Origin of the sequence: Paenibacillus sp. FSL W8-0426, from assembly GCF_037969725.1 — a bacterium.
Classification (GTDB): domain Bacteria; phylum Bacillota; class Bacilli; order Paenibacillales; family Paenibacillaceae; genus Paenibacillus; species Paenibacillus hubeiensis.
On sequence record NZ_CP150203.1, the window covers coordinates 1,524,118 to 1,639,460 of the forward strand.

The following is a 115,343-nucleotide window of genomic DNA, read 5'->3' on the forward strand; positions in this document are numbered from 1 at the left end:
TCTGGGCGTCCTGATCTGGATGCAAAAGAAACATATTTCCTTCACCAAGCGGGTCTTTGCGGGACTCGGGCTCGGGGTCGTATTCGGCGTAGCGCTGCAGTTGATCTACCCTTCCGGTTCTGACGTCATCGCCAAATCGGTCGATTGGTTCAATCTGGTCGGCTCGGGTTATGTTCGATTGCTGCAAATGGTCGTTATCCCGCTGATCATGGTGTCGATCATCTCGGCCATCATGAATTTGAAGGGCAAGCAGAATCTGGGCAAAATGAGCTTTTCCATCATCGCGATTCTATTGATCACGACGGCGATCGCGGCCAGCGTCAGCATCGTGACCAGCCTCAGCTTTGATCTGAAGGCGATCGACATTCAGGGCGGCGAGAAAGAGATTGCTCAAGGCCAGAAGATGGAAGAACGACTGGTGGATGTGCAGGACCAGACGATTCCGCAGCAAGTGCTGGAGTTCATTCCGTCCAATCCGTTCGCGGATATGACGGGAGCCCGCCGTTCATCGACGCTGGCTGTCGTCATCTTCTCCGCGTTTATCGGGGTGGCGGTGCTTGGGCTGGATCGCAAAAAACCGGAGCAGGCGGAAACGTTCCGCAGCATGGTCAACGCGGTGTATGCCGTGGTCATGCGGATCGTTACGCTGGTACTCCGATTGACGCCGTACGGCATTTTGGCGTTGATCACAAAGGTGACGGCGACGACGAACCCGGATGAAATTTTGAAGCTGCTCAAGTTCGTCATCGCATCTTACGTGGCGTTGATCGTGATGTTTATCATTCATCTCATCATTATTTCGCTCTTCGGTTTCAACCCTGTCACGTATGTGAAAAAAGTGCTGCCAACGCTTGTATTTGCGTTTACGTCCCGTTCCAGCGCGGCAACGATTCCGCTGAACGTGGAAACTCAAACGAAGAAACTTGGCGTATCGGACGGCATCGCCAACCTGTCGGCGACCTTCGGAGCAACGATCGGACAGAACGGTTGCGCCGGGATCTATCCGGCGATGCTTGCCGTCATGATCGCACCTACGATGAACATTAACCCGATGAGCTGGGATTTCATCCTTACATTGATTCTCGTCGTTGTCATCAGCTCCTTCGGGGTAGCCGGCGTAGGCGGCGGAGCCACCTTCGCTTCCCTGATCGTGCTGTCCACGATGAATCTGCCGGTTGCTCTGGCAGGCCTGCTCATCTCCGTGGAGCCGCTGATCGATATGGGCCGTACGGCGCTGAACGTGAACGATTCGATGACCGCCGGTCTCGTATCCAGCAAAATTCTGAAAGAGAACGATCAGAACACGTACAACGATCGCGGTCAAGATCTGGACACGGCCGTTCAGGCCTAATCCGAATCAACCCGTAAAAAAGGCCTGCATTATCGGCCGTCCATTTTTCAGGTTAAACCGCTTCGCTGCTGTATGAGTGCAAGGTTAACAAGCCGTCTTTCGGGTTCGTCCCGAAGGGCGGCTTTTTTTCGCGAAGGATATTCGGCAGGGAAGGGCTGGATGAATTTAAGCCTGTTCAAAAGCGGGGAAATGTGTTAGAGTAATTCATGTTTTGGCCAAAGGGGCCAGGGCCGCGGTTCGTAACCATCCCGCGTAATCAAAACTAGGAAGGCAGTGTAAATAGTATGTTTAATTTAGGGTGGGGAGCGCTGTTCGTTCTCGTAACTTATGGATTTTTCCTGTTATGTTATCGTTTGTTCGGCAAAAAAGGACTGTATGCCTGGATCGGCGTAGCGACGGTCATTGCCAACATTCAGGTGACGAAGACGATCGATATTATGGGGATTGTGCTGACCCTTGGCAATACGATGTATGTCAGCATGTACCTGACCAGCGACCTGTTGAATGAGAGATATGGTCCGGGCGAGGCGCGTAAAGCGGTGTGGTTCGGATTTTTTACGCTGATCATGACCACGGTGTTGATGCAAATGGTATTGTTCTTTGATCCGGCATCGACGGATTTTGCCCAGCAGCCGATGGAAATCCTGTTCGGATTGCTGCCGCGATTGGCGCTCGGAAGCCTGACGGCCTACTTTATCAGCCAATTTCTGGACGTGCGGCTTTATACCTGGCTGCGCAAGCTGTTTCCCGGACGGAATCAGCTGTGGATTCGCAACAACGGAAGTTCGATCATCAGCTCTTTCGTGGATACGCTGGTGTTCTGCACCATCGCGTTTGCGTTTATCTATACATGGGACGTTTGGATCGAGATTTTCCTGACGACGTATGTCATCAAATTCGTGCTGACTGCCGTGGGGACGCCGTTCCTGTACGCCGCGAGAAATTTCGTGTTCAAGGACGAGCCTGCTGCACCGGTTCAAACACAGGACCTGAACGACACGCGCATGTTCTAAAACATAAAAAGTGCCGCAAGACGAAGAATGCCACGCATTCGTTCGTTTGCGGCACTTTTTCAATTTGGCGCGAAATGCATGCAGATTGCGCCGGTGAGTCAAAGTGCAGTTCAGGTTTAGTCCGTGAGCACTTGCAGCTCTTTCGGGTAGCTGGTCAGCACCTCAATCCCAGTGTCGGTCACGAGCACGTCATCTTCGATGCGCACGCCGCCAGCGCTGACATAAATGCCAGGCTCGATCGTAAACACCGTGCCTTCCTGCAGAATGTCCTGGTTCTGTCCATGCAGGGATGGATATTCGTGTACGTCGATGCCGAGACCGTGTCCTACGCGGTGCATAAACCGTTCCCCGTATCCTGCTTCTTCGATGACTTGGCGGGCGGCACGATCCACTTCCGCGCAGGAAATGCCAGGTTTCACGGCACGAATGGCCGCTTCATTGGCTGCAAGCACCGTATTATAGATGGTTTTCAGTTCCGGCGAAATGTCGCCAAAGGCAAACGTGCGGGTAATATCGGATGCATAACCTCCGGCATATACGCCCATATCGAACATAAGCAGGTCTCCGTGCTGCAGTTTGCGGTCACCCGGCGTGCCGTGCGGCAGTCCCGTTTTGGGTCCGGTCAATACCATCGTGTCGAAGGATGGACCGTCGGCGCCCAGTTTCTTCATTTGATATTCCATCTCGGCGACCAGCTCGATTTCGGTAACGCCTGCACGCACGTGGGAGAGACCTTGGCGCAGCACCTCTTCGATCAGATGAATGGCATGGCGCATGCGGGCCACTTCATCCGGCGATTTCTTCACGCGCAGCGCGCGCAGCAGCGAACCGACGTCTTCGAAGCGGGCAGAGCCGAGAGCGGCGGTCAACTGCTCATAACGGGATACCGTCACGTATTCTTTTTCGAGACCGATCCGTTCCAGCTTCCCTTGATAACGTTGCAGCAGGTTATATGGATTGTCCGTGTCCGAGTGCGTTACAATGTTTTTAACGATAGAAGCGGCTGATGCGGCATCCGCATCAAGGGCAGGCACGATCAACAGCGGCTCCTCGCCGCGGGCGAGCACCAGGCCGAGAAAGCGTTCATGCGGATTGCTTGCAAAGCCCGTCAAATAATAAATATGCTTCGGATCAGTGATCAGGACAGCATCAAGGCCGTTCGCCGACAGATCGGCTTCCAGGCGGGATAATGGGGTTGATGTCATGATTAGAACGTCCACCTTTCATATGTACATCGTTTTATTATAAGAGATGTTCGCAAAATTCCCAAATAGTTGCTTTCAATGGGAGGCGACACTATGCAAAGGAGCCAAGCCCTACATAGAGGACTCGGCTTCTTCGGCAGATGCGCGGATCGATTCGTATAAAATCGTCTGGCCGAAGCGATGATTACCGCGCTTCCTCGGCCAGAGCTTTGATGCGCCCGCTTGGGTCTTGGGTATATTCCCCGCCGTGATAACACAGTACCTTGTCCAGCTTGAGGCCAGTCAGGCGGTTCAAGCTGCGCAGCGCTTCAGGCATGTCCGGGGTAACCGTCGGCGCAGGGCCGACCAGTTCGTCGTCCACCACCCGGAGTTCGTCGGCCGCCAGAAGGAGATGTTGATCGCGAACATACAGGCAGATGTGCCCTGGCGTATGTCCTGGCGTATGGATGACCTGAATCCCGTCCTCGCCCTGAAGCGGCAGTATGTCCCCGTCCTGCAGGACGCGGGAGATTTGAATTTCGGGCAGCTGCGCAAGCAGCTGATCAGCGAGTTCGGCTATCGGTGCAGGTAGCAGTGCTATGCGTTCCGGCGTGAATTTGATCAACGGCAATTCGCCGTTCAGGTAAGGGACTTCTTCCGCATGTGCCAACACTTCCAAGCCGGGAACGGCGTCCAGCAGAGCGCCAAGGTTGCCGATGTGATCGATGTCCTGATGGGTAATGATAACGCGTTTGATATCCGACAGCTGCACGCCTTCCAGTTCCAGCGCAGCTTGCAGCTCCGCGAATTGTCCGATCATGCCCGTATCGATGAGCGTAATTCCGTCATTGTCGCGCAGCAGGACAGGATGGATCGGATTGAGGCCTGCCGGAGTAGGAATATGAAGTTGAAGCACGGTCAGGGATGGAATGGGTTTGTTCATTGATTCTCCGGAGCGGGGTCCGGCACACCTCCTTGGTTAGGTTTATAGTCTGCCGTCGGTTATGCCGGCCGGTATTTCAATTGTTTCCTGTATGCCTTCATCGTATCGAGAATCCACTCCAGGGTTCGGGAGGCATCGTGGTGATCTTTCATGACCGCAGCGAATTCAAAATGTTCAAGCATCAGCTTGTTTCTCAACTGAAACACCTGGACGATGGCTTCATCCGGCCGTTCCGACTCCTGCTTCGGTACCGGGGAGATATGCTGCTTTTTCAATTCGGCCTGAAGGATCTCGATGTTGGATCGGGAACGGTAGGCAGGAGTTTTCATCAATTGGACCGAATTGAAAGGCTGCTGGTACGATTGCTGGTACAACTCATGCAGCATGTGTTCGACAATGGTACAGCACTCGATGGTGATGGAAGCATATCTGCGATGCAAACGTCTTCGGGCCATTTCTCGGAGCTCTTCGTTCGTCCAATCGTCTTGTCGTGCAGACAAGGGGGATTCGGCCGTATGCCGCAGGTTGGCGTATTCCTTTTCCAGTCGTTTCAACTCAAGCTTGGCTTCTTTTTTGATTTTTTTGAATTGTTCTTTGCTCAGCATGTCATGTCCTCCCATATGAACCGGATGCGATGCTTCCATTATCTCATATTGTTCTTACGAATGCCTATCCCGCATAAAGCTATGCCAAATCGATAAGACCTTCGGGGTCAGGAGGTAAACGAATCATGTCCATAAAAACGGCGATCGTCACCGGTGCCAATTCCGGCATGGGACTCGCGACCACGATTGAACTGGCCAAACAAAACTACCGCGTTGTCATGGCTTGCCACAGCGAAGAGCGGGGCCGACAGGCGCTTCAGGAAGCATTGCGCGAATCCGGCTCCACCCACATTGAGCTGATGCTGTGCGATCTGGGATCGCTGGATAGCATTCGCCGGTTTGCCCGAGGCTTCCGCGAACGCTACGACACCCTTGACGTGCTGGTGAACAACGCGGGCGTAGTCATGACGAAGCGCGAAGAAACGAAGGATGGCTTCGAACGATGCATCGGCATCAACCATTTAGGGCATTTTCTGCTGACCTTGCTGCTCATCGAACCGCTTAAGGCCGCGGAACAGGGAAGGATCGTCAATGTTTCCTCCGGTGCCTATAAGGCGGGCAAAATGCATTGGGACGATCCCCATCTGCGCCAAGGGTTTAATCCAATCAAGAGTTACGCCCAGTCCAAACTGGCGAACATTCTGTTCACGCGCATCCTGGCCAGGAAGCTGTCGCATACCCGGATTACGGCGAACAGCCTGCATCCCGGCGCGGTAGGCACAAGCATCGGCGTGAATCGGAACACCGGATTCGGCACACGCATCATGGCTTTTATGGGCAAACTGCCTTTTTTCCTTACGCCAGCAGAGGGGGCCAGAACGGCGATCTATCTGGCAACAAGCCCGGATGTCCAGGGCATTTCTGGCGCTTATTTCTACCGCGAAAAGGAACAGGAGCTGAAGCCCCACGTCCTAAATGATGCGGAAGCCGAACGCTTCTGGACATGGAGCGAGCAGCAAGTTGGCCTTGGGCCGGAAGAACGGCTGTAACCGTGCGGCGGCGTATCAGGCTTTGGCGCGAACGGCTGCCTGAATCTGCTGAATGACGGCTTCGATGTCTTGCATGCCTTGATCGCCTTGCCCGTGAATGCGGACGGAGGCCGCCGATGCCAGCTTCTCTTGCTCACCTACGATAAGCGAATAAGGCACTTTTTGCAGCTGCGCTTCGCGCAGTTTGTAACCCAGCTTCTCGCTGCGCAAATCCGCATCGGCCCGAATGCCGGCTCCCCGCAGCCGCTGCAGCACTTCCATGGCATAGCCTGCATAATGGTCGGACACCGGGAGCAGCTTTACCTGAACGGGAGCCAGCCACAGCGGGAACGCGCCGGCATAATGTTCTGTCAGTATGCCGATGAAGCGGTCGATGGAGCCGTAGATCGCACGGTGGATGACCACTGGACGATGCTTCTGGCCGTCTTCGCCGACATAGCTCAGGTCGAATTTTTCGGGCATCTGGAAATCCAGTTGGATCGTCCCGCATTGCCAGCTGCGCTTCAGCGCATCGAGGATGTGGAAATCGATTTTGGGGCCGTAGAAGGCGCCGTCTCCTTCGTTCAGGCGGTACTTCACGCCGCGGCGTTCCAATACGTTTCGCAGTGCTTGTTCGGCTTGATCCCACAGCTCGGGCGATCCCATGAAATCTTCGGGCCTTGTGGACAGCTCGATCGCGTAATCGAAGCCGAAAATGTCGTACATCCGCCCGATCAGCGAAATCGCCTGGTTGATCTCGTCTTCAATCTGCTCCGGCAGGACGTAGAGGTGGGCGTCATCCTGACAGAATGTGCGCACCCTCATCATGCCGTTCAGCGCTCCCGAGAATTCGTGGCGATGCACCTGGCCGAATTCCATCAGGCGAATGGGCAATTCGCGGTACGAGTGCAGTTGATTTTTGAAAATGAGCATATGACCCGGACAGTTCATCGGTTTCAGGGCAAATGTGTCATCGTCCACGTCCGCGAAATACATGTTGTCTTTATAATGATCCCAGTGGCCGGATTGTTCCCAAAGCCTGTTGTTCATCATCAATGGCGTGCGAACTTCCTGATATCCGGCCTGCAGCTGCAGTTCGCGCGAGAATTGCTCTAATTCAGTACGGATCGTCATGCCTTTGGGCAGGTAGAAGGGCATCCCCGGCGCTTCCTCGGAGAACATGAACAACTCCAGCTCTTTGCCGAGCTTGCGGTGATCCCGCTTCTTGGCTTCCTCCAGCATTTCCAAATGGGCCTCCAGCGCGGCCTTGCTCGGAAAAGCAGTGCCGTAAATGCGCTGCAGCATTTTGTTGTCCGAGCTGCCCCGCCAGTATGCCCCCGCCACGCTCAGCAATTTGAAGGCTTTGATCCGGCCAGTCGAAGGCAGATGCGGTCCCCGGCACAGATCCGAAAATTCTCCCTGTTCGTAAATCGACAGCTCTATATCTGCGGGCAAGTCACGAATCAGCTCCAGTTTATAAGGCTCATCTTGTTCCTCGAACAAGCGGAGGGCCTGTTCCTGATCCAGCACGCGGCGCTTGATGTCCAGGTTTTCCCGGACAATGGCGTGCATTTCCTTTTCGATATCGGCCAGATCCTTTACGGACAACGTTTGATCCAGATCAATGTCATAATAAAATCCGTCTTCAATTACCGGACCGATACCCAATTTAACTTGGCTTGCGCCATAAAGGCGTTTCAACGCCTGAGCGAGAACGTGGGCTGTAGTGTGGCGATACCGGCGAAGTCCTTCTTCGCTGTCCAAGGTTACGATTTCAAGTCGATCCTGGTGCGCCAAGACATAGTCCAGGTCGACATGTTGACCATTGACGATCCCGCCGATGGCTTGTTTGCCCAGGCTTGTGCTGATGGAAGCGGCCACGCCCCCGACGGAAACGCCTGCTTCAAAGACGCGACTCTCGGCCTGATTGAGGTAAATTTCGATGCGGCCCTCTGATGGGCTGGAAGAAAGCGAAGACGGTGAATGGCTGGCGGAATTGCCTTGTTTTTGTGAATGACTCATGTGGAAACACACTCCATTTTTTAGAATTGGAAGCGCAAAAAACACCCGTCCCGGAAAAAGGGACGAGTGCGCTCGGCTCGTGGTTCCACCCTGATTCGGCGATGAACTCCCGCCGCGGCCAGCCGCCGCAAGCAAGGTCTATTCATCACCCTCATTGGATCCGTTATCGGGGATCAGACGGCGAACTCTACTGGCGGCCGGCTGGATCTTGCGGAAGGCTCCGGAAGAAAGGCCGGGGTTCAAGCTCGCGGCTGCGGAGGGGTAACTTCGATCCGTTCGCTGAAGAAGGTTTCACCAATCCCTTCTCTCTCTGGGCAGCACGCAATCGAAATCATGTCTCCGGTCATTGCCATATATTCAGGTCATGACGAAGTCGGTCATGGGATGAATGTGGTTCAATTTTTTGGAACAGGTGTTATTGAGTGTCGATTATATAGACTGAAAAAGGAAAGGTCAAGGGGCAAGGTTCGATTTGTTTTTTGATTTTTCGTCCCATATTAACCAAATGATCGTTCCCTCATCAGGAGCGGACTGTACCTCGATCCGGCCTTTCATTGCTTCGATCAACCCTTTGGTTACCGCCATGCCAAGACCTGATCCGACATCCGATGTACCTGTGTCCGTACCGCGATAATAACGTTCAAACAGCTTCCATACCGTCTCCGGTTCCATGCCTCGTCCATCATCGGCAAACTGGATGCTGAATGCACCTGTTTGTTCCCCGGGATGCACAGTAACGACGAGCTTGGTCTCGGGCGGATTATGGAGAAGGGCGTTGGCAGTCAGATTATCCACGATTCGTTCGAACGAAGGGATATGCACAAGGCCATGCACAGGCACTTCGGAAGGTTGGAATGTGATACGATCCTCCCCGTATGCCGGGTTTTGTTCAGCGCGCTGGATGAGATCATGAAGCAACGTATTTACGTCAGTATTCTCCACGTCAGGTTGGTACCCCCCACTGCGCAATCGATAGGTCATTGCAAGGTCATTCACAAGCCTGTCCATATACATGGATTTATCCAGCATGATCCCCGCAAATTCCTTGACTTCCTCCTCGGTCCAGTTATACTTTTCTGCCTCAAGCATATGGGCATACCCCTGAATGGAGGAGAGGGGGGTCTTGAGATCGTGCGTGATGCCGGCAATCCATTCCTCCCGCAGCGACTCGGTTTGTTTGCGAAGCTCTTCATCTTGCTTCAACGTATGGGACAAAGCCTGCATGGAGCGAAGCACTTCAGCATACACGCGGTATTTTCGTTTCCACTTTCCGTTGCGACGCTGGCTGCGAGGCACGCCCGAGGCCCCTGTAGGTTCTTCATAATGCCCCCGCTCCAGGCGCTGCAACCATTGGAGCATATGCAGCATGGGGGAACCGAAACGATTTGCATACCAAAAGGCAAGCAACATGAGTAAAACGATGACGGACAGGATCAAGACGATCAAAGTGGGCTCCAATATGAAATTGTAGGGGTTCTGGTCGCCCGGCAATGATGGGTCGCCGGGTACGCCGATCAGCCAGGTGGTTTCATTCTGTTCATCGTACCAGGTTGCCATGGATATGCCTGATCGACTGGGATAACGGACAAGCAGAATCAATTGCTGAAGGCTGTATTGGCTGGGCACGCCCATGGCCGGTTTGTTATAGGAGACGAGCTCGCGTCCGCTCGCGTCCAATACTTGAAGGTAAGCGTTGGCGGAATAAATGAGTTCCTGCGCATCGGGTTTGAGAACCAGCTTCCCGCTAGTGTAGGAATGATCTGGCCGTATTTGATCCAGTAAGGCTCTGGCCGAATTCCGTTCGCCGTATAACAGGGTGAAGTTCTTTCCGTTTTTCTCACGGATCAGGATGGTGAGCTGATAAGGAAACGGTTTTTCGGCTTCCCAATATGCAATCAATTCTCCCGGTTTATAGTGAGCAGGCACGTCGGACGGGGTGTGGTAATCGTCAATGGCGTAGCCCTGTTCGTCCAGGACTTGCAGCCATCCTTGATTTTTGTCGACCTGCTCCAGCAGCTTGGGATCATACTTTATCGTACCATCCGGCATAAACTCTGCGGTGTCGATCAACTGGTCAAGACCACTGTAGGCAAAATCATCGACCAGATTCACTTCATTTACCTTCTGCACGACCCAGTACGTGGCCAGTGAACCAAGCAGGATAATAAGAATGACCGTCCCGGCAAGCATCCCGATAAATCGGGTCATTAACCTGCGGCGAATGCTCATGGACGAGATCCATTGTCCGGCTGAATCAGTTTGTAACCCAGGCCGCGGACATTGACGAGAAACACAGGATTGGAAGGGTCGGCTTCGATCCGCTCCCGAATGCGGTGGATATGAACCATAACGGTGTTATCATCGCTTATGGCTTCCGAGCCCCATACCCGTTCATATAGTTCCGATTTGGTGAAGATGCGGTTGGGATGTTTGCAAAAAAAGAGCAGCAGTTGAAAAACAAGTGCCGGACAGGATACCGCTTGTCCTTCAACCTGAAGCTCGCCAGCCAGTTCGAGCACCTGAAATCGTCCAAAGTCATATACCCCCTCTGGAATATCGGGAGACGACGCAATTACGTCAGAATCGCCTTGTTCCGGAATTGCTGCTGTTTTTGAAGGCAAGTATCGTTTTAATAATGATTTGATTCGGGCCACCACTTCGAGAGGGTTAAACGGTTTGATGACGTAATCATCGCCCCCGACGGCGAACCCGGTTAATTTGTCATAATCGGTGGTTTTGGCTGTTAGAAACAGGATGGGAGCATCGGTGACCTGCCGCAGAAAAGGACAGATTTCCAGCCCGCTTTTGCCGGGGAGCATGATGTCCAGCACGATGCAATGATAGGTCTTGCTGCTGCATGCTTCCAATGCGGCTTCGCCTGTCGTTACGGTATCGATATCCAGAAACTGCTCTTTAAGCAGAACGGTTTTGAGCATATGCAGAATAGCTTGTTCGTCATCCACAAGCAGTAATGAGACATGATTCATCATGGAATGAATGACCTCCTCGTACTTTCAAGACGTTTACTGCTAATCATACCATTCGGAAGACCTCTTGGGCTGCCTCCTGTCTTAACGGAACCTTAATTATGAAACGTCGGAAGCATGACGAGTTTAGCTGGATGTAAGGAAGAGTTAGACGAAGGATAAGATTCATTTTGTACACTTAACGTAAACGTAGATTGATTAGCGGAAAGGAAGGTTGCAAGCTCAATGAACATGTTGTGCAAAGGGTACCCGAAGAACGGCAAGAGCCGGGGTTTGGCTGTCATAGCGCTTGGAGGTTGTTTGATTTTGTCTGCCTGCGGTCATTCGATAACGTCCGAACAGGGCGAACAGGCGGAGCAGCCACCCGTTGAACAGACAGCCAGGCCGAATGAATCAAGTGAAAAAATCAATCAGGAACAGACTGAAACTCCGGGAGGGGACGCCATGGTAACGCCAGACAATTTCATAGATATACTGATGAACGGTTCGAAGGACGCAATCTATAGCCAGTTTACCCCTGAAATGAAGGAAGTCGTAACCTTGGAGCAGTTCAAGGCGTCTGCCGAAAGCTTTCTGGAGGGGGTGACATCTTGGGATCAGGTAGTCGATGCAAAAATAGACCATTTAACGGAGTGTGCCTGGATGGACAAGGCAGGGGTCAAAGGTGTACAGGTGAGTTTTACAGCGGACAACCAGATTGCTGGCTTGGTCATTCTGCCGCTGGAAACCCATGAGGATACCGACGTTAAATTTACCAAAACTGAGTTTCACTTCCCGTTAAAGGGGGAGTGGTTTGTTTTCTGGGGAGGCAGCAACGTTTTGTCCAACTACCACTATGAGCATGAAACACAGCGCTACGCGCTGGACGTTGTGCGCACGAAAGATCAATTAAGTTATCAAGGTGATGCAGCGGTAAACGAGAACTACTATGCTTTTGGTGAGCCGCTGTACGCGGCTGCAGACGGTACTGTCGTTGAAGTCAAGAACGATATTCCCGATAACTCGCCGGGCGTGATGAATGCTGAGGAGCCTGCGGGCAATTATGTGGTCATCGACCATGGACATGGAGAATACAGCATCACCGCACACATCAAGGAAGGCAGCATATCGGTCAAAAAAGGAGATAAGCTCAAGCAGGGAGACCAGATTGGCGAGCTTGGCAACTCGGGCAACTCCAGTGAAGCTCATCTGCATTTTCAGGTATCGGACGGTCCGGATCTGTTTACCTCTCGTTCAATCAACATTCGTTGGGCAGACCAGAGTCAGCAGATGACCCGGGGAAACACAGTGCAGGGGCTGCCCGAGTAAATTCGATAAATTCGTTTGTTCACTGTCCCGATGTTTAAGGGTGACGTCGGCTTCTTTTCTCCGTTATAATATCCTCTATAATCAGAGGTTTGATTTGGAACGATGGAGGAGTAGAGATGAAGCTGGAACATGCGCAGATTGAATATGCGCGCCTTGAGGACTTGCCGAGGATCGTGGAGATTTATAATTCGACCATTGAGAGTCGTATGGTCACGGCCGATTTGGAGCCTGTGACGGTAGAACAGCGCATTCCTTGGTTCGAGGAGCATACCCCTGATCGTCGCCCCCTATGGGTAATGAAGCACAATGGTGAAGTCGTCGCATGGGCAAGTCTGAGTTCGTTTTACGGACGCCCGGCGTATGATGGTACGGTTGAGGTTAGCATATATGTGGACGAGAAAAGCCGTGGTCTGGGTGCTGGCGGCAGGTTGTTGAATACGGTTTTTGATGCATGCCCTGGATTGTGCATTACAACGATTCTCGGTTTTGTTTTTGGCCATAATGAGCCAAGCCTGGGACTGCTTCGCAAGTATGGTTTTGAACAGTGGGGTTATTATCCCGAGGTTGCCGTGCTGGACGGCGTGAAGCGGGATCTGGCGATTCTGGGCAAAAAGATTTAAGCAGGACACCCTCGCTGAGGAGTGTTGATAAATAAACATGGAAGAAGGGTCGCCGAGATCGGTGGCCTTTTTTGCGTGTGCTGAATTTGCTTTGTTAAACAGGTTAGATGTGTCCGTTCCTAACGAATCACAGGCAAGTTATGTTGGAGTTTTTCAGGCCTTTAAACAGAGTACAGGGGAGAAGGTATGTCAGCTTTTATGCGGTCGGTCTGAAGTGGAAGATTTTGAGCAGTTATGGGCAATCTCAAAACGCAAAGCAATATAGCATCGATTTCGCCTTGTTACCTGTAGTGAGTGCTGCTTGATATATAAAAATCCAAGAAAATCATGGAACGACAAAAAACCATCTCCAAAAAAAGATTGACGGTAAGGTCTATGCATTTTATAATCGGTAGCAAGTGACTTGATATGTGAGGAGTTCTGACATGACATGTTAGTAATTGATGAGGTATACCACCATACAGCATTGCAAATATCATCGTCCGATTTATTGTACCTTATCGAAAGGCTTAAGGTCAAAAAGGAAAATGAGATTGACTCACTCAAGCTTAAAATCGAGCAATTCGAACAGAAACGGCGGGCCGAGGAAATAGCTTACCAATCCCTCTCTCCTGTGCGCAAGTGGTTTACGGGCAGGCCGGCCTCCCATCACCAGGCTGTCGAATATATGGTACAGGTGAAGGAACGGTTCCGCAAGATGGAACAAATCAAACGGCGCATCCGCGAACTGGATCGAATTGCCGGGCAAATCGCGCATCCGGACATCATCGAGCGGGACGAAATCGAGCTTGCTCCCGACTTGATCCGAGAAATTCTGCAGCTTAGGGAAACGGAGGATGCACAGGCATGACGATAGAGATATTGGGCTCGGGCCTTAATACGATTTGGGTCGTGCTCAGCGCGGCCATGATACTGCTTATGGAGGGCGGGTTCGCCCTGCTTGAGGCAGGTTTTGTCCGATATAAAAACAGCGTGAACATTATTATGAAGGTGTTTGCTGACATTACGATCGGCACGCTGCTGTTCTATGCGATCGGGTTCGGGTTGATGTACGGCTCGGATGCCGGAGGCATTGTGGGTATCACCGGTTTTTTCCTGAACGGGGATCTTTCTCACCTGGAAGTTCCTGTATCGCTGGAGACATTTTGGCTGTTTCAGGCAGCATTCACGATTGCAGTCATTTCCATCGTGTCCGGTGCGGTGGCTGAACGGATCCATTTCAGGGCATATCTGCTGTACATCATTCTGATGACCGCAGTGATCTATCCGATCGGCGGCCATTGGGCCTGGGGCGGAGGCTGGCTGAGCAGCCTCGGCATGCAGGATTTTGCGGGTTCGGCGGTCATCCATGCCTTGGGCGGGTTCTCGGCACTGGCGGCAGCAATGATCATCGGCCCGCGCAAAGGCAAATATACGGCACAGGGCGTAAGTGCCATCGCGCTGCCGAGCAATTTGCCGCTGGCTTCCGTCGGCGCGTTTCTGCTGTGGTTCGGCTGGTTCGGCTTCAATGCCGGCAGCACGCTGAGCGCCACGGACGTGCGCATCGGCCATATTGCCATCGTGACGATGCTGTCCGCAGCGGCAGGCGGGGCGTCAACGCTGCTCTACACGCTGTTCCGCTATAACCGTTCGGATGCCCCCTCGGTCATCAACGGCTCCCTTGCCGGGCTGGTCGGGATAACCGCAGGGTGCGCTTTCGTTGGCGATCTGGCCGCCATTCTGATCGGCGCGGTCTCCGGCCTGCTTATGATGGCGGCCACGAATTGGCTGGATCGGCGAAAGATCGACGATCCGGTGGGCGCTTTTCCGGTCCATGCCGTTTCAGGCATGTGGGGCACGATTGCCGTCGGATTGTTTGCCACGGAAGGCGGCCTTTTTACAGGCGGAGGCTGGAAGCTTCTTGGCGTACAGGCATTGGGTCTAGTCGCCTTGGTGTTATGGGGATTCATCATGACCTGGCTTGGACTGAAGCTGATCGGTAAACTTGTTCCCGTTCGCTCGACTGAGGAGGAGGAGGAGCTTGGACTGGACATTAGCTACCATGGCGTCATGGCTGCTCACCAGTCGCATGAATTCCTGGACGGAGAGGAACATATTATCGGTTATCGGAACGGGCGGACCGATTGAAGACGAGACATAGCGCCCGAACATACATGAAATGAAACCAAGACCAATGTCCGAATGAGCTCTCTGACAGAAGACCAATCTTGTGGCACATCTGCGTATATAGAGAAGTTCATAGATGTTGGTCTTTTTTTTGCTCCAGGCAGGGAAAAAAACGCAATCTCCAGAATATACATGTAGGAATCCGAATACGTCTCACCAGGGATGTCTTTGTCTGAGTCTGAGGAGGAGGAGCATAATGATTAAACCTGAACAATGTGAGCGTCTGAACCGCAAAGCACGTCAAGTGCTGGGGGACTACGGTCTTGATGCCGCTGCTGATCTTTTGTTGTCCGCTGGACGTTGGGGAATTCGCCTCGATGCAAACGCGCCGGACGAGTACCGGAGAACCGGGAACTCGCGTGCCGGAGGTGACCCTGATTTGCCGGACGATATGGAGTGGCCGGTGACCAAGGATGGAATTCCGATGACTTTTTTAGCCCAGTTGAATCTGGTGGATCTTACTCCCTATACGCCGAATAACGGGCGGGGGAGCTTGCCGGAGCGCGGGATGTTATACTTTTTTATCGGCGTGGATGAGCCGGCGTACAATATCGAGCATCGTGTCATTTACGAGCCGAATACTCAAGATTTGAATCGGCGCACACCGGAAGGGAAAACCGCGCTGGACACTGAATTCGAGCCCCACTGCGTCACCGTGCTGCCTAATCTTGAACTACCTACATATGCCTATGTGGATACGAAAGCGCTGAACGCGCTTGCGGTTCCGTCATCCGGTCAGGATGATGCGGGCGAGGAGCTGTTTAACAGGTACATTGAATTCGAATCCGACTGGAACCACCCGAGCGACCAGACTTGGGGAGGCATGTTCGGGTATCCTGACGGACAGCATCCGGATGCGGAGCATCAGGCGCTGCTGCAAATTTTGTTGGGAGAAGAGTACGATTATAACGAACAGGAATGCATGCGCAAGCTGAAGGCGCATTTTGATGGAGACGAACAGCGCGTAGCACGCGAGTTGGACGATACGCTGCTGCTGCTGAAGATGGATACCCATGACGGCATCGGCTTTCAGTGGTGGGACTGCGGCGAGCTTCAATTCTATATTCGCAAGGAAGATTTGCTGGCAGGCCGTTTTGAACGTACGTACTGTTCGATTTATTCCAGCTGATGTGCAGCGGCGTAGCGGAAATGAGAAACAAAAGCGCCCCTAATCCCGTCTAACGGGAGAGGGGTGCTTTTTTTGCCGGCTTTGTGTTTAACGAAGCGATTTTGTTTATATAAAAAGGAGGGATATTTTTGATTGTTATGCGATCGTATGTTCTGTATAATGTAATAAAAGGAAGTGTTTGCGTTGATAGAATCCGTGTTCAAACATATTGATGCTGCAATAGACTCGCTGCTTGACATCTGCGATCAACTGTCAGAGGAAGAGCTGGCCATGACTCCGATCGAAGGAAAGCGGTCTTTGGGAGAGCTGTTGTCGCATATGTCCTTGATCTGCCGAGCAGACTTATACATATCCGAAGGGGCCTCCCTTGCGCAGATGCAATCGTTTTATGAAACGAATTCCCCGCGTACAATCGACGAGATCAAGAAGGCGTTTTTGCATAACAGGACATATTTGCACTTGAGATACTGCCGATTTACGACCGAAGATCTGTTAAAGGTCACGGAATCGTATTGGGGAGCCTCGTATAGCCGTCTGGAGTGGCTGCTTGAAATCATGGGCCACCTTTATCATCATAGGGGGCAGCTGTACACCATGCTTGCTTTGACCGGCAAGGAACAGAAAGTGGCGGTTCTTCAATGAATAACTTGGTCTTTTGAGGAATGGAGTTCCCGGTCTTCCGGAAAAGGGGAATTCGTTCATTATGAAAAGGTAAATACATAACGTTGGTACATCATTTGGTACATATATAAACCGCAAAAAACATACACACGTTAACGGAGAGGCAGAACCAATCTGAAGAAGCGGAGCGGTCTAAAAGCTTTCTGAAAGAAAGCTGCTTCGGAAGCATAGGCTTTTCACCGGATTTTCCCTTAGAAAAAGGGGATTGGAGAAATCCGGGGATAACAACGATCGGAAATGGTACTGCACTCGCAGTGCCTTGATGTGATTCATTATTGTGGTTTATATAGGCAAGGATGCAGGTATATTGGATTTGAATGAACCATAACGGAGTTGGGAGGAAATCGAATTGGAACTGGGCAATTCACATGACCGATTGCTGGATGCGCTAAGGGTTGTGCCGGAATTACGGCAGGCCACGGCGATTGAGCCGATTTTGAAAGGGTACTCGCCGGACCGGAAGTTCAAAGTGACTGTTCCCTCGCAGGGCCAGTATCTTGTACGTACCTATGATTCGAGCCAAGAGTCGAAGAAACAGGCCGAGTTTCAATGGATGCACGGTGCCAGGCAGATAGGTGTGATGAGTCAGTTACCCGTAGCGATGGGGAGGCTGGATGAGGGACAAGGGTATATGGTACTGAGCTATATTGAAGGCGAGGATGCTTCTGACGTACTCCCCCGGTTATCGGAGAAAGTACAACGGGATATCGGAATGCAGGCCGGCGCGCAGTTGAGAATGCTCCATCGCCTTCAGGTTCGGGATCAGCCCGAATCATGGTTTGTCCGCAAAAGCAAAAAGCATCGACGCTATATGGAGAAGTATGTTCAATGCCCCATCGTGATGAAACGGGATGAATCCATCCTGGCCTTTATTGACAGCCGCTTGCATTTGATGAAACATCGTCCGGATCGGTTTCAGCACGATGATTTTCATCCTGGAAACCTGATCGTAAAGGATGGCAGATTAGCCGGGATCATCGACTTTAGCCGTTTTGATCAAGGCGACCCGATACACGAGTTTTTGAAACTGGGATTGTTCGGGGTAGAAGCCAGCATTCCCTATGCCATTGGACAAGTGGAAGGTTATTGTGGGGGGAACCGGCCTGATGAGACGTTCTGGGCGTTGTATTCGTTGTACTTGGCGATGGCGCTTGTCTCCTCGGTGGTCTGGATTCAACAAGTGAAGCCGGAGGAAACAGATGACATGATGGCCAAGATCGAGCGGGTTCGCGAGGAACATGACGATTTTCGCAGAATCGTTCCCCGGTGGTATAATGAATCATCATGAATCGTGGAACGAAAGGAATAGTGACGTGGCAGAGCCAGCAACCATTTTGCTCGTGGATGACGAGCATGAAATCATCAAATTGATGGAAATTTATTTCGGTAACGAAGGGTACCGCATTCTTACGGCCCATGACGGGGTCGAAGCCCTTGAACAATTGAGAAAAGAGCGGGTGGATCTCATCGTCCTCGACGTGATGATGCCCAACATGGACGGCATTGAAGCATGCATGAAAATTCGCGAGGAACAAAAAATGCCGATCATCATGCTTTCCGCCAAAAGCATGGATATGGATAAAATCATGGGGCTGAGCATCGGAGCTGACGACTATGTCACGAAGCCATTTAATCCTTTGGAACTCGTGGCTCGGGCAAAATCGCAGCTGCGCAGATACTACCAATTTAATGAAGGCCGGGAAAAAAGGAAACATGAGCTCACCATCGACGAATTGGTCATCAATACCGATACGCATGAAGTGTGGGTCGATGAACAGCCGGTTCATCTTACGCCGCGCGAGTTTGCGGTACTCGAATTGTTGGCCCGCCACCAAGGCTCTGTGCTCAGCATGGAGCAAATATACCAACAGGTCTGGAAAGAAGAATACATGGAATCAAGCAACACGGTGATGGTACATATCCGCAAAATTCGCGAAAAGATTGAACCGGACAAAAAAAATCCGAAATTCATCCAGACGGTGTGGGGCGTCGGCTATAAAATGATCAAACCACAATAAAACAATGGCACGTCCGTCGTTTGTATAATGTTGCGTGAATGGTACGCGCAGGGAGTTGCATCATGAATTCAAAGTTGATAAATACGGTACGCTGGAAGTTCATCTATGCCTTTTTGCTGAGCGGCATTCTAACAGCAGCCATTTTGTACGGGGGCAACCTGATTGTGCAATCCATACTTGCAGCGCAAACATATCCGAACTATTCTGCCCCCGCACGGGGAATTCGGTGGTTGATCAACTACATCGGGTCCGTCCCGCTCATGATTGTGGTTGGCGTTCTCGGCTTTGTGTTGTTTTTCTTTCTGTTGACGCGCAGAATTATGCTTGTGCTGGACGAGATTACGGAAGGCATTCAGGAAGTCGCCAAGGGAGAATTGGCCCACCGGATTGAGGTGAAGACGTCGGATGAGTTCGGCGTGGTTGCTGCAAGTATCAATCAGATGGCTGAGCGGCTGGAAAAGTCGCTGCAGGAGGAACGCAGCGCCGTTGCTGCCAAAAATGAGCTGATTACAGGCATTTCCCATGACCTGCGGACACCGCTGACGTCCATTCTCGGATTTTTGGAGTATATTGAGAAGGATCGTTATCGGGACGAAATTGAGCTTCGTCACTACGTCAGCATTGCCTACGACAAATCGTTGACGCTGCGCAAGTTGATTGACGATTTGTTCGAGTATACCCGCGTAAGCGGGGGAGGATTGCCGTTATCCTTTGTTCCGCTTAACCTTTGGCCTTTTTTGATGCAGCTTGCGGAAGAATTCGCGCCAATGCTGGAAGAGGCGGGCATGACCTATAGCTTTGTTGGCGACCAGCAAGAGGTATGGATTGAGGCTGCCCCGGGAGAGTTGGTGCGCGCATATGAGAATTTGCTCAGCAATGCGATACGCTACGGGGCGAGAGGGAAACTTGTGGAGATCGCGATTGCTGCCGAAGAGAACGAAGCCGTGGTGCGAATCAGCAATTATGGCGATCCGATTCCTGCCCAGGACTTGCCTCATCTGTTTGAACGGTTCTATCGGGTGGACAAATCCCGGTCGCGTGAAACGGGTGGGACAGGACTTGGGCTCGCGATTGCCAAATCGATGGTCGAGCTGCATCATGGCACGATTATGGCGACAAGCGAGAACGGTCGAACGGATTTTGTTACCCGTTTTCCGCTCGTTTTAAGAAAATGATAAGAAGTTCCCCGCTTCTTCGTTAAGAAACATTCGGTATCTTTATATCCATGAGTTCTAAATGACTACGCTATGGAGGAGGATACCTGAATGAACAGACGGATGGACAGCGTAAGGAGCAGGTATGCATACATTTGCGGAGCGAGTGCACTTCTCAGTGCGGCGCTCCTGTTTGTCATGGCTCAAACGTTTGAATTCATTTATCGTCATGTACTTGTCGGGGACGGATCGTTGTCCCGCATCGTTCACTGGGTGATCAATCACATCGGGAGAACTCCGTTTCTTTTTGTAGGCGGGGCAGTTCTGTTTATGCTGTTTTTTTGGATTCGTTCCCAGAAGGTTAGCGCCGATCTGGAGCAAATTGCCCGGGGCACGCACGATATGGCGCACGGCAGGATGCCCAAGACGATCGAAGTGATGAGCGGAGGAGAGCTTCGGCAAATCGCCGCCGATCTGAATGAAGTGGCTTATCGGTTGCAAGAGGAGCAAGGAGCTTTTCATGCAGAGGATACATCTCCAATTGAACATGTTGACGCGGTAGCGGAAGCAGGCCCTACGACAAATGTCCCTGTGCAGCTTACGTTGTACGGAATTCGATCCTCTCTCACCGAAGTGTTGGAAGGACGTTGTCGTGATGAGGCGGAGATCCAGCATTGGGTCCGGCTGGCCTATGAGCAGACCGTGCTGCTTCAACATGCGCTGGAAGACGCGGAGCGGCAGGGGGCAGACGATATGGCTCGCGAACGATCGCTACAACGGGACACGGGATGTTGAAACGAATGCACAAGCGTTGGTTGTACCGGATTTATGATGTATCCGTTCTAATCGTGTTTTTGATGGCGATGGCTTGCGCCTATATGTTGATTTACGGTGAGGTGGTGGTGCGCGGCAATCCGCCCGCATTATCCAAGGTTTCTTCAACGACGATCCTTAACGCGGAGGATGAAGAAGTAGCGAAGCTGCGTACCGACTATAAGGGATATGCGGAGTATGCCCGTTTGGAGGAAATGCCGAAACTGCTCATCGATGCGTTCCTTGCCACGGAGGATCGGCGCTTCTATAGTCATCATGGAATGGACGTCATCGGAATTGGCAGGGCGCTGCTGCAAAATACGCTGCATATGGATATTAGTCAGGGCGGGAGTTCCATTACCCAACAACTGGCCAGGAACCTGTATTTGAATGGCAACAAAACGCTCATTCGCAAAGTGAATGAAGCGTCCATTGCCTTTGCGCTCGAAAAGAGGTATGCCAAGGATGACATTCTGGAAATGTACCTGAACCGCATTTATATGGGTCGCCAGCAGTACGGCGTGAAGGCTGCTGCCTGGAGATATTTCGGGGTAAGGGATCTGAACGAGCTCAGCATCGGACAGATTGCCTCGTTGGTTGGAATGCCCAAAGGTCCTTCGATTTACAATCCTGTCGATGACCCTCGGCGATCGGAGCAAAGAAGGGACGTCGTTTTGACCATTATGCACGAGCAAGGCCTGATTACAAGGAGAGAGATGGAAGAAGCAAAGCGTGCCGAATACGAAACGTCGTCATCGAAGGCGGCAATGGACGAGGATGGGGAACCGGCCTACATATCTGCTCTGGATGCGGTATTGGAGGAAGCATCGCAGTTGACGGGCAGAAGCAAGGAACAGATTCAGAATGCCGGATGGACGATTCGCACAGGCCTGGACGATACGGCCCAACTTGCGATGGAAAGCGTGTTTCAGGACTCGTCCCGTTTTCGGGACGACCGGGCGGATGAACAGGTGCAAGCGGGTATGGTTATCGTGGATCAACATAATGGGGAAGTAAAAGCCATGATGGGGGGCCGCGATCCGGTCGCAGGGGGCATCAACCGTGCCACGGCGGATGTCAGGCAACCAGGCTCTGTTTTCAAACCCGTGATTGCGTACGGTCCAGCGCTCGAATCCGGGAGGTATTCGCCGAACAGCATGCTGCCCGATAAACCTCTTCGTTACGGCGGCTACCAGCCCCGCAACCCGGGAGGGCATTATCGCGGGAGCGTGACCATGATGCAAGCGGTGGAGAAGTCGATCAACAGTACGGCAGTATGGCTGGTCAACGAAAACGGGCTGGATGAATCGCGACAGTTCGCTGAACGGCTAGGCATCGCACTGGGGGATGAGGACCGGAACCTGTCCATTGCACTCGGTGGACTCCATAAGGGGGTATCACCGTTGAAGATGGCCCAAGCTTATGCCGTATTTGCCAATGGAGGCAAATTCAATACGGCGCATCTGATTCGCGATATTACGGATGCTCAGGGAAAGAAAGTGGTTGAGTACCGGCCTGAAAACAAATCGGTGATCTCTTCCCGAACTGCTGCGGAAATGACGAAGATGCTGCAACGCGTAGTCAGCCAGGGCACAGGGAAACGGGCCCGGCTAATCGGTCATCCGGTTGCAGGCAAAACGGGAACGACTCAGGCGGGGGTTTCCGGAGCCGGGCAGGGAGCGAACCGGGACTTGTGGTTTGCGGGTTATACGGATCGTTGGACAGCCGCTGTATGGATGGGGTTTGATCATACGGATCGCGACCATTACATGACGGCCGGCAGCGGCGATGCGGCAGAGCTCTTCGCGGCAGTCATGAAGCGTGCGCTGCCGTAAAACGCGTTTTTTCTTCATCTCAGAAATGCTCGTGCCGTGTTGAACCTGTTGTACAGATTCCGCTGCAACAACAGCCCATACGAACAGAAAGGCAATCTGTTCGTATGGGCTGTTCGACATGCGTGAAGCTTCGAAAAAAACATTATCGTTTGGCGTGCGCAGACCTGGAGGACAACCGCCGGATGGTTTGATTCAGCACCTCGGATAATACGAGTCCTACCGCAATCGCTCCTGACAACATCAACGCTTTGGCGGCCATCTCCATGGCCGTGTTGTAGTCGTTTTGCACGAAATTGCGCATGGCGTTGTAGGCAAGCCCCCCTGGGACGAGCGGGATGATGCCTGCGACGCTGAAAATAATGACGGGAGACCGGAACATGCGGGCAAACCATTGGCTGATGACGCCGACCGCGATGGTGGCCGCAAGCGTTGCGGGTACGGCATCTGCGGCATATTCCAGCGCAACATAGATTAGCCAGCCGATCATGCCGACGAAGCCGCCGTGGAGAAGCATGCGCCGTGGCGCATTGAAAATGATGCCGAACGCAGCGGACGCGATAAAACTGGTCAGCGCTTGTTCCAAAACATGAAGCATACGTGCATTCCTCCGTGTTACGCCCAAAATGAAAATACGACTGCGATGCCCGTGCCGATGGCAAAGGCGGTCAGGAACGCCTCGGCCCCTTTGGACAATCCTGATACGAGATGTCCGGCCATCAGATCGCGCACGGCATTTGTGATGAGCAGACCCGGTACCAGCGGCATGACCGAACCGATAATGATTTTGTCCCGCTCATGTCCGGCGCCGATGTACACCAGCAGAAAGGCGAGCAGGCCAACGACAAACGAGGCGCTAAGCTCGGCGAAAAATTTGACCAATACGAGCCGATGAAAGGCGATGACTGCGGCATAACCGACGCCGCCGCACAAGAGGGCAGGCAGGAAATCGCCCCATGTGCCGCCGAACATAATCGTAAAACAACCGCTGGAAAACGCTGCAGCAGCTAACTGTACGGCCGTGGAATAGGAAGAAGGTTGTCCTTCGATCCGCTGCAGCAGCTCATAGGCTTCCTCCACGGTCAATTCCCCTTGGCCGATGCGGCGGGAGACGGCATTCACTTCAGACACTTTGTACAGGTTGGTCGTCCGTTCCGAAATGCGAATCAGCTTGGCCGGTTCGGTGGCGTCCGCCGAGAAAAAAATGCCTGTCGGCACGACATAACTATGGGAATGGGGCAGTCCCAGTGCCGCCGCCATACGTTTCATCGTATCTTCCACCCGGTAGGTTTCGCCTCCGCTTTGCAGCATGATTTTGCCCGCAAGCAGGCATATGGCGATAACGCGCGACTGCTCTGCAGCATGATTAGCAGGGGGAGTAGATTCCCTTGGATTTGAAAGAGACGTTTCAGTGTCTGATTGCATATATTTCAACGGGATCAAGCTCCGTTTCTGGATAGGATAAGGAGGCTGTTGCCGACCTTATTGTACCATATTTCAAGCGTGAACCAAGAATGCGTTGCGCCTGTGGTGCATCCCCCTGTTTGATCCTTGGGGATTGTCCGAAGGATTGAGCAGCTGTTACATCCCCAAAAGCCCCGTCTCCGAAATGCTGCATTTCGGAGACGGGGCGATCGGACTGGCGTGTCGGGGAGAAACGGCGTCACATCAATTACATCAGCAACGTAATGACCAGCAGCTCATACAGCACCAGAGGCAGGATGGTTGGACCGAACAACGCGCGCGGCTCCGGATATCCATGCATGGGCGTAACCTGAAGGTAAAGGATGCCGCGGTCGGCGCTGACAATGACGCCTTCCCAGACTTGCCCGTCAATGTTCTGGACTTGAACCTTCCGACCGGTATACTGGCGAACGGTCTGATGAAGCGCATTTCGCGTCTGTTGAACCGATTGAAGCAATGGCGTATGGGCCTGATACACAATGACTGCTGTCGGCGTGGATGGCGTTTCGGACATAATGCACACCTCTTCCTCGTAATGGGTTCCTGCTTCAGCATATGCATTCGCCTATATAAAGGTGATTGGGCGTACATTGTGTAAGTTTTGTTATTCCAGTGGAATATCCAGCGAAAACGGGGAACTGCTTTCCATCGGATATGATCCGATGCGCAGGGTTAGCTTGCCCTTGATGGAAGCACCGTTTTCAATGGTATACCATGCCGCGGCTTCCCCTTGATCGGGGGCTTCCCAGCTCGTGTTGGGTATGACGTAGTGTTTCCCTTGTTCGTCGGCAGCTGTGCTAAACGTCAGGGGAGAGACGCCGTTCTGGAAATGGGAAAGATGGAATTCAAGAACGCGATCTCTGCCTTTGACTTCGCTATCCGCAAACGTCAAACCTTTCGGCCCGCCTTCGAGGCGTCCTGTTTTCAGATCAATCGTGACATCCAAATCCGTTTTGTCCAGCGCGGATAACCCCGAACCCTGAAGCGTCAATTTCTTCGGAATCGCAAAGTACATGCTTTCAAAAAAGATGGAGCGCTCGTCACCACTGGATGTGGCCAGGTTGGTTCGCCATGCGCGCCCTTGCTCATCAACCAGCTGTAGATTGCGAAGACCGAAAATCTCCTTTGAATTGTCCGGGTCGAATTTGACGTCGAGCTTAAGTCGGGTGGGATAGAGTACAGCTTCGCCAAACTCGATTCGCTGGCCGTCGATCGTTGCGGTTTGGTGAATCGGAATCGTCTTTTTCATGCCCTTGGTAAGGCTGTAATCAACGGGGAACGTAACGCTCCAGGTTCCGGGTTGAGCTGTGTCTCTCGATTGGAATTGTATCGTGATTTTATCAGGCTTCACGGCTTCTTCCGACATGAATGCATCAATATATCCTTCATACGTATCCGTACTGCCGGTTTGTCTCGGGGATTCGTAACTCATCCCGACCGAAAGCCCTTCGCCATGTTCATCCTGCAATTGGATGTCGTACAAGCCGCCCTCGCGATTGCTTACCCCTTTCATCGTGTAAAAAATAACCATGCGTGCGTCATCGGTGATCACGCCGTTTACGGTCACAGAGATCCCGTCATGCTCGTCGGTGATATTCACCGTCTGTAACAATGACTGATCTACGGCCAACTGCAAGCCTTTGTCTTGGCGAATCAGGTTCACGATCCCTTCCATGCCCGGCAGCTGCTCCACAAACGAGGCGAATGCGGGCGACACGCGAATACAGCCCGTAAACAGCAGTATAATACATGCCGCCGAAAGCCCGCTCAGGCCCCAGCGAAGCCTGGACTTGCGATTCCGTGTAGCTTTGCGAATGCCCGATTGTACAGCAAGGTGAGCGATTTCATCGGGCACAGGGATCGCGTCATACTCCGCTTTGCGAGCATGCAGCCGCCGTTCCAACGCTTCGAACGTTTTATTTTCATCGGTCATAACGAGGTATCTCCTTTCGTATCCAAATGATTGCGCAGTTGGCCCAGTGCCCGATGCAGGCGCGATTTCACCGTACCGACCGGAATGTCCAGAATATCTGCAACCTCCGTCAGGGGAAAACCCTCAAAATAACTTAAAATAATGATATCCTTACAGCCCGGTTCCAGCGCTTCGATGGCTGCGGCGAGGTCGGGGTCCTGCGGCGTATCCCAGCTGCTTGGTTCAGCCGCGAGTGCGGCAAACGGGCTGAACCGATGCTTGCGTTTACGCTCGTCCGCGCAGTAGTTCAGCAGAATACGGACCAGCCATGTGCTGAAGAAGGCAGGTTCCTTTAATTTTTTCAGCTTGCGAAAGGCTCTGTAGGTGCATTCCTGGATCGCTTCGAGCGCGTCCCCTTCATTATGGAGATAAGCATAAGCGATCCGGTACAGCCGGTTCCGATGCAAGTCCATTAAGGCCGAAAAAGCCTCGGCATCCCCTCTCTGTGCGGCGACGGTCAATTCGGAAGGGGTCACAGGCTCTCCTCCTTTCGTGGATGTGTTGCGTATTAGACGGCGAGAGAGGGCAAACGGTTCTCGATTATGTAAAAAATCTTGCTCTTGCCTGCGGCCATGAAAGCTAAAGATGTGAGCTCATGCCAAAAACCGCCAGTCTCTCGCTAAAGAGGCGGGCGGTTTGTCGTCGCAGGGCTGCCGGTCGGCGGGTTTCGGGATGGATCGTCAGCTTTTCATTTTCACGATCAAGGGAAGCAGTCGCGCAAGGAGCATGGTCCCCGCTGCAAACTATCGTGCTCCGAGCGCTTCTCTCAAACAGGCGGCGGCAGTTTCATGGCCGCGCTCCAGCGCGATATCCAGTGCATTCCGGCCGTCCGCATTCATGGCTGACGGGTCGGCGCCATGCTGGAGCAGCAGCGCAATGATCTCGGCCTGATCCGTATGGTAGGCAGCCGAATGCAGGGCGAATTGTCCGTCGCTGTCAGCGATGTTCGTCGCCGCACCGCGCCCCAGCAGCAGCCGGATTACGGCGGTGGAGCGTTCGCCGGCAAGCGCCGCGTGCAGCGCCGTGTTGGAAGGGATATACGAAACCTTGGAATGGGAGACGGCGTTGACATCGGCTCCGTGGTCCAACAAGAGTTCGGCCGCTTCGCTTTGGCCAAAATGGGCGGCGTACCCGAGCAGCGTCAACCCATCCCCGTTTTCGGCATTGGCCAGCTCCGGATGTGCGGTTAACAGGGCTGCTAACGTGGCTGTATCGCCATACTGGGCAGCTGTGAACCATTTTTCCAAGGATTGTGCGTCTTGAGTCATAAGCAAAGGCCTCCATTCGCAAAAAAGATAACGTGTAACGAAGCACGGCGTTTGATGCTGCTCCAAGCTTTTGAAGCAGCATACAATCCATCGTGCATCGTCCGTCCTTCCCTGATTATAACGATGCGGGTGAACGTCTGCTTCTTCATTCTCACCTGTTTAATCGCGCTTGCGAGGGCGGCTCGCCGAATCGTCTGGCAAACAACGAGCTGAACGTGCCCAGACTTTCGAATCCGACGGCGAAGCAGATGTCTGTGACCGAACGGTCCGTCGTTTGCAATAACCGCATGGCGGCCTGAAGCCTGCATTCTGTCAAGTAACGGTGGGGCGAGATGCCGAAGACGGCTTTGTAACTGCGCAAAAAATGGTTGACCGACAATTGGGCGACGGCTGCCGTGTCGGCGAGTGACGGGGACTGGTCGTAATAGGCGGTCAAGTATTCGTGTCCCAGATAAGCCCTGCGATACAGCTCTTCCCTGGTAGAGAGCTTGGCGGCCGAGAGATTGTCCATTTCCTTGCGTACATCCTGGTGCAAGCGGAGTAAGCGCACGGCCAGGTCATGCATCCGTTCTTCCCATTCCCAGGCATCCAGCGTTTTAAGGCGATGAAGATGCCGCAGTTGGCGCAGGGTTTCTCCAAGACTGCTTTGCATGGAGTGCGTGCGTTCGACCCATTCGAAGCTTTTCGTGGACCGTGAACCGAACGGGTCGTCCAGCCGTTGTCCCTCGCTCTGCACGAGGTCTTGGCCGATCCTCTCAACGAATCCGTCGGGGAAAAAGACGCAGAAAGACTCCACTTCCGTGGGGGAATCGATATGTAACGCATACTCTTGTCCGGCGTTCAGCACGAGGAAACGATGATCGTCGACGGAAAAGTATCCTCGCCCGGCCTCATATAGGGTGGTTCCTCCACGGAACGTTTTGAGCGAAAGGGCACCGCTGCCCTTCCATGCAAAGCTTGCTCTTGATTCATGCAGGATGAAGGGGAGCAGCCTTGCAGGTTCCGAGTTCCCGCTGTTCATGCCCGCCCATCCTTAGTTCGCTTAACGGCCTCGAGTGCGGGAATGGCGAAGCAGGCCAGAGGGGAAGGCAGGTCGTTCAGCGGAAACCACGCGACCTCCCCGATCGCGCCGCCTTCCTCCATGTTGCGGGCAGAGCCGCCGACAATCCGGGTCGAGTAGAGGAGGGAGATCCAATGCTCCTGCTTCTCCGGCCGAATCGTCTCGGCAGTGCAGAGCAGTTGCTCCACCTCAATATCCAGGCCGACCTCTTCCTTGATTTCGCGGATGACCGAGTCTACGGCGGATTCGTAAGGATCGATTTTGCCGCCGGGAATGCTCCAGGTGTGCTGCTCGGGCTGTCGGTTGCGCCAAACGAGCAGTACTTCATCGCGTTCGTTGACAATGACGGCACCTACGCCGATGCGGGGCTGCACAGGTTCCGGCTCAGAAGGTCCGCAGGTCACATCTGCGTTGCCAAGGTCGCTTTCATGTGGCAAAGCCGGGCGCATGGAAAGCGGAAGTCCTGTCCGTTCAGCCCATTCCTCGGCCAGCAGAGCCATGGAAATCAGGTCGTAATGTGCTCCGCCGCGCAATACGGCGGAACGTTGACGGCCCTCCACGCGGAATCCTGCCTTTCGGTATGCATGCATGGCTGCATCATTGTAGGAAATGACTTCAAGTGCGACCCGGTTCAGGTTCAGCTCGTGAAAGGCATAGCGGAGAATAAGGGCGAGGGCGTCGCTGCCGAAGCCTTTGCCGCGATCTTGCGGATCGCCAATGCCGACCGCCAGACGAGCGGAGCGGTTGTTCCATTCGATCCGGTACAAGGCCGTGAAGCCGACGAATCGGTTGTCCTGCAGCGTGCGCAGCGCAAATTCGAAACCGCCGTCCCGGCGCACGGACGACGTTCCCGCTTCGTCCGGTGTCAGGGGGACGGCAGCATCGGTATCCACGTTGCGAAGGTAGTCGTAATTATCGGTAAATCGGGCGATTCGCAGGCAGTCCTCGGGGCACGGGGCCGTTAGCCTGACTTTGGTGCCCTGAAACAAATCCATGTCGTTATAACTCATAAGGCACCTCTTTTGTCCAGAAAATGTATTGCTGAGTGCCTTCATTATACTATGAAATGCCGTATAAGAAGAAAGAGGCTGTGCCGCAATACATGCGACAGCAGCCGTTCCTGGTGCTGCGATGGTCCGCTTTAGCGAAGAGCGTCAACCAAGCAAATACCCGCTCAAACGAAAAAAAGAAGAACAAGCTAATGCCGGATCATCCTTTGTTCAGGACCGAACCTTCATCAATGCTCATTCTTCCCTTTGGATTCAAGGGCGCTGTATGTTTTTTCCATAATAGATTTCGTCCATCTCCAGCTTCAGCCACTCCGTGATGGTCTGCTGCTCGGACTCGCTCAGCTTATTTTTCGTATACCCGAACAGGTAGTTGTCCAGGTCGAATGCCTTCAGCTTGCACTTGGTATGGAAAATGTTTTCCTGATACACGTTGACGTCGATCATGTCGAAGTTCCGTTTGATCTCGTCCGGAATGTAATTCTGGATGGACCCGATGTCGTGGTCGATGAACAGCTTGCGTCCGCTCGTATCGCGCGTGAATCCGCGCACCCGGTAGTCCATGATCATAATGTCCGTATCGAACGAGTGAATCAGGTAGTTGAGCGCTTTGAGCGGCGAAATTTCGCCGCAGGTGGAGACGTCGATATCCGCGCGGAACGTGCTGATGCCCTCGCCCGGATGAAATTCCGGATACGTGTGCACGGTAATATGACTTTTGTCGAGCTGCATGACGACATTGTCCGGCAAGGGGCCCGGCGATTCTTCGAACGATTCCTCCGGTACCTCAACGATCGGGCCTTCGGAGACCAGCATCGTGACGCTGGCGCCTTGCGGCACATAATCCTGTTTGGCGACGTTGAGCACATGCGCTCCGATGATGTCGGCAACGTGGTGCAGAATGCTGCTTAGCCGCTCCGCATTGTACTGCTCGTCAATATATTCAATGTAAGCCTCACGCTCTTTTCGCGTTTGGGTGTAACAGATATCGTACATATTGAAGCTCAGCGACTTGGTCAGGTTGTTGAATCCATGCAGCTGAATGCGCTGCTCTGGCGTTAAGCTCATGGCGGCCAATCCCCTTTATGCATACGACGCAATGATCGCAGTATTATTACTACGTATACCCTATTCCATGCCAAATAAACATGGGGTCCCTGCGAATAATCGGTTGAAAGGCGGGGATCCACGACGGCATTGCGCGATAAAAAAGAGCAGAACCACGGATTGAAAAGCCTGATCCAGATGTTATAATGGGGGAAGAAAGAGCTTATACTGCAAAAAGAGCCGTGCTGGACACACGACTCTCTGCGCAATAGCCGCTATTAAGGGCGGTGGGCTTTACAGGCGAGATGCAGACTTATAGACCGCAACCTTCGACCGGGGCGGTCTATTTGTGTTTGTCGGACAGCAGCGCTGCGATTAGCAAACCGAAGGTAAGCATCAGCATAAGTGCTTCAAATACTGTCACCAGGCATCACCTCCCTTCCGGGAGATTAGCCGACCGCCCATATCAGCCTTTCCATTGCGTCTAAATTATACCATGTTTGCGTCTAAAAAGCGTAGTCTTCGTACGTATTTGCGTCATTCATGCGCTCATCGTCGGCGATCGACTGAATGTCCTCAGACGTAATCGTGATGAGACGGTATTCCCCGTTTTGCTGCCTCTTCAGCGCCTTTTCCTTAATGAAGCGCGGGCTTCCTTCTCCGGCATCCTCATCATATACAAGCAGCAGCCCGTCGCTCTTGCGCAGCAGCAGGTCATCGCGCGCCGTGAACTGCCACGGTCCGACATACGGCTGGCGGCTGACCGCTCCGTAATAATCCACGCCCGTCAGAATGGAGCGGTAATACTCCTGCTTGTCTTCCTTCCATTGTTCCTCCGGGTTCAGAAAAGCGGTAATGATCGACAGCTTCAAATGAGGATATTCTTTTTTGAGCTCCATAACGACTTCGCATGCCCACAGGTCGACGCCATACTGGCCGGGCGTTAATACCCATTCCAATCCATCCTCGACCAACGGGACTAGGCGGGAGGCAATGGCTTTTTTGATAAACGGAATGCCTTCGTGCTTCTGTCCGAAAATTTGCAGCTCATGCGCCCGGTATCCGGTAATCAACAAGTTCTTCAGCATCGGTTCCTCCTATCAGACAGCTCGGTTTCCGAATGGTCCAGTTACTTCGCCGGCGGGGCGTCTTTGCGGAACGGGTACAAAAATGGTTTGGGTATGTCTGTCTCAAATTTCATGAGCTCACCCGTGGTCGGATGGATGAACGAAAGCACCCGTGCATGAAGGCCGAGACGCCCCAGCGTTCTCGTTCGCGCACCGTATTTTTTGTCGCCTGCAACGGGATGGCCAAGCTCTTCCATATGCACGCGAATCTGGTTTTTGCGTCCCGTTTCCAGACGAACTTCAAGCAGGGAGAACTCGCGGTTTGACTGCAGCCGTTTGTAGTGTGTGATGGCATGCTGTCCATCACCCGGACGCGGACTGGAATACATCTTCAGCGTTTTGCTTTCCTTCAGCCAGGACGAGATCGTGCCGGCTTCTTTGGCTACCTTGCCTTCAACCAGAGCCACGTAGATCCGTTCCTGCACCTGGTCTTTCCAGTTGTTTTGCAGCTTCTGCTGCACTTCTTCGCTTTTGGCAAACATCATGACACCCGATGTATCGCGGTCCAGACGATGTACAACAAAGATCCGGTTGCGCGAATCGGTACGGCGGACATGCTCGGTCAGCTGGCGATAGGCGGTAGTTTCATCGCTTCGGTCTGCGGCAATGGACAACAGTCCGGATTCTTTGGAGATGACGATGATGTCGTCATCCTCATGCAAGATCGTCAGCCCTGCCATGGGCTCAGCTTCGGTCACGCCTTCTTTGCTTACCGACACGACTTGTCCAGGAACGAGGGCGTGGTTATATTGGGTCACGATCTCATTCCCGACCGAAATTTGGCCGCGGCTCAGCATGGATTTGACGGCGTTCCGTCCGGAATTGACATGCTGGAGCAAAAACGAAAGCAGCTCGTCCGCTTCATTCACCTGATACTGGCGGGGAGGCTCCGGTTTGCGAGCGGGGATATGCGCCGGCCGTTGGCGAGGTTTGTGCTTATTCGGTTTCTTGGCATCATTTCCGCGCTTTGCCGCGGGAGTGGACTTGGTGCCGTTGCGTTTGTTATTCATTATTATTCATTCTCCTTTAGGACAGCTGTATCGGGTGTGCGATACGGATCCGTTCGTTTCTTCCATGCTGTCCAATATACCATTAAAGGGCATGAATGAAAAATGGGAGGTTGCCTTCCGTAATTCATCCAAGCGGGGTCAGAGGAAGCTTCATAGTATAACCTATCAAACAGGATTGGAGGTGTGACTTTTTGGGAACCTTTCTTGATATGAAGAGTTCGATGAACTCGTCAGGCACAGGTGCGCCTAACGTAGCTTTGAGTCCAACTCCAACATTGTTCGGCATCATTGGATTGGATACGATGCAAACAGTCGGTACGGTCATTACGCTGAACGGCACGGTCGGGGTGACAGGCGAAGTAGGGGACACATTTGAGGTCGTGATTGTCCGGGGAAGTGTATACAATCCGGCGAATGTCTTTTACCGGGCGGTAGGAACCGTATCGCAAAGTGAAGGGCCAGAGTTCCATTCCTTTACAGCACAGGATCTGTTGGCACCGCCGGCCTTGCTAACCGTATATTCTTCCTATATTTCGGGAGTGTCTACGTCTATTCGTACCGGACCGGAAGTATTTTATGGTATTGCATCGACGGTGTAGAACAAGTTGCCTTGCGAAGATGAACTTTCGCATGACGGTTCTTTGTTTTGCTCTAGTAACGACTTTCTCCAAAATACATGCTGCAGATGGAGAATGATATGATCGACAGGCCATTCCATGTATGTCAAAAAACCATTGGTGACCTCATCGTCATCAATGGTTTTTTGGCGTTTAATGAAAAAAGCAGATTCAGTTGGGTGAACCTTTCAAAATGATATTGTTCGCCTTGCCGAAATCGATGGCGACCTTCCCGGAAAGGGCTGCGGCTTGCTCGGCAAGGACAACAGCATTGACGCCGCAGGAGAAGAGCGCCACATCGAATTCATCCGGATGCGCCGCGATCCATTGCAGCGTCTCCGGCAAATCATCCCAACCGTCAAAAGGCAACGCTGCCGCAATGTTCAGGTTATAAGGATCTTGGACAAGGGCGTTCTGAAGCTCCTGGATCTCCCGCGTGACGAGCAGCACGCGTTTGCCTGCAAGCAATTGCCAGAAGCGCGGCGTTCGGGCCAAGTCCCGATTGACGCAGGCATGGCAGGTCAATGCCGGCTCGATGCCGTAATAAGCGAACAACTTGTCGGTCAAAGCCCTTTTTAGATAATCCGGCGCTTTGATCGTTTGATCGTCCGGCGGGAGAATGCCGACGATCGTGGCGCGCTGCAGGGAAGCGGCAACCAAATCCCGCAATACTAGATTGGGCAGAGTAAGCCCTTTTTGTCCCTTATTGGCTTTGATTGACCAACGCTCCTGCAGCACCTCTTCCATGGTCCAGACCGTTTCCTGGGCCATGACGATATTTTCCCCATCGCCAACCCTCACAAGGGAGAAGGGGGACCGTTGCCGCAGCGCCGTTTCCAGCTCAAGGAGCACGGCGTCCAATTCAAGATAGCGTGACTTCATGCGAACCCGTCCCTTCTTTTAAATTTAACTGCTCTATTCTATGTCGTTGTTGTGGTAAGGTTGTTGCGCGTTTGTCGGATACGGCGAATGAACAGGGTACATATCAGTCTATTTCTATGAAAATCGGTACGAGTGTCCGTTCCGGTTTGGACTGCTTCTCATACGTTATAGAGATTAATTTCATGAAATAGTATTTTTGATCCACGCAAGGGTGAGCAGCAGTGACATGGGAGTACGAATTCAAAGACCGCCTGAGCTGGGGGGAAATGGCAAGCGTACTTCGGAAATTCATGATCTGATTGGAGGATGCAGCATGATTAAGGGAAAAAAGATTCTGATAACGGGCGGCACGGGGTCCTGGGGACAGAAGCTGACTGAGGTGCTGCTGGAGCAGGACCCGGCCGAGATTCGCATCCTGTCCCGCAACGAATACGCGCAGATCGCGATGCAGCGGGAGTTTGGCCATGATCCGCGCCTGCGCTTCGTCATCGGGGATATCCGGGATTACACCGCCGTGGAAGAAGCCAGCCAGGGGATACAGGTGCTCTTCCATCTGGCCGCGCTCAAGCATGTACCTGTCTGCGAAGACCAGCCGGATGAAGCATTCAAAACGAATGTGATCGGAACGCAAAACATCATCCGGGCAGCTATCTATCACCGGATTCCGAAGGTGATCGACGTATCGACGGACAAGGCGGTTGACCCGATCAACGTGTATGGCATGACCAAAGCGCTTGGCGAAAAAATGATGATTCGTGCGAACGGTTTGAGCGAGCATACGCGTTTCGTTTGCATTCGCGGGGGGAACGTGCTTGGCACGAGCGGCAGCGTTGTGCCGTTGTTTCGTCGCCAGCTCGATGATGGCCAAATGCTCACGATCACGGACGAAGGCATGACCCGGTTCTTCCTGACCCGTACGGAAGCCATTCGTTTGCTGCTCAAAGCGGCCGAAGCGGCAGTCGGCGGAGAGACGTTCGTGATGAAAATGAAGGCGTGCAAAATGACCGATCTGGCCATCGTCATGCTGGAACAGGCGGGGCGCCCGGCCAGCGATTACAAGGTGACCGGCATCCGGCCCGGAGAGAAGCTGCATGAGGTGCTGGTCTCGCCGTTCGAAGCGCCGCGCACGTACAAATATGACGAGCAGTACTACGTTATTTTGCCGCAGGATCCGGATAAACGGCTGAGGGACCAATACGCCGGACTCGCCCCGGTCGCTTTTGCCGAATATCGTTCAGACAGCGAAATGATGGAACGCAAAGGGATTTTACGGTTTTTGCGCGACGGCGGCTTCATCGACTAACGGAAGGGAGGAGGACCCATGGAAACGGATGGGATGGAAGAAACGCAGAAACAAAAGGAAACGGCAGCAGGTCATGTTTCCCGTGCCGGTGGTCGACCTTGGGTCGGGGAGACTCATCAACGCTTCATGATCCCGAAGGCGAGCGAGATCGATGGGGGAAATCCGGTCGGATCGAAGATCTCGGCAACGTCTGATACAGGGAGCGGACAGAGTGTTGCCACCGGCACGATTGCCTCGATCGATGCGGACCGGATCATGCGCGGCATTAGGGAGCGGTCGCTTCAAGCGGCGGTGATCGGCCTCGGCTACGTGGGCTTGCCGATGGCGATGGAGATGGCTCAGGCGGGCTATCGCGTGCATGGCATCGACATCGATGCCCGCAAGGTATCCCGGCTGCGCGCCGGCGATTCGTACGTCATCGGCATCGACGCCGCGTTGGTGGAGGCGATGAACGAATCGGGGCGCTTCGAGGCGGGAACCGATTACCGGGCAGTGTCGCAGGCGGACGTCATCGTCATTTGCGTGCCGACGCCGCTCACGACGGAGCATGAGCCGGATATTTCGTTCATTACGGCAGCCGTGGACGGCATGCTGCCTTACCTGCAGGAAGGCAGTCTCGTTATTTTGGAGAGCACGACGTATCCGGGCACGACGGAGGAATGCGTCAAGCTGCCGATCGAAGCGGCCAAGGGGTGGAAAGCAGGCCTTCAGTTCCATGTCTGCTATTCCCCCGAGCGGGTGGACCCGGGCAGTGTGCATTACGGGGTGAAAAACACGCCCAAAATCATCGGCGGTTCGACGCCCGCCTGCCTGTCGTATGGAGAGCGGTTCTACGGTTCGTTCCTGAACGAAATCGTGCCGGTCAGCTCGACGACCGTGGCCGAGACGGCGAAACTGTTCGAAAATACGTTTCGCAGCGTCAACATCGCGCTGGTGAACGAGCTGACGCCTGCATGTGAGCAGATGGGCGTGGATATATGGGAGGTGCTGGATGCGGCGGCGACAAAGCCGTTTGGGTACATGCCCTTCTATCCGGGTCCAGGCATCGGCGGCCACTGCATCCCGATTGATCCGATTTATTTATCCTGGGCGGCGGAGCGGAAAGGGGCAGCCTTGCGTTTCATTACGCTCGCAGACGAGACCCATCGGCACGTGCCGAAGCGCATTGCCGAACGCGCGGCGGAGCTGCTGGCCAAGGACGGCGTGCCCATCGCTGGCGCACGGATCGTGCTGGCGGGCATAGCTTACAAAAAGGACATCGATGACCTGCGCGAATCGCCGGCCCTGGACGTATTCCGGCTGCTGGAGGAGGCCGGGGCGGAGGTGGCGTTCGCCGATCCGCTTGTGTCCACGTTCCGCAAGCATGACGGCACGATGGCCCAAGCTCGCACAGCCTCGCCGCAAACGTGGGCATGGGCCGACCTGGTGATCGTTACGACCGATCACAGCGGCTTCGACTACGAAGAACTGGCGGCGCATGCCCGGCTGGTCTACGACACGCGCAATGCCACTGCAGGCGTCGCAGGCGGGCGAATCGTCGTGCTTGGGCAGCCAGGGATGTCCGCGGGTGGGCGCGATGGCGAATCATGATCGGGTGAGCGAGCGCTACTACGGGACCGTCAATGCGGAGGCTTCGCATGAAGCGACGCGTGCCCGTATCCACTGGATGTGCCGCCAAGCGACGGGACAGCGCATTTTGGACGTGGGCTGCAGCCAAGGCATTGCCTCCATCCTGCTCGGGCGGGAGGGATTTCGGGTGACCGGCGTGGATCTGGAGGACGAGAGCATCCGGTATGCGCGCGAGGAACTCGCCAAGGAATCCCGGCCCGTGCGGAGCAAGGTCGATTTCCTGCTGGCGGACATTACGCAGTGGCGGGTCAGGACGGTGTTCGATACCGTGCTGCTCGGGGAGGTGCTGGAGCACTTCTCCCATCCCGAGGTGCTGCTTCTGCAATTGCACCGGCTGCTTCGCATCGACGGGACATTGGTGGTAACCGTCCCGTACGGATACCATCCCTTCCACGACCACAAGCAAACGTTCTATGCGGGCAATCTGGCGACTTGTTTAATGCCGTATTTCGATGTATACAAGATCGAGATCCATCATAAATATCTATGTTGCGCGGCGCGCAGACGTCGGGAAACCGAAATGCACGTCCAGCCGACCGCCAGCCAACTGGCGGCATGGATGAGCATGGATCATGCCGAATTCGCCGCGATCGAGCAGAGGCACCAGCAGCAGATGAATCAACGCAAAAAGGCGCTGGACAGCGCGGTGGAGCAGCTCAGGAAGCTGAAGCAGGGGCAGGACGGAACGTGACCGGCACGGATGAAATGTCGGATGGGCAGGAAGTTTCAAAGCGGTGAGAGAGTACAAAGACCGTGAGCGTCAACCGGAAGCAAAAAGGTGGAGCCATGCAGTCTGAACGAAGCAGGATGGATTTCGGGGAATAGATTTAGAAAAAAAGTACAGAAGACACCCTCACGGCAATACGCGTAAGGATAAGGAAGGAGCTAGAAACGTGATCACCATCAGCCTGTGCATGATTGTGAAGAACGAGGAACGAACGCTGGCGCGTTGTCTCGACTCGGTGAATGGCATCGCCGACGAGATCGTCATCGTGGATACCGGATCATCCGATCGCACGACGGAAGTGGCCGCGCGGTATACCGACCGGATCTATGCGTTTGCCTGGGAGGACGATTTTGCCGCGGCACGCAATGCTTCGTTCGCCCGAGCCACGCAGGAGTATATCCTGTGGCTGGATGCGGACGATGTGCTGCTGCCCGCGGAACGGGCAAAGCTGCTCGCTTTGAAGGAACGCCTGCCGTCAGGGGGGGAGACGGCAGGCGTGATCTTGAACTACACGCTGGCCGAGGGCCCGGATGGCGGTCCGCTCGTGTCGGACCGCCGGCTGCGCCTGGTCAGGCGCGACGCAGGCTGCCGCTGGCATGGGCGGCTGCACGAGCAGTTGACTTTCCCGCCGCGAGGCACGGTGACGGCAGACATTGCCGTCACGCATCGCCGCGAAGCGGACCATCATTCGGCGCGAAACGTGCGCATTCTGCGCAAATGGGTCGCCGAAAAAGGGATAGGGCATGGACGCCTGCTGTATTATTATGCGGGCGAATGTTATGACCGCCGGCGTTACGCGGCTGCGGCGCGGGCGTACGCCGAGCTGCTAAGGCGGCCGGAAGGGCATGCCGAAGACCGGCTCATCGCCTGCGCCCGGCTGGCGGATTGCTACGGGCGGCTGGGCGATCCCGGCATGAAGCTGGGTAGTCTGCTGCAGTCGTTTCAGTACGACCTGCCGCATCCCGATTTCTGCTGCGCCATCGCCGCTTGTTTCCAAGACAGGCAGGAGTGGATAGCCGCCATCTATTGGTATATGCAGGCGCTGGACGTCGGCAGTCGCGATCCGGGGCTGCGCCCGGTGCCCGTTGCTTGCCGGACCTGGCTGCCTCATGCGGGCTTATCGTTTTGTTACGCCCATACGGGACACATCGGGCAGGCTTTGCTGCATAACGGCAAGGCGTTGGAGTATGTACCCGATGACCCCGGTTTGCTGAGCAACAGAGCCAAACTGGAAGCCATACTGAGCCAAAGCCAGAACGGAAAGCCTTGATATTACGGCGGCTGGAGCAGTGCCCTAGTGTGATTGACTAGTGTGGTTTATACAGTACAACCAAGTGTCGGATCAACCTGTACCATCTCCTAAAAAATGGATCAAGAATGGAAAAGGGACGGCAAGCATGTGCGCCGTCCCTTTGGTTTATGGTTTATTCGTCCGGTCCGTAGCAGCGGACGTATTCATCCTTCATGCGCAGGCTTTTGCAGGCAAAGCCCCAGCCGTCGTAAATGTCCTCCTCGATGTTCAGCGTCACGCTGTCATCGCGGAACTCGCTCCAATTTTCGATCCGGAGCGTATGTTCGTTTTCCCATTGCAAATGGTTGTTTCCTTGATATTCCGCACGGTAGATCGTCTTGGTGGTCCAAAGGTCATCAGAGCCCCGTTTTTTTACATCGACCCACTGGGTTACGCCGCCCGGGGCGCCGCCGTATGGCACGCCGTACATTTCGGCGATAAGTTCACCGCTTGGCGAAGGCATGGAGTAGACGAGGTCTCCCTGGCGGGAGCGGTCAAAGGTGGAAAAGTAGGGACGCAGGTTAATGTACAGCATCGTTGCGACAACGAGTCCGATCAACAAAAAAGTGAACGCGGAAAAAAGCGGATGACGGTGGATCCAGGGCTGACGCGAAGTTTTGCCGGTCTGGTCGTTAACGTTATGATCCATGCAGCAGAGGCCTCCGTAAAAAGAAATATATTACATATAATACCATATTTAGCGAAGGGAACCATAGGTACTTGCTTCGACTTTGTGACAGAACGAAGAGGATAGAATAGAGTGAATGGTAATCTGGCGGATGTCCTGCGCCGGATTTGTCTCACTTGCCCGGAACTGCAAAACACGGTTGCTCATTCGGGCGTGGAACGTTAAACTAGAAGAAGCGGCGTTTGCTTGACGGACAAGTCATGAGAACGCCATTTTGTTGTCAAGGATACGGCATTTATGCCGTGATCGGATGTCAGAATCGGATGAACGAAGCCGGCAATGAACGCCGGTGACACAGTTAGGAGTCTTTAGATGAGCGTGCACATGGCGACCTTGGAAGAAGCGCAGGGTCTTCTGCAAAAATATTATGGATACCCCGATTTCCGCGAGGGTCAAAAAAAGATTGTGGCGAGCCTGCTTGAACAGGCGGACACGCTGGGCATCATGCCGACCGGGGGCGGAAAGTCGATCTGTTATCAGATCCCTGCCCTCTTGTACCCGGGACTGACCCTGGTGGTCTCCCCGCTGATCTCGTTGATGAAGGACCAGGTCGATGCGCTGACGACGGCGGGCATTGCCGCGGCATACATCAACAGCACGCTGAGCGGTCGCGAGGTGAACGACCGCATCCGCGCGGCGCAGCGCGGGGAGCTTAAGCTGCTCTACGTCGCGCCGGAGCGATTGGAGCTGGATTGGTTCCGCGACGAGATGGCGCAGCTGCCCATCTCCTGCGTGGCCGTGGATGAGGCGCACTGCGTATCGCAGTGGGGCCATGATTTCCGGACGAGCTACCTGGCGGTAGCGCCGTTCGTGGATAGTTTGCCGGAGCGGCCGGTGGTGGCCGCGTTTACCGCAACGGCGACGCCCGAGGTCATGCAGGACATTCTGCGGCTGCTGCAATTGCATGAGCCGCAGACGTTCGTGACCGGACTCGGGCGCGACAATCTGGCGTTCAGCGTGCTGCGCGGCGAGAACAAAAAGGACTTCGTCCTGAACTATGCCCTCGAGCATGCGAACGAGCCGGGCATCGTGTATGCCGCGACCCGCAAGGACGTCGACGATCTGCATCAACGCCTGCTGCATGCGGGACTTGCTGCAGGGCGTTACCATGCAGGCATGACGGACGAGGAACGGGCCGAGAGTCAGGAGCAGTTTTTGTACGACGACATCCGGGTGATGGTCGCGACAAATGCCTTCGGCATGGGGATCGACAAGTCCAACGTGCGTTACGTGCTGCATTACAATATGCCGAAAAACATGGAAGCATACGTGCAGGAAGCGGGACGCGCAGGCCGGGACGGCGAGCCGAGCCAGTGCATTTTGCTGTTCGGGGCGCAGGACATCATTACGCAGAAATTCCTGATCGAGCAGAACCCGATGGAGGGCGACCGCAAGGCGAACGATTACCGCAAGCTGCAGCAGATGGTCGATTATTGTTATACGACGCGATGCCTGCGCAGCGCGCAGCTCGATTATTTCGGCGAAGTGCATGAGGACAAGCCGTGCGGCATGTGCAGCTCCTGCACGGATGACCGCGAACTGGTGGACATGACGATCGACGCGCAAAAAATCTTCAGCTGCATTCACCGCATGCGCGAGCGGTACGGTGTATCGCTGGTGGCGTCCGTGCTTAAGGGATCGCGAGCGAAAAAAGTGCTGGATTACGGCTTCGACTCCCTGCCGACTTATGGCGTGATGGGCAACCGTACGGAACGGGAGATTGCCGAGATCATCAACGTTATGGTATCGGAAGGTTATCTGATGCTGTCCGAGGGACAGTATCCGGTCGTGCGGCTGCAGCCCTTGGCGGTAGAGGTGCTGAAAGGCCAGCGCGAAGTGATGCAGCGGGTCGTGCGCAAAACGGCGGCCACCGCCTCGGGCACGAACTACGGCGGCCGTCGCGGCCGCGATGCGATGCCTTCGGCGGTCAACGAAACGATCTTTGAGCAGCTGCGCCTGATCCGGCGCGATCTGGCGGCGAAGGAGCATGTACCTTCGTACATTATTTTCAACGATGCCACGCTGCGCGAGATGAGCGTGGTCTGCCCTGCGACGGAACGCGACATGCTGACCGTCAAAGGGGTCGGCGAGGTGAAGTACCGCAAGTACGGACAGCCGTTTCTTGAATTTTTCCAAAAGCAGAAGGGCGAAGATGCGGGATTGGATGACGATCTCTTTTACGAATATGAATGAGAGGTTGCATCGACGGATGGACTAGGGGAAATCAGTTGGGACATTTGGATATAAATGAGGGTACGGTCGAACATGACGATTTGATTTATCGGTTGCTGTGGTTAGAGTTGCAACGGATAAGATTACCTGTATATAAACCGCAAAAAACATACACACGTTAACGGAGAGGCAGAACCAATCCTGAGAAGCGAAGCGTTCGCTTAAAAGCTTTCTGAAAGAAAGCTGCATCGGAAACATAGGCTTATCACCGGATTGTCCCCTTAGAAAAGGGGATTGGAAAAATATGGGATAACAGCGATCGGAAGATGGTACTGCACTCGCAGTGGCCTTGTGTGATTGATTAATGCGGTTTCTATAGTTATAAGTTTAGATCGGATCGGATGAGTTCGGGTGTTTTCGGATTAGGTTTGATTAGCTCGAATTAGTTCGGAGTTGGATCAGTATGATTTCGATGGGAAAAGGACGTCGGAACGTGGAGCAAACCTGAGTACGGGGTGCCTAGCCGCCGGGTGCTTGGGATGTCTTTTGGGAGTGGACAAAGTGAGTTGGATTGTCTTTTCAAAGGGTGGACATTTACGGTGGAACGGGTTGTTCCCGAGGTGCACAACATGTAGATGGGTAAAGTGGTTGTTTGTCGAGATATAGCGGTTCGAAGGGCCGGGCGAGTGGATGTCTTTTTGAAAATAGTGTCCACTGTTTGGTGGACGAAATGGCGAAATGTCCGTGATATGTGGAATGAATGATGATTGATGAATGATTTGAAAAATGATGATTGAAGAATGGTAAAGCAAGGCTTGGAAATGAGCGAATCTGAGGCAAAATGGCGGATAATCTTTTCCTTTTGGCAATGAAAAATAGGGTCTGGTGATCCAGGCAAAGGTTGTGAAGCATGAAGGTTATTCTTTCGACGTTAAATGCAAAGTATATCCATACCTCGCTGGCGATTCGCTGTCTGAAGGCGTATAGCGAGAAGGATTTTGATATCGAACTGGCCGAGTATACGATCAAGGACCCGGTCATGAACATCGTGTCCGATCTGTACCAGCGCGGTGCGGATGTGATCGGGTTTTCGTGTTACATCTGGAATATCGAGGAGACGATCAAGGTTATCGATATTTTGAAAAAGGTTATGCCTGAAGTGAAAATCGTGCTCGGCGGTCCTGAGGTATCGTATGACACGGAATATTGGATGAACCGCATCCAGAACGTCGATTTCATCGTCATGGGCGAAGGCGAAGAGACGTTCCATCAGCTGCTGACCGAAATTTCGACGACGCAGAAGTATCATTTCGTTTATGGCGTGGCGTATCGCAAAGGAGAAGAAGTCATCGTGATGCCGGGTCGCCCGAAGGCAGACCTGAACGATCTGCCGTCGCCGCACCGGTTTGACGAGGATATTCCGCATTTGGGGAAACGGGTGGTTTATTTTGAGACGAGCCGGGGCTGTCCGTTCAGCTGCCAGTTCTGTTTGTCGAGCATCGAGGTCGGCGTGCGGTATTACGATATCGAGCGGACGAAGGCGGATATTCTGTATTTGATCGAAAAGGGCGCGAAGCTGATCAAGTTCGTGGACCGCACGTTCAACATCAAGCGCGATTATGCGATGGAGATGTTCAAATTCCTGATCGAGAACCATCAGGGCACGGTGTTCCAGTTCGAAATCACGGCGGACATTATGCGTCCCGAGGTGCTGGATTATTTGGCAGAGCATGCGCCGCCGGGCATTTTCCGGTTCGAAATCGGCGTACAGTCGACGAATGACCCGACGAACGAACTGGTGAAACGCCGCCAGAACTTTGCGAAGCTGAGCCGCACGGTCAACAAGGTGAAAGCCAGCGGCAAGATCGACCAGCATTTGGATCTCATCGCAGGACTGCCGGAAGAGGATTACAATACGTTCCGCAAAACGTTTAACGACGTGTTTGCGCTGGGACCGGAGGAGCTTCAGCTCGGCTTTCTGAAAATGCTGCGCGGTACCGGACTGCGTCTCGATGCGGAAAAGTACAACTACACGTATATGGATCACGCGCCGTACGAAATTCTGGGCAGCCATGTGCTGCCGTTCAGCGACATCGTACGTTTGAAGCGTCTGGAGGACGTGCTGGAGAAATACTGGAACGCACACCGGATGGACCATACGTTGAAGTATTTGATGGAGCAGGAATTCGATTCGCCGTTCGATTTCTTCCAGGCGTTCGGGGACTACTGGGAAGGTCAGGGCTGGCAGAAGATCGGGCATCAGTTGGAGGATTTGTTCACCCGATTGTACAGCTTCCTGGAGTCGCGGAACACGCCCCATATGGATGTCGTGCTTGGCCTAATGAAGCTGGACTATTTCCTTGGCCACAAATACAAACCGCGCAAAATCTGGTGGGACGATGCGCTGGAGAAGGATCAGTGGGCGGGTTATATGAAAATGCTGGCTGAACGTCCGGAAGACGTTCGTTTGCCGCGCATTGCCGGCGCCGCAGGCACGGCATGGCTGGAAAGCAGCGGCACGAGTGCGCCTGCCGCTGCGGCCAGTCCGGCTGCTGCCGGGGAAGACACTGCCGCGGATGCGGCGGGTGTGAACGGCAGCGAGCTTGTGTCCGCCGGGGATGGAGCGGCGGACGGAGGGGACGGCAGCGCTTCGCGTGCGCTGCCGATGACCTCGGCCATGACCGCACAGACGGTCATGGGCGCACGCTCTTTCGCCGATCTGGGACTCGGCGAAAAAGAGCTGCAGAAGCACGCCGTACTGGACGTGCTTCCGTTCCGGCTTGAGCGGGTGCTTGCTGGCGCCAGCCCGCTTGCCGCGAAAGGCCGGACGCTGCTGGTCGTGGTGTACCAGCAGCATGAAGGGCAGCAGGCGCAGTATTACATGCTGCCGCTGGGAGAAGAAGCCGCTGCCATGTAGGGCGCAGCGGCCTGAGGAGGGCACCGCGAGATCATTGACGCGGTGCATCCCTCGTGAGGTGCTGCCCGAATCGGGCGCAGCGCCTCACCCCGACGCGGCTTGCATTGCACAAGCCGCGTTCCGTGCTGTCTTTTACAACATCAAAAATGTTTCATTCAACATCGGAAGGTCATTGGATTCCCTATTGGGGATGAAGAAGGGCCTTCTTTTTTTGTTGTTGAGAAGAACATAACCAATCCAAACAAACACGGAGCATCGTACAGAGATATATCGCTGAATATAGACCAAATCGTTGGCTGTTTCACGGGACGGACCTGCGCCACATTCAGGAGCTGCTTGGTCATACGAGTTTGCCAACAATCCTGCAATATACATATGTTAGTACGATAAATATTCAGCGTATTCAAAGCCGTTGGATCGTTTGGACACAGAGATTGATCGCTAAACTAAATTTCCCCTTTTCGCCAAATTATTCTCCGAAAATGTAACAATATGGGTTATCATATACGTAATTCAGATATATAGAAGGAATGTAGGGCATTTACGAAGTACATAAATTAGATGTTATACGACATACCGAAACCATTTTATTTAAAGGCGGATGATCAAATGGAACTTGAATTAAGAAGAGCCAGTTTATCAGATATAGATTTATTAGCCGAAATGAATAAACAGTTAATTGAAGATGAAGGCAGTATGAATTCAATGAGTATAGACGAATTAAAAAATAGGATGAGTACTTGGATTGGAACAAGTTACTTAGCCGATCTGATAATCGCCAGACAGGAAACCGTCGGTTATGCCTTGTATTCTTTTAAACAAAATCAATACGACACAAATATAAAGGAGGTATATTTAAGACAGTATTTTATTGTGAGAAAATTCAGGAAGCTTGGATTTGGGTTACAGGGCATTAATCTACTTAAAGAACAGCGATTTAATGATGTAGATTCAATTGAAATTGATGTATTGGAATCAAACACAATTGGGAAGCAATTTTGGATTAAAGCAGGATTTAAACCCAGTTATACAAGCATGAAAATGAAAGTTTAAGAACAAGTGGACATTTCAATAGGTCCATTGTATAACAACGTATTTACGCATAAGGACATTCGGCCCTCTGTTTCACGGAATGTTATTGGCAGAGGAGCGAGTTCAGGACACACCTGCACGGACTAACCGCATCGCAGAGAAACTCAATGGATCCAATTAGATATCCCATTGGACATTTTCAGCCCCAAAAGAATCTATCAGGTGAACAATTATGTAATCTCATTCATCAAATTCCAGAACTAATAATAAAACTAAAAGCATTGCTAAATGGACGTAAAGATTACACACTAAATACTCCATATCGAATGAATGGCTGGACCATAAAACAAATCATTCATCATATAGCTGATAATGATATGAACGAATATCTATGATTCAAAAGAGGACTAACGGAAGAAAACCCATTAGCAAATACCTAACGAGAAGATCTATGGGCAGAATTAAATGACTATAAGGGATTACCAATAGAAAATTCACTAGCACTTATTGAATTACTACACCATCGATTTTTCTATCTACTAATTGGATTAGATCAAAACGATTTTAAACGAACGATACAAACCGAAGTATTAGGGACAATTACATTAGAGATTGCAGTTCAAAGATTTATATGGCACAACAAACGCCGGAACAGCCGGACATACCCGACTCCGTCGGACGTCGTAGATACGGGAATGTTATCGGAAATTCATACGGTATGATCAATGAATCTTTAGGGGGGACTCCATGAAGTCAGTATATAATAATCTTGTTATAAATACCTTGTCGGGAAATCTCAAGGATGATATATATAACTTTTTAGTGGATAATGGCTGCCCCAAAACTGCGGAACATTGTGTCAGGGTAGGCAAAGAAGCGAGAAAGATAGCTGATCGATATCATGCTGATAAGGATTCAGCCGAAATCGCTGGATATTTACATGATATAAGTGCGGTATATTCTAATGATGTAAGGATTCAAGTTTCTTATGATCTGGGTATTGAGGTACTGCCTGAAGAAGAGACTTTTCCAATGATAATCCATCAGAAGATATCGAAAGAAATGGCTAGAGATATTTTTAACATTAAGGATCAGGAAGTTCTTGATGCAGTTGGATGTCACACGACACTCAAGAAAAATTCAACTATTTTAGACAAGGTTTTGTTTGTTGCAGATAAGATAGAGTGGGATCAAGCTGGTGAACCTCCATATTTACATCAGATTACGCAGAAGCTAGATGATTCGTTGAACCATGCAGCATTCGAATATATTCATTTTTTATGGAAACAGCGAGAAAACCTAAGAGTTATTCATCCATGGCTTAGAGACGCTTATAATGAATTGAAGGACTTGGTTTAGTCGTTCGAAGAAGGTAAGAACATCCGATAACATAGTATCTACGTTCTGTACCTTAAAATAGGAGCATGTACTATGGTTATAGACTCAACGTATGAAAAAAAGTTAATTGAAATCATCCATTCTTCTCCAATGTTAGTTGAGGTTTTTGAACTGTCTCGAAAAACGGAGTTAACAGAATATTATATTGGTGCTGGCTGTATTGCACAGACCGTTTGGAACTACTCGTTAGGGAATCCTTTAGGATACGGCATTGATGACATTGATATTATTTATTTTGATACTGACCTTTCCTATGAAAAAGAAGATCGAATAATAAATAAATGTAAAGAGGTATATTGTAAGCTGCCCATTAAAGTTGATGAAAAAAATCAAGCAAGGGTTCATTTATGGTACAAAGATAAATTCGGAATTGATCTTAAGCCATATTTATCATTAGAGGAAGCAATTAACTCGTGGCCTACAACAGCCACTTTATATAACAAAACACAAGAAGTGGAAAAGAATATGGCCGGAATTGAATGTTATACCGTGGTAGGCGCAGCGGCTTTAGTTTAGCTGCATGGAACAGTCATAGGAATAGGGAACGATGAATACTGAGAGAGCACGAAGAGGGGGATTCGTACATGATTATATTCAAAGCAACCCAATTAACATTAAAAGATCTAAATGTCAAACCAGAAACCATCGAAGATACGGATTCTTTCTTTAGTTGGCATGTGAACTTTTTTACGTTATATGGCAGAAAACATTATGTGTTTATGAATGATTGTTCCAGATTAAGCTTAACGGTTACTGGGATTAGAACGAATCAGGCCAGTAAACTGGCAGGAGTCTTTAAAGAGAATTTGGAGGCTTATTTGGCTGTTGAGGAAGTTCCCGATCACCTCGCGAAATATTATTTAGAACAATGTAACGAGAAGACGATCACCAAAACGGATAGCCGAAGTGTTATAAGTACGATGAATGAAATTATGCTTGTGATGAAGTCGGTTGAAACTGAAGATAATGATTATAGAGATCAAGACATACGGCACAAGTGGAATAATAGAATAATTTACAAACCCATCGACTATAACAGACCCATCGAAGTATTTGTTAAAGAGCTTCAAACCAGGTTTGAAATGGAGAATTAGAGAAGTGGGAGTATCATGTCGCATTAGTCCGGCTGAAATGTCGCAAAAGTACATGGCAACGCGATGTGGAGATCGTTTATACTCGCCTTATAATTCGATAATGAAAATCATTATCATATATAAGGGGGAGTCATCATGAATAAAGGGACAAAGGGGCGAGCAACCGGAAGCAAGGTATTTGCCGCTCAAAAATCACGATTTTTAATGGGCTTGCTGCTGGCACTTGTACTTGTGCTGACGGCTTGTGGTGCCGGAGCAGGTACGAATGGGGGCAATGAGTCTGCTGCAAAGCCAACGGAGACGCCTTCGGACTCAGAGTCTCAGACGAATGCAGCCTACCCGGTTACGATCTCGCACATGAAAGGTGAATATACGCTAACCGAGAAGCCGAAGACCATTGCTGTGCTTGACGTGAAATTTGTGGATCAATTGTTGGCCGTTGGCGAGCAGCCCGCAGGTAGCGTTATCGCTGGAGGGAATACCACATTTCCGGAATATTTGAGTGATCAGCTAGGGAATGTAGAGGTTCTGGGTACACGGGACGAGCCCAACCTGGAGGCAATTGTAGCATTGAATCCGGATCTTATTTTAATGACCGACTTTCAGGAGAAAGAGTATGAGAATGTCAGCAAAATTGCGCCGACGATCGTACTCGACTTCTACGAGGATTGGCGGGATACGTTAGCCACGATCGGTACGATCACAGGCAAGCAGGCAGAGGCTGAGGCTGTGCGTCAGGCTTATGAGGACAAAATCGTCGGCCTGCGGGCGAAGCTGTCGGAGAAGCTGGGAGATGAAACGGTAGCGCTGATTCGCCCGAGAAAGGAAGGAATTCGTGTACATGGTCTTGAGCATCGGACAGGCGGCATTCTGTATGAGGACTTGGGCTTAAAGGCCCCTGCGCTCGTCCAGGAGATCAAAGACGACACCTCCGTTGAAATTTCGATGGAGAAGGTCCCTGATATTGGGGCAGATCATTATTTCCTGCTATCCGATGAGTTGTTTGCTGCAGAGGCTGAGGTTTTGGAGAACAGTTCGGTATGGAAATCCCTGGATGCCGTCAAAAATAACCGCGCATATAACGTGAATGCAACGCTCTGGATCGCTTACTATGGTCCAATTGCCATTAATATTATTGCAGATCAGGCATCGGAAGCGCTGTTGGGATCGAATTAAAATGGACCATTATCTGTCGACGGACGTATGGCAGCAAACGGTGAAAGACTACTCACTCAGGATTGGCGATCCACCTGAAGATAGTCTCCGTACCATTGCTCTAAGCCAGTTGCATGAAGAAGCTGCATGCCGCGAGTATATAAGCTGGCTTACGGAGTATATCGGTGCACCTGACATGAGGGTTGCCGCTTCTATGCTGGCTAAACGAATCGGCTATCTGTGGATTGCCCCGTTGCTGACCGCGATGACCTTTCATCATCAGAAAATGTCCTTCTCGCTGGACAACAGCTACCTCTACCATTCGACTCTTACAGCTACTGAAGGCGGAACACGTTTTCCTTTTCTCGCCGTGAACGGGCTTCGGGCAGAAACGCTAACGGAAGACAGGGAAGTTTGGCGGAAAGAGATGATCGAGGAGTTGTTTGCGGTACGGCTTTCGCCGCTGTTACAGACGCTTGCTACCGTTGGCCCTCTTTCGATGAGTGTCCTCTGGGAAAATATGATGGTGCGTATTGCTCCGCTGTATACTCCTGATGTAGACGATGTTGGGCCAGAAAGCCAGCATATTCAAGCTGATTTTTCATATCTGACTCAAATAGCGTCTGGACAAACCTTTGGCCTAAGAAAGAATCCGTTTACTCGATTCACCGAAAAGAAGGACAACGTTCCGGTTGCGAAGAACAAGCGCATCACCTGTTGTTTTTACTACCAGATGTCCGGGGAATATTGCAGAAAATGTCCGAAAATTGACAATGAGAATGAATCTCAATTAAAATGACAGCAGCAACAACTTTACCTTTGCTAACGGGCTCGCTTTAATTTTACAGGATGTATGCTGAGTCAGGTGGGTTCACGTTAGCGAAGGATGCTATTGTCAGGAGATGAGAGAAGTATGCCGCTGCAAGAACAGACAAGTCTATGGAGTGATACGACGATCAAGGTGCTTGACGTGTATAGCGGTATTTTACAGACAGGCAGTGTGCTTAGCGAAACCGAATTGACATCGAATCTGTTGCTGCTGGCAGGAGGCGGAGAAGGGGAGCTCTCAATGAATGGTGAAGTTTGCCGCATTGGGGCTTCTTTTGCTGCTCATGTGGTTAAAGGATCATCCTTTACGCTGACTGCCAGCTCAGACAACATGGATTATATCGTGATCATGTACAAGGCATCCTCCATGGAGGGAGCCTCCCTTGTTTTGCCCTCGCATCGCAAACACCCGCTGCGCACTTCGTTTGTTCAGCACCCTGGAACCCAGGCGGAATGGGTTCAGATGGCGGAGAAAATCGCGGCCAAATGGAGCCGGGGCGAAGGGCTGGAACGTTTTCACGCCAATGCGCTGATGCAGGGGATGCTCTACGAACTCATTATGGAGTATGAACGTGGTCAGGGCGGAGCGGAATCAGACATGGTGGATGTTGTCGCTGCGTATATAGCAGGGCATTATCGTCAGAATCTGGAGCTTAAAGAGCTGGCGGCACTTGCCGGATGCAGCGTAAGACAGCTGCAGCGACGGTTCAAACAAGAGAAGCAGCTCGGACCGATGGAATACGTCATCCAGCTGCGGATGGAGAGTGCATCGCGGATGCTGCGTCATACGGATGCTCCCATCGGCGAAATCGCTGAGAGAATGGGGTATCGCGACACGTATTATTTCAGTAGGGCGTTTAAGAAATATTATGGTGTCCCTCCGCAGATCTATCGGCGTAATGCCTCTTCCAGAACAGGTGCGCTCTCTGCGTATTCCTTACTGCAAACCCGCATGGCTTCTTGGTATGAGTCGTCCCAAGGCCCGGTGATTTGCCATATGCGAGGTGAATATGAGGTTACCGCATCTCCACGGCGTATCGCCGTGCTCGATGTTCAATATGCAGATCATTTGCTTGCGCTTGGGTTGTCCCCGGCAGGAAGCGTAGGATCGGGGAGTGCGGCGTTCCATTTCCCTCAATATATTCGGGCAAAACTTCAGGGAACCGAATTACTCGGAACCTATGAGTACCCCGATCTGCCCGCAGTGGAACGACTGGCTCCGGATCTCATTATCTGCACCGAAGTGCATGATCCGCATTATGAACGGTTAAGTCGAATCGCTCCAGTCCTCATGTTTAAGCGCAATGAGAGCTGGCAGACGATTCTGAGCCTGTTCGGTGAACTGACAGGCAAGCGAGCAGAGGCACAGCAAATACTTGCGGACTATCATCGACGAACCGCATTGCTGTCAGAAGAACTTGCCCCAGTGCTGGCAGGCAAGAGCGTGGCACTGATTCGTCCGTTTGAGTCTATGGTTCGCGTACATACAGCCTCACATCGTACAGGCGCTGTGCTCTATCGAGACCTGGGTCTGCCTGCCCCGTTATTTGTAGCCGATCCCTCCGACACGGCTTATCATATTTCAGTCGACAGACTGCCGGCTGTACATGCCAGCCACTACTTTTTGCTTAGCAGCGAAATCATGCAGGAGGGGATGTCTGCAACAGAGCAAAGTGTCTGGGGGATGCTGGATACGGATGACCGACAGCGAATATACTCGGTAGATGCCGCGACATGGATCGGCTGTTATGGACCGACGGGCATCAATGGTATTATCGATCAGATTGCTCAGGCACTGTTGGCTTGAAAGCCATTCTGAACATTATAAAACGAAAAGAAACCGTTCCTTGGAAAATGGAAGTGGGCGCAACCATATACCTAAGGGGCGGTTTCTATCTATATCACCTTACAAGGTGAATCGTCCCAGTGATATATCGCTGAGCATGGAATGCCACGAACACCGGAATATGGAGGTTGGGTCAACCTTTTTTCGAATCGAATCATCAGACCCTAGGAATTAAATTTCATGAGATCACAGGATATGTTGAAATTAGGGAAAGTATCTACGCGGCAGGCTGTTCGGCTCTTGGTTCGCGAATGGACCGAATTAGGAGGTTTTGGGACCCTTTCCCTGCGTTAATCGTTGATCTGCCGCTTGTTGGTGCCGAAATTGACCCGGGGTAAGTCCCGTTCTGGCTTTGAAGATTTTATTGAAATAGCTGACGTTCGCGTATCCAATCTCCCGGCAGACCTCCTCAACGGAGGCATCTGTCTGCTTCAACAGCTCCATGGCACGTTTGATGCGCAGCTGGATGAGATAGTCATTAACCGTCATGCCCGTTGACTCCTTGAAGATGCGACCCAAGTAGGACGAGCTGCGTTTTACGTGTTCTGCCACGTTATCCACAGATATATTCTTATTATAATGGTTATCCATGAATTCCGTTGCCAGCTGAAGGGTCACATCCGTCATTTTGGAGCGCTTCTCCCGGTGGTAGTCGATAATCTTGCTGCATATCGTTAAGACACATTCTTCCATATCCTGAACGGTTTCGGCCCGCGCCAGTGCATCGGTATAAGACGATCCTTCACCGATAACAGCGGTCACCTCGCCGCCAGTCTGAACGAGTGTTTTGACCAACTCCCCGCTCAATTGGACATACAGCTGATGAATATTGGCTTTACCCAGCCTTTGCTTCAGCACCTCCCGGGTGATGGCCCGGATCACGGCAGTACATTCCTCTTTATCCGTCTTCAGCAGGGATTGCTGCAGCTTCGTTTCGAGTTCGTACGGATAATAGTAGGTACCTTCTTCCGATTTCCACTCATCAAGGATCGAATAGGGCAGAATTTCGCCCTTCCCAATATAGATTTTCATATTTAGTGCCTCCTGTGTCTCGTTGTAAGCTGTACGCACGGCTTGTTCTCCGGAGTGAATACGGCTGACAGCGATGGTCACAGAGATCCCATAACGACTGAGAAAATATGATTTGAGACTTCTGGCTTGTTCTACAGGAAAGGTATCATCGGCATCCGAATGCAAGGAGAGAAGGATGACCGTGTGCCTGCTGTCTTTGACAAAAATTTCTCCGTCGATATCTTTTCCCAGTTCTTCCATCAGACCGTACTGGAGCAGATGGGAATGGAATAGATCCTCCGATCCCCTCATTGGCTGATGCTTCTCGAGTTCAAGGGTCAGGACGGCAAAACGATTGAAATCAAGCTGTAATCCAAGCAGCTCTGCCGCATGGTCCGGTCTGTTTGGTGCTTCTTCTGGAACGTTGCCCTGGATTAAATCGTTCAGATACTTTTCCTTAATGGCCGTGCGATTTCCGGTGAGGAGTTCATCCACTTTCAGCTTTTCTTTGATTAAAATATCGCGGTTACGTGTCATCTGCTCAAATGAATGACGGATAAAGCCGGCTTCATCCGTGCTGCTTGGGCCGCCCGATTTGTCGCGTCGTTCGGACTCTTCAGAGCTCACAATATAGGAAATCACACTTTGCAGCGGGCGATATAATCTTCTCGATAAAACATAGGAAATAGCAACAGCAGCCGTTATATATAGGATGGCGACTGTCCAAATGAGGACTTTAATTCGGTTCATGCCTTGCAGAAGGACGGATCGTTCGGTGATATCGACGAATCGCCAGCCTGTCATATCCGATGCAGTGTAGGATACGATCTGATCAGAATCGCCAATATAATAGCCGCTGTCCGATGTTACCTGTTCAGCATCCCACTGCTGAAGAAGGGCTTCTCTGTCATGAGCATCGGAATAGAGGAGTTCACCCTGTGGACCAATGACCATGATGGTGCCTTTCTTGCTATTGTAATGACTTAAGTAGTCGGCGAAGAGTCGATCCAGATTCAGATTAATGACGATCGCGCCCTCCACTTGGCCAATCAGCGGCATCTTCTGAATCAGGGAGGTCGCAGGATGTTCCGGAGAAAACCCGTTCGATCTTCCGGTTAACCAGACAGTACGAGATGCTGAGTCTTGATTTAAGGTATCCAGCCAGGACTGGTCAGCAAAGTCGGATATAGGAGATGTCTTTACCTCCGGACGTGATGTCAGGACAAGTTCAAGCGGGGCGTAGTATAGATAGATGGAATCGATGTAGGGACTGAGCTTTTTTTGCTCTTCTACGAGAGTGGACAGATCAATTAATGAACTTACAGAGAGCTTGCCTCCGATGGTATGGTACACATAGGATTGAGCCATCAGCAGACTATTGGCCGCATTTCCGATGGTGGTCAGCTCCTTATGAATCAGCTCCTTCTGCTGAGTCAAGACAGATTCATTATAACTGATGGCATTACGGACACTGTTATCAGCCGAAATCATGTAAGTGACCGAAGAAATGAGAACAACAGTGATCAAAGCTATGGCAGTCATCGATAGGAGCAGTTTAACGAACATGGAGTTATTTTTCATGGCTAAAAGTCCCCTCATGGCAATCCCCTCCTTACCTCAGCAGTGGTAGCGCTTACAATAAAATTTGATGATCTCAACAGTTGTGTGCAGTCCATTATATATCACACCAACGGAATTAGAACAGATCGAAATTGAAAAACATACAAAAAACGGAATAACGTCAGTGGCTCTACGCGGCTTCTGAAGCCAAAAACATAAAAAAAATGGAATGAGAGGATTGTGCGCCGGAAGGGTTAAAGCTTAAATTTTAAGTATGTAAAAACCGTTTCCAATACCCGGCCGGGTCGTTATGCAGGATGCGGGATTCTCGAATCCAAAACCAATCCAACAACAGGGGGTAGGTTCTTTTGCGTAAAAGAATCAAAATTGTAAGCGTTATCTTGTTGGCTGTAAGTTTGGCGACAAGCTTGCTTAGCGGATGCACTTCCGAGACGAACACCTCAAGCCCGAGTCCAAATGCAGGAGAAACGCCGGGAGCAAACTCCAATCCGATTGAAATCTCCTGGGGCATTCATTTTGCCGCAGATGGAGTTGTCAATGACTCGGAGGTCCAGAAGTGGCTGGAGCAGAAGTTTAATGTAAAGATCAAACCCGTGAAGGTAACGGACGCCAGTATCGCTTCCGGGGAAATACCGGACATATTCATGCTTGGTGATCCTTCTAATGTAATCGCTTACCAAAATCAGGGCGTGTTAATGAGCATTGATCAGAACATGTTGATGGAGAAAATGCCTGAATATTACGCGGATATTGAGAAAAAGAAAGAGCTTTTTCAGACCGTTACCGTCAATAACGAGCTGTGGGCTATCCCGATGTTTATCGATTTGAAGCCTTACGATCTGGGGATGTTGTGGCGTAAGGACTGGCTGGATCAGGTCGGCATTCAGAAAGTCCCGGAGACGTTGGATGAATTCGAGGAAGCCGTTTATGCCTTTGCACAAAAGGATCCGGACGGTAACGGTGTGAAGGATACGTACGGGTTGACAGGAACGGCTACGTCCACGTGGTCATCCGGATTCTATTCCATCTTCGGGGCATTCGGTGTGGAGCCGACCATGTGGATGGAGAGGGATGGTCAGATTGTAAACGGATCGATCATGCCTGAGACCAAGGAAGCCTTGGCGAAGCTGCGCAAATGGTATGCGGATGGTGTCATCGATCCGGAATTTATTACAGATACACAGGATTCATATCGTAAGAAACTGTATAACAACCGGATCGGCGTCATTGAAGAGCAGATCAGCAAAGGCGCTCTGCCGGAATCGGTAACAGTCAAGGAAATGCTGGCACTAAATCCGGATGCCAAGATGGCATTTTCCAAAAATCCGAAGGGACCTGGCGGTGACGGCTCATGGGATTGGGGAATCAAGAGCAACTTCCTGGTTATCGGCAGCAAAGTAAAGGATCAGCCTGAGAAGCTCGAGAAGCTGTTCGAAATTCTACGGGCACAGAGCAGTGATGAAGAGACCATCAATATGACCAGCCTTGGGGTAAAGGGGGAGCAATGGGATTTTGCTGAGAACGGTGCTACCTCGGGGGCGACTACATTCCTGCCTGGATTCGATAAGCAGGAGCAGCGGGATCAACTGGGAATCCGTCTGTTCTCTTTTGGTAACATTACCACCCAGGCTTATCGGGACAAATATTCCGATCCGAAGCTGAATGAGGCGGTCAAAACGTATTCATCTGCTCCAAGATGGACCGATGCGCTGTTATTCTCTGTGCTGCCTTCGGACGGAAAATACAAACAGGAATTGACGTCACTCATGCAAAAATATTTTGCACAAATCATCAGCGGCGAAATTCCTCTGACTGATTTTGATACATTCGTAACGGAATGGAAGGCAAAAGGCGGCGATGAATTAACGAAGGAAGCCAATGAAATGTACCAAGCACAATTCAAAAAATAACCCTGACTTGGCCCAGCCACCCGTGAGGGCTTAATCATCCCTTGCGGGAGGGCTGGCGGTTCGGTTTACAAGGAAGTGCGCCATGAAAACGATAAAAAAACACGGAGAGCTGCTTTTATTATTTCTGTTCGCCTTCGCATTCTTCGTCGTATTTAAATACGGCCCTTTATATGGAGTGGTCATTGCCTTCAAGGATTTCCGGGTCGTCGACGGGATATGGGGAAGTCCGTGGGTCGGATTCCGCCATTTTCAGGAATTATTTCAGAATGGGGATTTTTATCGATTACTTAAAAATACCCTGCTCCTGAATTTATATCAGATGATCTTTGCTTTTCCCGCACCAATCATACTGGCGATTTTGCTTAACGAGGTGAGGTCAAGGTATTTCCAGCGGTTTATCCAGACGACCATGTACTTGCCTCATTTTGTATCGTGGGTCGTCATGTCCGGGCTGATTATTTATTTTCTCTCTCCAACGTCCGGCGTTGTAGGGGAAATTGTGAAGTGGTTTGGAGGGGAGCCTGTCTTTTATATGGGAAAGAAGGAATATTTCCGTCCGATTGTAGTCATCTCTTCGATTCTTAAGGATATCGGGTGGGGCTCGATTATCTACTTTGCAGCTTTGGCGGCGATCAACCCGGAGCTGCATGAATCGGCCGTCATTGACGGAGCCAATCGGTGGCAGAGAATCATTCGAATTAATATCCCCTCCATTATGCCCACGGTCGCTATTATGTTCATTCTGAGTCTTGGTGGTTTCCTAAGCGCAAACTTCGAACAAATCATCAATCTGTTAAACCCGGTCAATTACGAAACGGGTGACGTCATCGATACTTATGTCTACAGGGTAGGTCTGCAGCAGTTTCAGTACAGCTACACGGCGGCCATTGGCTTGTTTAAATCGCTGGTAGGGCTCCTGCTGATTCTGGGGGCTAATCTGACCGTGCGAAAATTGAGCCGCGGCGAGAGCGGTCTATGGTAAAGGCAGGAGGAAGACAGTCATGAAAATAAAAAGATGGCAAGAGCTCATTGCACCTGCCATGATCTACCTTATTTTGTCCATCCTGGCACTCATCGTTGTGTACCCGTTCATTCATGTCCTGTCCGTCTCTTTCAGCGGTAGGGGAGAAGCTCTTCGAAGCGGATTTCATTTTTATCCTCGGGATTTCGAGTGGGAAGCATACCGCGGGCTGCTGGACTATCCATTAATCTGGTCAGGATATGCGAATACGCTGTTTCGGATGGTCGTAGGCACGACCTTAACACTTCTCGTTACCGTCTGCGCCGCTTATCCGCTCTCCCGTCCCGATCTGCCCATGAAGCGGCTGCTGATCATGCTGCTGTTGTTCACGATGATCTTCGATGGCGGGATTGTCCCGCAATATCTATTAATCAAAGAACTGCATCTGCTTAACACGCACTGGGTCTATGTGCTGCCATCCGCTGCCAATGCTTTTCATGTGCTTGTAATGATCTCGTTTTTTCGCTCCGTTCCGGATGCGCTGATCGAAGCAGCTCGTATCGACGGGGCAAGGGACTTGCGAATTCTGTTCCGGATCCTGCTCCCGCTGTCCATTCCGTCTCTAGTGACGATCGGGCTCTGGAATCTGGTTTACCACATTAATGCGTTTATGGATAACCTGCTTTACGTCACCGATTCATCCAAATTCGTGCTGCAGCAGGTTGTCCGCCAGATCCTTATCGAGAGCAAGCTCGACCCGTTTACTACGGCGACGCTTGCAACACCACCTGCGCCGGAGAGCTTGAAAATGGCGGCTGTCATTGTCAGCTCTTTGCCGGTGATCGTCATGTATCCTTTCCTGCTTCGATATTTCGAAAAAGGAACCATGATTGGGTCTGTAAAAGGCTAGTGATCATGTGCGTTTTATCTGATTGATCTTAAAAGGGAGGTATTTCCAAAGATGATGAGGAGACGGATTATTATTGCATTAATCCTGGTGTTGTTGGTGGGCTGTCTGCCGGTTACGGGAGCGAATGCGGAAGATATGGTGAACCCTGGTGCTGTCTTTTATATTTCCAATAATGGTGATGATTCGAATCCGGGAACGGAAGCCGAGCCATTCCGCACACTTGAAAAGGCCAGGGACGCAATCCGGCAATTGAAGACGGGTTCCGGGCTGCCTGAAGGCGGTGTGACGGTCTATTTAAGGGGCGGCACCTACAATAGAAGCGAAAGCTTTCTGCTGGAGGAGCAGGACTCCGGTACGGAGAATAAGCGGATAACCTACAAGGCTTACCCAGGAGAAAGCGTGCGGTTAAACGGCGGTCTGGAACTTCAGAAAAGCTGGTTTTCTCCGGTAACGGACACGAATGTCCTGGACCGAATCATCAGTGCGGATGCCAGAACGAAGGTTCTTCAGGCAGATCTGAAAGCTCAAGGCATCACCGATTACGGTGTAATGAGCCGGCATGGTTATTACAAAGCCAATGACGTCAGTCAGGTTCCGCCGATGGAGCTGTATGTTGAAGGTCAAGGCATGACCCTTGCCCGCTGGCCGAACAATGGAACGGTCCAGATGGGCACCATTACCGATCCCGGACCTACCCGCAGTGACCCGGATTTGCAGACACGCGGCGGGACCTTTACCTACAATTACGAAAGACCGGATCTCTGGGAAGAAGCGGATGACATCTGGTTGGATGGCATATTCGGTTACAGCTGGGAATGGTCGTACAATAAAGTGGCATCCATCGATACAAGCAACAAGACAATTACCTTGGCATACGGAGAGATGAGCGGTCTGTTTACCAACTGGTACCCGGACTTCCATTTTGCCCAGAACCTGCTTGAGGAGATCGATATGCCAGGTGAATATTACATCGACCGGAAGCAGGGCGTGCTCTACTTCATGCCTACGGCTGCCTTTGAAAGTGATCATCCTGAGATCATGGTTACAATGCTTAAAACACCGATGATCAATGCGAACAATCTTTCGCATGTGACCTTTGAGGACCTGATCCTGGAGAATGGCCGGGACTCCGCAGCAGTTATTATGGGCGGTGACAGCGTCCGATTGGAGCACTGCGAAATACGTAATTTCTCCAATGGGGGCGTACTGATTAATACGCAGAGCCGCTGGTTGTATAACGACTTTGCCAAAGTGGACGGAGTGAATCATGCGGTGATCAGCTCCCATATTCATCACATCGGCGGGACCGGGGTGATTCTGAATGGGGGAGATAAGAAGACGCTTGAGCCAGGAAACAATGTCGTGGAGAACAGCCATATCCATGATTTTGCTTACTACCATAAAGCCTATAATCCCAGTATCTTCCTGACCGGTGCGGGGAACAAGGTTTCCCACAACGAAATTCATGACGCTCCCCATCCGGGAATGCTGATCTTTGGCAATGACCATCTCGTGGAATACAACAACATTTATGACGTCTGCAAAACCTTCTCGGATCTCGGTGCCATCTATATGAATCTGGGCGAGTCGCCTCAGGAAAGGGGATCGGTAATCCGCAGGAATTATTTCCACAATATCGGGGAAGGCAAAGCAGGGGTTCAAGGGGTATATCCGGATAACTTTACGATGGGCATTACCATTGAAGAGAACATATTTAACGGCATGGGTAACGATGCCATTCTCAATAACGGCGGTGCCCATATCAAAACCCGGAACAATCTTTTTATTGATGCAAAGGTACCGTATGAATATTCGGACATGTATCTTGGCGATCAACCGGACCAGCAAATATCCAAAAACTATATGCCCAAATGGAAGGCGTTGTTTGAAAAGAACAACCATTTCGAAGGCACGCCGCATATGGAGAAATATCCGGAACTGGCGGATTTCTTCACGGAGAACCGGTATTATCCGGATACGAACACGTTTCAGAACAATGTGATCTATAACCCGACGAGGAAATTAAGCGGCACGAATAATCAGGGAGCAAGTGACAAGCGCAATCTGCTCCAGTATGCAAACAACTGGATTACGGATCATGATCCCGGCTTCGTTAATCTGGCGAACGGGGATTTGAATTTGAAGGCGGATGCGGAAGTGTTCCAAAAGATCCCTGGCTTCCCGGCCATCCCTTTCAGTGAGATGGGAATCCAGGGGAAAGCCGGTCCATACCTGGCTCCGGATCACATTGCTGTGGATCGAATCCAGTTGTATAACGAAAGCGTTACCATCGGGATTGGGAAGTCATTCGCTCTGTATTCCGCAGTCATTCCCTGGAACGCAACGAACCCCGCTATTCAGTACACGTCGAGCGACCCTTCGATTGTTAAGGTGGATCAAGGCGGCAAGCTGAAGGGTGTTAGCATAGGGAATGCCACGATTACAGCCGTTTCTGCTGACAACCCGACCTTAAAGGATGAGGTTCAGGTTACTGTTGAAGTTGGGGATGGCATTATCGATTATACCGATTTCGAAAACGGCAGGAACAGCTGGCCGACAGATCCGAATCGAAGCATTGTCGAGGTGGAAGGCGGCAACCATATGTATAAGCTTGTTAAAGGAGCAACGACGCTAAACGAGAATGAATTCAACCATTACGAGCTGACATTTAAGATGAAGACGCCGAAAGTTATTGCAGATGATGCCACATTCTATGTGTTTGACCGGCTGAACTCTGGCGGAAGCGGCGGTAGGATTGGTTACCGGAAGTATGCAAACGGAACATCTGCCTGGCTTTTGTACAATGCGGCCTGGGTTGCAGTGAAGCAGAATACGCTGGCTGCACCTGATCTGCAGCCGGATACGGTCTATAACATGAAAGTTATCGTTAAGGGTCAGGAGATTAGTGTTTACGTGGATAACAAATTGAAGCTAAAGGCAAGTGATTCGACATTCAATGCGTCCGGCCAGGTTGGCTTTTATTCCGGCGGCTTCAGTGAGCTCCTGTTTGATGACATCAAATTCACGGTTCCAAGCAGGGAAGTATCCGGTTTGCTGCTGGGTGAGAGCCATGTCAACATGGTCAAGGGGGAACAAAAGCAGCTGCAAGTTCAATTTGATCCGCTTGATGCCGAGAATAAGGAGGTTATCTTTCATACCTCTCAACCGGGAATTGCCGCTGTGGATGAACATGGATTGGTAACCGCCTTGGCGGAAGGCGAGGCTGAAATCACCGTAACATCAGCTGCCAACCCGGAAGCATCAGCATCCGTGCGCATTCAGGTATCGAATGTGATGCACTTTACGGATTTTGATTCGGGAGCGAACGGATGGCCGGTAGACCCGAACCGCAGTATCGTAACTGTGGATGGCAATAAAAAGTATAAAATTCTCAAAGGCGCCTCGGCCCTTCATCCGAAGACATTTACCGACTATGACCTTACCTTCACGCTGAAGACGCCGGCTGTCATGCCGGATACGGGAACTCTATATGTGTATGATCGTTCCGTCTCCAGCACATCCGGGAAAATTGCATACAAGAGGCTGGCGGACGGCACTTCGCAATGGATTCTTTATAATGGAGCATGGACAGCTCTGAAAACGACGAATCTGCCTGAAGAGGACCTGCAGCCTAATACCGAGTACACCATCCGCATCTGGGTCGAAGGTGCCGACATCCGCGTGTACGTAAACGGGGAACTTAGACTTGAAGGGTCGGATACCAAGCACAATCCATCTGGAACGGTAGGTTTCTATGTAGGCGGGTTCAGCGAAATGTGGTTCGATGACATCCAGTTTTCCCTGATCGATACCGATCGGACTGCTCCAGAGACCACGGCCGTCATGAGTCCGGCAGAACCGGACGGCATGAGTGGATGGTATACACAGCCTGTAACCCTTGCCTTGCACTCTTCTGAAGGCTCTTCTGAATCCGCATCGACAGAATATAGTCTGGATGGAGGGGATACCTGGCTGGACTATCAGGACTCCCTGACCTTCAGTCAGGATGGTCGTTATTCCATTCTATACCGTTCACTGGATTCATCCGGAAACGCGGAGGAAGCGAAATCGCTGGAGTTTAATCTGGATGCCTCGGCACCCATGATTTCGGTGGCAGAGCCGCTAGCTAGAGATTATACAAGCGCAGAGTCCCTGAATTTGTCATGGACAGCTGTCGATGAGGTGTCCGGGGTTAATGAATTGAAGAGTACAGCAAGGCTCGATGATCATCAGATCGAGCAGGGAGCGGCGGTGCTTCTCTATATGCTACCCCTGGGAGCTCACACCTTCAAAGTAATCGCCACAGACGAAGCGGGGAATGAACAGGAAGCGGTTGTGACGTTCTCCACTTATGCAGACATCAGCTCACTGAAAGCGCTGGTAACCCTCTTTCGGGAGAAGTCCTGGATTGATAATGGCGGGATCGCTAACAGCCTGCTCAAGAAGCTGGATAATGGGAATACGGAAGCGTTCCTCCATGAGGTTCAAGCCCAGAGCGGCAAACATATTACGGAGGAAGCAGCAGCCTACCTGCTTCGGGACGGGCAGGCTGTAACAACAGAATAGACCACAGAAAAAAAGCCTTTCCGATCATATTCGGAAAGGCTTCTTTCTTAGAGCTAACGTTGAAATTGCAGCTCGGGATAGATCCAGGCATAAGCATGATAAAGGCCGCTGTTGATATTAATATTGCCTGTGATCGGACGGTAAGGAGCGACAAAACGTTCAAAGTCCGGATTCTTGTAGATGTTCGCCATCGCCTCAACCAGATCAAGGGGCCATGTGCTGCCAGATAGCTGTGCCGGGAAGATCGGATTATCGTCATATGGCCATTCCTTCAGATGCCCGTTGACATAATGGAAGAATTGTTTGACGGCATACTGGAGGCTTTTGCCGCCCGGTGAGACCCAGCGGAACAAATCCTCTCCCGTTGTGTCCAGGACGAGCTTGGCGGCAGCCGTTACCGGAGCGAGAGCGAAATAATGATACCACAGGGAATGCTTGCCTCTGGACGCTTCTTCTGGAATGAATCCTTCGATGGAGAGGGAGTGGTCGAGATGTTCTTTGAGCGCGGTCACCTCTTCTGCCAAATGAAGCTTATCCTCCATAAAACGATACATGGCTAGTTGGGCATACAGACTCCAGCTCCACCAGTTGTTGCGGAGAGGGATTCGATCCCACTCCGGCAGACATACCTGGGTCATCCATTGTGTGAAAATACTCTGCTCTTCTTTGCTCCAGTCCACGTATTCTTTGATTTCATTCGCCGCAAGTATGAGTCCAACCCCCAGATAAGCAGATACCAATGGTCCGTCCGCACCTGTAATCTCCCGATTAACTACTGCCCACCCCATGATGATTTCCTTCGCTTTGCTTGCATAAGCAGCTGTTCCTGACAGCCGGTAGGCCATTGCAGTTGTATAGGCCGCTTGGGCATCCTTCTCCATCCGCCGCTTCGCGAGCGTGTGTCCCTCAGTGTCCTGGTAAAAGCCGGGAATCTCCCAAGTGGCAATCGCATGGCTGTTCGCAGATAGACTCTCGTTTGCTTGATCAAGAAGAACTTCAAGTGCAGTCGGATGTTTCATATGCATGCAGCCCACCTCTTCTGAAATGGAATGATTCATTAATTAATATCCTTGTCGCAGTAACAGATACGGAAAAGTAAACTTACTTGGGCTCCACATCATCCAAGGTCAGACGATATTGAAGGTGCCTCATATATGAACCGCCCGCGTTCCTAAATACCATACCGAACCGGATGTCCTCCCCGGATCCTTGCACGATGGCGATCAGACGATTAATACCGGCACGCAGCTCGATATGTCTCTCTGGATCGGGAACATGACTCCCGTTTAGATAAATCTCATATTCGGAGTTCGTGTTGACTTGAAGCTTACCTCGAAGGATACCATCGACTGGATTACATGAAGGGTCCAAACCATGAACGAAACAGCTCAGGAACCAGCGCTCATCCCCAGGATCCTGGATAAGAAAGGCACCGTCTGAAGAGCTTCGCTCTTTCTTGAGCATCCAGCCGTAGAGCCCCTCACCCAGATTGTTCAGCGAGAATTCCGGATCCGTATAATAGGCCTTCATTTCCTCGTAATTGACCCACGGCTTGCAAGGCAGCGCCATGACCTTTTCAACGGACCAGTGCGCGTCTGTTTTGGAGCTGTGAAGAAGACCGTCGTCTATGGCGGCCCCCAGATTGGCCAAAAGTCGGCTATATAAGCGTATGGATTTGGCGGAATCCGGTTCAAGGAGCAGTTGAGATAAAATGATACATCCTTGTTCCTGTTCCACTTGCAGTACAAAACTCCCGGCAGGATGCTGTTGATCCCGGTTCAGCTCCACCAATGCCAGCCTGCTGTATTCCGACGTATGCCCATGCACAAAATAATCCTTCCATGCTGTCCCTTCTACGCTTGCGCATAGTACCGCTGCATCGGTCGTATCCAGACTGTAAGAGGCCAAGGGACGATTAACAACTTCTCTGGGCGAGAGAAAAACCTTGTCGAAACCGAACAGGTCAACCGGACTTAATCCTTGGACCACAGGCCTATCGTAATTCGCCTCCAAGTGGTACGTTTCATGCTTCAGGATCGAGACAGGGCGCTTCAACAGAGCAGACAGGGCGGCTTCATGACCTGGAGAAGCGGGAAGGATGACGAGTTGACCGCCATGCCGAACATATTCATTCAAAACGGCTATGGAATTCGAATCTAACAGGAGGTTTGGCTCCACGACAACAAGTTGATATGTTGCAAGAAGGCTGCTCGTGATTTTCTCGAGCACGTCGAAGGAAAGGCCAAGGGACCGCAGGAAATGCTCTGCTGCTCCTCCCCGTTCAACCCATGCACCTGTTCGGATCGATATCGCTTCGACGTTTCCTGCATAAGCGAGCATGTTGCGCAGCAAGCAGCAGGCCGCAGGGACGCTGTCGAAATGCTCCATGAGCTGCAGCTGATTAGCGATGAAGAGGCCGCTGCCGTTCCGGTATTCCAGTAGAGGGGACCACAGATCCCCGCCATCTCCAAAGTCCCCTGCGCTGCACTCCAAGATCATATTGAAATTGCCCTTGATCGGTTTCTCGAAAGCGGCGTGGATGATAGGAGGTGGGCCATCCTCACGGATCTTTTCGTCCCAAAACATCAAATCATCATTGTCCAAGCCTTGAAGGATGGGATGGGTATAGCTGCCCGCGTGGGCGCGGATGAAATCCTGCCGCGAAATTGTCAAATGACCCAGAGACAGATGGAGCTGCTCCAACAGCAGAAGACGCCCGCCCCTTCGTACATAATTTTGGAGCGCCATCTCCAGTTGACCGTCCTCATCCTCCAGCCCGCTGCCTGCAACGACGAGGTGGTTGGGTGAAAGCTCGCCAAGCTGTTCAAGCCGGATTCGTCTGCATTCCGGGACAAGGACGTTTATCCGATCGAAGTCTTCGTCCCGACCTATGAAGGCCACAGGTCGATCTATAGAGACAGGGGTTGTTTTATAATGTGAGGGATACAGTTTGTACTGCAAATCCAGCTCATGAACGAGCTTGTCATCGTGAAACATTACGGCATGAACGTGTATAGCAGTTACATCCTTAACAGGCTCAGGTTTCCAGGTTACGGTCACGATCTCATGATCCGCCGGTTCTTGGTTGAACAGGAAGAGCTCCTGGTGAAGGAGTCTGTCCTCCTGGCGTACTTCGAATTCAATCCGAGTCTTACTTGAATGGAACGTATCGTTATAGACATCGAAGCTTCTGGAAATCGGCTCATCATCGAAAAAGGAACGATTGTATTCTGCCGGTATCATGGTAGCGGGCTTGAAAGAGGCTTCCATGATCGGGAAGGACGGGTTCTTCATATAAAGCGGATATTCCTTCGGAAGAAGACCGTTATTCAGCGTTAGCGCGTATTTCGGAATGACTTTTGGTTTCGGCCCCGGCGTATCTGGAGCGGATGGAGGAAGCACAATATCGTGTTCCGGCATGGCCCGCATGAAATAATGGGCGAAGTTGAAAGTGGAGATTCCCGAAACGCCTTGCCGCCTCGCATACTCCACGAACAGCCGCTCCTTCTCGGCCAGACCTTGGATACATTCATCCGTGTTTCGATACGCAGCCAAGCCTACGTACATGCTGCTGTTCTGGGGGCAGACATACCACCAGCCGCCATGCTCGCCGAACACGAGAGGCTTCTTCCGATCCCACGCGTCGATGGTGCCGTCTATGTTATAGTGCCTGCTCTCCACCTCCGTGAGTTCTTTGGGGAGGAGACGGTTATCGCCTTCTGCGATGATCGGGCGGGTAGGATCTAACTCGCGAATGAGGTCCATCATGGAAGGCATATGCTGCTTGAATATATCGCGGCCGTCCACCCAGCGCATCTCGTTCTGCAAGCTCCACAGGATAATGGATGGATGATTGCGGTCCCGCTCTACCAGTCTGCGGACATGGGCTGTGCAGTTCGCGATATAAGCGGGATGATCCGCAGGCATGGATTTGCTCGAACCGTAGATGGCCGTTTCATCCACAATCAGCATGCCCATCTCATCGGCGATATCCAGATAATAGGTCGGATGAGGCGCGGCATGCAGACGAACACAGTTCACTCCGGCCTCCTTGCACATGCCATACCAGGTGCGTACGTACTCCTGTGTTTGTTGAATGGCACCCTGGAAATGCCAGGAGTCACCGCGCAAGTTCATGGGCGTACCGTTAAGGATAAACTGCGAACCCTCGGTCCAGATCTCACGGAAGCCGAATGGCTGTTCCACCCGGTCGATAGCCCGGTCACCGTCCAGAAGTACAAGCTCCAAGCTGTACAAGAAAGGCTGCTCCGGATTCCAGTACTTGGCGTCCTCCCAATCCAGGCGGAACGTGAGCCGGCTTGAATCCCCTTGGCCGTTCACGGCTAACATATCAGCTTCAGCCTGAAGAATGGGGGAGGACGCCGAATCACCGTTTTCGCGCACATGAAGAATAGCCTTGTGGGATGTCTTCAAGGAGGAAGCCAAGGGATGGATTACCGCAGCATCTACGTCCAGCCGATTCTCCCGTACCGACGTTCGGATTGTTACATCCGCAAGCGAAATCTCGGGCCGACTTTCCAGATATACGTCCTGCCATATCCCTCTGGCAATCGAACCGAACCACGAGCCTGCAAGGCCCGTGATTTTTTGTTGACCTGAAGGAATCTCGACCTTGTCAAAGCTGCCGCAGACTACATGAAGTTTGTGCTCCGTATCCTTTCTGACCAGTTCGGTAATTTCCACAAGAAGAGGCAGGTAACCATCCTCCCACATGGCTACGAGATGATGGTCAAGATACACGGCAGCCTTTTGCATGATCCCGTCCATACGGAGGAAGATCCGTGTCCCTGGTTCATACATGGCCGAAGGCACCCGGAATGACCGGTGAAGAACTCCCGCTTCGGCGTGCGCCCACTCCTTCGGATATCGAAATACATCATAAGGCGCATATTCGTATTCAGGAATGATCCCGAAGTTCTTTCCCGGAGGCCTTTCGTAGGAGCTTCTCCAGCTGGAGGGAACTTGAACCTTCTGCTCTTCGTAAACCAGCTCTCCAGGAAGGCCGAAGCCAGTACCCTGCTCATACAAAGGCATAAAATTCCATTCACCGTTTAAGCAGTATTCAGTTCGCATGATAAGAATGCTCCTTTCGTTTGACATTCGTTATGCCCGGATAACGAGCGGAATTTCCAGCCAGATCCGGGAGCTCCCATCGGACGAATCCCAGGGTATAAAGTGGGGCTCCATCGTTCCCGCCCAGTCGGATGGCGTATGGGATGTGGAGAGCTTGCCTGAATAGGACGGCTTCTCGATGGTTGCCGGATCTTCCGAGTAGAAGAACATCAGATTTTCATGCAGGGCAATCATCCCGTACTTATCGCCATCCCCCGGCTTCTCCTCCTGGTATTGGTAATGGTAAAAGACATAACTGGCGACTTGATCCGGCTTGAGATGGGCGATTCTGGCATAAGGCCGGGCTGGAGCGTTTTGTCTTAACCACTGCTTCTCGCTGACCGGCTTGTGATAGTGGAAAATATCGATCATCGGTACCCACCTTCTAGCACTGCTCGTTCCGGGCCAGGTTTCCAAAGCGTCTTCGCAGTGAGCGAAGAGTTCGTGAGGATCAACCGACTGAGCCGGGCTTTCATAATAAAGAAACAGCTGTGTTCCGAAATGGAACAGACTAAGTTGACGGGCGCCGAGTTCCTGCGTCTGGGTTTGAAGTACGGGTAAAGCTTCGCGAAACAATTGCATCAGGTCCATATTCTCGCGGCACTGCGCACGGAAATGATAGCGGTACATGAGCCACCTCAGTTTCATGTCGTTTATCCCCATGTTACTGTAAATGGCTTCATAATTCCTTGACGATAATGACCTTCTTTAGCATAATAGCGACATGAATAGAAAAAGCCATTATCTGGACCTGGGGCTTGAACCGGATTTTATTTTTCGCATCGAGAAATGCCCTCTAACTCATGATTTTGATGTCCACCAGCATGACTATTCCGAGCTCGTTGTCATTCTTGGAGGTACCGCAACTCACATTATCGAAGGAAGGGAGTATCCGATCTCTGCCGGGCAGGTGTTCTTCATCCATGGCAATGTGTCCCACGGCTATAAAGACGTGGATCATATCGAGTACGTCAACGTCATGTTTCATCCTGACCAGATGACTCAGCTGCAGGAGCTGAAGCTGATGGCTGGCTTCCAGGCATTATTTTATTTCGAGCCGTTCTACCGGAAGGAAATGAACTTCAAAGGAATGCTTACCCTGAATGATGAACAGCTGCGGCAGGTCACCGGTCTGCTTGATGTCATTCTGAGTGAGCATGATCAGCGGCCAGAAGGTTACCGAATGCTGATCCGCTCCTATTTTACGGCACTCATGGGTGTGCTCTCCCGTTATTATGTGGCGAACAACGGGTGGCCTCAGAACAAAGCGCTGCGAATCGCCGAGTCCATTACGTACTTGGAGGAACACTTTCAGGAGCCTCTCAATCTGGATATGCTCGCGGAAAAGGCTTATTTGTCTAAAAGGCAGTTTCTTCGCGAATTCGCAAGGAACTTCCAAACGACGCCCATGGACTATGTGATCCGGCGGAGGCTGGACTATTCCTGTACGCTGCTGCGTAATCCTAACCTGTCTATTTTGCAAGTGGCTCAGGAGAGCGGCTTCCGGGATCAGAATTATTACGCCCGCCAGTTCAAGAAGATTTACCTGTGTACGCCTACGGAATATCGGGAGAAATACGTCTAAACGTTTTGATAAGAAGACAACATGGACTCATAGGAAAACAATAGGAACGGAACTCATAACAAAACAAAACAAAACAAAACAAAACAAAACAATATGAACTCATAAGAAAACAGCAGGAACCATTCACGTTCCTGCTGTTTTTGTCATGTGCGGCCCAAGCGGGTGCTTCGATATTGACCGGGTGTCATTCCCAGCTTTTTTCGGAATAAGCGAATAAAATAATTGGCATTCTCGATCCCGATCAGCACACCGATCTCGGATACGGGAAGGCTCGTATTTTCCAAGAGAGATTTAGCTTTATTCATCTGCAGCTCGTGCAGGTATTGAAGCGGACTCAGTCCTGTGTATTTCTTCAGGCAGCGGGAGAGATAGTCCACATGGAAATGGAGCGTTTCTTCCATATGCTTCGCATCAAAGGGACGGGTAATATGCTCTTCGAGATAGTTTATCGTTTGATCGCACAGTATTCTCGAACGTGGAGCATACTGCAGGCGCATAGCTGACTGCAGTTCGGTCAACAAGCCAGCGAGCTGACCCTGCAGCGGCAAGGACGTTGCGGGCGACAAGCTTAAGTGAAGCTCCATCATTCGTTGCAGGAAGGGAAGAATGCTTGGTGTGTGGAGGCTTGTGAATTTGGGAATGTACATGACCTGCCGGTGCGGAGTGACATCCAGGTTGGAGCCTTTCGTGAAGGGAGTCGACCATGGAATTTGTCCGCTGTCCATCGTTCGGACAGGCTCAGGGTGGGCCAAGTGGAGCCAATATATTTCAGTTTCTTCCTCGCAAGGGCGATGCCCGACATGCAGACGGTTCGGCTCAAGCACAAGCAAGGAACCTGCTGTGATTTCGAATGGCATATCATCTTCGGTCATGTACAAGGTACCTTTCATCACAAACAGCATGTCATACAAGTTAAACGAACGACTCAGGTGCTGCTGCCCCGGGTTCCAGATGGAGTGACCGATCGTTACTAATTGCGGAAGTGGGGGGATGGTTAGCTCAAGACAATTCATAAGGCCAGCCCTTTCCATTACTTCTTGGTGCACCTATTGTATCATGGACTGAACTGCGAATGGTCGAAATTGTGCTATAAAAAGTCGTCTTTACACCTATTCGTTCAATGCTGGAAGGCCTATATTAGGGATATATGAACGAGAAAGGAAGCGAAATCATGCGATTCCGTCAAGTCCATCTGGATTTTCACACCTCGGAAGCCATTGTCCCCATTGGGGACCGCTTTGACAAAAGGCAGTTTCAGGACATGTTGAAGCTTGGGCATGTCGACTCGATTACGGTGTTCTCCAAGTGCCATCATGGCTGGGCGTATCATCCTTCGGAGGCTAATGAGATTCATCCGGGGTTAAGCTTCGATTTGCTTGCGGCACAGATTGAGGCAGCCCATGAAATCAACGTAAAAACACCAGTGTACCTTTCGGCCGGTTTGGATGAAAAGCTAGCCCGGCGTCACCCCGAGTGGCTGATCCGCGACATGAATGATCGAACGAATTGGGCCGAAGGCTTCATGCAGCCAGGCTATCATCAATTTTGCATGAACTCTCCTTATCTCGATATCCTGATCGAACAGATTAGGGAAGTGTTGCTCCGATATGATGCAGACGGATTGTTTCTCGATATTGTGGGTATACGCAAATGTTACTGTCATAACTGTGTGGATACCATACGGCGTAAAGGGAATGACCCTCGCAACGAGGAAGCGATGAAGAGGCTATGGGAGAGCACATATGCCAATTACACAGCCAGGGTGAAGGAAACGGTGGAATCGATCAAACCAGGTCTGCCCATTTTTCATAACGGCGGACACATCAAACGAGGTCGTCGCGACTTGGCTGCAATGAATACCCATTTGGAACTGGAGTCGCTGCCTACCGGCGGATGGGGGTATGACCATTTCCCTCTTTCGGCCAGGTACGTACAGACTCTCGGATTCGAATTTCTTGGCATGACCGGGAAATTTCATACGGCGTGGGGAGAATTCGGCGGATATAAACATCCAAACGCACTTCGCTATGAAACCGCTCTCAGTCTTGCGAATGGTGCAAAGTGTTCGATTGGGGATCAGCTTCAGCCTGATGGCCGCATGGATCCGGCAACCTATGAATTGATCGGTACGGCCTACCGTGAAGTCGAAAGAAAGGAAGCTTGGTGCGTGAATGCCGTGAACGTTGCGGATGTAGCGTTGTTGTCCTTGGAAGCAACGGGCGTGCACCCTAAAGCCCAAGAAGATGCAAGTCGGAACGATTCGGATGCAGGGGCTGTACGCATGCTGCTGGAGGGCAATATCCTATTTGATGTGATTGATACGGAACAAGATTTTGCGAATTATCAGGTGCTGATTTTACCGGATTATGTGGCGGTGAATGACGAGCTGAAGGATAAGCTGGATTTGTTTTTACAGCAGGGAGGTAAGGTCCTCGCCACAGGCTGGTCAGGTCTGAACCAAGATGGTACGTCCTTCGCCATTGATTTCGGAGTGAGATATGTGGGAGTGAATCCATACCGTCCGGACTTTTTTCATCCGTTGTTCAAGCCTGCGAGCCTGGGGGAAGCTTCCTTTGTCATGTATACGGAAGGCCAGAAGCTCGAACTTGCCGGCGGAACGGAGCTTGGAAGCAGGAAAGATCCGTATTTCAACCGCGATGTCTTTACCTTCTGTTCGCACCAGCACACGCCAAGCAGCGATGTTTATGGCGGACCGGGCATGGTAGAGAGCGGCAGCGGCATCTATCTGGCCTGGAACGTGTTCGAGGATTATGCGAACCAAGGAAGTCTGATCCTGAAGGAGACGATCCTGTATGCGCTGAACCGCCTCATGCCTAATAAAACGCTGAACACCGATCTACCTGCCCAGGGGGTGACCACCCTGCAGAATCAAAAGCAAGAGAAAAGGCTGGTTCATCATCTGCTGTATGCGTCCCCTGTTCGCCGTGGCAAACAGATCGAAGTGATTGAGGATATCATCCCCCTATATGATGTTGAGGTGTCCATCCGGACTCCCCATCAAGTGAAGGATGTGTATTTGGCACCGCAAGTGCAGTCCATTCCCTTTAAGTGGGAGAAGGGTTCGGTTAGCTACACCGTTCCGAAGCTGGAATGCCATCAGATGGTGGTTATCGATTACGAGTGATATTGAGACAGGAAGGAAGCAAAGCGATGGACTTCAAACCGCTATCCATATTTATCGACCGCTTGACGGATTGGCGTATTCCATGGGCGGAGGTTTTGGTTTTGCACCGCAATCAAGAGGTCTTCCGCTACCGCAGCGGTTATGCTGACTTGGAACAACGTATTCCCATCCACGACAGGCACATCATTCGGCTGTATTCACTGACCAAAATTCTGACCTGTACGGCAGCCCTTCAGCTGGTAGAAAAGGGAGCACTCCTGTTAAATGACCCGTTGTCGGATTATCTTCCCGAATATACCGAGATGGCGGTGAAGGTGACCTTGCCGAGTGGTGAAATGGTATTGGAGAAAGCCCAGAGAGCGATCCGGGTACGGGATCTCTTTACCATGTCGGCCGGGCTCTCTTATGATATCCGTTCCCCTTCAATCCTGGAAGTCGTAAGACGCACAAGCGGAAGAGCACCAACCCGCGAAGTAGCGGCGGCCATCGCCGAAGAACCGCTGTTGTTCGAACCGGGGTCGAGGTGGAGCTACAGTTTAAGCCATGATGTTCTTGCCGCTGTGGTCGAAGTTGTCGATGGAAGACGGTTCGGCGCCTATGTTCGGGATGAAATTACCGGCCCACTCGGGATGTGTGATACCGGCTTCGATGTATCGGAAGAGAAACGGAGCCGTTTGGCTCCACAGTATGAATATAACGAGTCTTTGGGTAAACCTATTCCCATGGAAGGGAACGATTATCGGATCGGTATGGAATATGAGAGCGGCGGTGCCGGGTTGTTCTCCACGGTGGATGACTACGCCGTCTTTCTGAATGCACTTACCCATCAAGGAACAAGCCCCAAAGGCGTTCGAATCCTCGCAGCCGACACGGTGAATCTCATGAGAACAGATCATCTGACGGAGGCCACCCGCAGTCATTTCTCGTGGTCACAGCTTGCCGGGTATGGTTACGGGCTCGGTGTTCGCACCCATTGTTCCAAGCAGACCAGCGGGTCGCTCAGTCCACTTGGTGAATTCGGCTGGAGCGGCGCAGCCGGTGCTCTGGCGATCATGGACCCGTCTTCTCAGCTGACCGTCATGTATGCGCAGCATATGTTGAACAATCAAGAGCCCTATGTGCATCCACGTTTGAGAAATCTCGTATACGCTTGCTTGAACCATCGTTAGGAGGAATTGGCATGAGAATTCGATATGATCGCTTTCCGGGTGGCGTGCATAAGGCCATCACTCTGAGTTTTGATGATGGTCAGATTCATGACAGGAGACTGGTCGAGAAGTTTAATGAATATGGTCTCAAAGGCACGTTTCACCTAAACAGCGGTACGCTCGGAAAAGAGGGATTTCTTACACGGGACGAGATACGTCCCCTGTTCACAGGGCATGAAGTATCTGCACATACCGTCAGCCATCCTTTTCTCGAACAGTCGCCGGTCGAACAAATGGTTCAGGAAATCACGGAGGATCGAAAGGGACTGGAGGCTCTGGTTGGTTATCCTGTGCGTGGGATGAGCTATCCTTTTGGTACATATAACGACCAGCTTGTCTCGCTGCTGCCTTCGCTAGGGATAGAGTATGCCCGGACAGCAGCAAACGAGTTCGGGTTCAATATGCCTTCAGATTTCCTGAGATGGCATCCGACCTGCCATTATCGGCAAATGGTGGAGTACGCGCAGCAGTTACTTGCTTTAAAGCAGAGGCATACCAAGATGGCTTTGCTGTATGTGTGGGGGCACAGCTATGAATTTGAGAACGACAACAACTGGGAGCTGATCGATCGGTTTGGAGAACTCGTTGCCGGAAACGAAAATATTTGGTTTGCTACGAATGCTGAAATCGTTTCGTATATGCATGCATTGCGGCAGCTCCGATTCTCGGCAGATTACCGGATCGTCCATAATCCATCTGCACAAAGTGTATGGGTAAGCGTGGAAACTGACGTCGTAGAGCTTGCGGCAGGCGAATTGACCGAGCTCGGTTGATGATCCCTTGTTTGCTGTCATTCTCTGGATCATTTCTCCTAATAGATGAAGAGAGGACTGAAGTGCGATGTCTACCGAGGGAATGCAAACAACGGACTCGGAAGAGAAAAAACTTTATATACAAGCCATTGAGGACACTCTATCGAAAACGCTAAACAATATGGATAAGTTTGGGAACCGTTTTCCCCATGTTAGTCTGAATGGAACTTATATTTTGAATGATAACGATGACTGGACAGATGGCTTCTGGCCGGGGATATTGTGGTTGTGCTATGAATATTCACACGATGAACGCTACCGGAAGGCAGCAGAAGGGGCAGTGGCTCGTTTTCGTCAGCGACTTGAGCAGCATGTTTCCCTGGATCACCATGATATCGGATTTTTATACAGCTTATCGGCCAAAGCCCAGTGGATTGTAACTGGCGATGAGCGTGCTCGGGAGCTGGCTCTTGCTGCAGCTGATGTATTAATGAAACGATGGCGGACTACGAGTGACGGCAGCGGTTATATTCAAGCTTGGGGGGCCCCAGATAACGAGCAAGAAGCGGGGAGGATTATTATTGATTGCCTGCTTAATCTGCCGTTATTGTATTGGGCAAGTGAACAGACGGGTGATTCAACGTACGCTGAAATAGCACAGATCCAGGCAGAGAAAACACGGCGTTATATCGTTAGAGGGGATGATAGTTCGTATCATACGTTTTTCTTCGATGCGAAGTCGGGTGTTCCCATCGGCGGTGCGACACATCAAGGCTACAGCAACGGTTCGACGTGGACGCGGGGCCAAGCCTGGGGAGTATATGGGTTCGCGCTATCCTATCGTTATACTGGAAATAAGGCGTTTCTGGAGACTTCCAAGCGTATGGCCCGTTACTTCCTTGAACATTTACCCGAGGACAGCGTTGCTTATTGGGACTTCAACGCTCCTGTAGCTGCGGATACTTACCGGGACAGTTCAGCCTCAGCGATCGTTGCTGCGGGACTGGCGGAGCTCATCTCCCATTTGGCTGTTGGTGATCCAGATCGTCTATATTTCGAGCAGATGCTGGCAACAAGCATGGAATCGCTGATCAACAACTATGCCACGATCGGTGACGATGAAGCGGAAGGCTTTCTTAAACATGGGTCTTATCATATTCATGGCGGCTTATCCCCTGATGATCATATGATCTGGGGCGATTATTTCTATCTGGAATCGTTAATGCGTCTTGCGCATGGTATTCCTGGTTATTGGTATGAGCGTAAGGGGAATAACACTGGAATAACGAACATGATGTAAGGCGTTGGGGATATGGATAAGAGACTTGGAAAAAACAACGTACTGATACATTGGGATGATGACCCTCGTTCAAACTTGGTTCTATGATAGGGCCGTGGGAGAGGGCATTGTCCCGTACTCTTTTATAGAGATCATAATGCCTAAGGAGTGGTAGAATTGGTTACAGCAGATATTGTCAGTCCAATCTTGTCCTATTTCTGCACAGATCAAAGAATCATTCGATCAGGCCATGGAATCATATAATAACAACATCCCTTCAGAAATCGAAAACCAATCAGCGATAATTACTGTCATACTAAATGAAAGATTTAAGAGATACATATTACTAAAAATGTATTAGTCAACTCAACGATCGTGATGAAATTGGGGCGTCGTGTATACTGAGACGTTATGTGACATACTGGAAACCAATTATTTAAGCGGGTGAAACCATGCAGCAAGTGGATTTAACCAAAACTCTTGAAGAGTTAGAAGGTGAAAAGTGGAACGAACCGAATTTTGCTTCTCGGTTGGTTCTCCAAGGATATGAATTAAGAAAGAAACCTCTCTGTGAATGGAATAATGAAGATTTAAGGCTTTCGATCGGGCAACAAATGAGTCTGGATTTTCTTTTACCTTTAGCCTTAGAGAAATTAATGGAGAACCCATTGAGTTCAGGGGATCTGTATATGGGAGATTTATTTTGTTCGGTACTTAAGGTAGGACAAAGATATTGGGAAGAACATAGAGAACTGAAGAACGAATTAGATGAAGTGATCCGAACATATGAAGAGGCGAGAAAGACATGAGTGAGAAAAATTTATATTATATAAAAACATCTACACGTTAACGGAGAGGCAGAGCCAATCTGAAGAAGCGAAGCGGTTCGCCAAAAAGCTTTCTGAAAGAAAGCTGCATCGGAAGCATAGGTTTATCACCGGATTTTCCGCTTAGAAGAGGGGATACCCTAAATGCGAAAAACACAGTATCTATTTAAATTGCCATGGATGTATACTTTGCAATAATGGAAGCTGAATTAAGGCTGCGGCTCCTGCAGACATTATTGACATTTTTATAAAGAACCCAAGTAGGTGGAATCAAAGATGCCTTATATGAAACCTGTAATTCGAGAACCTTATTATGATAAACCTGTATGGATTGAGAATGAAGTGGCTCGGAAGGAGTTTGCTTTCTTATCCTCGAATAGCAGTGAAAGTGAAGTTGAATTGTTTTTATTGCATTTATTTGGATACAACAGTATAGATGCATCGATGTCTTTTGAAGAATCTTTCAAAGAGCTTTTGGAGAAAGATGAAGTTGCTATTTTAGGCGGGGTTACATTTATACAGGATGAAGAAACGTTTATTATGCCTAGCTGTTGTTGCGGACTTGAAGAACTACAACCAATAATTAATTCAATTCAAGCAAAACAAAGTCCATGGTTAGGGCATGATCCGTCACCTGGAATTATATATTATGAAGATTATGTCTTAGTGTGGTCAGATGATCCAGCAACACAGAAGGAAGAATTATTTTGTATCAGGTTTACCTATAAAGAGCTGTTAGATGGTCTTGAGAAATGCAAAAATGACTTGCTGGAATTTATAAACGAACCTTTATATCAATGGATCATGGCAAGAGATGAAGAAATAGCGGATCGAATGAAGCAAAAAATGCTTCAATGGTTTTTGAAAGACGAATAGTAATGAACGGACTCAGGCAACCACCTCTGCAAGGCTGTTTAGTCTCTGACCCAGTCACTGCACTCCTTAAGGCTTTCGGGTTCGTGAATACGGGGAACGTTATAGATAAATCGAAAAGTGAGGTACAAGGATGAGTTATAAATCTATTCTTATAGACCAATTAAACGCCTGTTATAACGATAAAAGTTGGTTCATCCCGCTCCATGACATTTTAAAAGATTTAAATGCTGCACAAGCTGCATGGGAAAATGAAAGTAAACAATCCATTTGGTCGATCGTAAATCATCTTATTTTTTGGAATGAGAAGTGGCTTGAGAGGTATAACGTCGGACAATTTGAATTAGATAGTTCAATAAACAATGATGATACTTTTTACGTGAATCCACATACGATAAATGATTTTGAGTGGAAAAAGACCTTAGAGCGACTTGAAACAGTCTTTAATGGTTGGAATAAAGCCCTTGAGGAAAGTGATGATCTCAAACTTATCAAAGAGATTCCTTCCTATTTCAATGCTCCTTGGTGGGGCGTGGTATCCAATTTAAGTATTCATAATGCGTATCACATTGGTCAGATCATGATGCTCAAGAAACAGATGCATTGATTATTGAGAAAATCAAGAATAACTTACTGGAATGGGAGGAATAGATCGTATGTATCAGAACGTTTACGAGTTAACTATGACATTCAAGAACCCTCAGTATAGATCCAAGCTTAGTGACTCAGTTGTTCAAAAGCAGATTCAGGCCGTAGTTACTCGATTGAATTCTTATTACAAGAATGCAACGAAGCGACAGGTTAGCCTTAAGAAACACTTGGAGATTGCATTTGTAAACGGTGAAATAGCGATCACTCTTAAAACCGAAAATCCACTGCCTAATCCTGAACGAAAGGGACAGTGTATGCGGCAGTTCTCAAGGTTTTTGCTTGAGGATGGATTTGGTCAATTTCTTACTGCTTATGACCCAAAGAAATTATTATCATCATAAATAATGGCTAGACGATATGCGTGGGAAGTGATGCAGCGATATGAAAGTGAATTTTAAAGAAACCAAACTTTCACGCACTGGAAATTGTAGGGGGTACGAGGGTAGAAAGTTCATTCATATATGCGAAGTTTGCGGAAAATGAGAGATATGGACGCCTCGTGAAGGAATTGAAAAAGAATGGGGCTATGCTCCTTGTATGTATCATTTAAAGCAGTGAGCCAGCGAGCATTTTGGTCAGTGAATAAGTATTGATCTATTACCACAAGTGGTTTTGGACCCTCTGAAAAAAAAGGAGAAAAGAACAGCATGAAGAACCCTGAGTTCAGTCTATGGAAAAGTACATTATTGAATCATTTTAGAAATGATCTGGAGAAATTTGCAACAACAACTGAAAATAAAGAAGTGTATGCGGTGATATTGGACTGCCAAGCTACATATGGAAGTGTTAATATGAAGTGGAATACCGTAGATTCGTTTAAAATATATGCGGAAAAACACTGCAGCTCATATCCTCCAGACAGATTACTCGGCTCTAGGGGAGTAGAATATAATGTTGGGGATTTTTCATACGAAGATTCGAAACAACCAGAAGAAATAAATAAATTTGAACAATGGTATGAAACAATACTTTCGGAATGTTTTGATCGAGAAGATGAAGAATCATGGAATGAATTAACTCAGAAGTTTATCCATACGTTAGTTGAAATAATCCATGAACTTGCCCCGACCTTTTCCAAACTAAATACGACTGGTGATTTTATAGCGTTTATTGTAGAACATGACTCTGATTACTACGAATACATAAAAAAGACGGTAACTATTGAAGACTATTATAAAGCGTTTCCCGAAGTTAAAGAATATGATCAATATCTAAGCCATATTTATTCTTTAACTAAAGAAGAACAAGTTACCCATTGGTGTAATTTATTATACGAATTTGTAATTGAAGCCGACACAGATGGAACAAGGGCTTTTAAACAAATGAACCGCAATGAGTATGATGCTGAGGATGAAATAAAAAAATTAGGATTGATCGCATCAAGCAAAGTAGTCACACTCTTTGAGGTGTTTTCCGGATATATTCCATCAGTCGATGGCGTAATTATTCAAAGCGAGAGTTATACTCGATGGATGTTTCTAAGTATTCTAATAGATATTAAACATGCTGACGAGGAGACCATCAATCGATTAAAGCAAATTCTTATACGAAAATATGAAATCGATAATGAGGTACAAGAATGTATTAATATTGCAAGAACTCTTCATGCTCTTGATTCATTACGTTTTCCAGAAGAAGTGTATGATGAAAATAGACTTAGGTTATTAAACTTTGAAGAATACAAGAACAAGTAATATATCTAAGGGGTTTGTCACTTCCGATAACTTTATATCCATGCATCAACCCAAAATCGGTGAACGTCGTGAATACAGGAATGTTAAGCGAAATATCATTAAGATTATTAAGAATATAAGATTTCAATCAGAAAAGAAGGGGAAGATACATGGCTAAATTGATTTTGTTAAGTGACCTGAAAGAAAATGATAGATTGTTGAATAAATTAGAAGACATCTTTGGAGGGATAAAACCTTCTATTGCTTATATACCTTCGTGTTCTGATCCGGACAGAACATATTTCAAAGCGACAACGGAGTTTTATAACAAGATTGGAATTGAAGATATCGAATATAAGGATCTCGATGAAGAGTATGACGAGATAGTTATTTCCACTATTTTTGAGCACAATGCGATTCATTTATCTGGAGGGAATACATTTTATTTTTTGCACTTGTTACGTAAACGGGGCTTTATAGATTCGTTGCGCACATATGTCAGCAATGGTGGAATTTTAATTGGGGTTAGTGCCGGAAGTTTATTAATGACGAAAACAATCGAATTAGCCGGCTATGGCGAAGATGGAGACTTAAATGGAGTTGGGTTAAAAGATATGAAAGCATTAGGTTTAGTAGAATTTGAATTTTTACCTCACTGGGATGGCTCAGAAAAAACAGAACAATCAATAAGTCGTTATGCAAAGGCAAAAGATATAACAGTTTATTTATGTAGGGATGGAGATGCAGTAGTAGTAAATAACACAAAAATTGAATTCATTGGGGATATAAGAGTAATTAACTAGAAGACTTCGTACAGCATATTCGACGGTGACAGATACTTCGCTTAACCTAATATTCACGCTGCGGCCATACGCCCTGGGTCGGGCATTCGCCGGACACTCCGCATACGCTGAGTCGTGAATACAGGAACGTTAGCCGAAAGAAGTTCTTAGTTTAGGAGGAGTCTATATGATATTAGAAAAAGTTATAAATAGAATTGTAATACAAAGTGAATATAAGGATTTGGTTGATAAGTATATAGATCAGATCCTTACCGAATTTAAAGGTAAGATTCATAGCATATATATGTGTGGCTCGATTCCAAAAGGAACTGCTAAACCTTTTAAGTCAGATGCAGACTTTACTATTGTCTGTGTAATCCCAAAGATATTGATTACGAAAGATTGACAAATATTAAAGACAGGCTTTTGAAAGAATATCCAATAGTCACTAAGATTGATACGATCATTTGCTCGATTGACGATGTATTAAGTAAACCGAATGAGTGGGGTTTTTGGGTTAAGATTATTTGTGTTTGCATGTATGGTGATGACATTGGTGAAAAAGTACCACCGATCATTATTTCTCCAGAGTTCATTCTAGACTTAAATACAGAGACCACGGAAGAAGTAGGTCGTGTACGTCGTTCACTTTCTACTGCTAGTGATCACACGATGAAAACTAGATATATTAAAGGGTATTCGAAAAGATTAATTCGTGCATTATACTCTTTGGTTTTAGTAGATACAGGTGTATGGCAAGATGACATTATTGAGATGAAGAATGCCATATTAAACTATTGTGAGATTGACTCCGCTTTAGTTGATTATTTGTATGCTTGTTACTTGGATAGTAATGTACTTGTTGAAGAGTTTCTGGGAATTGCAGATGAAATATATAGCTATTTTGAGAACGCGTTAAATGCCATGGCTGCTTCCGGAACTTCCCTCGACTAACACCATATTGACGCTCCGGGTCACTCTGAGAAGCGAGTGACCACATCCAGCCCCCTAAGCCCGTCGGGACGTCACTGCATAGGTGTTCGGCAAGCCTCACAACTATAAGTATGCCCATTAATTAGCAATCCCGAATTTGTAGTCGAATATGCCAATCTAAAGAAAGAGCTGGTTATTAAATATAGAGAAATTCGCCAGTCTTATACGAATGGGAGGACCGAATTTGTAAATTAAGTACTTAATGAATGTGGAAAGACTTTATAGGTAGTTCAAGGGGATGGATGCATCATATAACAACATATTCACGCTGCGAGGCTGACTCCCCTTGGTCTGCCAAAGGTATTTCGAGGAAGTCGTAACAGGCAGACACTCCTACGAGGCTAAGTCTTCAACCCAGTTACTGATGGTCCTTTAAAGCCTCTCGGGTTCGTGAATACTACAACGTTATGCGCCATTACCGGTAAATATAAAAGAAAATATTTAAGGGGATAATTTATGAAAGGAAAGATACTCTTATTATTTTTTATGACGATCGTGTTTTCATCTTGTCAAAATAGTAGTCAATCGACTACCTTAAACAGCGAAACTAAATCAATAATGAATTCTAAACTGCCTCCTGATGCAGTGAGTACAGGTAATGGAACAGAATCGAAAGAAATAACTGAAGGTCAATCGGATCCTTCTAATAATGAAGTGTTATCCATGAGCATTGGGACCTACGATTTGAGTGGGGAATTTTATGATGAAATGCTTCGAAATCCTATAGATCATGATTATGAAGTGGAATTAAATGAATTTCAAAATTCCAAAGAGATTATTACAACATTGGAATGGGGGGCGTTGGAAAGCAAATATACAGAGATCTGGGATAAAGAGTTGAATCAAATATATAAAAAGCTTCTTTCTAAGTTGGATAGAGAACCAAGAGAAGCATTAATTGAATCGCAGAAAGAATGGTTAAAGTATCACTTAAGGGAAACAAAATTTGTAGAGAAGACATTTATTGATAATGGTTACCTTGGATCACAAGGATCAGTAAGCTTAGGCACGGTTATACGGGAGAGAATTAGGGAAAGAACAATGCAATTATTTGAATATCGATATTTGCTAGATGGTGAAGTTGAGTTTGTATACCGAAGTAAAAAATAGATTTGGAATCTTGATCAAAGGTTTTTAAGTGATGCTTCGAAGACAAACGGCGCATGACACCATATTCACGCTTCGGGCCATTCGGCCCTCGGTCCGGCCGATGAATTTCGGGGAAGTAGAGGTAGCCAAATACATTAGATTTCGTATGGCTTGGATGAGTTCATATAATTTAATTAGAGCATGGATGTGGAAATCGTGAGAACATTATTGAAGACAATTTACTTGTTATTTGCTGTGGGTGTCGGCATCGGATGCTGTTACTCATACATATTTTTTATCTTTAATATTGGTAATGGAGGATTTAGCGCTGATAACAAGCCTGCCGCTTTTGGAGTTGCTGCTCTGGCGCTAATGGGAACCATAGTTTTTTTACTGCTTGGCAGGCTCATTTACCATTCTGACGCCTATATTGTCCCAAGTATTGCGATCATTTTTGGTGCTGCGTTTCTGACAATGCCAGCTGTTGAAGTCGGTAATAGTGTGATTGGTATTTATCAAACACACCGAGCAAAGCCGTATGTGGAAAGTTATATGAATGAACTAAAAACAAGTTTTGTTGAGAAAATAGCTCCATTGGAATTTGATGATCAAGAAAGCAAAACCGAAACTCTACGTTACTGGAGCAATAATGGGCATGATATTTGGATTAAATTAAGAAAGGATAATGAAACACTGACAACAGAGGATTTAAATAACGTAATCAATGCCTTGCCTTCAGCTAAGTATGAAGTAAGAGTATTCATATATTATAAAAGTTTTGAAGAATATCCGAACGATCAGTATTCTATTGATTTTACGATTCGAAATAACCCAAATGTTCAACCGTCTTGTAGATCAGATGACTTTGAGAGTAATCTATGTAATTTTATAGAGGCCAATAAATAATATTGAAGAAATTACGTATTTACCCGATTCGAATTGATTGATAAAGGGATGGCAGGAACAACATAATAAACTTTGGAACCTACTCTTCAAAAGGGCATGCGAAAACCGTACAAGATGAGGTTACCCGATTACTGGCAAAGTGTTATACGAAATTTTGGGTAATCGTAATTATCGGAGAAGAATTTGAAGGCTGGAAAACCGAGTATATAGGATATAGGAGAGCACTAACACCGAAATGGAGTGATGAGATCATTACTCCAAAATTAGTAGGCGAAATCATGGATTGGTGCCTCTTGAAAGATAAAGAGTTGACCATTGTTAATTGGAAAGGAGAAATCATCGAGTAGAACTAGTTTCTATGTATATCTAGAAGCTAGAAATATCAGCTATATAAACCGCAAAAAACAAACAAACGTTAACGGAGAGGCAGAACCAATCTGGAGAAGCAAAGCGTTCGCATTTATCACCGGATTTTCCCCTTAGAAAAGGGGAATCCCAAAAATCTGGGGATAACAGCGATCGGAAGATGGTACTGCACTCGCAGTGCCCTAGTGAAAATGATTAGTGCGGTTTATATAACAATATTTTTTCGTGACGGAGTGACAAGAGTTAACAGATCTATCGGGGAAGTGGAGCACGTACAGAGAAAGCATGTATGAAATACATATAAACTCATATGAAAGCGTATACGAGATCGCAGTCATATCTGGACCGATTGGAGGATCATTAAGCCTGAAGAACATGAAATGGGTTAAATGTAGCGTTATTTTGAATAAAAAGGAGTGTAGCTCATGCAAATCAGTCGAAGGTATCACACTGTAAACAAAGTCATCGCTAGTGTACTGTCATTCATATTTATCATTATGGCAATAGCGGTACCTGCCTACGCCGAAGAAGAACAGGTTGAGACTACACCATCCAGGATTCCTTTATCCGAGTTAGAGGAAACGATTGATGCTTATGTTGCCTCGTATGAGAAGTATACGGCTGCCGTTTCCGTTGTGGCGATCAAAGATGGTGAAACCATTGTGAATAAGGCGTATGGCTTTGCGGATATTGAGAATCAGCGAAAGGCAGACACGTCCACTGTTTTTGAATGGGCTTCGATCTCTAAACTGTTGGTCTATACAAGTGTGATGCAGCTTGTCGAACAAGGAAAGCTTGATTTGGAGACGGATATCAGAGAATATCTGCCAGAGGGATTTTTCCAAAAGCTCAAATACGATGAACCGGTTACCCTAATGAACCTGATGCATCACAATGCGGGTTGGGAAGATCAAACAGCGACCGAAGTGTATTATTACGCCGAGAATGAAACGTATGATTTAGGAGAGACGTTGCGTAAAAATGAGCCGAAACAGATCTACAAACCGAATAGCGTCGTTGGTTATTCAAACTATGGCGTTGGACTAGCCGGTTACATCGTGGAATTGGTAAGTGGCCAACCTTTCTATGAATATGTTAATCAACATATTTTTGAACCGCTTCATATGAACGACACTACGATTCATCCAACAGGGCAAAATCGTCCAGACCTCGTGCAAAGAAGGAATGAGATTGAAGGGTATACGAAAGAGTTGAAACGGATCCCTGAGAACAGAGTATATGTAACCTTTTATCCTACTGGGGCAGCCATGGGGACAGCAGAAGATTTAGGGAAATTCCTTGCAGCGCTGATGCCTGTTGATGATAGCCATGTATTATTTGCAAAGAGGGATACGTTAGATGAAATGTTGTCAACAAGTCTATATTATGACGGGACTTCGATTCCGCGATTTGCGCATGGGTTCGTTGAGATGGAATACGGGGTACCTACACTGTTGCACGAGGGGAATTTAAAAGGATTTTCAAGCAAAGTTGTCTTTGATCCCAAATCCAAATTTGGAATGGTGGTCATGACAAACATTGCGTTTGAGGAAATTTATTATTATGGGCTTATTAGCAAAATTTTCGGTAACAGTACATACGTTAATTCGGTTACTTCTGAGAAAGGAGGATATTTCCAATCTGCACGACGACCCGCCTCTAGATTTACTGATTTATTTAGGCAGCTGGATATAACCAAATTTTCAAAAGCGGAGTTAAGTAGTCTTTATAATGTGGTCGAGCATAATGGCGTTGTTGAGAAAATTTCCTACACTCCTTACATGGATTACTTGCCTGTATCGAGTTTAACGGTAAACTTGATTACAATATCATTTATTCCTGTTGCGCTAGCTATCATTTTCAGCTTGGGTGTTTTGATCGGCTACATCATCCGGATGCTTCTTTACAAATTTAAAAAACGAGGAAATCCTCCAACCCATTTTGATACATATTATTTTGCCATTCATTTCGCAGGTGTGTTGCTGCTTCTGAATCTTTTTATCATCTTTACCAGACTTCCAAGTTATCCCGCTTATTCTTCGTTACGCATTCATTTAGGGTTTAACCTACTATATGTAGTTCTGGCCGTGGCGTATCTTGGCTTGCTTATTTATAAACTGCGGAAGAGCAGTTACGGCAAAAAGCAAAAGGTGATGTACATCATGTCTGGCATCTCGGCTTTTATATTGGCTGTTTTTATCGTCGGATGGAATTTGTATGTTTAGAAAAGTAGGAATTGATAAATGGATGACTTAAGCATATGGAGAGATGCCATGGTTAGACTTCGTAATGCCGATCTCAGGATGCAGGATGTCAAAGGTAAGTTATTCATAGATCAAGGATAAGGTGGTCAAAGAATGGAAGCTAAAATGTTGTTTGACGTTGGTTTAGTCTTTGAAACACCTGAATTCGGAACCGTCGTTATGGGTGCCAATGCAGAGTTAGATGGACTACTTCCTTCAACAATCAAAGAGATAATTGGTGCACAGATAATCATTAAAAAAACGGATGGGGAAGAACAAATATTTGAAGTTGATTCTACTCAAATTAATCATTCTATAGCCGACAAGAAGAATATCGGTATATGTTTGGGGAAAGAGATATCCCCTGACGAAATATCTGCTGGTTTAATCGTCTACTGTTATTCATCAGGACAAATTGATCAGTGGTGCAGGCTTGAGTAGATGCTATGGAGTAGAGGTTTGTCATTGAACTTGCTATGCTTATCCTCTACTTTTACAACATCATAAATGTTCCGAAAGCATCGGAAGGTTATCTGATTCCCTATTTGGGATGAAGAGAGCCTTCCTTTTTTATTTTTCAGAATTTCGGAGAAAACATAGCTATGCAAATAAGGTTGCGTCTGCGTTGCAGTGATCTGGATATTGAAAGGAAAACAATCATCGTGAGACAGGGGAAGGGGCACAAGGATCAGAGGACGCTTCTTTCAAATCTTGCCTGGGATATCGTGCAGAAATACATAGCTGAATATAGACCTAATCGTTGGCTGTTTCCGGGGCAATCTTCTGATCGACATCTTACCGAGCGGAGCGTGCAGAAGGTTTTTGAAGAAGCAAGACGACGTGCAGGTATTGAGAAAAAGGAAGTATTCATGCACTGAGGCATTCCTTTGCCACTCATTTGTTGGAAAACGGGACAGACCTGCGCTACATTCAGGAGCTGCTTGGTCATACGAGCGCACGTACAACTCAGCGATATACGCATGTTAGTTCGAAGAATATCCAGCGTATTCAAAGCCCGCTGGATCGGATGGATTTTGGGGATTGAGGGCTACTCGAAGTCTCCCTTATTCTCCAAACTTTTCTACGCAAATGTAACATTTTGGGTTATCATATACGTAGTTCGGATAACGTACAGGATGTGTGGTATTTACGAAGTACATAAATTAGATGTTATCTGAAAGATGGACACCAACAAAATACAATTATTAGAATTTAATAATTTAATAAAAATCAAAACAATAGGAGTGAGTAAAATGAATGACGATTTTTTGAAATTATTAAAAGAATCAATGGTGTTAATTGAAAATTATTGTGAAGGTCAAGAAAATCAAAAATTATTTCAACTTAGATTCTTTGATTGTATTCATTCAAAAATAATACCAAAGTATTTTAAACCTGAAGAAAACAATCACCTAACTATTTTGTTCTATAAACAATTACTAAATGAGATCAAGAAATACGATAATAATTTCTATAACGAAATTCACAAGGGTGTCCCGTATTTTTTCATTGGATGGTATTCATTTCTATTGAAACAATACGATCAATCAATTTTTTATTTAGATGCATCGTTGGCAGAAGATAAAAAAACACACAAAAAAAACGATGTTTGGTTACATTCAGGGGCAGCCAATTTTTTTAAACTAAAAGCTAACTATAGTGGGGCATATAATATATTTAACGATCGAAAGTTGCCTGATTTAATTTTTAATCTAATAAATAAATATAATGAACTTTGTGAGGAGATAGATACGAAAATTACTATACAAGAATTTACTAATAAATTCGTTGAAAAATTAATAATTGAAGATAATACAGCAATTATCACTACTTTGTATTCTTTTATATTGGAGTTCGAAGATATTCAAGAAATGATTAAACTGCGTAGTATCAACGGTGGAACAATTGAACCAATGATAATTCATTTATTCAAAGGAGCTGTAATATTTGAAACTCTTATTAAAAGAACAAATAAAAGGCCAGATGGAAAAGATTTCATGGTGTTGAATGGTCTCTTTACACATGAAACCAGTCCGTTTGTAAGTAAATACCCTGAGTTTACTATCAATGGAGGACACATTGAACAACTTAATGAAATTTTAATTCCCCTCATAAATGATGAATATAGTAACTTTGTTTCTGCAGCATTTAATACAGTCTACAAAATTAGAAACTCAACTGCTCATAATCTATCATGGGATGATGTTTTTATTGATGATAACTATGAAAAAATGTTTCTTCAAATAATAAATTCTATATTTATAGTGATACAGAGAGAATACATAAAGACACCATAATTACAGCATTCATGGGTTATTACACAGAAGATAGAGAGATTTCGGGAGGCAGCCGGACACACCTGGCATTCGCCAGGCGTTCGTGAATACGGGAACGTTATGAGACATCATTGTGATATAAATAGAGTAAAACGGATCAAGGAGGGAGAGACAGAAACCATGGATGACTTTACGAAGAAGCGGATTATGAAGATCATGGACAAATACACTAAAAATGCAGTACCAGAACATATGAAAAGCCAAATAAGAATCAGTTATAAGATCAGAGGAAATCATGTAACATTGATTGAAGAAAGACAAGGATTCAAAAGTGATCAATGGGTGCAGATGCCAGTAGCTCAGTTTAGATTAGGTGAGAATGAATGGAAAATATATTGGCAAGACAGTAAAGGGAAATGGCATTTCATAGATGATATCGAACCGAATGAAGATTTTGAAACACAGTTAAAGATAGTGGATGAAGGACACAACGGAATGTTTTGGGGATAGTTCGCAGAGGTCAATGACATCTCATAACATAATATTCAAGCAGCGGCTCCTATGGAGCCTTGGTCTGCGGATGGATTTCGAGGAAGCAGTTCGGCAGACAACCCCTTTGGGATTCGTGAATACAGGAACGTTATCGGAAATCAGCCCAAAGAATTAAATGGCTTTAAGAACTATGTTTTTCTAAGCCATAACGGCACAAAGTAGGTTTTATTAATGGTTCTTAATTATATAGTTTGGTTTATTATTATTTTTTAGAAGACTTACAATAGGGAGAACCACATTGAAGAAAATACTAAGTAAAACAGGCACATTAACAGTATGTGTCATCCTACTTATCGCAATCATTACCACTATAGCGTGTTGGGATGAACTTGGGAGTTTGGTAAGGACAGGGAATTATGATAGTACGGATAATATGGTAGAAACCATAATGGCCAAATCAGCGACTCCAGGGGTGGCTATGGTAGTATCAGAGCGGGGCAAGACAGAATATAAGAATTACGGATATGCAGATGTTAATAATCAAAAGAGGGTAACTGAAGAGTCATTATTTGAGTTGGGATCGACTACAAAGGCATTTACGGCTTTGGCCGTTATTTTATTAGAAAATGAGGGCTACTTATCTCTTTCAGATTCTATTACAGATTATATTCCATCGTTTGAGCCAACCATTATGGGTGAGAAAGTTAATATTACGATTCATCAGTTGTTAGCTCATACAAGTGGAATTCCACCGTGGAGTATTCGGTTAATTCCTGAAGGTACCACGGAGGATATGCTTGAAAAAACGATACATAATGTGTCAGACATTGCATTAGATACGTATCCTGGGACAGCTTGTAATTATGCTACAGTTAATTATGATATTTTAGCGATGATTATTGAAAAAGTTACAGGCAAACGTTATCAGGATTACATGACTGAAAACATACTGGTTCCTTTAGGAATGACTGATAGTTATTTTTCAACAGGTCAGGAAAAGGAAACTGATAAACTTACCAAAGGATATCGTGTTTTTTTGGAAAAAGCTTAGAATATGATGCCCCTAGATATTGGGGCTTACTTCTATCAATTGTATTTTATCGATAATAATTAATATTAAAAAATGGGAATTATTAGAAGTGGTTTATAAAAAAACTAGAGGTGAAATGTGAAAAATCACATACAATTGTTTGTCTGATCTTGACTTCTCAAATCTTTAAAGAAGAGAAAGGTATATTTCGAAGAAGGCGCTGACATCCGATAACACAGCATTCCTACTGCGGGCATTCGCCCTTGATCGCTAAGAAGGATTTCTAAGGAGTTTATCCAAGCGATACATTCAACCAGCTAAGTCTGACGACACATTTCCTACGGTCACTTAAGCTGTTTGAACGTCAGGAATGCCAAACGTTATGAGAAATCATCAAGAAAGGGGGATAAAGATGAAGTACGTTAGATATCCGACTGAAGAAGAATGGCATGAAATTTTGAATCAAAGTCCATTTATAGGATTCCAATTTTCATCTACTGATTTTGTTGATAACGCTTCAGATGCAACGGTCTTTTTTGATGGACCAATAATCAATTCATATGGATCATTGCTAGTGCATAGATTTAAGGCACTGCTTGAAAGCTATATCATGTTAAGTTTCTATTATCAATTAGGAATACCGGATAACGTAGAAGATAAAAATAATAGTGAAATATTTGAAAAGTTTGAACCCCATCATTTTGGAAATAAAGAAAAGTTCGATTACTACTCAGATGTTTTTTATCTTAAAGCATTTTCATGTTTAGAAGCTATAGGACACATACTTAAGGAACGATACAACCTAAAAGTAAAAAAAGTAGAGTTCAAAAATATAGTTAGAAAGATGAAAAATGAAAATCCTGATTTATTTAAAAATTTAGCGAAATAACAGAGAATGATGAGTTTATTAAAGCGAATACTTATAGAAATCAGATAACCCATAATCATTCTCCTAATTTACCTGGCATACATCGACTTAAAGATATTAACGGAGCAGTAATAGAGGTAGAGACAGAATACTACAATTCGAAGAAGGTACACCACAACATCTTATCAATGTCAGAACTTCTTAAGAAGACAATAGAAGTGATTTGTGAGTAAGGCGCTGAAGCTGATGACATCTCATAACATAATATTCACGCTGCGGACATTCGTCCTTGGTCCGGCATTCGCCGGACACTCAACATGCGTCGAGTCGTGAATACAGGAACGTTATAGTAAATCAACTCAGAGTTTAAATATAGTTTACAGAAAAATTTATTTAGAATGAGGTTATTATTATGACTAATAAACAGTATCCTAATTTTATTGATCGTGAAAATATTTTTTCAGATAAAGAAAAGATAGCAAAGGTAGAAACTTTTCTATCTTTTGAAAAAAATAAAAGTGAAAAAATAGCTGAAAATGAACTCTTTATAAGAAAGGTTTTAAAACTTCCCCTAAAGAAAGCTACTGGCTCAAAAAAAATTTGTTTTTGTTTAATGAATCCCAGCAAGGCTGATAAGCAGAACTCAGACGATACCGTAAATATTGTGCTAAAGTTCGTTGAAAAATTAATGAATGAAGTAAATAGCCAATTTAAAAATATTGGAGAAGTTGTTGTTGTGAATCTCTTCCCAACTTACGAGACGAGATCAACTTTTTTAGGAACAGTTATAGAGGGATTACAAAAAACAAATAAGCTTGATCACTTACTTTGTAGTAACCAAACAGAAATTATGAAGGAGGCCAAAAATAGTGAATGGATTATCTTAGGCTGGGGGAACTGTCCTGAAAACTTATGTGTTAATCTTCATAAATGTGAAACTAACAAAATATTAGCTACCTTATACAAGGTGCAAAAAGGATCAAGCATTTATGTTTTTGAGGATAAGAAAAACGAGGGATTGACCAGAAAGAAACAGCCAAGACACCCAAGACGTTTACATACGGACACTTCAATAATATCAGAGATCAAAATCAAAAAAAATAAACAAGGTAATGATAAAATTGCTACATACGAAATTGAATTTTAAAAAAGTTGACATCCTATAACATAATATTCACGCTGCGAGCATTCGCTCTTGGTCCGGCATTCGCCAGACACCCAGCATATGCTGGGTCGTGAATACAGAAACGTTATGCGAAATAGATCAAGATCATTTAAGGAGTTGAAGAACAAATGAGAAATCTAGAGACAGAATTGATTCAAAGCCACCAAGCATTATTCGGTGATTATTTTATGGAAGAAGAAGAGGCAAACAATTTTATATTAGAGAAGCTTAATTACTCCCAAAGTTTAGTGCCGCGCAGAATGTTAAATACTGCTCAGAGATTGATAACTTTATCTGACGAGATAGATATAATTCGACCTGGAAGAAGAGACTTAAGTATCTTCTTTTTGATTACCTGTATCGAGTCACTATATGGTTTCATTCCAGCAGTAAAACTGAAAAAACAAGAAATAGCAATTCACTTTTTTGAGAACTATTTTAATCAAGATGATAAGAAAATTATTCAAGAAAGTATAACTATTTCTGGTATTAACGATGAAGTTTATTATAAAGAAGAAATAAGTATGTCAGAGTTCGCTTTACTTATGACATCTATTAGAAATAATGTTGCACATGAAGGAGTTTACTGGACATTTCATTTTAATGAAGAAGATTATGATGGAAGAACTTTAAATATAGTCAAAGCTAAGTTGAAAAAGGATGAGGGATATAATCAAATTACATATGAAGTTGGGTTAACATATCGACAATTTAGGAACGCATGTATAAGAGCTTGTATTTCTTTGATAAATGATCAATTCCAAAAAGCTAAAGATTCTTCACTGTAGCTAATCTACTTCGCATAACATAATATTCAAGCTTCGGCTCCTTACGGAGCCTTGGTCTGCTTGTAGAAAATCAATGAGGTATCTCAGCAGACACATCCGGCTACGCCGGACATTGTGAATACAACAACGTTAACTGAAACTGTCCAAAAGATATAATATAAAACCAAAGATGAGGAAAATCCAAGATGATTATCCAAGATGATATGATAGTACATTTTAATGAGAATGTGGAGCTGGAAGCCGAAGTTCTATATTCATTTTTATCGGACGAGGATGATTTACTGTTTGGAGAATGGATTAGTGGCCTTCCCTTGGAGTTTATAGAAGAAAGAACAGTATTATTAAGTACACAGTGGATATTTGACTGGTTACCTGAACAACAAACTAAGATTTATTGGTATAAACCTAGATCTAAGGAAGAACTTAAACAGTATTTTTTAAAGAATTTATATCCCCCATATTATTGTGTTGTTCTTCCTCGCGGAAAGGAAATTACAGAATATAAATATATCTTGTATGCTTATGAACATGCTGAATTTAATAATGAAGAATGTACGGCTTTATTTGTTATGAAGGAGAGTATCCTAGGGAGCTTTAAAAGAGATGTAAAACCTATTCTAGAAAAATTGATAAAGAAACAGTCAAATTGAAGGTTTTCTATGAAATCCAAGAAGTGGAAGGCATGAGCTAACACCGTATTCACGCTGCTGAACTTACGCTCCTTGGTCTGCCCGAGGCAATTCGGGGGAATAGAATCGGGCAGAACGTCATGATTACAACAACGTTAGCCCGAAAGAAGTTCTTAGATTAGGAGAAGTCTATATGATATTAGAAAAAGTTATAAATAGAATTGAAATACAAAGTGAATATAAGGATTTGGTTGATAAGTATATAGAAAATATACTTACCGAATTTAAAGGTAAGATTCATAGCATTTATATGTGTGGCTCGATTCCCAAAGGAACGGCTAAACCTTATAAGTCAGATGCGGACTTTACTATTGTCTGTGCAAATCCCAAAGATATTGATTACGAAAGATTGTCAAATATTAAAGACAGGCTTTTGAAAGAATATCCAATAGTCACTAAGATTGATACGATCATTTGCTCAATTGACGATGTATTAAGTAAACCGAATGAGTGGGGTTTTTGGGTTAAGATCATTTGTGTTTGCCTATATGGTGATGACATTGGTGAAAAAGTACCACCGATCATTATTTCTCCAGCGTTCATTCTAGACTTAAATACAGAGACCAAGGAAGAAGTAGATCGTGTACGTCGTTCACTTTCTACTGCTAGTGATCACACGCTGAAAACTAGATATATTAAAGGGTATTCGAAGAGATTAATTCGTGCATTATACTCTTTGGTTATAGTAGATACAGGTGTATGGCAAGATGACATTATTGAGATGAAGAATGCCATAATAAAGTATTGCGAGATTGACTCCGGTTTAGTTGATTATCTGTATGCTTGTTACTTGGATAGTAATAATGTACTTGTTGAAGAGTTTCTGGGAATTGCAGATGAAGTATATAGCTATTTTGAGAACGCGTTAAATGCCATGGCTGCTTCCAGAACTTCCCTTGACTAACACCATATTGACGCTCCGGGTCACTCTGAGAAGCGAGTGACCACATCCAGCCCCCTAAGCCCGTCGGGACGTCACTGCATAGGTGGTTCGGCAAGCCTCACTTATAAGTAGCGATTCTTAGGGACCAGGACATCGTCTGTTTTCTGATCTGAAATCCATCATAGAACATAGACTCGGGGATCTAGTACTTAGAATTGAGCACGTTGGTCCTTGGTTATACGAGCGCACGTACAACTCACGATATACGCATGTTAGTTTGAAGAATATCCAGCGTGTTCAAAGCCCGCTGGATCGGATGGATTTGGGGGATTGAGGGCTACTCGAAGTCTCCCTTATTCTTCAAACTTTTCTACGCAAATGTAACATTTTGGGTTATCATATACGTAGTTCGGATAACGTACAGGATGTGTAGTATTTACGAAGTACATAAATTAGATGTTATGTGAAATCAATTAAAAGATTAAGAAGGGACATATAATGATCGAATTACTTCTGAAATTTTATAAAAAGAAAGTTATTTCATATCATTTAGTATTTCGATTTATGAAAGTGAAATATCGGCTAATGAGATACTCTTTTTTAATTTTTGTAATATCCATATTGCCGATGATTTACGGATTAACTTTAGGTCTAGCATGGGAAGAATCTCGTACATTGTCAATTGGATTTATATTTTTCTTTATTTTTATGCTGATTGTAATGAAAACTATGGACGTACTAGTGAACAATCAAGCTAAAACAATTTTAAAACAGAAATATAATATTGAGCCAAATGGTTTATCTTGGCGAAATGAAAAATTTGAAGAGATGCAATTGAACCTTATAAAAGAATATTTAATCAGCGGCTCATTATATAAAGAGGACAAAATTAAACTGTTGATAGAAATGATTGAGAAAGATATCGATGCAAGAAAACTTTCACCACTTATCAACCCCGGAATTTTCATTTCTTTGTTTGTACCAATTTGGATACAATACTTAGTCTTTAAATACAGACCAATAGAGACTGAAGTGGAAGCTACCGTAATGCTATTAAGTGGCACTTTTTTAATGCTAACAATAATTATTTTAATGAATGTTATTAAGAGATTTTCTAATGAAATAAAAGAGATAATTTTGACTGATGATAACGTATATAAAAAAACGTTGTTGGAAAAACTTAAAGATATATTGATAGTTTATAAAGAAGATGAAACCAACAAACATTGACTTCACATAACATAATATTCACGCTGCGGACATTCGTCCTTGGCCCGGCATTCGCCGGACACCCGACATACGTCGGGTCGTGAATACAGGAACGTTATAGGAAATCAGCGCAAAACAAAAATATAAACATAGCTAAACCAAAGATGAAAGGAGAATACTGATGTATGAGAACTCTGAAAAAAAAGATATGATTCTTTAGAAAGATCCAACTGTTTCATTGGTGGTAATGATGTGTGGCGTAGCGGGCTCTGGTAAAACTACTTTTACTCAGCAGTTAGAGAAAGATGGTTAAAAAATAACCAAATTCAATTTGAAAAAAGACTCAGGGCGTAGAATAAGCAACCCTGAGCCTTTGTTGCGTTCAATAAAATCGTAAGCCTTGGACGATAAATAAGCCCTAGATTGCCGCTGGTATAGTAGACTGTCGTTTTCCTATCCCAAAAGGCCATATTATTTAGTGTTATTGTCTTATAATAAGAATGTCTCGAGGTGCTCTTCCAGTGCTTTGAATTTGAGATATTTCCGTGTTAGTAAGATTGCGGCCTACCAAGATTAACGAAGATGTGACGTTGTTGAAATTGAAATTACCCAAGTTAGCCACATTTTGACTGCCACGGAACACCCGGAATGACCCCTGAAAGTTAATTCCCGAAAACAGTACAAGTGTTACTTGAGTGCTTTGCACAACATTTCTGAGTCGAAAGCTTGAAAGCGCATTGTCAAACCGAAATGCTCCAAGATCACGAACCGCAACCCCTCCACGTCTGAAGAGGATCCGACGACCAGAAAAATTGTTACGAGACCAAAGTGAAAGACGTACATCACTATTTGCCAACTAAATCACTCCTTTTCTAAGGTTGATATAGTGTATTGCGGTTTTTAGGAATGGTGTAGACAAATAGAGCAGGGTAATAGTCTGATTTTACTAAAATAGGATAGGTGTCGGTCGTATGACAAAGAGCGCTGATTTAGTCGAAGAATTCAAAGAATTTTTTATGGCAACGGAAAGGCAGAACCAATCTGGAGAAGCAAATCGTTCGCATAAAAGCTTTCTGAAAGAAAGCTGCATCGGAAGCATAGACTGATCACCGGATTTTCCCCTTGAAATAAGGGATCAAACTGGGGATGACAGCGATCGGAAGATGGTACTGCACTCGAAGTGGTGAACGGAGAGATCGATGGTTTATTTTGACTAAGGAAATTGATGATGTTAGGAAGTACAATTATTTAGCTCACTTTTTTGTTCTTCGTAAATATAGGAGATTGGGTGTTGGGAGAAAGGCTGCAGAACACATTTTGAAGAAATCTAGTGGAGAATGGGAGCTTTATCAGCTATTAAAGAATGTACCAGCACAGAAGTTCTGGGATAAGGTAATAGAAGAAGTTTCAGAAGGTGAAGTAAAAATTAGAATGGATAATGAGAAGAGGTATCAAACCTTTACTTGTAAGTAGCTTCATGGCTGGCTCACATTACTCTATATGTTCATGCTGTATACCAGCTGTGTGTGTTGTAGATATGTCCTCAGCCTAAACCTGTTTATAATTTGGTATGCTGCGTTGATTGGCACAGACACTTGGTTGAGTGAGTAAGGATAGTTTGCAATTCGATTTCACACTTTGCTATGCAAGGAGGAACCTATGAAGACCATCGTTTACATGGTTAGGCATGCGGAGTCACCATACACGGAAGGCACGGAGAGAACGAGGGGACTTACCTTGGAGGGTAAGGTGAAGGCGGCCCAAATCACAGAAATATTAAAGGATGAAGGAATACAGTCTATGATCTCAAGTCCTTATGCCAGGGCTATTCTAACCTTGGAGGGGTTGGCAGCAGAGTTGGAATTAGATATTCAGGTTATGGAGGATCTTCGGGAAAGGCATTTTTCAGATGATATGATTACGGATGAAGAATTTGAGCCTGCTGCGAAAAGGATGTTTGAAGATCCTGATTATGCATTACCGGGAGGCGAGTCGAACAAGGTTTGCCAGAGTAGAGCTGTAGGTGTATTGAAGCAGATTTTAGAAGATAATAAGGGGAAAAAAATAGCGATCGGCACACACGGACATGTGATGACGTTGATGATGAATTACTTTGATTCAAGTTACGGATTGGATTTCATGAATCAGACCAGCAAACCGGATATCTACCAATTAGAATTTGAAGAGATGGAGCTAGAGAAAGTGACAAGGCTGTGGGAAGAATAGGGCAATTAATCATGCATGAGAACGCTTGTTTGTAAATGTGGATGCAGGTAAAATATAGATATCATTGAATATGGAGGGGGGGAAGATATTACGGAAAAATGGAGAGAGTGGTCGTGTGATCGGACCGAGAAGAAGGGGGATATTCATGGATCAACAGGAATATGGCCGCTATTTGTTAGCGATGGGCGGTGAAGAGTTTGAGCCGGAAGATGATGAGCAGATTGAAGCAGACCATCTTTACGGATTTTTCCAGTGGTTTATGCCATCAGGAGCAGATGTTGAACGTGTGTTTGAGCCGATTCCAGACGGCCAGCGTTTCTTGGACAGAATACGTCCGATTTATGCGATGTTGAATCCCGAAGACTTCACCGGCGAATATGTGCCAGGTTATTTCAATGGTGGACATGAGGATGCTTCGGAGGCAACGCTGCGTGGTCTGGGGGAGGAGTTAATTCGAGGATTGAAAGGCCTGTTCTCCATGGTACCGGAGGATGACGAAGCAGCGGACATGGCTAAGGAAGCATTACAGGATTTGGCCTGTCTGACGGAAGTCGTCGTGCTGCCGCAAGGGGAAATTGGCAAGTTAGAGCAAAGGGCAATTCAAGGCACGAATGAGGAAGATCGCGATGCCGTTTACGAAGCACTTGGAGACCTGCTCAGCTCACGCAGCGATTACGATGAAGCAATCGAAATCTTGAGCGAGGCATACTATTCTATCGCTTGCGATTATTGGGTAGCCTATTATTTGCAATGGCCCCGTTATCAAGGTTTGCAGGAGGCGGAAGACTGCCTGTATCCTTACTTTGAGCTATACCGCTATGGCTATAACCTTCACTGGACTCAAACGAAGCTATTCATTGGCAGGCGTTAAAGAGCGTTGGGGCTGGGAATTAGCGGCAGAACGTCCCATAGCCAAAACAGAGGACAAGAAAAAGAAGAATGAAAGTGGAGTAGAATCGTACGTTTACTCTTGAAGTAGAACATCTGGAGAGACATTGATATGTTAAACGGAGATATTCCAAGCGCTCCAGGTCATGTTGAATATTTTTCCTAACAAGGAGTTATTGGTATGAAGATCGAACCTACGAAAGAGTTTGCTTGTAAGCTAAGCATTATGCTCGAGAGTAAACTGATCTGGTACAAACACTTTCAGCCTTTTTGTGATGACATTATCCTTGCATACACGAAACCGCCGTACTGGATCATCGAATTAGCTGCAGTGCGTTATCAAGGCAGTGCTATTGAAATCGTTAACAAATACATTCTCTCAGAACCTTTTGTTGATGATTACCGTAACTCATTATTCGATCAATACATTGCTTGTTTGTACATAAAATACGATAGAAGAGAAATATCCTGGGCCAGCTTTTTGCTGGGGTCAGGACAATATTCAGACCATAATCAAGCGGTGAAAGAGCCTTGTGAATACTTCTTTGAATTATTAAATGAATATGAAGCTGAAGAATTCAATGTTGAGCTTGAGTATAGACAAAGAGAAGAGATACAGCATAAGTTTCGGAACGAAATTATTGAAATGCAGGCCATGTATGATGTATTTAGGGAATATTTTAAACAATATATTAAGAAGGAAAGAGGGGCATCAGATGGAGCGAGGTAACGGTCAGGAAAGAAGGGAATAAACCATCCAAGCCAATGGTATAGGCCAAGTGTTGATGCACTTGGTCTTTCTTTAAATTGATGATAACACATGAGAAAGGATGATCAAGGCTAAATTGAAAATAAGGGGAGACCAAGGAGGCTTCCTTTTTCACAGTTGAATGAACCCTTCGCTTATGTACTTGAACCAGCTCTGATTTAGTGATAATACAAGAACATGTTCTAAAAGATAAGCCAATTTAAATGATAAGGGTGATGGATGTGGAACGAGGACTCATTATATTTTTAAACGGAACATCAAGTTCGGGTAAGACGAGCATCGCGATGGAAATGAAAAAGCAGGGAGAGATTCCATTGCATCATCTATCTGTAGATCAATTTTTCCAAAATTATGACCAGTTCATCGATACTACATATCCAGATATGAAACCAACAAGAGAATTGGAAGCTCATGTGATGTCAGATATCCTTTTCGGCCCGATTGGCTCATTGTACTATGCAACCATTAAACTGTTTTCGGAAATGGGTCTGAATGTGATTGTGGATACGGTCATCAGCAATGACAAGTGGTTTAACGGTTTTTATGATTTGCTTTCAGATTATCCGATATTGTTTGTAGGCGTACACTGCTCGAAAGAAGAACTCGCCAGAAGAGAGCAGAGCAGGGGAGATCGCGAGATTGGACTTGCCCATTCCCAGTTCGACTACATCTACGCTTATGATGAATATGATCTGAAAGTGAATACGGAAGAACTCAGTTCGGCTGCATGTGCAGAAAAGATATTAAGCTATATGAAGTCTGAGGAGGAATGTTCGGCATTTAAGAAGTTAAGTAGAAGAGAGGTTAATGTTTTATAGAAGGTGAATGCCTCAGATCCCACCACAGGGACTATTGCCTATGTGTCCTGAGCCAGGAAGAACTGGCTACGGTATTGGCAGGAAAAAGCGTAGCTCTGATCCGTCCACTGGATTCTCTCGTGCGCGTCCATTCGGCGGCTCATCGGACAGGCGCGGTGCTGTACTGTGATCCAGGTCTGCGCGTTCCGTTATTTGTAGCAGACACCTCCGACACGGCCTATCATATCTTGGTTGAGAAATTACCTGCTGTACAAGCGAGTCATTACTTCTTTCTGAGTAATCAGCTTATGCAGGATGGGGTATCGACCACAGAGCAACGGGTCTTGGGAATGGTTGGTGGGGCTGAGGGACAGCAGGTGCATTCAGTTGATGCCGCGATGTGGATTGGTTGTTATGGGCTGATGGGTATCCATGGGATTGTGGATCAGATTGAGCAGGCGTTGTTGGGGTGAGGGTAAATCCTGTGCCACCTATAGAGAGGCTAGTGAATTATCTAACCAGACGTATAGACAGGTCATCTTTTGTCTCAGGAGGGGGAAAAGTGGCCTGTTTTTTAGTTTTTAGCGAGGTACAAATAAAAGAAGAGTAAGTTTCGTTATCGGAACGGTATGTTTCATACGATGTAATATAGTCAACATTCACAATGCAGACGTTATGAAGGCTAGATCCATATTACACTAAAGAAAAATCAAAAAAATATGCTTAAAGTCCTAAAAATAGTTCATAAAGCACAGGAATTCTCTTCGAGAATGTCGCAAAATGGGTTTTATCTAAGTAGAAAAGGAGATATAGTATCCATCGAATATGAGAACACATTGACTAGATATAGTCTGATGCTTACCTTACAGCAATGGTTGCACATTCAGGATTAAATTTAAATGACAGGGGAAATAGTCAATGAAGAACGTAATACGTAAATTGATGGTCCTGCTTACCATTGCATTAACCTTCCAGACGGGACTCGGTAATTATATGACGCCGACCACCTTTGCAGCTACGGGTCCTGTGTTAACTGTAACTGGAGGTTCGGCTTCATTCGTGGCTGGAGATAATGCGCCCTCCACTCCGATTGCTATCGACTCTGGCGTAACCATAACTGCAGATAGCAGCACTACCCTTGCAAGCGCAACAGTGGCGATTACAGGCAATTTTTATGCTAGAGAAGATGTACTGATTTTCATCAATGATGGGCTGATCAAGGGGAACATTACGGCCAGTTATGATGCATCTACTGGCGTGCTGACGTTGACATCATCGGGCGGAACTGCAACGTTGGAGCAGTGGCAAGCCGCTTTGAGATCAATAACTTATACAAATACGGCGATCACGCCAAATACGGCGACGCGTACGGTTAGCTTCACGGTGACGGACGGCGTCAATACAAGTAGTACGGCGACACGAACTGTAACGGTGACGGAAACCGACCAGACACCGATCGTGACCACGAACGGTGGTTCGACCAATTACATCTCTGGAACTTCGACTTCGGTCGCTATTGACGGCGGTCTGACGGTATCAGACCTTGACAATGCAACCTTGAGCAGCGCAACGGTTAGCATCACAAGCCACTTCGACGCGGGAAAAGATGTACTGGATTACACCAACGATGGGACGATCATGGGAAATATTACGGCGAGTTATAATCTATCTACTGGTGTGATGACGCTGATATCATCAGGCGCAACCGCAACGTTGGCGCAGTGGCAGAGTGCGTTGAGGGGAATTTCGTTCTCAAGCACGAGCGCCACGCCAGGGCAGCGCATTATTAGCTACGCTGTAAGCGACGGAACAAAGACCAGCGCTGCTGCTACACATACTATGGAAGTAACAGTGATCACGCCTCTGAGTCTGACTACAAGCAGCGGTTCGGCTTCATTCGTGGCTGGGGATAATGCGCCCTCCACTCCGGTCATTATCGACTCTGGCATAACGGTAAGCGCAGATAGCAGTATTACGCTTGCAAGCGCAACAGTGGCGATTACAGGCAATTTTCATGCTGGAGAGGATGTACTGAGTTTCATCAATGACGGGCGGACCAAGGGGAACATTACGGCCAGTTATAATGCATCTACTGGTGTGCTGACGTTGACATCCGCGGGCGGAACTGCAACATTGGCGCAGTGGCAAGCCGCTTTGAGATCAATTACTTATACAGATACGGCGATCACGCCAAATACGGCGACACGTACGGTTAGCTTCACGGTAACGGACGGCGTCAATATGAGCAATACAGCGACACGAACGGTGATGGTGACGGATACCGACCAGACACCAATGGTGACCACGAGTGGTGGTTCGACCAATTACATCTCTGGAACTTCGACTTCGGTCGCTATTGACGGCGGTCTGACGGTATCAGACCTGGACAATGCAACCTTGGCCAGCGCAACGGTTAGCATCACGAGCCACTTCGACGCGGGAAAAGATGTACTGGATTACATCAATGATGGGACGACCATGGGAAATATTACGGCGAGTTATAATGCATCTACTGGCGTGATGACGCTGATATCATCAGGCGCAACCGCAACGTTGGCGCAGTGGCAGAGTGCGTTGAGGGGAATTTCGTTCTCGAGCACGAGCGCCACGCCAGGGCAGCGCAACATTAGCTATATCGTAAGCGACGGAACAAAGACCAGTGCTGCTGCTATACATGCAGTAGAAGTAACGGTGATTATGGTTCCTAATCTGACTACAAGCAGCGGTTCGGCTTCATTCGTGGCTGGGGATAATGCACCCTCCACTCCGGTCGTTATTGACTCCGGCATAATGGTAACCGCAGATAGCAGCACCACTCTTCCAAGCGCAACAGTGGCGATCACAGGCAATTTTCATGCTGGAGAAGATGTACTGAGTTTCATCAATGACGAGCGGACCATGGGGAATATAACAGCCAATTATGATGCATCTACTGGTGTGCTGACGCTGACATCAGCGGGCGAATCCGCAACGTTGGAGGAGTGGCAAGCCGCTTTGAGAGCAATTGCTTATACAGATAAAGCGATCACGCCAAATACGACGAGGCGTACGGTTAGCTTCACGGTGACGGACGGTGTCAATGTGAGCAATACAGCGACACGAATTGTAACGGTCGCGGCCACCAACCAGACACCAATTGTGACCACGAGTGGTGGTTCGACCAATTACATTTCAGGGAATAGTACAGCTTCGACTCCGGTCGCTATTGACGGCGGTCTGACGGTTTCTGATCTTGACAATGAGACCTTGGCCAGCGCAACGGTTAGCATCACGAGCCACTTCGACGCGGGAAAAGATGTGTTGGCTTACATCAATGACGGGAAGACCATGGGAAATATTACGGCAACTTATGATGCTCTCATGGGCATGCTGACGCTGACGTCCGCAGGTGGAACCGCAACGTTGGCGCAGTGGCAGAGTGCGTTGCAAGCCGTTACTTACAATAATACATCCGTCTCTCCAAATACGGCGACGCGCACGATCAGCTTCACCGTAAGCGATGGTACCAAAGTTAGCAGCATCGCAATGAAGAGCGTTACCTTGCAGGCATTAAGCAGTTTAAGGGCTACTCCGAATACGTTAAGCGTACTGACCGGGCAGACGGCATCGGTGGCGGTTACTGCTATTTTTTCAGATCAGGCGCATATAGATGTGACCTCATCGGTAACCTGGACTGTTCGCAATCCGTCAATTGCTAATGTTATCAGTGGGAGAGTTACTGGTAAGGCGACAGGTAGTACTGTCGTCAGTGCTGTCTATGGAGCCCAATCGGTAGATATAAACGTAACAGTAACCGGCGCGCCAGTTTCGGGGCCAGAATCCTCTACGAGCAGTTCGACCAATACAAGCAGTTCAACCAATACAAGCACTTCAATCGATACGAGCACTCCGGCTAAATCGGACCCTTCAACGCCTCCAGCTCAGGAGACCAAGCATTTTCACGCTCTTGTTGAAACCGATCGCCTCATAGCTTTTATACAAGATGCATTGGCCGGTAACTCTGTAACGTTCCAGGATGTGGCGTCCCATTGGGCTTCCAAAGATATTTTATCCGCTGCCAAGATAGGAATAATCAATGGCTACCCAGACGGCAGATTCAGACCGGATGCTTCTATTACGAGAGCAGAGTTCAGCACACTTCTTGTTAAAGCATTTGCCCTACGTTCAGGAAGCGGAACGATTGAGTTACGGGATATTCAGACCTCCTGGGCGCGAGAATCTATAGAAATTCTTGCTTCCAATGGAGTTATCAACGGGTACTCTGACGGAACGTTCCGTGCTGATCAGAGGATTACACGAGCCGAGATGGTTGCTATGATTTCGAAAATTCTGATTTTTCAGGATAGTCCATCTGGCGATGCCCCAACATTCGTTGATGTAGCACCCAAGCATTGGGCGAAGGAGATCATAGAAGCGGCTGCAAGGGCTGGATTACTCGAGGGCAAGAGCCAAAATAGGTTTGAACCGGACGCCAACCTCACGAGGGCGGAAGCGTTAACGGTGATCATGCGCATGCTGAGAGAGAATCCAACGATAGATCAATTGCTGGGTTAACCATGAAATAGCTCATAGCTTCTAAGCTGAGTAGAGGTAAGGAATAGATTTGTCCCCCCTTGTTGTAACAGGTGTATAGCTAAAACCTGCTATAGTGAGGGGGGATACCTATTTAAAATTGGTTTGTTCGACTCCCTATGGGATGAAAAAGAGCTTTCCTTTTTTGTTTTGGAATCACATATATTCGACGTGTTCAAAGTCCATTGGGATCATATAGGCATTGGAAAATGAGCATCTGATATATTTCCCTTTTTCACCAAATTTTTCTTCGCAAATATCGCCCCATAGGTTATCATATACGTAGTTCAGATTATAAGGCAGAATGTGTTGTATTTACGAAGTACATAGATTAGATGTTATGTGAAATCATCTCATAGAAAAGCATTTTACCAAAGGGAGATCAAAAATGAATTCTGAAAATTTTTCATGGACAGAAGTCTACTCGTCTTGGAAATATTTTGTTGAAAATTATAGCTGCAAATCTATTGAAGACCCGATCTTCAAACAAGTTCAAATACAATCACAATCGAATCCTAATCTCAACATTGGAACTGGAATAATAGATTGGTGGCCGACTAATGAAATTGAATATAGAACAAAAAAGTTAAATGATAGAGGTATCCTAGGTGCTGATTGGGATACGGTAGTAGGTTTTAACCGAACTGCTGAAATGTTATGGGAAAACAAAGAAAATAATGAAAAACAAGCTCTGATTTGGATTGCTGCTGGATTGAATGAAATATTAACTCATCTCCCAGAAGAATGGAGAGGAAACACGTATAGATTTATCTACGAAACTAAATTGAATATTATGAAAGAATTTAAAGATAGAAATATGTGGACATGGCACGCCTCGACCAAGAATTTCTTGCCTGTCAAAGTTAATAAATTCATGCAATTATATTCTGCCCCGATGGAGATATATAACTTAATAAATATTATAGCTATCGATAATGCTTTTTCAAGAAATGCATGGACATTAGTGCATGTTTCTCGAGAAGAAGATGACTTCGACTAACATAATATTCACGCTGCGGGCATTCGTCCTGGATCCGGCATTCGCCTGACACCCAACATTCGTTGGGTCGTGAATACGGGAACGTTATGAGAAATCATCAAAACATAGGAGGTATAAGAGACGAGTTTTATCTGGGGAAGAGTCCCCAAGAAGCGTATCAAAACCCTTATGAGTACGAAGCTCAAAATCAGTTTTACAGAGAAACCAGTAAATTATTAAAGCTATTATTTGAACATATGATAAAAAATCAGGTACATATGTACGTGACGATCCAAGTGCTGAAAAGGCTATTTGGATGTTATCTCTTGATTCTCTAGAATCTTTAATTGATTGTCTTGATTTACTTAGAGATAAGAAGCATAGGATTGCAGGTAGGCTATTTCGTGATGCTGTAGAAACAATGGATATAGCCTCTTATATTAATTCCAACGATCCAAAAAAAGATAAGCACTTAAGAGACTGGTATAAAGATAAAGCCATACTAAATAGCATCTATAAAAAATATATAAAAGAAAACGATGAACAGGAGTGGGAAGTACTACAAAAATACTATAAAAAATTATCCAGAATTAATCATAGAACATATAGATCCTTAGCGTTTTCTTACTCATTAGGAAGTAAAGAAAGGCTGATATATGAGGGGGGGATATGAGAGCGGATTAATGGTTCCTCCTTATGTGATCGCAATGTATTATGCTCTACTTAGTGGTTAAATCAGTCATTTCGTATTGAGAGTAGTTGATTGCAGTTGATTGCAGATTGATTTCTGCCGAAGAAGTAGATACATTTTGGGATCAGGCTTTAGAAGAGGAAGTTATAGAAAGAAAATTTGTTTCGCCCAAAGAAATATTTGAAAGATTTATCAAAGAGACTGATAACATCGCATAACATAATATTCACGCTGCGGGCATATGCCTTTGGTCCGACATTCGTCGGACACCCAGAATGAGCTGGGTCGTGAATACAGGAACGTTATAGGAAATCAGTGCAAATAGGAGAGAAGTGAATGATAGTCACCATATCCGACTTTTTACAGTCTGTAATGAACAAAGAAAAAGAACTAATTAAAAAATATGAAATTGTACGACATGGTCCAACAATTGGTGATATGTATGAAGGCCTTACATCAGATTTATTGAACAAGGCTATATTTGAAGGGCTAGATGTTCGAATTGCATCAGGCAAAATAAAAAATAAAGAAGGGGAATTTAGTAATGAAATTGATTGCATGATAGTAGAAGGGGAAGGTGAGCGAATTCCTTATACAGACAAATACATATATGATATGACACAAGTAATAGCTGTATTAGAAATTAAAAAAAACTTATACATCGATAATTTGATTGATTCTTATAATAAGATGAAGAAAATTTATAATTTGTCTGATCTAGACCCGGAATTATTAAACATGCGAGGGTTTAGAGATGCGTTTAGACATATTGTAAAGGCGGAATTACCTTCTTATGAAGAAGTACAGACATCGCTAGATTATAATAAACAAATTATATACCATAACTTATTAATTGAAGAAATGCTGCCTGTAAGAATTATTTTCGGATACTATGGCTATAAAACAGAATATGCTTTGAGAGAAGCATTTTTTAGATATTTGTCTAATAACTCGAATATTACAGGTCATAGTCCAGCAGTATTTCCAGATCTAATTATATGTGATAATAGTTCATTGGCTAAATTAGATGCTATGCCTTATATAGGTAGAATAGATGAGAAAGGATATTGGGATTTTTATGGTTCATCGATTCATAATCCGCTATTACTTCTTTTAGAATTTATTTGGACTAAACTTAGTTATCGATATAATTTAAATAGCAATATTTTTGGTGAAGATCTTGAATTCGAAAGCTTTCATCCTTATCTAAAAGGAAAAGCTCATAGAATGGATGACGGTACATTAGGTTGGGAAATAAGATATCAATATATAAAAAAAAGTAATTTGAGTCACGAGCCTAGTTTTATTGAATGGGAGCCTGCGGAGCTAAATGAAGTAGAATGGTTTGTAGTAAATTGGTTATGCATGTATTGTGAGCTAAATATTAATAAGCCAGGATTTAGAAACTGGCTTGATGAAAAGACTGTAACATTAGAAACTATGATTGAGGGTCTGACACAAAAAAACTTAATAGCATTTAATAACGATCAAATTACACTCCTAACTGACCAATGTCAGGTTGTTACACTAAATGGAAAATGGTATGCTGCTGAGAATAAGTCAGGAAGGCTAACAAACTGGATCAATAAAATTATGAATAATAGAGAATAAAATTAGACAAGCGTTATAAGTAGTTCAAAGTAGGAACAGACATCATATAACAAAATATTCACGCTACGGGATTAATCCCCTTAGTTGTCAGAAGGAAAAATTCGAAGAAGTAGCTCAGCCAACAACTCCCCTAGCCTAAGATAAGAGCCTATCTAAGGCTGGTGAATTTCGTTAATACAGGAATGTTACGGGAAATCCGGCAAATACATAAATGAAAAATGGAGAAGAAGATGAAGAAATTTAAAGTTTTTTTTGAATGGGAATTTCAAACACTTGTATTTTTTTTAGAAAATGCCTCAAATCATTTTTTGAATAAAAGTTATAATAATACCCAAACTGATATATTTGTATCATCAGACGGTAAAATGTCAGATTATGAATTGTCTATAACCTCTCTCATGTTAACTTTTGAATCAACAATAAATAAATTGAATAATATAGTAGATTTTGCGTTGTTATGCTTTGTAAATAATATTTCGAATTTTCATGAAGATACGTTGGATATATTAGAGATTCAAAAGCAATTGAAAGCATCTAGATCTACTTTATTAAATACTCTTAAACATGACGGAATTTATTATGATAAACTCCCGGGATGGAATCATGTAATTAATGTAAGAGATGATTCAAATGCTATAAAACATCGTGGTGGAATCCATGTACCAGTTGAGTCTCTCTATAATATACCTATTTCAAAAAATGTAGATCTTCGGAAAGAGAAGATGACTGACTATATTAATGGTATCAAGACATGGCTATTTAATTTAATCGATGAGATAGAGCGTAATTCAATGAATAAGGATAGTACAAAAGATGGTGAGCAATGAGTATGCATTTCAAAGAAGTGCCAGACATCCTATAACATAACATTCACGCTGTGGACCGGCCTCGCCGATCCTTGGTCCTGGAAGTAAGAGCAAGGAAGCAATTGCCGGGACACATTCACCTTTGGTGGATGTCGTGAATGCGGAAACGTTATGGGACAAGTTCACCAAAGCAAATAAAGATATAATTGATAAAATCAATATATGGAGGAATTATATGAACTTATATGAAGTTGATTATACTAAACCAACAGGAAAATACGTAGCAGCTATTAAAGAATATAATGAATTTTGGAGTCAGGGACAAATTGATTTTTCCAAAGCTTCCGATCCAATTGAAAAGTTTGATGATGAGACGAGAAAGTTTATTTATAACTTCAATACTAAATTTCCCAATAATGTTGTATGGCATTATCATAGAGATAGAACATCTGTAGATTTAGAAGTAAATGCACTAAGGAAGGTCATTAATTCTGCGAAAAATGAGCATGATATTCAAGATTACATTAAGAAAAATAGAAAGTGGTTTATCCCGGCTTCAATATTTAAAGAGTATAATTTTGGTCACAAAGAGACGTATCTCTTTCCAGAAATGAAGTTAGGAAGTAGCATGCAAGCAGATTATGTTTTATGTGGTAGAAACTCTGATGGATACAGCTTAATCCTTGTTGAATTCGAATCACCGGCTTCAACATTTGTTTTAACTGATGGTTATAAATTATCAGCATCGGCTAATTCTGGCTTAGGTCAGATTAATCAATGGAAAGAGTGGATGGAATCAAATAATACAACATTTTTTAATGAGCATAAATTTACTGAGAAAGGCATAAATGTTCCTATTACAAGGATTCACTATTGTTTAGTGATTAGCAGAAGAAATCAAATGGAGACAAATGATAGAGATCGAAAAAATAGAATAATTATTGAATCAACGAATTTAAATATAATTAATTACGATAGAGTGTGTGATTATGTTTCTAATCTAGTTGAAGGATATAGTACTTATAGATAAAAACATAATATCTGGTGAAATCATCCCATAACACGTCGATTCCCACCATTCCCCTTGATGTCGCGGTTTTTGCGAAGCAAGCACCGCGACACTTTTTCCGCTAAGGCGTTAAAAGAGGGGGACAGCGGGAATCGCGGGAACGTTAAACGAAATCATCAAAGACGGAGAGGGATTAAAAATGTTTAAGGACAGAGTATATATTTCACCAAGATACTATCTTGAAGATTACTTAGCATTGAATTTATCTTTAACAAGTGATGAGCAAACTTGGCAGCGAGCGATAAACATATTTTCAGATCGAATTGAAGGAAGGTTTCTACTTCTGATACAAGAATATTCTGATAACATAACGGCAAATTATAGATATATTGATTATAGTTTTAGCACAATGGCATTATGTAGTTTGCTTATTGAAACGCTTCATCAGTTTTATAATGGGCTTGATGTTACAGTTTTCAGAGGACATAAAGAAGCATTTGTACAATTTTTGACTAAAAGTAATTATTTCGGGGGCTATTTTACACGAAGAACAGCCAGTTTTTTTTATTCAGATATTAGAAATGGAATATTGCATCAAGCGCAGACAAAAAGAAATACTCAGCTTACTTTTGAACAAGAAAACATGATTATTGAAATCGAAAACGGAATTAGTTTAGATGTAATTAAATTTAAAGATGAATTACTTAACGAATACCAAGAATACTTGGAGAGACTAAATAACAATAGTAATTATGAACTGAGAGAAAATTTTATCAAAAAAATGGATTATATTACAACGAGAATTTAGTAATGCGGATACTCAGTACAATGAATTCGTTTAACAATATATTCAAGCAGCAGCTCTGTAGGAGCCTTGGTCTGCGGGAAGGATTTCGAAGAGGAATATCAGGAGAAAACCCCTTTGGGGTTTATGAATACAGGAACGTTATCAGAAATCTAATCAAGGGAGCAAAAAAAATGAATTTCTTAGAATTAGAGTATTGTGAGAAATGTAAAACACAAGAGTGTACGATGCCAGAGATTACACAGTTTAGCTCTCTTGAGAGTTTTCCGCGCAGTACGAGTGTTCTGCTGTATTTCGGCGGAGTTCCCGGCCAATGGTGCATGATGTCTGCCAAGTTCCTGGGCAATCGCTCTGGTACTTTTCCCCTGCTGGTGGAGGATTTCTAGCTTGCTTCGCTCGATTATGCTAAGATGTGTGTAGCTCATGGTGGATTCTCCTTGTGTGAATGGTTGTTGTGGTGACTTCATTCTACACCAATCCGGCCATGGGCCCTTTGTCTTTTTATTTCCAGTACGTGTCGCACTTCATATTACAACCCGTCAAATGAAAAGGAGAGCAATTATGAAAATTTGTAGTTATTGCAAGTCGCACAAAGACGAACCATTAACTAAAGAACATGTTTTTCCGGACTTTTTATTCAAGAAAAACCCAGACTATAAATTTGGTTATAATGGTGGAATAGGAAAATATACATTGTCAGCCGATCAAATTAAAGATGTTTGCCAATATTGTAATAACGTAATTTTATCTGGATTAGATACCTATGCAAAGGATTTATGTGACAACTATTTTGATAGTTTTATTCGTACTCAACCTATTGAGTTCGAGTACGACTACGATATGCTTTTAAGATGGATACTTAAAATATCTTACAATGCAGCTCGAGCATATAAAACATCTACAGCTGAGTTTGAAAGTTACATACCATACATTTTGGGTGAAGGAAATAATCCTAAATTATACACCTTATTATTAGGTAATGTTATGAAGGTATCAGTACACGAAGGAGAACAATTTCCTCCAAACATATTCGCTGCTACATATTTGTTTCCGTTATATGGTGCGAGAAGTCCTGAATTATTTAGAATGGTGTATATTCGTTCATACATGTTTATCATTATGGGTTGGGGAGAAAATACAAATATATTTGAACGCCAAAAACAGCTTGAATCGTTTATTTCTCTAACTGGTGCAAGTGTAATAGAAAGCAACAAAAATAAATACTGGTTTGACCCCTCAAAATCTCAGTTTGATTACCTCGAATACAGAAGTAATCAATTAAAGATGGATCCTCGAAGACAACTAAGTAGAAAAGAATTAAATGAATTTTCAATGCGAAATAAAAGCCTTAAAGAAATTCCGTATATTGATTAGGGTAGCTCAAGAAGGCGAATACATAAGATAACATAATATTCAAGCTTCGGGCATAGGCCCTTGGTCCAGCTGTCGCCGGATACCCAGCATGCGCTGGGTCGTGAATACCAGTTAACGTTATCAGTAATGCCCAAAACATAAAAAGGGAGTGAGAAAATGGATCTAACAATAATAAAGGGAATTAATATAGCTATTTCGGAGCTGTGTGAAAAAGATCGTCATTTGTTAAGTCATGATTTAAATGAAAGAACAATCGCACATAAGTTAGCATTATATCTTCAAGAAGAATTCCAAGAGTACAATGTGGATTGTGAGTACAATAGAAATATTGACGAAATGAACAAACAGAAAAGAATCTATGTTTTAGAGTCAGAATGTGAAAAACTCAAAAAGGATTTTACAAAAGACATTGTTTATGGCGACACGGAATATATGGGGTTATCAATTTTTCCGGATATAGTAATCCACCGGAGAGGGGAGAATACTAATAACTACTTAGTGATAGAGATTAAAAAATCGACAAATAAACTTGATAGAAGCTTTGATTTCAAAAAATTAGAATGTTATACGGATAAAGAAAGATACAATAACTTAGAATATGATTGGGGCTTATTTATTGAATTTGAAACTGGAATGGAGAATTTCAAAAAACCTGAACTAATATGGTTTAAAGAAGGAAAAAGGATACTTTGAAAAACGGCATTACAGATAACATATTATTCACGCTGTGGACAGTCGTCCTTGGTCGGGCAACGCCGGGACACTCAGCATATGCTGAGTCGTGAATATAGAAACGTTAAGTGAAATCTGTGTATGGAAGGGAAGGTTATCAATGACATATAGCTATTTTGAGAACGCCTTAAATACAATGGCTACTTCTAGAACTTCATTCGGCTAACACCATTTTGTCGCTCTGGGCCACTCTGAGAAGCGAGTGACCACATCCAGCCCCCCTTAAGCCCGTCGGACGTCACTGCATTAGGTGTTCGGCAAGCTTCACAACTATAAGCAGGACTCTAAGGGGCCAGGACGTCGTCAATACAAAACGTTATGAGAAATTCGTTGTAAATGGCTAAGAATAAAACGGACCAATCAGTCGATAAGACTCTTCGGACTTTTTTAAATCATGATGAATATTAAAACAAAGGAATGAGAATCATGAAGCTTTTCGGAAAAAAATTGCAAGTAGATAAATATTTAGAATTAATTGATAACTTAAAATTGGAAGAATCAAACAACATATATAATAATGTGGTAAAACTTAATAAGTTAAAGGGTCATTTTACTGACTATAACCTAGCTAATATGCAGGTAATACGAACTGAAGTTAGCTCTCTGGTAGAAGATTATAAACAAAATTCTTTGTTCACTAGTATGATCGCGACAATGTTGGCAGTTTTTACAATTGTTTTTACTATTCTGAGAGAGCAATTAGGATTATATAAGCTCACAGGATTGTTCTCTCCAATATTAATTCTACTTATCGGATATGTATTGATTAAGATGCTATTGATGTTTAGAAGTTATTCGAGAAGTTCAAAAAGTTTAAATCAATTATTGAGCATTATTGATTTAATAATAGAAGAACGTCGGAATATGGATATACTACATCAAGAAGCTTATAACGATTTTCTTAACAAGAGACAGTAAAGAAAATAAACATATAAAAGCCCTTCCAATAAAAGAATTTGCATATCGAATCTGCCAATTGTAAGAATTACTCAATGATAAAAATGAATACATTAGGAAAGTGTTGGAATAGATGACTACAACACCTCAGCTAACATTTGATTCCCGCAGTGTCGTAAGTTCCTTGATCTTCCTTTACGGCAGATAACCTCTGGAGAGGTTCGTGAATCAGGAAAAGGTTATGCGAAATTCATGTGAAAGGAATTAAACTAAATGATAGAGAAATGGGTTCATTTTGAGTGTATATTCAGAAATAAATGGGGTCTGAGAATTATTACAGAAATTCATAAAGCAACAAAAGAAGGACGTATTGCTACACCTAGTGATGATTTTTATGATTTCTCCATGTCAATAGCAATAAGACTAGATCTGATAGACCGACTATTAAAAAGACTTACTAATAGTATACAACTGTTAAGTAAAGAAATAATGAATGTATCTGAAGAGCATATTTTCACACGGGACAAAGAAGGATATGCTCTTTGCATAAACGATGGTCTAAAGCTGGATCTATTAATCGATATCGATGCATTTTTGTTTGAGATCAACTCCTGCTGCGAATTATTTGGTCAGTATATTTATGAGTTATATGCCGCAATGGGGATATTTATTAAAAAAGAAAATACAGGACAAGAGTTAGCAAGAATACTCAGAGTTGCTTCAAGCGACACATCGTGGTTCAAGACCCTCGATGAAAGTAGAAATTTCTTTATTCATAATGGAGCACCATATATTGCTCTTGATATTACTAATGAGAACAACATGAATATTATAATTATGAAGGGAAATTTGAAAAGCTTTGAGGATTCTAAAAAGTATATAACATTGCATGATCTTGTAGACATAAGAGAAGGCTTTAAAATATCGCTACAATTATTGCAAGATCATCTAATAACTTGTGTAAGTAGTGCTTCGAAGCGATGAACATCGCATAACAATATTTTCACGCATTGGG

At 46.9% G+C, this 115,343-nt stretch carries 101 protein-coding genes and 2 pseudogenes (1 of these 103 running past the window's edge); 76 read left to right on the forward strand and 27 right to left on the reverse strand.

Features of this window, described 5'->3' with window-relative positions:
* A protein-coding gene (locus tag MKY59_RS06910; protein ID WP_339276729.1) for an L-cystine transporter crosses the window boundary here: on the forward strand, positions 1-1,351 show its 3' portion. 47 nt of this gene lie to the left of the window's left edge; 1,351 of the gene's 1,398 nt are visible here — the last part of the coding sequence; its start codon lies beyond the left edge, outside the window; the stop codon is at positions 1,349-1,351.
* A gap of 284 nt (positions 1,352-1,635) precedes the next feature.
* Positions 1,636-2,364, forward strand: a complete 729-nt coding sequence (locus MKY59_RS06915; protein WP_339276731.1) for a queuosine precursor transporter — start codon at positions 1,636-1,638, stop codon at positions 2,362-2,364.
* A 116-nt stretch (positions 2,365-2,480) separates the two neighbouring features.
* Here the strand turns inward: MKY59_RS06915 and MKY59_RS06920 are convergent, their stop codons facing one another.
* The 3 genes from MKY59_RS06920 to MKY59_RS06930 form a co-directional block, all read right to left on the reverse strand.
* Entirely contained in the window at positions 2,481-3,569 is a 1,089-nt protein-coding gene (locus MKY59_RS06920) for a Xaa-Pro peptidase family protein (RefSeq protein ID WP_339276732.1), read from the reverse strand.
* A 184-nt stretch (positions 3,570-3,753) separates the two neighbouring features.
* The gene (locus MKY59_RS06925; protein WP_236415017.1) at positions 3,754-4,491 is read right to left on the reverse strand and encodes an MBL fold metallo-hydrolase; all 738 of its coding nucleotides are present in this window, start codon (positions 4,489-4,491) and stop codon (positions 3,754-3,756) included.
* Positions 4,492-4,550: 59 nt separating this feature from the next.
* Positions 4,551-5,096, reverse strand: coding sequence for a hypothetical protein (locus tag MKY59_RS06930; RefSeq protein ID WP_236415016.1), 546 nt, complete (start codon positions 5,094-5,096; stop codon positions 4,551-4,553).
* A gap of 125 nt (positions 5,097-5,221) precedes the next feature.
* Here MKY59_RS06930 and MKY59_RS06935 point away from each other — a divergent pair, with 125 nt between their 5' ends.
* Complete coding sequence (locus MKY59_RS06935) at positions 5,222-6,085, forward strand: SDR family oxidoreductase (RefSeq protein WP_339276734.1); 864 nt, start codon at positions 5,222-5,224, stop codon at positions 6,083-6,085.
* A gap of 15 nt (positions 6,086-6,100) precedes the next feature.
* On the opposite strand, the gene thrS is transcribed toward MKY59_RS06935, so the two are convergent.
* From thrS to MKY59_RS06950, 3 genes are all read right to left on the reverse strand, one after another.
* On the reverse strand, positions 6,101-8,086 hold the full coding sequence (gene thrS, locus MKY59_RS06940; RefSeq protein WP_339276735.1) for a threonine--tRNA ligase: 1,986 nt from the start codon (positions 8,084-8,086) through the stop codon (positions 6,101-6,103).
* Between the two features lie 453 nt (positions 8,087-8,539).
* Positions 8,540-10,315, reverse strand: coding sequence for a HAMP domain-containing sensor histidine kinase (locus MKY59_RS06945; protein WP_339276736.1), 1,776 nt, complete (start codon positions 10,313-10,315; stop codon positions 8,540-8,542).
* Positions 10,312-11,073: a response regulator transcription factor gene (locus tag MKY59_RS06950; protein ID WP_339278346.1), complete on the reverse strand. Its 762-nt coding sequence runs from the start codon at positions 11,071-11,073 to the stop codon at positions 10,312-10,314. Before MKY59_RS06950 ends, MKY59_RS06945 begins: the two co-directional genes overlap by 4 nt.
* Before the next feature lie 225 nt (positions 11,074-11,298).
* Here MKY59_RS06950 and MKY59_RS06955 point away from each other — a divergent pair, with 225 nt between their 5' ends.
* From MKY59_RS06955 to MKY59_RS07005, 11 genes are all read left to right on the forward strand, one after another.
* On the forward strand, positions 11,299-12,381 hold the full coding sequence (locus MKY59_RS06955; RefSeq protein ID WP_339276738.1) for a peptidoglycan DD-metalloendopeptidase family protein: 1,083 nt from the start codon (positions 11,299-11,301) through the stop codon (positions 12,379-12,381).
* Between the two features lie 116 nt (positions 12,382-12,497).
* A complete protein-coding gene (locus MKY59_RS06960; RefSeq protein WP_339276739.1) occupies positions 12,498-13,001 on the forward strand; it encodes an N-acetyltransferase family protein in 504 nt (167 codons plus the stop codon).
* Positions 13,002-13,431: 430 nt separating this feature from the next.
* Complete coding sequence (locus MKY59_RS06965) at positions 13,432-13,851, forward strand: hypothetical protein (protein ID WP_339276741.1); 420 nt, start codon at positions 13,432-13,434, stop codon at positions 13,849-13,851.
* Positions 13,848-15,128 carry an ammonium transporter gene (locus MKY59_RS06970; RefSeq protein WP_236415002.1) on the forward strand — a complete coding sequence of 427 codons (1,281 nt, stop codon included), beginning with the start codon at positions 13,848-13,850 and terminating at the stop codon, positions 15,126-15,128. The genes MKY59_RS06965 and MKY59_RS06970 overlap by 4 nt, the downstream gene beginning before the upstream one ends.
* A gap of 235 nt (positions 15,129-15,363) precedes the next feature.
* Positions 15,364-16,296: a YwqG family protein gene (locus MKY59_RS06975; RefSeq protein WP_236415001.1), complete on the forward strand. Its 933-nt coding sequence runs from the start codon at positions 15,364-15,366 to the stop codon at positions 16,294-16,296.
* Positions 16,297-16,479: 183 nt separating this feature from the next.
* On the forward strand, positions 16,480-16,938 hold the full coding sequence (locus MKY59_RS06980) for a DinB family protein (protein ID WP_339276743.1): 459 nt from the start codon (positions 16,480-16,482) through the stop codon (positions 16,936-16,938).
* 388 nt (positions 16,939-17,326) lie between these two features.
* Positions 17,327-18,265 carry an aminoglycoside phosphotransferase family protein gene (locus tag MKY59_RS06985; protein ID WP_236414999.1) on the forward strand — a complete coding sequence of 313 codons (939 nt, stop codon included), beginning with the start codon at positions 17,327-17,329 and terminating at the stop codon, positions 18,263-18,265.
* Positions 18,252-18,995: a response regulator transcription factor gene (locus MKY59_RS06990; RefSeq protein WP_339276744.1), complete on the forward strand. Its 744-nt coding sequence runs from the start codon at positions 18,252-18,254 to the stop codon at positions 18,993-18,995. Before MKY59_RS06985 ends, MKY59_RS06990 begins: the two co-directional genes overlap by 14 nt.
* Before the next feature lie 62 nt (positions 18,996-19,057).
* The gene (locus tag MKY59_RS06995) at positions 19,058-20,170 is read left to right on the forward strand and encodes a HAMP domain-containing sensor histidine kinase (RefSeq protein WP_236414997.1); all 1,113 of its coding nucleotides are present in this window, start codon (positions 19,058-19,060) and stop codon (positions 20,168-20,170) included.
* Positions 20,171-20,260: 90 nt separating this feature from the next.
* The gene (locus MKY59_RS07000; protein ID WP_339276747.1) at positions 20,261-20,944 is read left to right on the forward strand and encodes a hypothetical protein; all 684 of its coding nucleotides are present in this window, start codon (positions 20,261-20,263) and stop codon (positions 20,942-20,944) included.
* Between the two features lie 5 nt (positions 20,945-20,949).
* Positions 20,950-22,797 carry a PBP1A family penicillin-binding protein gene (locus MKY59_RS07005; protein ID WP_339276748.1) on the forward strand — a complete coding sequence of 616 codons (1,848 nt, stop codon included), beginning with the start codon at positions 20,950-20,952 and terminating at the stop codon, positions 22,795-22,797.
* Positions 22,798-22,939: 142 nt separating this feature from the next.
* Here MKY59_RS07005 and MKY59_RS07010 read toward each other — a convergent pair whose 3' ends face one another.
* The 12 genes and pseudogenes from MKY59_RS07010 to MKY59_RS07065 form a co-directional block, all read right to left on the reverse strand.
* Positions 22,940-23,392: a threonine/serine exporter family protein gene (locus tag MKY59_RS07010; RefSeq protein WP_236414993.1), complete on the reverse strand. Its 453-nt coding sequence runs from the start codon at positions 23,390-23,392 to the stop codon at positions 22,940-22,942.
* 17 nt (positions 23,393-23,409) lie between these two features.
* The gene (locus tag MKY59_RS07015; RefSeq protein WP_339276750.1) at positions 23,410-24,228 is read right to left on the reverse strand and encodes a threonine/serine exporter family protein; all 819 of its coding nucleotides are present in this window, start codon (positions 24,226-24,228) and stop codon (positions 23,410-23,412) included.
* A gap of 238 nt (positions 24,229-24,466) precedes the next feature.
* Positions 24,467-24,772, reverse strand: a complete 306-nt coding sequence (locus MKY59_RS07020) for an acetyl-CoA acetyltransferase (RefSeq protein WP_236414989.1) — start codon at positions 24,770-24,772, stop codon at positions 24,467-24,469.
* Positions 24,773-24,862: 90 nt separating this feature from the next.
* Entirely contained in the window at positions 24,863-26,191 is a 1,329-nt protein-coding gene (locus tag MKY59_RS07025; RefSeq protein ID WP_339276752.1) for a DUF4179 domain-containing protein, read from the reverse strand.
* Positions 26,188-26,706, reverse strand: a complete 519-nt coding sequence (locus MKY59_RS07030; RefSeq protein WP_236414985.1) for a sigma-70 family RNA polymerase sigma factor — start codon at positions 26,704-26,706, stop codon at positions 26,188-26,190. Before MKY59_RS07030 ends, MKY59_RS07025 begins: the two co-directional genes overlap by 4 nt.
* Positions 26,707-26,973: 267 nt before the next feature.
* Entirely contained in the window at positions 26,974-27,498 is a 525-nt protein-coding gene (locus MKY59_RS07035; protein WP_339276753.1) for an ankyrin repeat domain-containing protein, read from the reverse strand.
* Positions 27,499-27,649: 151 nt separating this feature from the next.
* Complete coding sequence (locus tag MKY59_RS07040; protein ID WP_339276754.1) at positions 27,650-28,519, reverse strand: helix-turn-helix transcriptional regulator; 870 nt, start codon at positions 28,517-28,519, stop codon at positions 27,650-27,652.
* Entirely contained in the window at positions 28,516-28,932 is a 417-nt protein-coding gene (locus tag MKY59_RS07045; RefSeq protein WP_236415376.1) for an NUDIX domain-containing protein, read from the reverse strand. The genes MKY59_RS07040 and MKY59_RS07045 overlap by 4 nt, the downstream gene beginning before the upstream one ends.
* 93 nt (positions 28,933-29,025) lie before the next feature.
* Positions 29,026-29,553, reverse strand: a pseudogene (locus MKY59_RS07050) (GNAT family protein); the annotation flags it as partial.
* A gap of 267 nt (positions 29,554-29,820) precedes the next feature.
* Positions 29,821-30,633, reverse strand: coding sequence for an adenosylmethionine decarboxylase (gene speD / locus MKY59_RS07055; protein WP_236414978.1), 813 nt, complete (start codon positions 30,631-30,633; stop codon positions 29,821-29,823).
* A gap of 485 nt (positions 30,634-31,118) precedes the next feature.
* Entirely contained in the window at positions 31,119-31,700 is a 582-nt protein-coding gene (locus MKY59_RS07060; RefSeq protein WP_339276757.1) for a DUF1273 domain-containing protein, read from the reverse strand.
* A 41-nt stretch (positions 31,701-31,741) separates the two neighbouring features.
* Positions 31,742-32,749, reverse strand: coding sequence for an RluA family pseudouridine synthase (locus MKY59_RS07065; RefSeq protein WP_339276758.1), 1,008 nt, complete (start codon positions 32,747-32,749; stop codon positions 31,742-31,744).
* A 191-nt stretch (positions 32,750-32,940) separates the two neighbouring features.
* On the opposite strand from MKY59_RS07065, the gene MKY59_RS07070 reads away from it, so the two are divergent.
* On the forward strand, positions 32,941-33,348 hold the full coding sequence (locus MKY59_RS07070) for a hypothetical protein (RefSeq protein ID WP_236414972.1): 408 nt from the start codon (positions 32,941-32,943) through the stop codon (positions 33,346-33,348).
* A 189-nt stretch (positions 33,349-33,537) separates the two neighbouring features.
* Here MKY59_RS07070 and MKY59_RS07075 read toward each other — a convergent pair whose 3' ends face one another.
* Positions 33,538-34,248 (reverse strand): GT-D fold domain-containing glycosyltransferase, encoded by a 711-nt coding sequence (locus MKY59_RS07075; RefSeq protein WP_339276759.1) that lies wholly within the window; start codon positions 34,246-34,248, stop codon positions 33,538-33,540.
* Between the two features lie 313 nt (positions 34,249-34,561).
* Between MKY59_RS07075 and MKY59_RS07080 the strand changes: the two genes are divergently transcribed.
* From MKY59_RS07080 to MKY59_RS07095, 4 genes are all read left to right on the forward strand, one after another.
* The gene (locus MKY59_RS07080; protein ID WP_339276760.1) at positions 34,562-35,551 is read left to right on the forward strand and encodes a polysaccharide biosynthesis protein; all 990 of its coding nucleotides are present in this window, start codon (positions 34,562-34,564) and stop codon (positions 35,549-35,551) included.
* Positions 35,552-35,569: 18 nt separating this feature from the next.
* Entirely contained in the window at positions 35,570-37,141 is a 1,572-nt protein-coding gene (locus MKY59_RS07085) for a nucleotide sugar dehydrogenase (protein ID WP_339276761.1), read from the forward strand.
* Positions 37,128-37,871, forward strand: coding sequence for a class I SAM-dependent methyltransferase (locus tag MKY59_RS07090; RefSeq protein WP_339276762.1), 744 nt, complete (start codon positions 37,128-37,130; stop codon positions 37,869-37,871). Before MKY59_RS07085 ends, MKY59_RS07090 begins: the two co-directional genes overlap by 14 nt.
* 223 nt (positions 37,872-38,094) lie before the next feature.
* Positions 38,095-39,177 carry a glycosyltransferase family 2 protein gene (locus MKY59_RS07095; RefSeq protein ID WP_339276764.1) on the forward strand — a complete coding sequence of 361 codons (1,083 nt, stop codon included), beginning with the start codon at positions 38,095-38,097 and terminating at the stop codon, positions 39,175-39,177.
* A gap of 154 nt (positions 39,178-39,331) precedes the next feature.
* Here the strand turns inward: MKY59_RS07095 and MKY59_RS07100 are convergent, their stop codons facing one another.
* Positions 39,332-39,847, reverse strand: coding sequence for a DUF5412 family protein (locus MKY59_RS07100; RefSeq protein ID WP_339276765.1), 516 nt, complete (start codon positions 39,845-39,847; stop codon positions 39,332-39,334).
* Positions 39,848-40,198: 351 nt separating this feature from the next.
* Here MKY59_RS07100 and recQ point away from each other — a divergent pair, with 351 nt between their 5' ends.
* From recQ to MKY59_RS07145, 9 genes are all read left to right on the forward strand, one after another.
* Positions 40,199-42,079 (forward strand): DNA helicase RecQ, encoded by a 1,881-nt coding sequence (recQ, locus tag MKY59_RS07105; protein ID WP_339276766.1) that lies wholly within the window; start codon positions 40,199-40,201, stop codon positions 42,077-42,079.
* A gap of 889 nt (positions 42,080-42,968) precedes the next feature.
* The gene (locus tag MKY59_RS07110) at positions 42,969-44,975 is read left to right on the forward strand and encodes a B12-binding domain-containing radical SAM protein (RefSeq protein WP_236414964.1); all 2,007 of its coding nucleotides are present in this window, start codon (positions 42,969-42,971) and stop codon (positions 44,973-44,975) included.
* 609 nt (positions 44,976-45,584) lie between these two features.
* A complete protein-coding gene (locus MKY59_RS07115) occupies positions 45,585-46,028 on the forward strand; it encodes a hypothetical protein (protein WP_339276768.1) in 444 nt (147 codons plus the stop codon).
* Positions 46,029-46,754: 726 nt separating this feature from the next.
* A complete protein-coding gene (gene yqeK / locus MKY59_RS07120) occupies positions 46,755-47,366 on the forward strand; it encodes a bis(5'-nucleosyl)-tetraphosphatase (symmetrical) YqeK (RefSeq protein ID WP_236414956.1) in 612 nt (203 codons plus the stop codon).
* Between the two features lie 72 nt (positions 47,367-47,438).
* Positions 47,439-47,921, forward strand: coding sequence for a nucleotidyltransferase family protein (locus tag MKY59_RS07125; protein ID WP_339276770.1), 483 nt, complete (start codon positions 47,439-47,441; stop codon positions 47,919-47,921).
* Between the two features lie 68 nt (positions 47,922-47,989).
* Positions 47,990-48,499, forward strand: coding sequence for a hypothetical protein (locus MKY59_RS07130; RefSeq protein ID WP_339276771.1), 510 nt, complete (start codon positions 47,990-47,992; stop codon positions 48,497-48,499).
* 135 nt (positions 48,500-48,634) lie between these two features.
* Entirely contained in the window at positions 48,635-49,675 is a 1,041-nt protein-coding gene (locus MKY59_RS07135) for an iron-siderophore ABC transporter substrate-binding protein (protein ID WP_339276772.1), read from the forward strand.
* 1 nt (position 49,676) lies between these two features.
* Entirely contained in the window at positions 49,677-50,453 is a 777-nt protein-coding gene (locus MKY59_RS07140; protein WP_339276774.1) for a (2Fe-2S)-binding protein, read from the forward strand.
* A 114-nt stretch (positions 50,454-50,567) separates the two neighbouring features.
* The gene (locus MKY59_RS07145; RefSeq protein ID WP_339276776.1) at positions 50,568-52,289 is read left to right on the forward strand and encodes a helix-turn-helix domain-containing protein; all 1,722 of its coding nucleotides are present in this window, start codon (positions 50,568-50,570) and stop codon (positions 52,287-52,289) included.
* A 300-nt stretch (positions 52,290-52,589) separates the two neighbouring features.
* On the opposite strand, the gene MKY59_RS07150 is transcribed toward MKY59_RS07145, so the two are convergent.
* A complete protein-coding gene (locus MKY59_RS07150; protein ID WP_339276777.1) occupies positions 52,590-54,905 on the reverse strand; it encodes a helix-turn-helix domain-containing protein in 2,316 nt (771 codons plus the stop codon).
* A 362-nt stretch (positions 54,906-55,267) separates the two neighbouring features.
* Here MKY59_RS07150 and MKY59_RS07155 point away from each other — a divergent pair, with 362 nt between their 5' ends.
* The 4 genes from MKY59_RS07155 to MKY59_RS07170 all read left to right on the forward strand — a co-directional run bounded on the left by MKY59_RS07155 (position 55,268) and on the right by MKY59_RS07170 (position 63,267).
* Positions 55,268-56,830 (forward strand): extracellular solute-binding protein, encoded by a 1,563-nt coding sequence (locus MKY59_RS07155; protein WP_339276779.1) that lies wholly within the window; start codon positions 55,268-55,270, stop codon positions 56,828-56,830.
* An 82-nt stretch (positions 56,831-56,912) separates the two neighbouring features.
* Positions 56,913-57,812, forward strand: a complete 900-nt coding sequence (locus MKY59_RS07160; RefSeq protein WP_236414948.1) for an ABC transporter permease subunit — start codon at positions 56,913-56,915, stop codon at positions 57,810-57,812.
* 19 nt (positions 57,813-57,831) lie between these two features.
* Positions 57,832-58,701: a carbohydrate ABC transporter permease gene (locus MKY59_RS07165; protein WP_183522861.1), complete on the forward strand. Its 870-nt coding sequence runs from the start codon at positions 57,832-57,834 to the stop codon at positions 58,699-58,701.
* 51 nt (positions 58,702-58,752) lie between these two features.
* Positions 58,753-63,267: an Ig-like domain-containing protein gene (locus tag MKY59_RS07170; protein ID WP_339276781.1), complete on the forward strand. Its 4,515-nt coding sequence runs from the start codon at positions 58,753-58,755 to the stop codon at positions 63,265-63,267.
* Between the two features lie 53 nt (positions 63,268-63,320).
* Here MKY59_RS07170 and MKY59_RS07175 read toward each other — a convergent pair whose 3' ends face one another.
* The 3 genes from MKY59_RS07175 to MKY59_RS07185 all read right to left on the reverse strand — a co-directional run bounded on the left by MKY59_RS07175 (position 63,321) and on the right by MKY59_RS07185 (position 69,048).
* A complete protein-coding gene (locus tag MKY59_RS07175) occupies positions 63,321-64,292 on the reverse strand; it encodes an alginate lyase family protein (protein ID WP_339276782.1) in 972 nt (323 codons plus the stop codon).
* Between the two features lie 76 nt (positions 64,293-64,368).
* A complete protein-coding gene (locus MKY59_RS07180) occupies positions 64,369-68,361 on the reverse strand; it encodes a glycoside hydrolase family 2 TIM barrel-domain containing protein (protein WP_339276784.1) in 3,993 nt (1,330 codons plus the stop codon).
* A 30-nt stretch (positions 68,362-68,391) separates the two neighbouring features.
* Complete coding sequence (locus MKY59_RS07185; RefSeq protein ID WP_339276786.1) at positions 68,392-69,048, reverse strand: hypothetical protein; 657 nt, start codon at positions 69,046-69,048, stop codon at positions 68,392-68,394.
* Between the two features lie 76 nt (positions 69,049-69,124).
* On the opposite strand from MKY59_RS07185, the gene MKY59_RS07190 reads away from it, so the two are divergent.
* Positions 69,125-69,985: an AraC family transcriptional regulator gene (locus MKY59_RS07190; protein ID WP_339276788.1), complete on the forward strand. Its 861-nt coding sequence runs from the start codon at positions 69,125-69,127 to the stop codon at positions 69,983-69,985.
* 143 nt (positions 69,986-70,128) lie between these two features.
* Here the strand turns inward: MKY59_RS07190 and MKY59_RS07195 are convergent, their stop codons facing one another.
* Positions 70,129-70,998, reverse strand: coding sequence for a helix-turn-helix domain-containing protein (locus MKY59_RS07195; RefSeq protein ID WP_339276790.1), 870 nt, complete (start codon positions 70,996-70,998; stop codon positions 70,129-70,131).
* A 158-nt stretch (positions 70,999-71,156) separates the two neighbouring features.
* Between MKY59_RS07195 and MKY59_RS07200 the strand changes: the two genes are divergently transcribed.
* The 26 genes and pseudogenes from MKY59_RS07200 (at position 71,157) to MKY59_RS07325 (ending at position 96,193) form a co-directional block, all read left to right on the forward strand.
* Positions 71,157-73,130, forward strand: coding sequence for a beta-galactosidase trimerization domain-containing protein (locus tag MKY59_RS07200; RefSeq protein ID WP_339276791.1), 1,974 nt, complete (start codon positions 71,157-71,159; stop codon positions 73,128-73,130).
* 26 nt (positions 73,131-73,156) lie between these two features.
* On the forward strand, positions 73,157-74,299 hold the full coding sequence (locus MKY59_RS07205) for a serine hydrolase domain-containing protein (protein WP_339276792.1): 1,143 nt from the start codon (positions 73,157-73,159) through the stop codon (positions 74,297-74,299).
* Positions 74,300-74,310: 11 nt separating this feature from the next.
* Positions 74,311-75,111, forward strand: a complete 801-nt coding sequence (locus MKY59_RS07210) for a polysaccharide deacetylase family protein (RefSeq protein ID WP_339276793.1) — start codon at positions 74,311-74,313, stop codon at positions 75,109-75,111.
* A gap of 67 nt (positions 75,112-75,178) precedes the next feature.
* Complete coding sequence (locus MKY59_RS07215; RefSeq protein WP_339276794.1) at positions 75,179-76,390, forward strand: glycoside hydrolase family 88 protein; 1,212 nt, start codon at positions 75,179-75,181, stop codon at positions 76,388-76,390.
* 431 nt (positions 76,391-76,821) lie between these two features.
* Complete coding sequence (locus tag MKY59_RS07220) at positions 76,822-77,178, forward strand: contact-dependent growth inhibition system immunity protein (protein WP_339276795.1); 357 nt, start codon at positions 76,822-76,824, stop codon at positions 77,176-77,178.
* 294 nt (positions 77,179-77,472) lie between these two features.
* On the forward strand, positions 77,473-78,072 hold the full coding sequence (locus MKY59_RS07225) for a hypothetical protein (protein WP_339276797.1): 600 nt from the start codon (positions 77,473-77,475) through the stop codon (positions 78,070-78,072).
* A gap of 130 nt (positions 78,073-78,202) precedes the next feature.
* Positions 78,203-78,676 (forward strand): DinB family protein, encoded by a 474-nt coding sequence (locus MKY59_RS07230; protein WP_339276799.1) that lies wholly within the window; start codon positions 78,203-78,205, stop codon positions 78,674-78,676.
* Positions 78,677-78,725: 49 nt separating this feature from the next.
* Positions 78,726-79,061 (forward strand): hypothetical protein, encoded by a 336-nt coding sequence (locus tag MKY59_RS07235; RefSeq protein WP_339276801.1) that lies wholly within the window; start codon positions 78,726-78,728, stop codon positions 79,059-79,061.
* Between the two features lie 306 nt (positions 79,062-79,367).
* Positions 79,368-80,414, forward strand: coding sequence for a DUF4303 domain-containing protein (locus MKY59_RS07240; RefSeq protein WP_339276803.1), 1,047 nt, complete (start codon positions 79,368-79,370; stop codon positions 80,412-80,414).
* A 149-nt stretch (positions 80,415-80,563) separates the two neighbouring features.
* On the forward strand, positions 80,564-81,196 hold the full coding sequence (locus MKY59_RS07245) for a Type 1 glutamine amidotransferase-like domain-containing protein (RefSeq protein WP_339276804.1): 633 nt from the start codon (positions 80,564-80,566) through the stop codon (positions 81,194-81,196).
* Positions 81,197-81,362: 166 nt separating this feature from the next.
* A pseudogene (locus tag MKY59_RS07250) lies at positions 81,363-82,129 on the forward strand (nucleotidyltransferase domain-containing protein).
* A 495-nt stretch (positions 82,130-82,624) separates the two neighbouring features.
* On the forward strand, positions 82,625-83,278 hold the full coding sequence (locus tag MKY59_RS07255) for a lysozyme inhibitor LprI family protein (protein WP_339276805.1): 654 nt from the start codon (positions 82,625-82,627) through the stop codon (positions 83,276-83,278).
* Between the two features lie 195 nt (positions 83,279-83,473).
* Entirely contained in the window at positions 83,474-84,163 is a 690-nt protein-coding gene (locus tag MKY59_RS07260) for a hypothetical protein (protein ID WP_339276807.1), read from the forward strand.
* A gap of 791 nt (positions 84,164-84,954) precedes the next feature.
* A complete protein-coding gene (locus tag MKY59_RS07265; protein WP_339276809.1) occupies positions 84,955-86,754 on the forward strand; it encodes a serine hydrolase domain-containing protein in 1,800 nt (599 codons plus the stop codon).
* Between the two features lie 132 nt (positions 86,755-86,886).
* Positions 86,887-87,213, forward strand: coding sequence for a hypothetical protein (locus tag MKY59_RS07270; protein ID WP_339276810.1), 327 nt, complete (start codon positions 86,887-86,889; stop codon positions 87,211-87,213).
* Between the two features lie 161 nt (positions 87,214-87,374).
* Positions 87,375-87,650, forward strand: coding sequence for a tyrosine-type recombinase/integrase (locus tag MKY59_RS07275; RefSeq protein WP_339276811.1), 276 nt, complete (start codon positions 87,375-87,377; stop codon positions 87,648-87,650).
* 23 nt (positions 87,651-87,673) lie between these two features.
* A complete protein-coding gene (locus MKY59_RS07280; RefSeq protein ID WP_339278347.1) occupies positions 87,674-87,817 on the forward strand; it encodes a tyrosine-type recombinase/integrase in 144 nt (47 codons plus the stop codon).
* A gap of 208 nt (positions 87,818-88,025) precedes the next feature.
* Positions 88,026-89,069, forward strand: coding sequence for a hypothetical protein (locus MKY59_RS07285; protein ID WP_339276813.1), 1,044 nt, complete (start codon positions 88,026-88,028; stop codon positions 89,067-89,069).
* A gap of 159 nt (positions 89,070-89,228) precedes the next feature.
* On the forward strand, positions 89,229-89,558 hold the full coding sequence (locus tag MKY59_RS07290) for a DUF3024 domain-containing protein (protein WP_339276815.1): 330 nt from the start codon (positions 89,229-89,231) through the stop codon (positions 89,556-89,558).
* A gap of 280 nt (positions 89,559-89,838) precedes the next feature.
* Positions 89,839-90,591 carry a serine hydrolase domain-containing protein gene (locus MKY59_RS07295; RefSeq protein WP_339276816.1) on the forward strand — a complete coding sequence of 251 codons (753 nt, stop codon included), beginning with the start codon at positions 89,839-89,841 and terminating at the stop codon, positions 90,589-90,591.
* A gap of 391 nt (positions 90,592-90,982) precedes the next feature.
* Positions 90,983-91,459: a Cthe_2314 family HEPN domain-containing protein gene (locus tag MKY59_RS07300; protein WP_339276818.1), complete on the forward strand. Its 477-nt coding sequence runs from the start codon at positions 90,983-90,985 to the stop codon at positions 91,457-91,459.
* Positions 91,460-91,850: 391 nt separating this feature from the next.
* The gene (locus tag MKY59_RS07305; RefSeq protein WP_339276820.1) at positions 91,851-92,585 is read left to right on the forward strand and encodes a DUF1643 domain-containing protein; all 735 of its coding nucleotides are present in this window, start codon (positions 91,851-91,853) and stop codon (positions 92,583-92,585) included.
* Positions 92,586-92,731: 146 nt separating this feature from the next.
* A complete protein-coding gene (locus MKY59_RS07310) occupies positions 92,732-93,391 on the forward strand; it encodes a hypothetical protein (protein WP_339276822.1) in 660 nt (219 codons plus the stop codon).
* A 185-nt stretch (positions 93,392-93,576) separates the two neighbouring features.
* Positions 93,577-94,041 carry a hypothetical protein gene (locus MKY59_RS07315; RefSeq protein ID WP_339276823.1) on the forward strand — a complete coding sequence of 155 codons (465 nt, stop codon included), beginning with the start codon at positions 93,577-93,579 and terminating at the stop codon, positions 94,039-94,041.
* A gap of 172 nt (positions 94,042-94,213) precedes the next feature.
* On the forward strand, positions 94,214-94,984 hold the full coding sequence (locus MKY59_RS07320; protein WP_339276825.1) for a nucleotidyltransferase domain-containing protein: 771 nt from the start codon (positions 94,214-94,216) through the stop codon (positions 94,982-94,984).
* A gap of 477 nt (positions 94,985-95,461) precedes the next feature.
* Positions 95,462-96,193, forward strand: a complete 732-nt coding sequence (locus MKY59_RS07325) for a hypothetical protein (RefSeq protein ID WP_339276827.1) — start codon at positions 95,462-95,464, stop codon at positions 96,191-96,193.
* Positions 96,194-96,653: 460 nt separating this feature from the next.
* On the opposite strand, the gene MKY59_RS07330 is transcribed toward MKY59_RS07325, so the two are convergent.
* Positions 96,654-97,028 (reverse strand): hypothetical protein, encoded by a 375-nt coding sequence (locus MKY59_RS07330; protein ID WP_339276829.1) that lies wholly within the window; start codon positions 97,026-97,028, stop codon positions 96,654-96,656.
* 290 nt (positions 97,029-97,318) lie between these two features.
* Here MKY59_RS07330 and MKY59_RS07335 point away from each other — a divergent pair, with 290 nt between their 5' ends.
* From MKY59_RS07335 to MKY59_RS07395, 13 genes are all read left to right on the forward strand, one after another.
* Positions 97,319-97,645 (forward strand): GNAT family N-acetyltransferase, encoded by a 327-nt coding sequence (locus MKY59_RS07335; protein ID WP_339276831.1) that lies wholly within the window; start codon positions 97,319-97,321, stop codon positions 97,643-97,645.
* 186 nt (positions 97,646-97,831) lie between these two features.
* The gene (locus tag MKY59_RS07340; RefSeq protein WP_339276832.1) at positions 97,832-98,398 is read left to right on the forward strand and encodes a histidine phosphatase family protein; all 567 of its coding nucleotides are present in this window, start codon (positions 97,832-97,834) and stop codon (positions 98,396-98,398) included.
* Positions 98,399-98,543: 145 nt separating this feature from the next.
* Entirely contained in the window at positions 98,544-99,269 is a 726-nt protein-coding gene (locus MKY59_RS07345; protein WP_339276834.1) for a hypothetical protein, read from the forward strand.
* 198 nt (positions 99,270-99,467) lie between these two features.
* Positions 99,468-100,016: a hypothetical protein gene (locus MKY59_RS07350; protein ID WP_339276835.1), complete on the forward strand. Its 549-nt coding sequence runs from the start codon at positions 99,468-99,470 to the stop codon at positions 100,014-100,016.
* 260 nt (positions 100,017-100,276) lie between these two features.
* The gene (locus tag MKY59_RS07355; RefSeq protein ID WP_339276837.1) at positions 100,277-100,873 is read left to right on the forward strand and encodes an AAA family ATPase; all 597 of its coding nucleotides are present in this window, start codon (positions 100,277-100,279) and stop codon (positions 100,871-100,873) included.
* Positions 100,874-100,947: 74 nt separating this feature from the next.
* Positions 100,948-101,325 carry a hypothetical protein gene (locus MKY59_RS07360; RefSeq protein ID WP_339276839.1) on the forward strand — a complete coding sequence of 126 codons (378 nt, stop codon included), beginning with the start codon at positions 100,948-100,950 and terminating at the stop codon, positions 101,323-101,325.
* Positions 101,326-101,770: 445 nt separating this feature from the next.
* On the forward strand, positions 101,771-105,406 hold the full coding sequence (locus MKY59_RS07365; RefSeq protein WP_339276840.1) for an S-layer homology domain-containing protein: 3,636 nt from the start codon (positions 101,771-101,773) through the stop codon (positions 105,404-105,406).
* Positions 105,407-105,812: 406 nt separating this feature from the next.
* The gene (locus MKY59_RS07370) at positions 105,813-106,424 is read left to right on the forward strand and encodes a hypothetical protein (protein ID WP_236414907.1); all 612 of its coding nucleotides are present in this window, start codon (positions 105,813-105,815) and stop codon (positions 106,422-106,424) included.
* 295 nt (positions 106,425-106,719) lie between these two features.
* Complete coding sequence (locus MKY59_RS07375) at positions 106,720-107,076, forward strand: hypothetical protein (RefSeq protein WP_339276842.1); 357 nt, start codon at positions 106,720-106,722, stop codon at positions 107,074-107,076.
* Positions 107,077-107,430: 354 nt separating this feature from the next.
* Positions 107,431-108,705 carry a DUF6602 domain-containing protein gene (locus MKY59_RS07380; protein ID WP_339276844.1) on the forward strand — a complete coding sequence of 425 codons (1,275 nt, stop codon included), beginning with the start codon at positions 107,431-107,433 and terminating at the stop codon, positions 108,703-108,705.
* Between the two features lie 230 nt (positions 108,706-108,935).
* Entirely contained in the window at positions 108,936-109,532 is a 597-nt protein-coding gene (locus MKY59_RS07385; protein ID WP_236414901.1) for a hypothetical protein, read from the forward strand.
* Between the two features lie 214 nt (positions 109,533-109,746).
* Positions 109,747-110,541, forward strand: coding sequence for a Shedu anti-phage system protein SduA domain-containing protein (locus MKY59_RS07390; RefSeq protein ID WP_236414900.1), 795 nt, complete (start codon positions 109,747-109,749; stop codon positions 110,539-110,541).
* A 178-nt stretch (positions 110,542-110,719) separates the two neighbouring features.
* On the forward strand, positions 110,720-111,328 hold the full coding sequence (locus MKY59_RS07395) for a hypothetical protein (RefSeq protein WP_236414899.1): 609 nt from the start codon (positions 110,720-110,722) through the stop codon (positions 111,326-111,328).
* A gap of 185 nt (positions 111,329-111,513) precedes the next feature.
* Here MKY59_RS07395 and MKY59_RS07400 read toward each other — a convergent pair whose 3' ends face one another.
* Positions 111,514-111,792 (reverse strand): helix-turn-helix domain-containing protein, encoded by a 279-nt coding sequence (locus MKY59_RS07400; RefSeq protein WP_339276846.1) that lies wholly within the window; start codon positions 111,790-111,792, stop codon positions 111,514-111,516.
* On the opposite strand from MKY59_RS07400, the gene MKY59_RS07405 reads away from it, so the two are divergent.
* The 4 genes from MKY59_RS07405 (at position 111,749) to MKY59_RS07420 (ending at position 115,312) form a co-directional block, all read left to right on the forward strand.
* On the forward strand, positions 111,749-112,699 hold the full coding sequence (locus MKY59_RS07405) for a hypothetical protein (protein WP_339278509.1): 951 nt from the start codon (positions 111,749-111,751) through the stop codon (positions 112,697-112,699). The genes MKY59_RS07400 and MKY59_RS07405 overlap by 44 nt on opposite strands.
* A 156-nt stretch (positions 112,700-112,855) precedes the next feature.
* Positions 112,856-113,392, forward strand: coding sequence for a hypothetical protein (locus tag MKY59_RS07410; protein ID WP_236414896.1), 537 nt, complete (start codon positions 112,856-112,858; stop codon positions 113,390-113,392).
* Positions 113,393-113,857: 465 nt separating this feature from the next.
* Positions 113,858-114,349, forward strand: a complete 492-nt coding sequence (locus MKY59_RS07415) for a hypothetical protein (protein ID WP_236414895.1) — start codon at positions 113,858-113,860, stop codon at positions 114,347-114,349.
* A gap of 252 nt (positions 114,350-114,601) precedes the next feature.
* Positions 114,602-115,312 carry a hypothetical protein gene (locus MKY59_RS07420; RefSeq protein ID WP_236414894.1) on the forward strand — a complete coding sequence of 237 codons (711 nt, stop codon included), beginning with the start codon at positions 114,602-114,604 and terminating at the stop codon, positions 115,310-115,312.
* Positions 115,313-115,343: the final 31 nt, after the last annotated feature.

Bases quoted from the DNA above. Each gene is read 5' to 3' on its own strand.
- MKY59_RS07220 (WP_339276795.1), top strand. From the start codon at position 76,822: ATGCAGCAAGTGGATTTAACCAAAACTCTTGAAGAGTTAGAAGGTGAA.
- MKY59_RS07160 (WP_236414948.1), top strand. From the start codon at position 56,913: ATGAAAACGATAAAAAAACACGGAGAGCTGCTTTTATTATTTCTGTTC.
- MKY59_RS06995 (WP_236414997.1), top strand. From the start codon at position 19,058: ATGAATTCAAAGTTGATAAATACGGTACGCTGGAAGTTCATCTATGCC.
- MKY59_RS07320 (WP_339276825.1), top strand. From the start codon at position 94,214: ATGATATTAGAAAAAGTTATAAATAGAATTGAAATACAAAGTGAATAT.
- MKY59_RS07310 (WP_339276822.1), top strand. From the start codon at position 92,732: ATGAGAAATCTAGAGACAGAATTGATTCAAAGCCACCAAGCATTATTC.
- MKY59_RS07080 (WP_339276760.1), top strand. From the start codon at position 34,562: ATGATTAAGGGAAAAAAGATTCTGATAACGGGCGGCACGGGGTCCTGG.
- MKY59_RS07145 (WP_339276776.1), top strand. From the start codon at position 50,568: ATGCCGCTGCAAGAACAGACAAGTCTATGGAGTGATACGACGATCAAG.
- MKY59_RS07150 (WP_339276777.1), bottom strand. From the start codon at position 54,905: ATGTTCGTTAAACTGCTCCTATCGATGACTGCCATAGCTTTGATCACT.
- MKY59_RS07235 (WP_339276801.1), top strand. From the start codon at position 78,726: ATGTATCAGAACGTTTACGAGTTAACTATGACATTCAAGAACCCTCAG.
- thrS (WP_339276735.1), bottom strand. From the start codon at position 8,086: ATGAGTCATTCACAAAAACAAGGCAATTCCGCCAGCCATTCACCGTCT.
- MKY59_RS07415 (WP_236414895.1), top strand. From the start codon at position 113,858: ATGAAGCTTTTCGGAAAAAAATTGCAAGTAGATAAATATTTAGAATTA.
- MKY59_RS06935 (WP_339276734.1), top strand. From the start codon at position 5,222: ATGTCCATAAAAACGGCGATCGTCACCGGTGCCAATTCCGGCATGGGA.
- MKY59_RS07315 (WP_339276823.1), top strand. From the start codon at position 93,577: ATGATTATCCAAGATGATATGATAGTACATTTTAATGAGAATGTGGAG.
- MKY59_RS07165 (WP_183522861.1), top strand. From the start codon at position 57,832: ATGAAAATAAAAAGATGGCAAGAGCTCATTGCACCTGCCATGATCTAC.
- MKY59_RS07185 (WP_339276786.1), bottom strand. From the start codon at position 69,048: ATGAAACTGAGGTGGCTCATGTACCGCTATCATTTCCGTGCGCAGTGC.
- MKY59_RS07035 (WP_339276753.1), bottom strand. From the start codon at position 27,498: ATGACTCAAGACGCACAATCCTTGGAAAAATGGTTCACAGCTGCCCAG.
- MKY59_RS07255 (WP_339276805.1), top strand. From the start codon at position 82,625: ATGAAAGGAAAGATACTCTTATTATTTTTTATGACGATCGTGTTTTCA.
- MKY59_RS07385 (WP_236414901.1), top strand. From the start codon at position 108,936: ATGAAGAAATTTAAAGTTTTTTTTGAATGGGAATTTCAAACACTTGTA.
- MKY59_RS07010 (WP_236414993.1), bottom strand. From the start codon at position 23,392: ATGCTTCATGTTTTGGAACAAGCGCTGACCAGTTTTATCGCGTCCGCT.
- MKY59_RS07175 (WP_339276782.1), bottom strand. From the start codon at position 64,292: ATGCATATGAAACATCCGACTGCACTTGAAGTTCTTCTTGATCAAGCA.
- recQ (WP_339276766.1), top strand. From the start codon at position 40,199: ATGAGCGTGCACATGGCGACCTTGGAAGAAGCGCAGGGTCTTCTGCAA.
- MKY59_RS07020 (WP_236414989.1), bottom strand. From the start codon at position 24,772: ATGTCCGAAACGCCATCCACGCCGACAGCAGTCATTGTGTATCAGGCC.
- MKY59_RS07390 (WP_236414900.1), top strand. From the start codon at position 109,747: ATGAACTTATATGAAGTTGATTATACTAAACCAACAGGAAAATACGTA.
- MKY59_RS06965 (WP_339276741.1), top strand. From the start codon at position 13,432: ATGTTAGTAATTGATGAGGTATACCACCATACAGCATTGCAAATATCA.
- MKY59_RS06930 (WP_236415016.1), bottom strand. From the start codon at position 5,096: ATGCTGAGCAAAGAACAATTCAAAAAAATCAAAAAAGAAGCCAAGCTT.
- MKY59_RS07225 (WP_339276797.1), top strand. From the start codon at position 77,473: ATGCCTTATATGAAACCTGTAATTCGAGAACCTTATTATGATAAACCT.
- MKY59_RS06950 (WP_339278346.1), bottom strand. From the start codon at position 11,073: ATGAATCATGTCTCATTACTGCTTGTGGATGACGAACAAGCTATTCTG.
- MKY59_RS07240 (WP_339276803.1), top strand. From the start codon at position 79,368: ATGAAGAACCCTGAGTTCAGTCTATGGAAAAGTACATTATTGAATCAT.
- MKY59_RS06960 (WP_339276739.1), top strand. From the start codon at position 12,498: ATGAAGCTGGAACATGCGCAGATTGAATATGCGCGCCTTGAGGACTTG.
- MKY59_RS07040 (WP_339276754.1), bottom strand. From the start codon at position 28,519: ATGAACAGCGGGAACTCGGAACCTGCAAGGCTGCTCCCCTTCATCCTG.
- MKY59_RS07025 (WP_339276752.1), bottom strand. From the start codon at position 26,191: ATGACCGATGAAAATAAAACGTTCGAAGCGTTGGAACGGCGGCTGCAT.
- MKY59_RS07110 (WP_236414964.1), top strand. From the start codon at position 42,969: ATGAAGGTTATTCTTTCGACGTTAAATGCAAAGTATATCCATACCTCG.
- MKY59_RS07170 (WP_339276781.1), top strand. From the start codon at position 58,753: ATGATGAGGAGACGGATTATTATTGCATTAATCCTGGTGTTGTTGGTG.
- MKY59_RS07345 (WP_339276834.1), top strand. From the start codon at position 98,544: ATGGATCAACAGGAATATGGCCGCTATTTGTTAGCGATGGGCGGTGAA.
- MKY59_RS06955 (WP_339276738.1), top strand. From the start codon at position 11,299: ATGAACATGTTGTGCAAAGGGTACCCGAAGAACGGCAAGAGCCGGGGT.
- speD (WP_236414978.1), bottom strand. From the start codon at position 30,633: ATGAGCTTAACGCCAGAGCAGCGCATTCAGCTGCATGGATTCAACAAC.
- MKY59_RS07300 (WP_339276818.1), top strand. From the start codon at position 90,983: ATGAAGTACGTTAGATATCCGACTGAAGAAGAATGGCATGAAATTTTG.
- MKY59_RS07405 (WP_339278509.1), top strand. From the start codon at position 111,749: ATGGTGGATTCTCCTTGTGTGAATGGTTGTTGTGGTGACTTCATTCTA.
- MKY59_RS06915 (WP_339276731.1), top strand. From the start codon at position 1,636: ATGTTTAATTTAGGGTGGGGAGCGCTGTTCGTTCTCGTAACTTATGGA.
- MKY59_RS07005 (WP_339276748.1), top strand. From the start codon at position 20,950: ATGCACAAGCGTTGGTTGTACCGGATTTATGATGTATCCGTTCTAATC.
- MKY59_RS07090 (WP_339276762.1), top strand. From the start codon at position 37,128: ATGGCGAATCATGATCGGGTGAGCGAGCGCTACTACGGGACCGTCAAT.
- MKY59_RS07410 (WP_236414896.1), top strand. From the start codon at position 112,856: ATGGATCTAACAATAATAAAGGGAATTAATATAGCTATTTCGGAGCTG.
- yqeK (WP_236414956.1), top strand. From the start codon at position 46,755: ATGAAGTCAGTATATAATAATCTTGTTATAAATACCTTGTCGGGAAAT.
- MKY59_RS07365 (WP_339276840.1), top strand. From the start codon at position 101,771: ATGAAGAACGTAATACGTAAATTGATGGTCCTGCTTACCATTGCATTA.
- MKY59_RS07065 (WP_339276758.1), bottom strand. From the start codon at position 32,749: ATGAATAACAAACGCAACGGCACCAAGTCCACTCCCGCGGCAAAGCGC.
- MKY59_RS07140 (WP_339276774.1), top strand. From the start codon at position 49,677: ATGGACCATTATCTGTCGACGGACGTATGGCAGCAAACGGTGAAAGAC.
- MKY59_RS07370 (WP_236414907.1), top strand. From the start codon at position 105,813: ATGAATTCTGAAAATTTTTCATGGACAGAAGTCTACTCGTCTTGGAAA.
- MKY59_RS07305 (WP_339276820.1), top strand. From the start codon at position 91,851: ATGACTAATAAACAGTATCCTAATTTTATTGATCGTGAAAATATTTTT.
- MKY59_RS07230 (WP_339276799.1), top strand. From the start codon at position 78,203: ATGAGTTATAAATCTATTCTTATAGACCAATTAAACGCCTGTTATAAC.
- MKY59_RS07000 (WP_339276747.1), top strand. From the start codon at position 20,261: ATGAACAGACGGATGGACAGCGTAAGGAGCAGGTATGCATACATTTGC.
- MKY59_RS07095 (WP_339276764.1), top strand. From the start codon at position 38,095: ATGATTGTGAAGAACGAGGAACGAACGCTGGCGCGTTGTCTCGACTCG.
- MKY59_RS07180 (WP_339276784.1), bottom strand. From the start codon at position 68,361: ATGCGAACTGAATACTGCTTAAACGGTGAATGGAATTTTATGCCTTTG.
- MKY59_RS07340 (WP_339276832.1), top strand. From the start codon at position 97,832: ATGAAGACCATCGTTTACATGGTTAGGCATGCGGAGTCACCATACACG.
- MKY59_RS07100 (WP_339276765.1), bottom strand. From the start codon at position 39,847: ATGGATCATAACGTTAACGACCAGACCGGCAAAACTTCGCGTCAGCCC.
- MKY59_RS07125 (WP_339276770.1), top strand. From the start codon at position 47,439: ATGGTTATAGACTCAACGTATGAAAAAAAGTTAATTGAAATCATCCAT.
- MKY59_RS07375 (WP_339276842.1), top strand. From the start codon at position 106,720: ATGTTATCTCTTGATTCTCTAGAATCTTTAATTGATTGTCTTGATTTA.
- MKY59_RS07210 (WP_339276793.1), top strand. From the start codon at position 74,311: ATGAGAATTCGATATGATCGCTTTCCGGGTGGCGTGCATAAGGCCATC.
- MKY59_RS07380 (WP_339276844.1), top strand. From the start codon at position 107,431: ATGATAGTCACCATATCCGACTTTTTACAGTCTGTAATGAACAAAGAA.
- MKY59_RS07060 (WP_339276757.1), bottom strand. From the start codon at position 31,700: ATGCTGAAGAACTTGTTGATTACCGGATACCGGGCGCATGAGCTGCAA.
- MKY59_RS07265 (WP_339276809.1), top strand. From the start codon at position 84,955: ATGCAAATCAGTCGAAGGTATCACACTGTAAACAAAGTCATCGCTAGT.
- MKY59_RS07245 (WP_339276804.1), top strand. From the start codon at position 80,564: ATGGCTAAATTGATTTTGTTAAGTGACCTGAAAGAAAATGATAGATTG.
- MKY59_RS06945 (WP_339276736.1), bottom strand. From the start codon at position 10,315: ATGAGCATTCGCCGCAGGTTAATGACCCGATTTATCGGGATGCTTGCC.
- MKY59_RS07325 (WP_339276827.1), top strand. From the start codon at position 95,462: ATGATCGAATTACTTCTGAAATTTTATAAAAAGAAAGTTATTTCATAT.
- MKY59_RS07215 (WP_339276794.1), top strand. From the start codon at position 75,179: ATGTCTACCGAGGGAATGCAAACAACGGACTCGGAAGAGAAAAAACTT.
- MKY59_RS07200 (WP_339276791.1), top strand. From the start codon at position 71,157: ATGCGATTCCGTCAAGTCCATCTGGATTTTCACACCTCGGAAGCCATT.
- MKY59_RS07285 (WP_339276813.1), top strand. From the start codon at position 88,026: ATGAATGACGATTTTTTGAAATTATTAAAAGAATCAATGGTGTTAATT.
- MKY59_RS07270 (WP_339276810.1), top strand. From the start codon at position 86,887: ATGGAAGCTAAAATGTTGTTTGACGTTGGTTTAGTCTTTGAAACACCT.
- MKY59_RS07075 (WP_339276759.1), bottom strand. From the start codon at position 34,248: ATGAAGTCACGCTATCTTGAATTGGACGCCGTGCTCCTTGAGCTGGAA.
- MKY59_RS07205 (WP_339276792.1), top strand. From the start codon at position 73,157: ATGGACTTCAAACCGCTATCCATATTTATCGACCGCTTGACGGATTGG.
- MKY59_RS06925 (WP_236415017.1), bottom strand. From the start codon at position 4,491: ATGAACAAACCCATTCCATCCCTGACCGTGCTTCAACTTCATATTCCT.
- MKY59_RS07085 (WP_339276761.1), top strand. From the start codon at position 35,570: ATGGAAACGGATGGGATGGAAGAAACGCAGAAACAAAAGGAAACGGCA.
- MKY59_RS07130 (WP_339276771.1), top strand. From the start codon at position 47,990: ATGATTATATTCAAAGCAACCCAATTAACATTAAAAGATCTAAATGTC.
- MKY59_RS07190 (WP_339276788.1), top strand. From the start codon at position 69,125: ATGAATAGAAAAAGCCATTATCTGGACCTGGGGCTTGAACCGGATTTT.
- MKY59_RS07420 (WP_236414894.1), top strand. From the start codon at position 114,602: ATGATAGAGAAATGGGTTCATTTTGAGTGTATATTCAGAAATAAATGG.
- MKY59_RS06970 (WP_236415002.1), top strand. From the start codon at position 13,848: ATGACGATAGAGATATTGGGCTCGGGCCTTAATACGATTTGGGTCGTG.
- MKY59_RS06990 (WP_339276744.1), top strand. From the start codon at position 18,252: ATGAATCATCATGAATCGTGGAACGAAAGGAATAGTGACGTGGCAGAG.
- MKY59_RS06975 (WP_236415001.1), top strand. From the start codon at position 15,364: ATGATTAAACCTGAACAATGTGAGCGTCTGAACCGCAAAGCACGTCAA.
- MKY59_RS06920 (WP_339276732.1), bottom strand. From the start codon at position 3,569: ATGACATCAACCCCATTATCCCGCCTGGAAGCCGATCTGTCGGCGAAC.
- MKY59_RS07195 (WP_339276790.1), bottom strand. From the start codon at position 70,998: ATGAATTGTCTTGAGCTAACCATCCCCCCACTTCCGCAATTAGTAACG.
- MKY59_RS07350 (WP_339276835.1), top strand. From the start codon at position 99,468: ATGAAGATCGAACCTACGAAAGAGTTTGCTTGTAAGCTAAGCATTATG.
- MKY59_RS07275 (WP_339276811.1), top strand. From the start codon at position 87,375: ATGCAAATAAGGTTGCGTCTGCGTTGCAGTGATCTGGATATTGAAAGG.
- MKY59_RS07400 (WP_339276846.1), bottom strand. From the start codon at position 111,792: ATGAAGTCACCACAACAACCATTCACACAAGGAGAATCCACCATGAGC.
- MKY59_RS07115 (WP_339276768.1), top strand. From the start codon at position 45,585: ATGGAACTTGAATTAAGAAGAGCCAGTTTATCAGATATAGATTTATTA.
- MKY59_RS07335 (WP_339276831.1), top strand. From the start codon at position 97,319: ATGACAGCGATCGGAAGATGGTACTGCACTCGAAGTGGTGAACGGAGA.
- MKY59_RS07290 (WP_339276815.1), top strand. From the start codon at position 89,229: ATGGATGACTTTACGAAGAAGCGGATTATGAAGATCATGGACAAATAC.
- MKY59_RS07395 (WP_236414899.1), top strand. From the start codon at position 110,720: ATGTTTAAGGACAGAGTATATATTTCACCAAGATACTATCTTGAAGAT.
- MKY59_RS07135 (WP_339276772.1), top strand. From the start codon at position 48,635: ATGAATAAAGGGACAAAGGGGCGAGCAACCGGAAGCAAGGTATTTGCC.